Source organism: Mycobacterium sp. NGS15 (assembly GCF_059813245.1).
Window position 1 is genome coordinate 1 of sequence record NZ_JCALEF010000001.1, and the last position, 113303, is coordinate 113303.

Genomic DNA, 113303 nt, shown 5'->3' on the forward strand with positions numbered 1-113303 from the left:
ACTCAGTTCACCTCATGAGTTTTCGGAGAGAAGATCCGTCCCAACGGACTGCTGCCGTCCTTCGGAACGATCGGTGACGGCCTGGACAACGCTGTACTGGAATGCTTTTGGTCCTTCGCGCAAATCGAGCTTCTCGACCGCCAGAAGTGGAAGACTCGGCTGGAGCTCGCCAACGCGGTCTTCGACTACATAGAAACCCCCATAACCGGCAACGCCGCCACTCGGAGCTGAACTACCGCACCCCGGTCGAATACGAACTATCCTTCACCAACGACACCCTCACCGCCGGCAGTTAGTCACGACAAGTGGAACCCAGGCAGGGCGGGTCAAGATGTCACCTATTCGTGCAATGACCCGATCATCGTTCACCGTTGAATCAAGAGCATAGCCACAGCGGCAAGTGATGGGCTTGCTAACGTTATACTTACTCACGGGAGGTCGAGCGTGCCATGGTCACTGCGAAGGACGTCGCGGAACGGTTGCAAGTTTCGATATCTACAGTTGGGCGTGCCCTGGCCGACGACAATCGGATCAGCGGCGCGACCCGCCAGCGCGTGCGAGAAACCGCGACAGAAATGGGCTACGCAGGCAACAGCGCTGCCCGAATTGTACGCGGCCAGCCCAGTAACTTGGTCGGGTTGATTGTTCCGGATATTCGCAACAGCTTCTACGCCAGTGTCGCACATCAGCTTTCAGTAACATTGAGCCAGTACGGGTACCAACTGATGCTCGCGGAGTCGGGGGACGATCGCAGTACCGAATTGCGGCATGTTCGCGACCTCGTCGCAGGCAAGGCTGCCGGTCTGATAGTGGTGCCGAGCGGCTCACCACATCCAGAGGTCGTCAAGCTACTCGAATCGATTCAACATGTGCAACTGTTGCGCAAACAGCCAGGCTGGGGTGACCAGTGCTTCGGGATAGGTGACTACGACGCCTTGAGAGAAGCGACGGGCCACTTGGCGCAGCTCGGACATACTCGCGTCGCCTATATCGGTGGCCCGCTGTCGCTTTCAACCGGGTTCGAACGCTTTCGGGGCTACCGGAGCGTCATTCGCGACAACCAGATGGCTGACGAACCCGAGTTACAACACTTCATTCCGCCGGCGTCGGTCGGCGGCGCATCGAACGCCGTGAGAGAGCTGCTCGCATCGAAGCGCCCGCCTACCGGACTCGTACTCGGCTCGGTACAGCTCACTGCCGGAGTTCTCGATGCTCTGACAGCCGACAGAACGGCCGTTCCGGACCGACTCTCGATCGTCGGGTTCGGTGACGAGCCCGGGTTTTCATGGTGGGGCAGCGGATTGACAACGATGACTTTGCCAGTTGCCGCGGCCGCCGCCAGCTGCGCATTGTGGGTCGTAGACCATCTGCGTGCGCCTGCCGACAGCCCAGGCGCCTACACGTCATTGGTATCCGGAAGCCTACAGATCCGGGGCAGCACAGCACGTCTCAACTGATCGCCAGAGTTCCTCAGTTTCTAGTCGACTGGAGACCGTTCGTGCTATCGTTAGCAGTCGTCCGTCGCGTTTCCTCCGCTCACACGGCGCGCCCCAACGATTGGAGCAACCACATGCCGAATTGCCGTCGACGAGTAGCCATTCTGACCGACCGAGCATGGCCTGACGATACGATTGAGCGGCAGATTCTCGAGGACGCAGGAATCGCTCTGGTGGCAGCCGGAGCAGGGCCCAACCCGGTTGAGGTCATCGATCGGTTGGTTTCCGACATCCAGCCGCACGCAATCCTTACATGCTGGGACAAGGTCTCCAGTGAAGCCATCAGCAGCGCGAAGGATCTTCGAGTGATAACGCGGATGGGCGTCGGGCTCGACAACATCGCGGTATCGACAGCAACCGCACGCGGCGTTGTAGTCACCAATGTTCCGAACTACTGCGCGGAAGAGGTCTCCGACCATGCGGTCGCACTGGCGCTCGCATGGACTCGCGGAGTCGCACATGCCGATCGAGAAGTCAGGGCCAGACGGTGGAATCCTTCAAGTTTTCATCTCCGTCGACTCTCTACGCTTACCTGCGGCATCATAGGATTCGGGCAAATCGGTCGTCGAACGGCGGCAAAACTTCATGCTTTCGGCGCCAAGGTTCTCGTTTCTTCTCGTACTCCACCTGACCATGCCACGTCCGCAATAAACGTGCCCATAACAGAATTGCTGTCCTCCAGCGATGTCGTCTTCCTACATGTTCCGCTGACGGACGAAACCCACCACCTCATCGGCACGCACGAACTGCGAATCATGCGTCCCGGCGCCGTCCTGATCAATGTGAGCCGTGGAGGGCTGGTCGATACGGCAGCGTTGCTTGAGTCGCTCAATTCCGGTCACCTCGGCGGCGCAGGCCTTGACGTCATCGAAGGAGAACCGACGGTACCCGAGGCATTATTGGGTCATGACTCCGTGATCGTCACTCCGCACATAGCCTTCAGCTCCGACGCTGCGCTAGCGGAGCTGCGGCACAGCGCCGCACAGGAAGTCGTGCGGGTGCTTGCGGGGAAGCCTCCCGAACACCAATGCAACCACCCAACTCTTTGGTCGCCTTAATAGGTCGATGCGTTAGTCGAAATTGCCGACACCCTCCTCTTCTTCCACTCGAGTCAGAATTGTCCGTTGCCGGAGCGCGCTAATATTTCTGCACCACAAATACAACCGTAGAACGTTAATACTAGCAGCCACCAGGAGAAGGAATATCTCATGCGAATTGCGAATGTCGATGGCCGGGCAACAGTCTTGACGGCCGACGATCGTGGTATCGACGTCGAATCTGCGTCCAATGGTAAATACGGCCAAGCCTGGCAGGCCCTCTACGAAAATTGGGATGAATTCCTCGCTTGGGCCCAGGTGCTGGGTACCAAGGATGAAATCCATTTCACCCGATCTCAGCTCGGTCCCCCTTCTCCCCAACCCAGGCAGATTGTTGCAACGGGCCTGAACTACAGCACGCACGTCGCAGAGGCAGGCTTCGAACGGACCGACATTCTCCCGCCGACATTCACCAAGTTTCCGTCCTCACTTGCTGGACCGGATGTCGAGGTCGTGATTCCTCCTGGCGGGAAGGTCGATTGGGAGGTCGAACTCGTGCTGATCATCGGCAAGGCTGCACATAACGTTGCGGTCGCGGACGCGTGGCAACACATCGCGGGCGTGACGGTAGGACAGGACATCACTGAGCGAGGCATGCAGTTCAACGGCCCACACGTGCAGTGGAGCCTGCCGAAATCGTTTCCCAATTTTTCGCCGGTCGGCCCGTGGCTCGTGACAGCAGACGAACTGCAGGACCGCAACGACTTACGACTGACGTGCGCGATCGACGGCGAGGCCGTGCAAGATGCGCGCACTACAGGCATGATCTTTGCCGTCGATCGCCTTCTGTCGACGATCTCCGAGGTCCTCACTCTTTATCCAGGCGACATTTTGTTCACCGGCACTCCCGAAGGAGTGGGAATGGCACAAAACCCGCAGCGATGGCTCCGGCCCGGCGAAGTGCTGGTCAGCTCTATCGAGGGCATCGGTGACATGCGGCAGGTCCTCGTGCCGTCACCCAGCAATTGATCGCCGAGCATCGAATCAACAAGGAGAGTCGTGAGTTTCGCGAGCCCATTTCCTGATGTCGACATCCCGGATGTCAGCGTCTACGAGTTCCTGTTCGGCGACATCGAGGCCGACGCGCAGTCTTTGCCGGCGCTGACCGATAGCGCCACCGGGGAAACGGTTACCTACGGGGCATTGTTGTCTGGCATCGAACGCATCGCCGGAGCACTTGTTGCCCGAGGGCTTGTCATCGGCGACGTAGTAGGACTTCATTCACCGAATGTACCTGCTTTTGCCACCGTATTTCATGGCATCCTGCGCACGGGCGGAGTAGCCACCACGATCAATGCGTTGTATACCGCATCCGACATAGCCCGACAATTGCAAGATTCGGCTGCAAAATTTCTGTTTACGTGTGCAGCGCTGTTGCCGCAAGCAGAAGCAGCAGCTGATCAGGCTACTATTTCGCGAGACCGAATCTTTGTGCTCGACGACGCAGAAGGGTTCTCGACCTTTCAAGACCTTCTCGACGAAGAAAGAACAGCGCCGGAAGTCCAATTCGATCCGAGTCAGCAACTTGCTGTACTTCCGTACTCTTCCGGCACTACCGGAAGGTCGAAAGGTGTGATGCTCACCCATCGAAATCTCGTTGCCAACATGTGCCAGATCAGCGCGCCGATGGGCATTCGATCCGACGACAGGATCCTTGCGGTTCTCCCCTTTTTCCACATCTACGGGATGACCGTCTTGCTCAATTCGGCACTCCATCAAAGGGCTTTGCTCGTGACGATGCAGAAGTTCGATCTCGAACAGTTCCTTTACACAATCTCTTCCTTCCGATGTACTTACGCGTTCATCGCGCCACCAGTGGCCATAGCATTGGCAAAGCACTCGCTGGTCGATGAATTCGATCTCACGTCGTTGCATTCGGTTTTCTCGGGGGCGGCACCGCTGGACTGCGAGCTTGGCGAGGCTGTCGCCCGTCGACTCGGCTGCAACGTCCGCCAGGGTTTCGGCATGTCGGAGATGAGTCCGGTGAGCCACGTCATACCGATCGATCGTGACGACATATCCCTGAACACCGTAGGTGTGACCGTTGCGAACATGAGATGCAAGCTCGTGGACACCGCTACGGCGGTGGAAATCGCAAGACCGATCAACGGAACGAGTGCACCAGGAGAACTATGGTGTGCAGGACCCAATATCATGGCGGGATATCTCGGCAACGAGAGCGCAACAGCGGAAGTCATTGATTCAGACGGTTACCTGCATACCGGTGACATCGCCACAGTGGATTCCGACGGTATTGTCACGGTGATCGATCGACTAAAAGAACTGATCAAATACAAGGGTTATCAAGTGCCACCAGCAGAGTTAGAGGCAGTTCTAATGACGCATCCGGGTATCGCCGATGCGGCGGTCATCGGTGTATTCGATGACAACGGCGAGGAAGTGCCGAAAGCATACGTCGTCGAGCAGCCGGGAGCGGACCTCGATAAGGCCGACATTCTTGCCTTCGTCGCCGAACGTGTCTCACCGCACAAGAAGGTTCGCAAAGTAGAGTTTATCGAGCAGATACCAAAGTCCCCCGCAGGGAAGATCCTTCGACGCGAGCTGCGTGCGATCACCACTTAGTGAGAGCTCTCTTATACCTGGCCCGGATCAACTTGCCGCGTCCGGGCCTGACCGCAACTCCTGAGCTGGAGCCACTACTTTTTGATCGGCCGGAATTTGCACTCTAACGTTGGGGCGTTCACGCGAGCTTCGCGAGACTCTGCTTGCGTTTTTCGACGCCAACAAGAGCTATACGGCGGTCGCCCGCTCCTCCCACCTGCACAAGAACACCGTCGTCCAACGCATCATGCGCGCAAAGGAATCGACCGCGCGACATGCGGCCAGGGACCTCGACATTCATGTCGCGCTCATGGCGGTTGACGTGCTCGGTGAGGACGTTCTCGCTGACGCGTGACACCTCCCGGCCCCCAGAGAGTCACGGCGAGTCGATGAACAATCCTCTGGTCACGATGGTGATCCAGGTGGCGATGAGATCCCTTATCCCGCTGGCATCATGAGGTTGCCGGTCGGGCCGCCAGCTCAGAGCCAAGATACCGTTCATCGCAGCCCACAGGGCGGTGGCGGCGGTCACCGGATCGAGGCGCGGATTGATACTGCCCTCAGCAATGCCCTCGGACACCGCTTCGGCGAGTTTGGCGTTCTGTTCTCCTACGAGGCTGGCTATCCGCGCGAAGGCATCAGGTTGGCTGGGAGGGTTGGCGAGCAGTCGGAATTGATCTGGTCGCTCGAGCGCGAACCGGGTGTAGGCCTCGGCGGCGCGACGGATCCGATCCACCGGCGTGCCCGCCGCGGCATACGCGGCGTCCATGTACTGGCGGTTTTCTTGCAGCGCGCGCTCGGCGACTGCCAGCAATACAGCCGATCGTCCACCGACTCGGTTGTAAATCGTCTGCACCGCAACGTCCGCGCGGTCCGCGACGGCTTCCAGTGTGAGTGCCTCGGCGCCGCTTTCCAGCACCAGCTGTTCGGCCGCGTCGACGACCGCGCAGTAAGTGGCGGCGGCTCGCCGTGCCGTCCGGGTTATCCCGTCCCCAGTCATCCTGGCTACGCTACTCGCCGACTGTAGCCACATCCATAATTGGAATCACTTCCATTAATGGAATGTATTCCATATAGTGACGGGCGGTGGCCACCAATCGCCACCCATGCCCCCGTTACGGAGACCCGAGATGGATAGATCCGACATCACCTTCATGGCGGAATCAACTAAGTGCGCGGGCTGGATTTATCTGGCTGACGTGGAACGTCCTGCGCCATGCATCGTGATGGCTCACGGCTTGGCGGGTGTGAAGGAGATGCGACTCGATGCGTACGCGCAGCGATTCGTTGCGAACGGATACCACGTATTGGTGTTCGACTACCGGCATTTCGGCGCCAGCGACGGCACACCCCGCCAAGTGCTTGACATCGGAAAACAGCACACCGACTGGGCTGCGGCGGTCAGCTACGCCCGCTCCAGACCAGAAGTGGACCCAGCACAAATCGTGCTCTGGGGCTCGTCGCTGGCAGGAGGGCATGTGATGGCCATGGCCAGATCCGTGGCCGCCGTTGCCGTCATCGCCCAGGTCCCGCATGCAGACGGTCCGACATCGGTGCTCGCATTGGGCCCGATGCAAGCACTCAAACTCACCGGGCACGGCCTGTACGACGCGGCCCGCGCGGTGCTACGGCTCTCACCGCACTATGTCACGTCCTCCGGCACGCCTGGGTCCTCGGCCATGATGACTGCCCCTGACGCGCATGAGGGCTATCGACGTCTCATCCCTGAAGGGCAAGTATTCGATGAACGAGTTGCCGCCCGCGTCGCACTCACAGTCGGTCTGTACTCGCCGGGCCGCAAACTCCGCGATGTAGCGGTCCCTGTCCTCGTGCAGGTCGCCGCAAAAGACCAGACCACTCCGCCGGCGGCGGCGATCAAGGCCGCCAACCGGGCCCCCTCGGCTGTCGTAAAGATCTACGACATAGGCCATTTCGAGCCCTATGTCGAACCCGCCTTTAATTCCGTCGTTAACGACCAGATCGATTTCCTCCAAGATGTCCTCGACTAACCGGACCGGCCGCAGCGTCGTCATCACCGGCGCTGGCGCCGGTATCGGGCGCGCCGCCGCGCGCCGGTTCGCCGCGCTCGGTGCCACGGTGTGCGCCACGGACGTGAACGCCTCTGCACTGCAAACCCTGCGCGGGGAACTCGGTGACGAGCACACCTACGCCACAATGGACGTCACCGATAAAACCGACGTCGCCCGAGTCCTGGCTGCCTTCGCCGAAAAGCAAGGCGGCGCCTTCGACGTGCTGCTCAACAACGCCGGTGTCGCCTTCCTCGGCGACTTTCAGACCTTGCCCCTCGAGCAGCACGAACTGGTGACGGGAGTAAATGTCACCGGCGTGCTCAACTGCACATATCTATCGTTTCCATACCTGTCGAAAGCGCCCAGGGCCACCGTCATCAACATGTGTTCACTATCTGCCGAGTACGGCCTTCCCAGCGAAGCCACCTACTCGGCCAGCAAGTTCTGGGTACGCGGTTTCACCGAGGCGATGAACATCGAGTGGGAGCGCCACGGGATCCACGTCTGCGACATCATGCCCAATTTTGTAGCGACCCCGATGATGGATATCGCGCACACCAAGCTGGTCAAGTCCGTCGGTGTCAAGCTCACCGCCGACGATGTTGCCGACACCATTATGGGTGCGGCCGGGAACCGCTCCCGGGTGCACTGGACCGTAGACACCCTGACGGGCACCGTTCTGCGGGCGATCAACAACCACTGTCCAGCGCCGATTCGGCGACAGCTCATCAAGAGACTTGCCGGCTACTGACGTCCATCACGAACACATCAGCCCGAGCCATCGTGGTTGCCGACCTCGCGAAGGCCCGCAGGGTCGGCAATCGGTAAGAGCCTCAACGGCTTTGCGAAGCTCAGGGCGCCTCGCGCCCGGAAAGGAAGGCGAGGTTCGTGCTGGTGACTTCGGAAACCGACAGACCCCGACTGCAGCCGCTTGTGTGACAAGCCCGAGATGGAGCAGAACCCGCCTTGTCCGCATCAGGAATGCAGCTTGCTGAGCTGCGACGCGCCGGCTTTGGGAACAGAATCCGACCGAATTCGCCCGCATCATTCGCCAGCGATTCAGTGATACCGCCGCTTCCTCACGTCCATCTGGCAGGTCATGCTCCGGTGCAGGCTCGAGACCCAAACAAGTCTCGCGCCAAGTCGCCTCTGCGGCGGCCATTTCGGCATGGCCAAGGGATCTGAACATCTCAATCAGTGATCGGCGGCAGGTACCGTCGTTAACCGGTTACCGCCTACCGCGTTCGCGCTATCTGCCGTCAAGGCCGTGCGCAACCGCGATACATCAAGGCCGCCGCAAGGTCTGTGTGACCAGTGTTTTTAGGTACTGCGCCTGAACTGGCGGCGCCCGTTCTAGTTTCTCCTGAGGATGCGGCCGATGACATCGGGATCGATGTCACCTTGAGTCCTTAAACCCCAGCTAACGAAACTAGCGCCCTCCAGCAGGCTGAGGATCTCGTAGGCTTTTTGGCGCGCGTCTCCAGCCGCGGGCATTTCACCGTTCGCGACTCCACCTGCAATGGTTTTCTCAATCCATTGCAGGTGGGTCTCGAAGTACTTCGTTGTCAGAGCCTGCATTTTTTCTGGCAAAGTCGTCATTTCCGCTGCGAGTGCTCCGCACAGCGGCAGCGATCCAGCCGATCTGGACTCTTTGAACATCTGCGCGAATGCATCGAGACGGCCCCGGGCCGTGGACCTGTTGGCTTCGATGGTCTGCAGTTGTTCTTCCAGCTGCGTTATATACGTCTCCACAACAGAGACACCGAGGTCCTCTTTTGTGGGAAAATGGTAGTGGATGCTCGCTTTCCGAATCCCGATACGCTTCTCTAAATCGGCATAACTGAATGCCGAGAAACCTCTGGCGCGTATGAGGTGCTCCGCTGACTCTATAAGTGATCGCCGGGTGTCAAGAGGCATACCCACTGTGTCCTTCCGATGCGGTGCAGACTCCGCTTTGGGCTCTCGGTTTTGCTGGTCGGCAGATGCTAACGGACTGGGTCTGCGTTCACGACAACGAGTTCAGGAATCATGTGTATCGCTTTGGAGAAGTTCGCGAAGTTCGGCGATGTGCGCATGACGGCCTCATGGATCTCCTCGATCTGCTCAGCGGTGCCGTCGGTGTCGATGCTGACTTTGTAGTGAATCTCGTTGTAGCCCGGGTTGACATTGGCATCCAGGCCCAGGAACCCGCGAAGATCCAACTCGCCGGTCGTCTCGATCTCCAGGGAACGAACGGTAACACCCATCGTGGCTGCGATGGCGGCATACCCAACCGACATACATGCATTCAGAGCTGCCATGAGCAGTTCCTGCGGGTTGGGCGCACTGTTGCCGCCTAGTAGCTGCGGCGGCTCGTCGGCTTCAATGGTGAAGTGCCTGTCGTATGTTTCGCCCAGCAGCTCAAACGATTTGACCGTCGCGACGGTGCGCGCCTGACCTTTCCATTCGGTATGCACGGAAAACGCTGCGTGCGTGTTCTCGGGGTCTTGTTGCACCTGCGCCGCGAATTGCTGGAAAGCTGCCACGTCAATGCCGTTGATTGGGTCGGTCATGATTCTCCTTCAAGTTGAGTGCTGCTATTTTTCGAGTTGTTCGGTGTCACTACAGCTGAGCGTGTGATGTCACAACGACTGGTATGCCTCAAGTGCGCGTGAAGAGTAGACATACGCGGCGCCCGCGTTAAGCGAGATTGCGGTACCTAGTGCTGCAGCGAGTTCAGCCTCGCTGGCCCCGGCCTTTTTCGCCGCAGCTGCATGTGCGGTTATACAGCCATCGCATCGGGTCGTAACAGCCACCGCCAATGAGATCAGCTCGTGCGTCTTGGCATCGAGAACGCCACCGTCTCTTGTGGCGAGCTCTAAGTCGTGAAAAGCTTTTGCCACGGACGGGTTCGCCCTCCTGAAGATACCGGTGCTCTTGACCAGCGCCTTCAATCGATCCTGCCACTCATCTACCATCAGATTTCTCCTTCTTGCCCCTGTCGATGCCCGCTATTTCGCGATCTTGCGGCCTGCCATCATTCCGCCATCGATGTCCCACACAGCCCCCGTTACCCAAGATGTCTTGTCGGACAACAGGAATACGATCGATTCCGCCACGTCCTGAGGAGTTCCGTTCCGGCCAAGCGGATGCATACCGTTGAATTCTTGCAGTGCGTTGTTTAATTCCTCGCCCGGAATGAATCTTTCAAAGATCTTGGTTTCGACAATCGCGGGCGCCACCGCGTTTACACGGATACCGTATTCCGCAAGCTCCATCGCCACATGTTTCGTCATGGCCTCCAACCCAACCTTGGCCATCGAGTAGGCCGACGCCGGCACCGTATCGATAGCCTGTTTTGCGGCCGTGGCCGTGATGCTCACGATTGAGCCCGGCTTCTTTTTACTTACCAGAGAATCGGCGACCAGCCGGGTGATGAAGAAGACCGAGCGGTTGATGCTGAGAAACGCGTCGTAGTCGGACATTGTATGCTCAAGAAAGGCGACGGGGTAGTAGATACCAGCCGAATTGACGAGCATGTCCACATCGCCGTGTTCGTTCTGGATCCTGTCCATCAGAGGTTGAACAGTGTCGAAGGACGACAAGTCCGCCGTAAGCGCGAAGGCCTTCCTTTCACCTACGATTTCGGCCAGCTCTTGGCGTGCAGCCTCCGCCTTTTCCGGCCGGTTACCCACCACAACTACTGAGCCGCCCAGCCTCGCCACCATTCGGGCGACCTCAAGGCCGATTCCGCTCGTACCGCCGATCACCAAAAGCTTCCGACCTACAAACTGCCCTGCGTTCATTAACGCCTCCTCACATTCGCCTACCTACTAGATGGTAGGCAGAGTAAGCGATGGCGGGCGGGCCGTCAAGGACAGGCTTAAGTACCTATATTTTCGCGTCCCCCGACCTGGCCGGATCAGGAAGCCGGACCTAGCGGCAAGGGCCGCAGACAGCGCTGTGTCGTTGCGATGCGAGCCAATGCCGCGCCGCGGCCTCGCGGGTTGATTTACCCGCAGCCACCACCAAGGCGGCCTCGATGGGCGGCCCAGCCGGAGACGATCGCGAGCTGGACTGAAGTGCGTCGGGCGGCAAGGCGGTTCCTGGTGGTCCAGATGGGGGCCGATCTGGCGACAAGGCCCTGGACAGCCCAGAATCGCCGCGATCCCGGCAGCTGCCACGGGCAGCTCGTCGACCTCTGCAGCAGATGACCGCGGCAGAAAAGGGCACTTCACGGGGTGTTCAGCGTCACGCCGAGGGCTCGTGCGCGGCCGCCGTCACCGGATGAAGGAGCCGACCTAACCCGACGACTCTGCGTCGGCCGTCGCGGGCTACCTGATGTTCAGCCGACTTAGCGGCCCGCCTGTTCCTCGGCGATCCGCTCGTCCAGCTTCGCGTCGAACTTGTCCGCAAGCGTCCTGCACGCCGTGGGGTCGATCATCGGGTTCGGGTCACGCCGCACCGCGAGCCTGTTCAACTTCGTGATGTCGTCCGCTTGTTCGGGATGCACGGCGAACACGATGTCGCACGGCAGCGCGCGCACCGTCTGAATGCTCTGCCGGAACCTTGACACGTGACCGGGAACAAAGCGGTAGTTGCCGGTGGCGACGGCATTGAGGCTGTCTGCGTAGACCATGTCCAAGCACCGGCCGCCCTCACACGATTTCCAGGTCCAACTGACACCGCCAGGTGTGTGGCCCGGAGTGAAATGGGCTGTCACCGAGATATTTCCGAGCTTTAGCCCCTCCCCATCGGCTATCTCCCGCACTCGTTCGACGGCGGGGAAGACGGCGTTCACGGTGTCGGAGGCCTGCGGATCATCGGCAGACACGTGCCCGGCGCATAGCGACTGGGCGCCGACGGGGCTCGACACCGCCGTGGCGCCGCTGTCATGGACCACCGCTGCGATACCGCCCGCATGATCGACGTGCGTGTGAGAGGACAACACGTACTTCACGTCCTCCACGGCGAACCCCAGCGTACGGATGTTGTCCTCCACCTGGGGTGCCGACTGTGGCATGCCCACATCCAGAAGGATCAGACCATCGTCGGTACGAATCAGCACCGAACTGATGCCCTCTGTCCCGACGTAGTAGGTGTCGCCATGCACGCGGATGGGTGCGCGCGGCTGCGTCCATACCGGATCTCCCGCCACCGGCGCGGTGAGCTGTTCGGGCTGCTCCGGCGGGGCGGCACATCCCGCGACGAGGACGGCGAGCGCGGCGACGGCGGGCAGCTTCATGGTCCCCATGCCTACCACCTCACCGAACACCTCAGCACGTGGATTTAGACGCATGCTTCGATAACACCATGCAACGCACTATCTACACCGAGGACCACAACGCGTTCCGGGAGTCCGTGAAGGCCTTCGTGCAGCGCCACGTCGAGCCGCGCGCCGAGAACTTCATCGAGCAGCGCTACATCGACCGCGAGCTGTGGTTAGAGGCCGGCAAGCAGGGCTATCTGGGGCTCGACGTCCCCGAGGAGTTCGGGGGCAGCTGCGCGGGGGACTACCGCTACAACGCGGTTCTGCAGGAGGAGCTGTCCCGCTCCAGCGCCGCGCTGGCCTCTTCGATGTCCATCCATTTCGACATCGTCGCGCCGTACCTCGTCGAGCTGACCACCGACGAGCAGAAACAGCGCTGGCTGCCGAAATTCTGCAGTGGCGAGATGATCACCGCCATCGGCATGACGGAACCCTCCGGTGGCTCCGATCTGGCTGCCCTCAAGACAAGTGCGGTCAAGGACGGTGACGACTGGGTCATCAACGGCTCCAAGACGTTCATCACCAACGGCGCCCGTGCCGATCTCGTCGTCGTCGCCGCGCGCACGGCACCCGAGTTGAAGGCCAAGGGCATCACCCTGTTCGCCGTCGAAGAGGGCATGCCCGGCTTCGAGCGCGGACGCAAGCTGGACAAGGTGGGCCAGCCCGAGGCCGATACCGCCGAACTGTTCTTCACCGATGTGCGGGTACCCGCCGAGAACGTGATCGGCGAGGTCAACCAGGGATTCATCTCGATGATGCAGCGCCTTCCCCAGGAGCGAATGGGCTGTGCGGTCGCCAACATCGCCCATGCGGCCGGTGTGCTGGAAGAGACGATCGAATACGCCAAGGAGCGCAAGGCGTTCGGTCAACAGATCGGCAGCCTGCAGTACAACAAGTTCCTCATCGCCGAGCTCGTCACCAAACTCGAAGCGGCACAGGTATACGTCGATCAAGGCGTGCTCGCACACAGCAAGGGCGAGCTTTCGGCGATCGATGCGGCGAAGGCCAAGTGGTGGTCCTCGCAGGTGCAGAACGAGGTCATCGACGCCTGCGTGCAGCTGCACGGCGGCTACGGCTACATGAAGGAGTACCGGGTCGCGCGGGCCTGGATGGACGCTCGCGTCACCAAGATCTGGGCGGGCTCCAACGAGATCATGAAGGAGCTCATCGGTCGCGACCTGGGCTTCTGATCGGACCCCGCCCGGGCCGCTACCGTCGAATGGGAATCTGGCGAGGCATTTGGTCGGAATTTCCTCGTGAGATTCCCACTCGGCGAAAGGGCATCATGACTGACGACGGACGGATACGAGTTCCGGCAGACCTGGACTCGGTGACGAACACCGGCAGCGGTGATCAGGCCGAGGACCACTCCGAGATCGACCCTGCCGCCGTCGAACGGATCTGGCAGGCGGCCCGGTACTGGTACCAGGCCGGTATGCACCCGGCGATTCAGGTATGTCTGCGGCACAAGGGAAAGGTGATCCTCAACCGTGCCATCGGACACGGCTGGGGCAACGCTCCCACCGATCCGGCCGACGCCGAGAAGATCCCCGTCACCACCGACACACCGTTCTGCGTGTACTCGGCCGCCAAGGCCATCTCGACGACGGTGGTCCACCTGCTGGTCGAGCGCGGCGCACTATCCCTCGATGACCGTGTCTGCGACTACTTGCCCACCTTCACCAGCCGCGGCAAGGATCGGATCACCATCCGTCACGTGATGACGCACAGCGCGGGCATTCCGGTGCCCACCGGACCGCGGCCCGACGTCACCCGGATGGACGACAGCGAGTACACCCGCGAACAGCTCGGGCAGCTGCGCCCGCTCTACCGTCCCGGCCTGGTGCACATGTACCACGCGCTGACCTGGGGACCGTTGGTGCGCGAGATTGTTCTGGGCGCCACCGGCAAGAGCATCCGCGACATACTAGCCACGGAAATCCTTGACCCCCTTGGGTTCCGGTGGACCAACTATGGTGTCGCGCCGGAGGATGTGCCGCTGGTGGCACCGAGCCATCCCACCGGCAAGCCGCTGCCCGCGCCCATGCGCGCGGCCTTCCGGGCAGTGGTGGGTGGCACCATGCACGAGATCATCCCGATGTCGAACCAGCCGTTCTTCCTCACCGGCGTGGTGCCGTCGTCCAACACCGTCTCCACCGCGAACGAGCTGTCCCGCTTCGCCGAGATACTGTGTCGCGGTGGGGAACTCGACGGAGTGCGGATCCTGTCCCCCGAGACCATCCGGGCCGCGGCGGCACCGGCCCGGCGCCTGCGCCCCGACATGGCGACCGGTGGCATGCCAATGCGCTGGGGCACGGGATACATGTTGGGCTCCAAACGATTCGGCCCATTCGGGCGTAACTCTCCGGCCGCGTTCGGGCATACCGGGCTGGTGGATATCGCCGTGTGGGCGGATCCCGCACGCGCCCTGTCCGTCGGTGTGGTCAGCAGCGGCAAGCCCGGTAACCACAAGGAAGCCAAGCGCTACCCCGCACTGCTGGATCTCATCGCCGCGGAGATCCCGCTCGTCGGTTGACCCTCTGGCGGTTAAGCGTACTGTGTAAACAAGGGCCGGGAACAGGGTCGGGGATCGTTGAACGACTATCCCGAAGAGAGATGCCATGAAGCTCCCCCACGTACGTCTACGCCAGACAACCCTCATCAGCGCGGTCAGCGTCTTCGCAGGACTCGCTGCCGCCGTAACGGTTCCCACCGCATCCGCGGCCCCGGACTGCAGCCAGGAGAGGCTGTCCGACACCGTCGGCACCACCACGTCGGCGACTCGCAGCTACCTCGACAGCCACCCGGGCGCACGCGCGGTGTTCGATGCCGCTCCCAACCAGTCCCGGCCCGAGGCGGCCGCCAGCATCCGCACGTACTTCACCGCTCATCCCGCGGAGTACCACGAGCTACGCGGCATTCTCGCCCCGATCGGCATCGCCCAGCGCGAATGCAACGTCACCGTGCTACCGGCGGGCCTGGCCTCCGCCTACGACGAGTTCATGGCCGGCTGAGCTACAGCTCCAGGCCAAGCAACGCGTTCTCGATCAGCTCGGGTAGCGCCGGGTGTATCCAGTACTGCCCCCGAGCCATCTCGCGCACCGGAATCGAGAAGCTCATCGCGGTGATCAGTGACTGGATCAGCGCCGATGCTTGATAGCCGACGATGTGCGCGCCGACCAGCAGGCCCGTCGCGCGGTCCGCGACCAGCTTGCACAGGCCTTCGGTGTCCTCCATCGCCCATCCGTACGCGATGTCCCCGTACGTCTGCACCTTCACCGCCACATCGATCCCGTGCTGCCGCGCCTCGTCCTCCGACAACCCCACCGACGCCACCTGGGGGCGGCTGAACACCGCACCCGGCACGAACCGGTGATCGCTGGCCGTGGTCGGCGAGTCCCACCCGGACAGCAGATTCGCCTGCACTACCCGGGCTTCGTGATTGGCCACATGCTTGAGCAGATAGTGCGAACTCACATCACCCAAGGCGTAGATGCCGCGCACCGGCGTGCGCTGGTACTGATCGACCGGAACGCGGCCCTTGTCGTCGAGCGCCAATCCCGCTGCCGCCACGTCCAACTGGTCACCGTTGGGGGTACGCCCGGTCGCGACCAGCAGCGCGTCGCCCGCCACCGTCGATCCGTCGGTGAGGTCCACTTCGATGCCGCCACCACCGGTTTCACGGGTGGCCAGCACCTCTGTGTTCAGCCGCACATCCCACCGGCCCGACACCACATCGGTGAAACGCTGCGAGATCGTCTCATCCTGGGCGCGCAGCAGCCTCGGGCCGCGCGCGATCACCGTCACCGCCGACCCCAGGCCGCTAAATACATGCGCGAACTCCGCAGCGATGAAGCCGCTGCCGACAATCACCACCCGATCGGGCAGTTCGGGCAGACGCATGATGTCGTCGTTGGTGTGATAGTCCACGCCACTCTCGGCGATCACGGGCGGGATAACCGGGCGGGATCCCGCGGCGATCACCACCTGCCGGGCCTCCAAGACCGTGCCATCGGCCAGTTGGAGCCGGTGAACCAGATCGCCCTCGGCATCGGCCAGCGGTGCGATGAATCGCGCCTCCTGCTGAAAGACGGTGATGTTCGGGCAGTCCTCGACGCGGTAGCGCAGCCCACCCGCCGCGATCGGATCTATCCGGCCGAAGACGCGCTCGCGGATATCGGCCCAGCGGGTCCCGCTCACCGAGCTGTCCACACCGAACCGGGCACCGTCGCGCGCCTCATCGGCCAAGTCCGCGGGATAGACGAACATCTTGGTGGGTATGCATCCGACATTCAGGCAGGTGCCGCCGTAGGCACCCCCGTACACACCGCGATCGACGATCGCGATCTTCTGATCCGCGAAACGGTCGTCGGGCAAGGAATTTCCACTGCCGGAACCGATGATGACGAGGTCGTACACCTGTTCTCCATCTGTTGAGGGCCCGCTCTCGGTACCGAGCGCCCCCTTACGCTGCCATATCGGCGGGCACCCTGACACGCACCCGGGTGCCCGCACCCGGCGCCGACACGATCTCGACGTCGCCGCCGGTAGCCGCGATCGGAACCGTCAGCGAAGCCAGCCCGATATGCCCGTTGGCGACCGACGAGGCGAGTCCGCGCGGATCGAAGCCCTTGCCGTCGTCCGCGACCACAAGCGTCAGAAGATTCCCGTCTCGAGTCAGCTCGACGTGAATGTTCTTGGCACGGCCGTGTTTCACGGCGTTGGTCAACAGCTCCTTGGCCGCGCGGTACACCAACGGCTGCACCGGGAGGCTGCCCACTTCCTGCAGTTCGGTGCTGACCTCGGCGGTGCCCCGCGCCGCGTACTGCCGCCCGAGCTCGTGGATCGCCGCCGTCAGTCCCAGCTCGGCGAGCACCTGCGGATGCAGCGAGGACACCGCCCCGCGAAGCTCTGCCGCCGTCTCCCGCAGGGAGGAGTGGACCGCACGCAGTACCGGATCCGGTTGGCGTTCAAGCACTTCTTCGATCTCCAGGCGTGCCGCCAGCAGGTTCTGCAATGGCCCGTCGTGCAGTTGTTCGGCGACCTCACGGTTGTGCCGTTCATCGGCACGCATCGCTTCCAGGACCAGCTGCTCGCGGGTGTGTAACAGCTGCCCCACGTGTTCGGAGCGCCGTTTGAGGACGAAGCACATTCCCGCGGTGGCAGCGGCCAACCACAGCAATGTGGCCACCGTGACGTACTCGTCGCCGGGAATGCTGTCGATGTTTCCGCTCCTGGTGTAGAACACCAGAACGCCTAAATATCCTGCAGCGGTGACGGTTCCGAGGATAGCCGTCACGGCGGGGCGCTCTTGAAAGGCCACCGAAACGGGTAGCAGAAAGAACACCGGAAGCAATTCCGACGTGCCGTAGCCGGAGGCCACGCACAGCGCCACCACGGCGGCGATGTCGATCGCCGTGGCCGCCGGAGCCACCCACAGCGGGACGTGTCCGCGAACCGCGATCACCACCCAGGCGATCGCCGACACCGTGTACACCGCCAGCACCGCGTAATACACCCCGACGTGCCACATCTCGATGTTCGGGTTCGACCCCAGCAGCACGATCAGCACGATCAGCGGCAGCCGCAGCCAGGCCGAAACCCGCATGGGTTCGGCGGTGAAGTAATCGGCTATCCGGTCCAGTCCGATCGCCACGGCTACTCAAGCAATCCGCGCCGCATGGCCTCGGCCACCGCGGCAGCACGGTCGCCGACACCCAACTTTTCGTACAACCGCTGCACGTGGGTTTTCACGGTGGACGGGGCCAAGAACAACTGTTTGGCGATGGTGGGCACGGTGAGTCCGGCGGCGATCATCCGCAGCACCTCACGTTCACGGGCGCTCAGCGACGGACCCGCCGGTTGTGCGCGTTTGCGGATCTCACCGGCCAGGCCGGCCGTCAGGCTCGCAGTCACCACGTCGCGGCCCCGCGCACAGTCGAGTACCGCACTGACCAGTTCCGCGCGGGTGGACTCCTTCGACAGAAAGCCCGCGGCGCCTTCCTCCAGCGCGTGATAGACGATCGCCGCATCGTCATGCGCGGATAACAAGAGCACCCGGGTGGGCAGCTCATCGCGGCGCACAGCGGCCGCCACCTGTGTTCCGTCGAGCTCCGGCATGCGGTAGTCGACCAGCGCGACGTCGGGCAGGTGCTCCCTGATCAGCGCGAGCGCGCCGGCGCCGTCCTCGGCCTCCGCCACCACCTCTATCTGGCCACTGCCGGTCAGCGCCCGCACCACACCCTCACGAAAGAGGGGGTGGTCATCGCCGACCACCACCCGCACGAGCTCGGCGCTCACCTGCACAAACGCAAGCTTGGCACGCCAAATCCACGCGTGTCCCCCAATTGGTGGACATCAAGATCCTCCCCCGCATCAGGCGATCGCCCGACAGACATTCCGGCCGCCACGCCGCATCGTTGAAGTATCACCAAGCAACCCGGTGATCCAACTCAAAGACCAACTGGCACAGGAGAAATCATGAAGAAGTACATCATCACCGGAACCGCCGCCGCCGCTCTCGCGCTCGCGCCCCTCGGCTTCGCCCTGGGCACCGCGTCCGCCCAGACCGACAGCACAAACGCCCAGCAGACCGTCAGCGAGCTTCAGGCACAGGGATACAACGTGATCGTCAGCAAGACCGGTTCCAAGGCCCTCACTCAGTGCACCGCCAGCAGCGTGCGCCCCGGACAGACCACCACTCGGTCCGATTACGGCCTGCCGAGCAACAAGCGTCCGGGCGTCTTCACCACCACCACGACCACCAAGACCATGTACGTGGATGTGACCTGCTGATTTAGCGCCGGTACCGACTACATACCAACCTCGTCCCATTTGATGCCGATTCAGACACGGGTGGGTAACGGCCCTCGCCATCCACACAGCCGCCATAAGAGACTGCGAATGCGACGGGTCTCATGCTGCCCGCGATGCAGAACGAAACTGTCGGAGCGCTGGGGCCAAACGGCTTCTGGTGGAGGAGGAGATTCCGTGAGTGCGCCCAACGATTCCCCGGCGGACGGCTCCGAGGAGGAGATCCTCGACCGGACCGGACCCATCATCCCCATCAAGCTCGGTGCACACGCCAAACGACAGCGCGCGGAGGCTGCGGCACAGCAGCAGCCCGAATTGCGGCCTCTGCCGCCGCCCGTGCAACTGCCACCCCGCGGCCCGCTGTCCATCGTGGACGCCGTGCCGCCCCACGATCCGCGCGTCGATCTCCCTCCGGCGATCGGCGACGCATTGGGCGCCCAGCTTCGCACGGAAATGCTGCCCCCGCCGCGCCGGCCCGCATCAATGGGTTGGCGTAAGTGGGTGTACCGCGGAAGCTTTGGCGTCATCAATCCCGGCGAGTCCCGCGAGGAGGCCGAACTTCGCGAGCTCACCGCCGTGGTGCGCACCCCGTGGCGAGGCATCCACTCCCTGGCGGTTCTGGGCGGCAACGGCGGCGTCGGCAAGACGATGATGACCGCGGCCCTCGGTTCTGTGCTGTCCGAGCTGCGCCGCAAGGACATGGTGCTGGCCACCGATGCCGATCCGGGCCAGTCGGCCAACCTGGCGTCGTGGATCGACCCGTCCGCTTCGTCCACCTTCGCCGATGTACTGGCGCAAAACGAGCCCGAGCGCAACTTCGATCTGCGCTTCTTCGTCGGTCAGAACTCCGAGACCGGGCTGGATGTGCTTGCCGCCAACGGACATTCGGTGCGTCCCCGGGGAGAACTCAACTCCGAGGTCTACACCCAGGTCCACGACCGGCTGCAGCGGCTCTACAGCCTGCTCATCACCGATACCGGCGTGGACTTCTGGCATCCGGTCATGCCGGGCGTGCTGCGGTGCGCCAACGGTGTGGTGCTCGTGGCGGCGGCCACGCCGGTCGGCGCCGAGGGTGCGGTCCGGGCGATCGAGTGGCTCATCTCCGAGGGCTACGAGTACCTGATCCCCCGCATGGTGGTGGTGATCAACCATGTCCGTGGCTATGACAGTCGGGAAGATCGCAGGAACTCCGAGCGTCTGGTGGCGGCCATGGTCGCCCGGTTCCACCGCTGGATCTCGCCGAACCACATTGTCGCCGTGCCATATGACCCGCACATCGCGACCGCGGGCCCGCTGGACATCCAGCAGCTGCAGCCGGAGACCTGGCATGGGCTGCTGACGGCTGCGGCGTCGGTCTCTGCCGGCCTGGCAAGCGCCTGGAGCGTCTAGCGCAAGGAGTACCCGCCGTCGGTGTACAGCGTCGAGCCGGTAGTGCCGGTGTTCAGCAGAAGGTAGACGGCGGCCTGGGCCACTTCGTTCTCCGTGACGGCCCGGCCGAGGGCGGCCGCCGCCGCGATGTGTTCCAACGCCTGGCGGCGCAGCTCGGGCGCACGCTGGTTCCATAGATGCCCGTCCACGGTGCCCGGCGACAGAGCAGTGACCCGGATCGGGGCCAGCTCGCGGGCCAACCCACGGGCCAGCCCCTCGATGGCCGCGTTCACCGCGACATACGCCGGCGCGTTTCCTGCGGGGCGAACACTGGCCGCCCCCGACATCAACACCACCGAGGCATCATCGGCGAGCTTCGGCACAGCCGTCTTCACCACGCGGTACTGGCCCCAGAACTTCGACTCGAACGGTGTCGCCGCCTCCTCGACGGACAGCTCGGTGATCGATCCAGTGATGTAGGTGGCGGCGGTGGTGAACAGCCCGTGCACCCTGTCGATGTCCGTGAAGAACTCATCGATGCTCGCCTGCTCCGAGGTATCGACCAGATGCCAGCGCGCTCGCGGCCCGAGCTCCTGGGCGGCGGAGGCAAGGGTGGCGGCGGTGCGCCCACCGAGCACTACCTCGCCGCCCGCCGCGGTCACCAACCCGGCCACACTGCGCCCGATGCCGGTTCCCCCGCCGATCAAGACGACGGTGCGTCCCGCGAAGGCCGTCTGGGACAAGAACCCGGTCACCGGTGCAAAGTTACCCGGCCAGATATGTCGGGTCCCGCGTTCGGCGCCACCGGATTTGAATCGCTATTGACTTCCGACCGCCCGGGTGCCCGAAGTCGAACGACGCTCGCGTCCTCGACGACCCTGCCCTCGTGATCGCGATCCTTCCGGGTCACCACTTTCCCGGATTCCCCGGCAGCTTCATCAACAGAATCTAGAGGCGACCAGCAGGACTCTTCGCAACGCGGCCTATCCTTGTCCGAGTGTCCGAATTGTCCCGTCCCGCGCTGCGCGCGCGCCTCGACGGACTGACCATTCGCGACGCATCTCGACTCGGGCGACGTCTGAAGAATCAACGTGACACAGACCCCGGCGCGCTAGCCAAACTCGCCGAACAGTTCGTCGCCGCCGAGGCCCTGGTCGCCACCCGGACCGCTGCGATCCCCTCCATCACGTATCCGGATCTGCCCGTCAGCGCACATCGAGAAGAACTCGCCCGGGCCATCTCCACGCATCAGGTTGTCATCGTCGCCGGCGCAACCGGATCGGGAAAGACCACGCAACTTCCCAAGATCTGCCTGGAGCTCGGGAGAGGAATTCGCGGCACCATCGGGCACACTCAGCCGCGCCGACTGGCAGCACGCACCGTCGCCGAGCGCATCGCCGAAGAGCTGGACACCCCGCTCGGTGAAACTGTGGGCTACACCGTCAGATTCACCGACCAAGCCAGTGATCGCACCCTGGTCAAGCTGATGACCGACGGGATCTTGCTCGCAGAGATCCAGCGCGACCGGCGGCTGCTGCGATACGACACGCTCATCCTCGACGAGGCCCACGAGCGCAGCCTCAACATCGACTTCCTGCTCGGCTATCTGCGTGAACTGCTGCCGCGCCGGCCCGACCTCAAGGTCATCGTCACGTCAGCGACCATTGAGCCACAACGATTTTCGGATCACTTCGGAGACGCACCCATCGTCGAAGTCTCCGGCCGGACGTACCCTGTCGAGATTCGTTACCGGCCACTGGAAGTCCCCGTACCCAGCGACTCCCGCGCGAAAGCTGACGACGAACCCGATGACCCCGATCACGAGATCGTCCGTACTGAAATACGCGACCAGACCGAGGCCATCGCCGACGCCGTCCGCGAGCTGGAGAGCGAGCCGCCCGGGGACGTGCTGGTGTTCTTGTCCGGCGAACGTGAGATCCGCGATACCTCTGAAGCGTTGAGGGACGTCGTCCGCGCTGGTACCGAGATACTTCCGCTGTACGCACGACTACCAACAGCAGAGCAGCACAAGGTATTTCAGCCTCACACCGGTCGGCGCGTGGTACTAGCCACCAACGTCGCCGAAACCTCGCTGACGGTTCCCGGCGTCCGGTACGTCATCGACCCCGGCACCGCACGCATCTCCCGCTACAGCCGGCGCACCAAGGTACAGCGCCTACCCATCGAACCCATCTCGCAAGCCTCGGCCGCACAGCGGTCCGGCCGATCCGGACGGACCGCGCCCGGTGTATGCATCCGGCTGTACTCCGAGCAGGACTTCGAGGCTCGGCCCCGCTACACCGATCCGGAGATACTCCGGACCAACCTCGCCGCCGTGATCCTGCAGATGGCGGCTCTGCAGCTCGGCGATATCGAGAATTTCCCCTTCCTGGATCCGCCCGACAAGCGCAGCATCCGCGACGGTGTGCAATTGCTGCAGGAACTCGGCGCCTTCGACACCGGCGGCGCCATCACCGAGCTGGGGCGCCGGCTCGCGCGCCTCCCCCTCGACCCGCGTATCGGGCGGATGATCCTGCAAGCCGATGCCGAAGGCTGCGTCGAGGAGATCCTGGTGCTCGCCGCAGCCCTGTCGATTCCCGATCCGCGGGAGCGGCCGGCAGACCGCGAGGAGGCCGCCCGGCAAAAGCACGCCCGGTTCGCCGACGATCATTCCGACTTCAACGCCTACCTCAATCTCTGGCGGTACCTTCAAGATCAACGAAGCCAGCTCTCCGGCAGCGCATTTCGCCGCATGTGCCGGGACGAGTTTCTGCACTACCTGCGTATCCGGGAATGGCAGGACCTGGTGGGTCAGCTGCGCAGCATCGCACGCGACCTCGGCATCCGGGAGTCGGGGGAGCAAGCCGATCCCGGCCTGGTCCACGCCGCGTTGCTGGCCGGTCTGCTGTCCCATATCGGGTTACGCGAGGGCGACACCCGCGACTACTCCGGCGCGCGCAATACCAAGTTCGTGCTGGCTCCCGGCTCGGTGCTGACCAAGAAGCCCCCGCGGTGGGTGGTGGTCGCCGACCTGGTGGAGACCAGCCGATTGTTCGGCCGAATCGCGGCACGTATCGAGCCGCAATCGGTCGAGCGAATCGCCGGGGATCTGGTGCAGCGCACCTACAGCGAGCCGCACTGGGACGCCGAGCGCGGAGCCGTGATGGCCTTCGAGCGGGTGACGCTGTACGGGCTGCCCTTGGTGCCCCGGCGCCGCGTGGGTTATGCGCAGATCGATCCGGAGCTGGCCCGCGAATTGTTCATCAGGCACGCCCTCGTGGAGGGTGACTGGCCGAGCAAGCATCACTTCCTGCTAGACAACACACGGCTATTGGAGGAGCTGTCCGAGCTCGAGGACAAGGCGCGACGGCGCGATCTGCTGGTAGGCGATGACGAGATCTTTGCACTCTACGCGGCGCGTATTCCCGCGGAGGCGGTGTCCGCAAAGCACTTTGATGCCTGGTGGCGCAAGCAACGGCACAAGACACCGGATCTACTGACATTCTCCCGTGACGATCTGCTGCGCGCCGGGAACTCGGCTGCCGACATGCCCGACACCTGGAGGGCCGGCGATGTGGCACTGCCGGTCAGCTATCGATTCGAACCGGGTGCGGCCGACGACGGCGTGTCCGTGCATATCCCGGTCGAAGTTCTCGCCCGCCTGGGTGGTGATGAATTCGCCTGGCATGTACCGGCTTTACGCGAAGAGCTGATCACCGCACTCATCCGCTCGCTGCCCAAGGATCTGCGTCGCAACTTCGTTCCCGCACCCGATACCGCCCGCGCGGTGCTCGAAAACCTGAAGCCCGGCGCCGAACCGCTGATATACGCGTTGGGGCGCGAGCTGCATCGGCTCACCGGCATCCGCGTGCCCACCGATGCGTTCGACCTGGACAAGGTTCCTCCGCACCTGCGGGTTACGTTCATCGTCGAGTCCGCCGACGGCTTCGAGGTGGCGCGCGACAAGAATCTTGAGGCACTGCAACAGCAGCTCGCGGGTTCCACCCGTCAAGCCGTGGCAGCGGTGGTGGCGGGGGAGTGGGAACGCCACGGTCTGCGTGGCTGGCCCGAGGATTTGGCCGAATTGCCCCGCACCGTGGAACAAGTCAGCGGCGGACACACCGTGCGCGGATACCCAGCCCTGGTCGACACCGGCACCTCCGTGGACATCCACGTGTTCGCCACCGCCTCCGAGCAGCGGACAGCCATGGCGGCCGGCACCCGGCGCCTGCTGCGGTTGTCGATTCCGTCGCCCATGAAAATCGTTGACCGAGGCTTAGACCCGCGATCCAAGCTGCTGCTCTCATCAAATCCGGATGGCTCGCTGGCGGCGCTGCTCGATGACTGCGCCGACGCAGCAGTCGATCTGCTGGCGCCCGCGCCGGTCTGGACACGGGCCGAGTTCACCGCCCTTCGGGACGGTGCCGCACAGAACCTCACGGCAACCACACTCGACGTCGTGCGCCGTGCCGAGAAAGTGGTATCGGCCTGGAGCGAAGTGCAGGTGGCACTACCCACCAAAGCGCCTGCGGTGCAGGCAGATGCGATCGCCGACATGCGCGACCAACTTGCCAGGCTTCTCGAGGACGGGTTCGTGGCGGCCACCGGCGCGGCGCGGCTGGCAGACCTGGCGCGCTACGTCACCGCCATCGGGATTCGACTGGAACGCCTGCCGCAGGGCGTGGAAGCGGACCGCGAGCGGATGCAGCGCGTACACGCCGTCGAAGACACCTACGACGATCTCCTGCGTGACCTGCCTGCCGGGCGCGCCGACGATGCCGACATCAGGGACATCGCATGGTTCATCGAGGAGCTACGGGTGAGCCTGTGGGCCCAGCAGCTCGGTACCGCGCGAGCGGTCAGCGAGCAGCGGATCCTTAAGGCCATCAACGCCGCTCGCTGAGTGACCGCATGCTGCGGATGGCGACTTATAGTGGCTCCGATGGAGCTGCGTCATATCCGGTACCTGCTCGCGGTTGCCGATCACGCGAATTTCACCCGCGCAGCGGAGGCGCTGCACATCTCTCAGCCAACGCTCTCGCAGCAGATCAAGCAGCTTGAGCGCACACTCGGAGTGGTGCTGCTCGACCGGTCGGGCCGCACGGTCCGGCTGACCGACGCAGGGGAGGCGTACACGCAGCACGCACGGCTGGCGCTGCGAGATCTCGACGCGGGCGAACGTGCGGTCCACGACGTACAGGACCTGTCGCGCGGACATCTGCGGGTCGCGATGACGCCGACCTTCACCGCCTACTTCATCGGCCCGCTGGTACACCGGTTCCGCACGGCCCACCCCGGCATCGCACTCACGGTGCGGGAGAGCACCCAGGAACGCATCGAGGCCGACCTGCTGGCCGACCGGCTCGACCTAGGGATCGCTTTCGCGGGACCACATCCCGCGGGGATCGACCACGTCCCTCTGTTCACCGAGACGCTGCGGCTGGTTGTCGGCTCGGATCATCCGCTCGCGGCCAAAGGGGCATCGCTGGCGGTGAACCGGCTCGCCAACGAGGCATTGGGTCTGCTCAGCGCGGACTTCGCGACGCGGCAGGACATCGACACCTACTTCGCCGGCCTCGGGGTCGCGCCGCACATCGCGGTCGAAGCCAATTCAATCAGCGCGCTATTGGAATTCGTCAAACGTGGCTCGCTGGCCACCGTGCTTCCTGACGCGATCGCACGCGAGCATTCCGGCCTGCATCTGGTGTCGCTGACCCCACCGCTGCCCACCCGGACCGTGGAGCTGTTGCGGCGCAACACCGCCTATCACTCCGTGGCGGCACGCGCGTTCGCGGAGGGCGTCCGTGCGGCAGCCCAACAGTACTGACCGCCAACAACTATAACTTTTGCTAATAGTGGCAATCGAATTTAGGTATTGGACTCTATAGCGCCAGGTGGCGCAGGCTGGGTTCACGGACGGGTTACCGCATCCAACCGGACCCCGCACCCGCCTACATCCCGTACCCGAGAGGAATGACGCACATGGTGCACGCACAATTCGACGCCACCAGTCGCGAAGAACTGGCCATCGCCGCAGTCGAGGCCAAGATCGCCAAGAACCTGAGCTGGCAGCAGATCGCCGACGCCGCCGGATACTCGCCGGCCTTCGTCACCGCCGCTGTGCTGGGTCAGCATCCGCTACCGCAGCAGGCCGCCGTCGCGGTCGCCGATCTCCTCGGCCTCGACGAAGGTGCCGCATCGCTTCTACAGACCATCCCGACCCGCGGATCCATCCCCGGTGGAATCCCGACCGATCCGACGATCTATCGCTTCTACGAGATGCTCCAGGTGTACGGCACCACACTGAAGGCGCTGGTCCACGAGCAGTTCGGTGACGGCATCATCAGCGCCATCAATTTCAAGCTCAACGTGCAGAAAGTTCCCGACCCCGAGGGCGGACACCGCGCGGTGATCACCCTGGACGGCAAGTACCTGCCCACCGTTCCTTTCTGACCGAATTCCCAATCTTCAAACACCCTCTAAGGATCCCCATGGATTTCGCGCAACGAACCATAGATCTCGCACGCCGCAATGTCGAGGAGGGTGGGCGACCATTCGCCACCGTCATCGTGAAGGACGGCGCGATCCTCGCCGAGAGCCCGAACAAGGTCGCCCAGACCAATGACCCGACCGCACATGCGGAGATCCTGGCCATCCGGGACGCGTGCACCATACTGGGCACCGAGCACCTGGCCGGAGCAACCGTCTACGTACTGGCCCTACCCTGCCCCATGTGTCTCGGTGCGCTCTACTACTGCTCGCCCGATGAGGTCGTCTTCCTGACGACCCGCGAAGCATACGAACCGCACTATGTAGACGACCGAAAGTACTTCGAGTTCAACACTTTCTACGGCGAGTTCGCCAAAGCCTGGGACCAGCGTCGGCTGCCCATGCGCCACGATTCTCGTGACGGCGCCGTTGACGTCTACCGCCGATGGCAGGAACGCAACGGCGGCAATCGCCGCGTTGCCGGAGCACTCACCGCGTGGGGGGTAATCAATACATAAGGGCCAGAGACTCTTTGGAGTCTCTGGCCCTTATGTATTGCTAGTCGGCGTTTATGCGCCCCATTTGGCTCCTTCGGCCATGTCGCGGGCGTTCATGGACAGGGTGTTGGTTTCGTGGGTGGTGCCCATGGCGCGGTAGGCGCGGATGAGTTCTTCCATGGCGGTGTTCCATTGGGCCTGCCAGGCGGCTTGGCTCATGGAGGTATCGCCGTGCCAGGCGGCCTGCAGGGAGGCTTGTTGGGCGGCCAGGTCGGCGCCCAGGGCGGTCAGCACGCCGGAGTAGGTGTTCATCTCGCCGGCATGGGCGAGCATCGCGGGGTAGTTGAACGTGATCTGCGACATCTTTGGTTTTGTCCTTTCCGTCGAGTGGGGTGGGTTAGACGCCGATGTAGCGGCTGGCGGCGGCGGCGTCCTCGGCCACGTAGGTGGCGGCGGCATCACCGAGGTTGATCTGGGCGATATCCAGTAGCGCGTTGACCTTGGCGGCCACTTCCACGAACCGGGCGTGCGCGGCCTGGAAGGCCACCGAGGACTCCCCGACATGGAAGGCCTGCGCCGACATCGCGGCCTGCTCGGCCTGCGAAATCGTCGAACGCATCAACGCGGTCTTGGCACCGAACGTGCCCTCAGCGGCCACCAAAGCCGGAATATGTGCATCAAGCAAACTCATTATTCATCTCCTCAATCGTGTTGTGTTGCATGTAATTCGGGTGGTCAGCGGGATGGGGTTGCCGGTCAGCTGCTGGACCCCCCGTCGGCGGGCGTTTCGGGATCGGTGCCCCAGGTGGTGGGCAGCATCGGCATCGTGCGCGAACTATCCATCGCCTCGGCGGCATTTTCGCGTTCGATGAGTCCGGCCGCAGCGGTGGTGGTGCCGACCGGGGCGGCCCCGGCAAAACCGAGCTGACCGGTACCGCGCCCCGAGGCCCCGACCCCGACCGGCTGGCGTGCGGCCGGCTCCGAGAAGTCCGGGTCCACCGTCGAATTCATGTCCATGAACTGCGGGGCCGGATCCTTGATCCGGGCACCCCGCTTGCGGCGGGCCCGTGAACGCGCCGAGGCCGCCGCCGCAGCCGCCGCCGAAATCCCCGCCGCCGGCGCCTTCGCGCCGGCACCCTCATTCAAGGTCGGCCCAAACCGCACCGGAGGCGGATCCTCACGCACCGCATACACCATGTACGCCGGAGTCGCAGCCGCCGCCGGGGCAGGTGAGGACGCCGGACTGCTCGGAGTGGTCGGAGCCGAGGACGAACCGCCGGACATCGACTGCCCCGAAGGAACCTGCGCGAGTTGCAGATCCTGATGCGGGTTCCTCCGCTCGATCCGCGCGGGCTCGCGGCCAGGCTCATCCTGATCGCCGGGCTCTTCTGCCCCTGCGGGCGGCGCCAGCGCCGACAGCGCGAGCCCCAGCACAATCGGTAGCCAGGCGGGCGCGGACAACAAGACGCCCCAGAAGGTGAAGCCGAAGGGGATGAAAAACGCCTCGTAGGCGATAAAGAACAACAACGGGAACCATGCGATAAGCGCGGCGATCGGGTTCTTCATGAAGTCTTCGATCATGTCCTGGAGCGTGCCCAGCGGATTGGTCAAGAACCGCATGAGCTGATCGATCATGTTATTGCTGTTATCCAGCGCGGTGCCGGATTCGAGGGCTTGCGGCTGCGCGGACATCGACATCATGTCCGCGGACATGCGAGACATCTCGCCGCCCGGCGCCATGATCATCGGCGAAGGCTGCGTCGGCGCCGTCGCGGCCAGGGCCGTGCCCGAAACACCCTGGTACACGCTCATCGCGGTGGCGGCCTGGACCCACATCCGGATGTAGTCGGCCTCGTTCAGCGCGATCGGAATCGTGTTGATACCAAAGAAATTGGTGGCCATCAGCACACCGTGGATCATGTGGTTGGCGGCCAGCTCGGCCAGCGTGGGCATGGCGGCCAGCGCGGTGGTGTAGCCGGCCGCAGCGGTCTCCTGCAACACCGCGTTGGTGGCGCTCATCGCGCTCTGCTGGGTCAGCCACGCCAGGTAAGGGGTGTGGCTGACGACATACTGGGTGGCGCTGGGACCCTGCCATGATCCGGCGCTGGTAGCAGCGAGTAGCTGCGTCAACTCCGTTGCCGCAGTGGTGTATTGCACAGAGAGCGCCTGCCACTGGGCGGCAGCCGCCAACAGTGCGCCCGGCCCGGGACCGGCGCTCAACAGCGCCGAATGCACCTCGGGGGGCGAAGCCATCCAAATCGGAGCAGTCACCGAAGCTAACCCCGCGCGATCATGTACGTGACGGCGGCCTGCATATCACCGGTGGTGTAACTGGCCGCGGACTCCGAGACACCCAACCCGGCCCGCCCCAATTCCTCGACCGCCTGCAGGGCCACACCAGAGTGCTCCACGCCGCGCGCACTGAAGCCGGCCGCGGTCTCCAACGACACCGGGTCGGCCGCGGGCGGAACCACGGCACCGATCACCGGAGCGGCCGCGGCATGAGCGGCCGCCAACCGTGCGGTCAGTGCCTCCACGGCCGCACTCGTGGCGAGCAGACCTTCCGGAACGACATTGAGATTCATCGTGGGCATTCCCTTCCTTGAGCAGTGCGCTTAGTGACGAGCGAATACACGGTCGGGCCATGCTCGAACAGACCACAGCCGATGAGCACCGGGTAGGGCGCATGGCGTGAAGTAGCTGTGTTGATCATTGGTGATCATCTAGCCTCGCGAATCAGCGACCGCATGAAGCGAAGTTAGCATCACCTAATAGTGCTGTCGATAGTTCGCCTGAAATCAGCCCTCAGCCTTTGAACTGTTTTAAATCTAGATTTCTAGATTGCTAGTTCTAACGCTCTTCTCTCCGCCCAGAAGCAAAGCCGAGCGTGACCTGCGCTTATTGAGGTCTTCGTCAGAGAAGTCTGAACAGTGTGCCACTGACGTAGGCCCCCGATACCCCCACGTGACTGTGGCGCAGGTCACCAGCAACATTTGATCGGCCGGGTCCGCATGCTCAAAGTTCGTCGATGGCGCGGTCGGACAACGCCATGAGAACCCTCCGCGCGCGTCCGGCCATCTCATCGGCGGAACGCTCGGAGTGGTGCCGCCACCATTGAACCAACGCCGAGACCATGTTTTCCCAGACGAGCGTCGCCGCCGAAAGGTCGTCGTCATCGCTGAGCCCCACGGCCCCAAGCGTTCTGGTCACCGCGGCGGCGGCCTGTTCGCGCAGAATGGTCCGCTGCCGCCGCGCGGCATCCCGGGCCCGCCCGCTCGGCACCGTCCGGTCGTAGAGGACCGGCCAGTCGCTGCGCCGGTTCTCGAGCGTGGTGAAGATTGCCGTCAGCACCGCCTCGGCGACCTCGGCGCGCGCCGGCGATCCCGCCAACGCGTCGCCGATCGCGGTGGCAATCCGCTCCCCAGCTCGTTCGACACACGCGATATAGAGATCCTCTTTGGACCCGAAGTAGGCCAGCACGAGGGCCTTGGATACCCCGGCCCGTGTGGCGACCCCGTTCATGCTTGATGCCGCAAAGGTCGATTCCCCGAACTCGTCGGCGGCGGCGGTCAAGATCCATTGCTCCCGTTCCTGACGAGGCATTCCCTTGCTGCCGGTCCGGAGGGGTTGCATGGATATGACGGTAGCGGAGCGTTCGCTCATGGCCGCGCCGCCAACTGCCCCTACGATTGGGATTACAGGATCGCAGCGGCGATAACCAGGCCGACAGCCACATAGGCGGCGGCGACAACAAGTGTGGCTGGGGTGAACCTCTTGTGCGCCAGCAGATCTCCAACATCAAGGCCCATCACCCACTCGATCAGCCTGATACAGATCGTCTGGGCGGCAATACCGATGAGGCCAAACACCAAGGTGCGCAACAGCCCTTCGGCGATGTTCCCCGACGCGGTGTAGATGGCAAGCACAATCACGAATGCCTGCGAGAGGAGTCCCGCCGCGGTGATCACGGCGGCGTTGGGCAGACCCACCCGGACCATCTGCCGCAGCGGACCGGGGGTTGTCCAATCCAGCACAAAGAATCCGATGACCATCAGCACGAAACCGACTGCCGCATAAAGCCAGATTGCTGCCGCCCCGTGAGCGACGATCGACCAATACCCTGCTGCGTTCATGGTTGCGATTCCCATTTCCCTGGTGTTTCGGTTTCCCTATTGAGGTGGAATCCGGTGCGGAACGAACGCGGCGCCATCGTCGGTGATCAGGCCGGCTGTCTCCCGTATACCCAGCCCCGCTGATTCGTCGCCGACGATCCACGCACCAAGAACGGGCCTCATGCCGTCGAACTCCGGCAGTGGGTCGAGCAGCTGGTAGACATAGCCTTCCTCACCGTAGACACCGCCGGTGGCCGTCTCGTAGCCCGCTCCCACCACGGTGATATTGGCGCCTTCTCGACCAAGTTTCGGCTTACGGACGTACTCGGTCAGCTCGTGTGGGTTGTCGAGATAGGCCGGCAACAGATTGGGATGGCCGGGGTACATCTCCCACAGAATCGCAAGAATCGCCTTGTTGCTCAGGAGCGTTTTCCACAACGGCTCGATCCACAGAGTCTCGGGCAGCAGGTCCAGGGCGTGGCGGCCGAAGTCGTCGTCGAGGATCCACTCCCACGGATACAGCTTGAAGATCGATTCGATCGGCGCCTCTTCCAGGTCCACGAGCCGGTTGAGGTCGTGATCCCAGCCGATATCCTCGATGGGCAGGCCCGCCGTGTTGATCCCGGCCTCGGCCGCGCACTCCTGCAGATAGGCCAAGGTCACGTTGTCTTCACCGGTCTGATCGGCCGATGACCAGGTGAAATGTGTTTCCGTACCGGCAAGCTGCTTACTGATCTGCGTCCAGCGCGCGACCAGCTGTTCATGCAGGGAGTTCCACTGGTCGTCCTCGGGGAACACGTCCGTTTTCCAGTGCCACTGCAGGATTGACGCCTCCAGCAGCGAGGTAGGGGTGTCGGCGTTGTACTCGAGCAGGACCGGTGGCCGCCGTCCGTCATATCGGAGATCGAAGCGCCCGTACAGGTGGGGATCTCTTCGGCGCCAAGACTTTTCGATGTACTCCCAGGACCATTCCGGCACCCCGAAATCTCGGTAGCGCCCGGTGAGGATCACCTGCTCGACTGCGTCCAGGCACATGGAGTGCAGCACTTCGACGGTGGCTTCTAGGGACAGCACCTCGTCCATGTCGAAGACGTAGTGGACCGACTCGTCCCAGTAGGGGCGGTCACTACCGTCCGCCATCCGGGCGGGCGTGCCGTAACACATTCCCTGGGAGGCAACGGTTTCTTCCCAGCCGGGGCGGGGCCGCGCATGCTCACGCCGCATCAGCTCCCCGAACTTCCCGAGCTGCTGGACCCGAAGCCGCCGCGCGATACCGACGGAGACCGTGAAACACTGCCCGAGCCATCGGATTTGGTAAGAGTGGTACCTGAGCTGGTCTTGGCCCGCGTGCCCCTGGGCAGTTCAAGACTGCCGCCGGATGCAATGGTTCCAATGCCCTGATTCCGTCCACCGTAGTAGTACCGATAGGGCGATCCGGCGTAGATAAAGACGCCGCCGCCCGAGGACGATGCCGCGCCGCGCTCGCAGTACTGCTCGGGCGCGACGACATTGGAGCCGTCCTGAACGCAGGTCGCCTCAACATCGTCATCGCGGTCGATCACCGCGTACCCCACGGCCACCACCGCCGCGATACCCGCGACAACCATGGAACCCATCAGGACGTTGTTGCGGGTCCGGCGCCGTTCCTCAGCCTTCCGTGCCTGGACCTCAGCAAGCTTCCGTTCGGCCTCACGGGTCCGCCGTGCCTTGTCGCGGGCCCGCGACTCGGCCACGGTGGGTGGCCGTGGCGTGGTGACACCCGGCTCTTGCCACCGCACGGCACCCCGGCCTTGCGGCGCCTCGCGCCGGTCAGCATCCTCGTCGCCTATGGACGGATCGGGCATCTCTTCCCCCTCGTTGCCCGAATCATAGAAAACACGCTTCGATCGACCGTACAGCAGTAGCCCGACCGGCAACGCGAACCGTACTGCGGGGTGACGACGCAGCAGGTACGCGGGCTCGCTTACCGCCCGGCCCATCCGACCGCCCCACCTTCGGCACCATCTCGTTGCACGGGGCCTTCAGCGCGGGACGTGTCCGGGGCACGATCAGGGGGTCGTGCTCAACTCGTCTGTCAAACGAGCGGTGACGGCCTCCGCAGTGGGTGCGGGTCCGAATACTTGTTCTTGCCGGGTGGTATCGGCGACGTATCGGCCGGTATCGAACCAGCTGAACATCGCGGACATGTCTTTGACTATCGGCATGAACCTTCCAGCGATGGTGCCTGCGCTACGCACGACGATTGAAGGAATCGCTCGCACTTTGATTGTCTTGCCGGCTCTGGCGCCCATGAGATGTGCCAGTCCACGCACGTCGATCGGGCGGTCCCAGCCAATGTCGATGCGCTCTCCGTCATTTACGTCGGCGTCGACCGCTGCTGCGAGATAGGCGGCAAGGTCGGAGGTGTGAACGAATGTCAATGGGACGTTCGCCTTGCCGGGCCACACGATCCGGCCCTTTTCGATGGGGTTGCCCGCCATGCCGGCAACCTGGTCGACGAACGCGCCGGGGCGAAGGGCTACGAACGGGACACCGAGCCGCTCGAGCTTGTCCTCGGCGACCTTCTTGTGCCAGAAATGCGGAACGTCAGGGGTCTGATCACTTGTCAAGATGCTCGTGAGGACGAACCGCCGAATGCCGGTCAGGTGTGCGGCCTGGGCAAGGTTGGCATTACCGACAGTGTCGATGTCGTTCGCTTCCTTTCCCCCACGGGTGTAGCCAGCGGCGGTGGTGATGACGGCAGCCGCTCCGGTCATCGCGCCGACCAGTGAATCCAGATCGAGCATGTCACCGCGGGCAATCTCGACCCCTCGCTTCTCCAGACGGCTCGCGTCGGTGCTGGCACGAACTAATGCACGCACGGGTTTGCCGCGTTTGATCAGCTCGTCTACGACCTTGCCGCCGAGGAAGCCGGTCGCACCGATCACCAGGACCGGGCCGGTAGATGGGTTGACAGTCATGGGGTCTCGCTTTCCTTGGGCCCTTCGGGCCGGTTATTGATTGCGTCGATGATTGAATCTGCGGCGCTTATCAGTACTTTCGCCTGCTCTGGGGAGAGGTTCTGCGTAGTTGTCTCTTCGAGGGTGCGCCACATGGCGGCGATGGGTTCGCGCATCGCGTGGCCCTGCTCGGTCAGATGGATGACCATGACACGTCGGTCGTGCTCGGCCGGTTTGCGCACGAGCAGGCCCGCTTCTTGCATGCGCCGCAATGTCTTTGAAATAGTGGAGTGGTCAAGTCCAATGCTTGCCAGCAGCTCGGATTGCGTTTGGCCATCCCGATCGTGCAGATGCATAAGCACAAGTTCCTGTCCGGGATGCAGATCTAGCTGCCGGAGCAGTGCAGCAGCGTAGCCGCGGTGGGCTCGCGCGAGCTGAAAGATCGCGTAACTCACCCGCCCTTCGCTGAAGGTAGTCGGGATGTGCGGTGCAGGCTTCGGCATGCTCGGCTCCTTTCAGCCGCCGTAAGTGGGGTAATCGACGTAACCGGCCGCGCCACCTGTGTAAAAGGTCGCCGGATCGGGGGAATTCAGTGGCGCATTCAAGAGCAGCCTGGCGACGAGGTCCGGGTTAGCAAGTGCGAGGGCGCCGACCGACACTAGATCCGCAACACCGTTTTCGATGTCCTTGGCCCGAGTCGGCATGTCGGTACCGCCACGATTGAGGATCAACGTGCTCGTCCATTGCGCACGCAAGGTTTTCAGCAGCGTCTCGTCGCCCATGTGCATTACATGCAGGTAGGCAAGGCCAACGGGGCCCAGTGCGTTCAGTAGCGCCGAATACAGTTCGGCGGTGTCGGACTCGGCGATGTCGTTGTAGGGATTGCGCGGGGCGATGCGCAGGCCAGTGCGGTCAGCACCGATCTCGTCGGCCACTGCGGTAGCCACCTCGACAGCGAAGCGGACACGGTCATCGATAGTGCCCCCGTAGCGGTCGGTCCGCTGATTAGTGTTGTCAGAGAGGAACTGATGCACCAGGTATCCGTTGGCTCCGTGGATTTCCACGCCATCGGCCCCCGCCTCGATGGCGGCCGCCGCCGCGCGTCGAAAGTCCCCGACGGTCGCGACAACTTCCTCAGTAGACAGAGCGCGAGGCGTCGGCATTTCTTGTGGACCGCTGGCAGTGAACATCGTGCCCTGCGGTCGAATTGCTGACGGAGCAACTGGCTGACGCCCGTGGGGGGTGTTGTCGGGGTGGGAGATACGTCCGACGTGCATCAACTGAATGAAGATCAGACCGTCGGCCTCATGGACAGCGTCGGTGACCTTGCGCCAGCCACCGATTTGCTCGTCACTGTAGATGCCAGGGGTGAGTAAATATCCTTGGCCGTCTTCCGAGGGCTGGGTGCCCTCAGTGATAACCAGCGCATGCGTTGCTCGTTGTGCGTAGTACTCGGCGTTCAGCTCGGTCGGGACGCCCTCGGGTGTTGAGCGATCCCGGGTCATGGGGGCCATGACCAAGCGGTGGGGAACAGCGGCGCGGCCGACGGTGGTCGGCGCCCACAAGGAATTAAGCATGTTTGATCCTTAGATTGGTGATATCCGTTTTGACGGAAATGGATGTGTGGTCACTCAACGGTGAGCACGAGCTTGCCCCGTACGTGCCCGGCGTCGCTGGCCTGTTGGGCTTTGGCGGCCTCATCCAATGGATAGGCGGTGACGGTGGTGACGAGCGTGCCGTCGGCGGCGGCTTGAGTCAGAGCGGTCAAGCACGCAGCTGAGCGCTGGGCCGTACTGGTGGCAAATGTGATACCGAGCTGGTTGGCGCGGAAGTCCGCGATCGTAACGATGCGTTCGGTGCCGCCGCGCAAGGTGATTGATTCCTCGAGGGCTCCCTTACCGGCCACATCGAAGACCGCGTCGATGCCGTCGGGGGCAAGCGCCCGGACCCGCTCGACCAGGCCCTCGCCGTAAACCGTGGCAGTGGCACCGAGTGAGGTGAGGTATTCCTGGTTCGCCGGCCCACTGGTCCCGATGACGTGTGCCCCGCGGGCCCTTGCGAGCTGGACCGCCACCGTCCCGACGGCCCCGGTCGCACCGTGTATCAGCACCGTTTCCCCGGCAGCGACATCGAGCAAGTTCAGGACCCGCTCGGCCGTCTCGCCTGCTACCGGCAGCGCGACCGCGTGCTGCCAATCAAGACCCGAAGGCTTGATCGCCACCGTGGTGGCAAGTGCGTACTGGGCATAGGCGCCGGTGTCAGACCAGCCCACCACCTCATCGCCTATCTTCACCTCGAACACGCCGTGGCCGACGGCGTCCACCACGCCAGCGACCTCGTAGCCGGGGATAGCTGGCAACGGAGTGGGGAACACGGCCTTGAGCGAACCCGAACGGACCTTGCCGTCCAGGGCATTTACTCCCGCAGCCTTGACCCGCACACGTACCTGCCCCGGTCCAGGCTGCGGCACCTCGACGTCCGCCATGTGCAGCACAGCGGTTCCTCCGAACCGGTCGAACTGAACGGCTTTCATGACACCTCCTATGGATGAACCACCCAATTAGGTGGCTAGCCACATACACTACAGCAAAATATGTGGCTGGCCAACTATTGGCATCTATGAAGGCCTGCCGGTAAGGGGGGTTAGAAGACGATCTGACCGTTTGTGCTCGTCGTGAGCGCCCAGTTGGAGTGCACGATCCGCCAGGTGCCGTCGGTGAGTCGGTATACCTCGGTGGCGTTCCAGGCGCGGCTCAACTGCTCGGCGCCGTTGTCGTCGCGCACATAGGTGTTCAGGTTGTAAGCCAGGGCTGCGAAATCACCGCCGTCACTGACGTGCACGGACGGGTTGAGGTACTCGTTTCGGACGATGTTCGGGTTGGAATAGAGCGAGTCGATGTGTGAGATTACTGCGTCACTTCCGACAATCAGCTTTTCCAAAATTGGATCGAAGTAGCTGATGTCCTCTGCGTAATTGTCGAGATATCCCCGGCTGTCGCCGATGCTCCACCGCTCGTTGAACGACTTTTCCAGCGCAAGGATGTGCTTGCTGATTTCTTCTTTGTTGACAGCCATTGGTTCGTTTCCTTTTGTGATTGAGTTGGTGAGGATGAGTTTGTTCACTCGTTAACGGGCTGCTGAGACTTCGGGAGTCCGTCGACGACGAGGCGGTACGAGTCCGTGACGAGTTCCTTGACCAGGCGCCGGTCGATTGTGGACCCGCCCGTGACGGTGATCCAGTGCTTCTTGTTCATGTGATATCCGGGGGTAATCGCGATATGCTCGTGGCGAAGGGCTGCGGCTTCTTCGGGGTGCGATTTGAGGATCACCATCGGCTCACCCGTCACCTGCGTCATGAGCATGAAGACCTTGTCGCGCACTTTGAAGACTTCCCATTCCGCGCCGAATGGGTGCACTAAATTTGATCCGGGAAGCTTCTCGGCGTAATTGCCCGCGGTCTTCTGCAGTGTTCTGCCATCCATCACCAAATTCCTTTCCGCAGACCCAAGTTATCTCCCAAGATCTGCCGGTCTGCGGCATACTGCGGACACATGATGGTCAGTAAGCGACAAGTGTTGTCCCGGGGGCAGGATGCCTTCCCGGCCCGCGCCGAGGGTTCGGGCCCCACCGCCGAGCCGCTTTTCCATTTCCAGCCGCCGGTTGGCACTCCTTACGGTTTGGAAGTCACCACCCTTGAGTACTTTCGCGAACACCACGACGACTGGCCATGGAGTCCACCTCTCCCCGGCCGCGCCACTTTCCACTACTTGATCCTGGTCACCGAGGGCGAGCTGTGGCACGACGTCGACCACGTCACGCACAAGATCGCCGTCGGCCAATGGCTGTGGGTACGGCCCGGACACGTCCAGTGCTGGCACGACCCCAGCACCGCCCGCGGACCCTTCATCCTCTTTAACCCCGAGGTTCTGCGGCCCGATATCGTCCCCCTGCTGACCCGAGCCACTGCCCACGATGCCCCGGCTGTACTCACTCCACATCCGGGTGACACTTGCTGGCTCCAAGAGACGGCACTGCAGCTTCTTGACGAACACCGGGCGCTAGGACGTCGTCCGCTCGCCGCCCACCACGCACTGCGGTGCAGCCTCCTTGAGGCCATGCTGCTGCGCCTGGCAAGCTCGCCAGACTTAGGCAACTCAGCCCCACGCGGCCGTCAAGGCAGCCGTTCCCGAATCACACCGCCCTCTGGAGAGTCGCTCTATGCGCGACTTTTAGACGCCGTAGAGCTTCACTTCCGAGACCTGCACCATGTTGAGGAATACGCCCGGCTACTGGGTTGCTCCACACGCACTCTCAGCCGCGCGACCAAGTCAACCGCAGGAATCAGAGCACGGCAGATCATCGACCAACGCCGAGGGCTCGAAGCCCGCCGGCTCCTCACCAACCCAACGTGGACCGCCCGCGCCGTCGCCAGCCACCTCGGCTTTACCGACACAGCCAACTTCGGCCGCTTCTTCCGCCACCACACCGGCCTCACACCGGCCGCATATGCAAATGAGCAAAACTGTACGAACCAGTCCAAGGACCGCGCGTTGTCGTGAGCGGAAACAACGCGGCACCAACAAAAACGCAAAAGCAAAAAGGTCAGGAACCCTTTTCGAGTTCCTGACCTTTTATCGTTGGGCTTCCTAGCCCACGTAGCTTGTGGGCGAAGGGGGACTTGAACCCCCACGTCCCGAAGGACACTGGCACCTGAAGCCAGCGCGTCTGCCATTCCGCCACTCGCCCCAACGACCGCGAGAGCCTATCACGCTCCGGACCCCACCTTTGAACCGAGAACGCCTAGCGAAAGCCCGTTTACGCACGCCAATTCTGACATACGGCGAGCGTAGAAGGCCTCTTGGTGCCAAGACGATGTCGTCTCGTAATAGAGGAGTGGGTGCCGACGATCATCAAACCGATACCATCTACTCGAGATCCGCTCGTGGCGGTGCGCTGTGTCATGCGCTCAGAGCTGCCACGCGATCGCCGAAAGGAGGAGGCATGGGAATTGTCCAGCGCTTCGAGCGCAAGCTTGAAGACGTGGTCGGCGATGCCTTCGCTCGCGTATTCGGCGGCAGCATCGTTCCCCAGGAAGTGCAGGCCTCGCTGCGTCGCGAGGCCGCCGACGGAGTCAGGTCAGCGGGCCAAGGGCGGCTGCTGACTCCCAATGAGTTCTTCGTCCTCCTCAGCACCGGAGATCACGAGAAAGCGGCCGATGACCGCGATCTCAACCCAGACACGTTCGCCGAACACCTGCGCGAATATATTCGCGATCAGGGGTGGCAAACGTATGGTGAAGTTGTTGTCCGATTCGAACAATCACCGAACTTGCACACCGGCCAGTTTCGTACGCGCGGTGTGGTCAATCCCGATACCAAGCGGGACCGTACGCACGGCGCCGTGACGACTGCCCCTTCGACCCCGGATTCACAACCAGGAGCATCCATGACTGACAACCCAGGTCCCCAGCAGGGACGCCCCGGCGAAGAGTACGGCCGGGAGGACGACCGGTACGGGCGTCCCGATCAGGATCCGCGCGGTCAGCAGCCTCCACAAGGCGACCAGGGATACCCCCCGCGCCAGGGTGGCTATGAAGGCGGCGGCTACGGACAAGGCCAGCAGCACGGTCAGGATTACGGCCGCCCGCCGGCCGGCTACGAGCAGGGCGGCTACCCGCAGCGCCCGCCCCAGCAGGGCGGTTACGACCAGGGTGGCCGCGGCGGCTATGACCAAGGCGGCTACGGAGCCCCGCCGCAAGCACCGCAAGGCGGCGGGGACTACGGCCGCCCACCGGCGCCCCCACAGCAAGGTGGCTACCCCGCCCCGCCGCAGCAGGGCGGATACGGTGAGCCTCCTCGCCCCAACTACGGCGAGTACGAGCAGGGCGGCGGGTACGGCTCACCGCAAGGTCCCCCTCCCGGCCAGGACTACGGTCGTCCCCCCGCCTACCCACAGCAGGGCGGCTACGGCGCTCCGCCGCAGCAAGGCAGCTACGGACCGCCCCCGGGTGGTTACGGAGAGCCCGAATACGGCGACTACGAGCACGGCGGCTACCAGAGCAGCCCCGACTACGGCGCCCCGACCGGAGGCGGCGCCGGAACGGGACGTACCACTGTCACGTTGCAGCTGGACGACGGCAGCGGCCGTACCTACCAGTTGCGCGAGGGCACCAATGTGATCGGCCGCGGCCAGGACGCCCAGTTCCGGCTGCCGGACACAGGCGTCTCGCGTCGTCACCTTGAGGTGCGCTTCGACGGGCATGCCGCACTACTGTCGGATCTCAACTCGACCAACGGCACCACCGTCAACAACGCCCCGGTGACCGAGTGGCAGTTGGCCGACGGCGACATCATCCGGCTGGGCCACTCCGAGATCATCGTTCGGGTCCAGTAGGGAAACCGAGGGACAGCGGCAGCGTCGGCAACACCGCGTTCGACACAGGCTGCACGTATCGGGCCCCGGCGGGTAACCCGGCCAAGTATCGTTGCCCTGCCGAATATGTCCGGTCTACGGACACCCTCGCCGAGGCGCGATGGACCAGCGAGAGGAACAACAACCGGATGCAGGGACTGGTGCTCCAGCTCACCCGCGGTGGGTTCCTGTTACTGCTGTGGGTATTCATCTGGTCGGTGCTGCGCATCCTGCGGACCGATATCTACGCCCCGACCGGTCAGCTGATGGCCAACCGCGGCCTTAACCTGCGCGCTATTCGTCCCGCGAAGGCGGGCCGACGGCAGATGCAGTACCTCCTGGTGACCGAGGGCGCCCTCGCGGGCACGCGGATCACGCTCGGCACGCAGCCCATTTTGATAGGCCGCGCCGATGACTCCACACTGGTCCTGACCGACGATTACTCGTCGACGCGGCACGCGCGGCTATCGCCACGGGGGTCGGATTGGTACGTCGAGGATCTAGGATCGACCAACGGCACATATCTGGATAGGGAGAAGGTGACGACGGCACTGCGGGTTCCCCAGGGGACGCCGGTACGTATCGGTAAGACAGTGATCGAGCTGCGCTCGTGACACTGGTGCTTCGCTACGCCGCGCGTAGCGACCGCGGACTTGTGCGGTCGAACAACGAGGACTCGGTCTACGCCGGAGCCCGTCTACTGGCATTGGCCGACGGTATGGGCGGTCACGCCGCCGGTGAGGTCGCCTCCCAGCTGGTCATCGCTGCGTTGGCGCCGCTCGACGACGACGAACCCGGTGGCGATCTGCTGGACACACTGGCCGAGGCGGTGCACTCCGGTAACGGAGCCATCGCCGATCATGTGCGCGCCGAACCCGAGCTGGACGGAATGGGCACCACCCTGACGGCATTCCTGTTCGCCGGGAAACGGCTGGGCATGGTGCACATCGGCGACTCGCGTGCCTATCTGATGCGCGACGGCGAGCTGGCTCAGATCTCCAAGGACGACACCTTCGTCCAGACTCTCGTCGACGAGGGGCGCATCACCCCGGAGCAGGCACATAACCATCCGCAGCGCTCGCTGATCATGCGCGCACTCACCGGTGCGCCCGTCGAACCGACGCTCATCATGCGTGAGGCGCAGGCCGGGGACAGGTACCTGCTCTGTTCGGACGGGTTGTCCGATCCGGTGAGCCACGAAACCATCGCCGAGGCGTTGGAGATTCCCGATGTCTCCGCCGCGGCCGACCGGCTCATCGAGCTCGCGCTGCGCAGCGGGGGACCCGACAACGTCACCGTTGTCGTCGCCGATGTCGTCGAGCTGGACTACGGACAGACCCGGCCGATCGTGGCGGGGGCGATATCCGCCGATGCCGACACTGACACCCCTCCGCCGAATACGGCGGCCGGGCGCGCTGCCGCAATTCAGCGGGCGCTCAAAGAGCCGGAGCCGACTGAAGACGAATCCGATTCCGAGACAACCGCTTCCGACTCCGATAAGCCCAAAAAACGTCGGCTGCGCTGGTTGATCGCGGCGGTGCTCGTAGTCTTGATCGCACTGGCCGGGATAGCGATCGGCCGGCGCGTGGTGCTCAACAACTATTACGTGAGCGCGCACGAGGGCAACGTCTCCATCATGCAGGGCGTCCAGGGCTCGCTCCTCGGTTATCGACTACAGCGGCCGGACCTCGTCGGGTGCCTCGACAGCCGCGGAGACATGTCGCTGGTGAGCTACGGCGAGCCTGCGTCCGGCCTCTCCTGCAAGTACTTCAAGGTGTCAGACCTGCGGCCGTCCGAGCGTCAGCAGGTCGAAACCGGCCTGCCCGGCGGCACTCTCGATCAGGCGATCGGCCAGCTGCGTCAGCTCACCAAGAACGCGCTGCCGCCCTGCGCGCCGCCCGCGCCCAAAACGCCGCCGCCCGCGCCGACCACCGCTGGACGCACCCCGCCCACCACATCCGGTTCTGCCACCACCACGACGACCACCACGCGGCCGTCGCCCACACCCACGTCCACGACGAGCCCCGGCGCGAGCACCACGCCCACCACAACATCCACTCCCGCGCCGGCGCCATTGCCGGCGCCACCACAAGAGCCGGGCGTTACCTGCCGGACCGTGTCATGACGACGGCGCCCCAAACCGCTGTAGTGGCCCGTGGGGCAGGCATCGCGCCACCGCCCCAATCCACACGACGCAGTGCGGAGTTGGGGCTCCTCGGCTTCGCCGCCGCCATCACCACCGTCGCCCTGATCCTCGTCGAGGCCAACCTCGAACGCGGCCTGTCATGGGATCTCCTGAAGTACGGCCTTGCGTATCTCGTTCTATTTAGCCTGGCGCACCTCGGAATTCGGCGCTACGCGCCCTACGCCGACCCGCTTCTGTTGCCCTGCGTGGCGCTGCTCAACGGCCTCGGGCTGGTGATGATCCATCGCCTGGACCTGGCGAAGATGGCCGCGGGCGACGGCACCGAGACCCTAGAAGCCAACGCACAGGTGCTGTGGACGCTGGTAGGCGTCGCGGCACTTGTCGGAATACTGGCGGCCGTCAAAGACCACCGCGTGCTGGCGCGGTACGGGTACACCTTTGGGATCGTCGGCATCGTCTTGCTGGCCGTCCCGGCGCTGCTGCCATCCTCGGCCTCGGAAAGAAACGGCGCCAAGATCTGGATTGAATTGCCGTTCTTGTCTATTCAGCCTGCCGAGGCCGCCAAGATTCTGTTGCTCGTGTTCTTCGCCGCGTTCCTGATGACCAAACGTGACCTCTTTCGTACCGCTGGCCGCAGCTACTGGGGCGTGGAGTCGCCCCGGGCCCGGGACCTCGGTCCACTGCTGGCGGTGTGGGCAATCTCCGTGGGAGTCATGGTCTTCGAGAAAGACCTGGGCACCTCGCTGCTCCTCTATACCTCGTTCCTGACGGTGCTGTACATCGCCACCGCACGGATCAGCTGGGTACTCATCGGGCTGGGACTCTTCGTCGTCGGCGCATTCCTGGCGTACTTCCTGTTTGCGCATGTGCGTGTGCGCGTCGAAACCTGGCTCGACCCCTTCGCGGACGCGGACGGCAACGGATACCAGATGATGCAGTCACTGTTCAGTTTCGCCACCGGAGGCATCTTCGGCACCGGCCTCGGCAATGGTCAGCCCGGCACAGTTCCGGCCGCCTCAACGGATTTCATCATCGCCGCGATCGGTGAGGAACTCGGGCTGGTTGGCCTGGCCGGAGTGCTGCTGGTGTTCACCATCCTCATCGTCCGTGGCTTCCGCACGGCGCTGGCGGTGCGGGACAGCTTCGGCAAGCTGCTCGCCTCCGGTCTGTCGGCAGCCCTGGCGCTGCAACTGTTCATCGTCGTCGGTGGCGTCACCAAACTGATCCCGCTGACGGGACTCACCACGCCCTGGATCTCCTACGGCGGGTCGTCACTGGTGTCCAACTACGTGCTGTTGGCCATCCTGCTGCGCATCTCGCACATCGCCCGCCGGCCGCTCACCACCAATTCCGCACCCAACGCCGCCCCCATCGCGGAGGCCCGCACTGAGCTGATCGATCGCGTATGAACACATCGATCCGCCGGGTGTCTCTCGTCGTCATGGGCTTAGTGGTGCTGCTGCTTGCCAATGCCACTCTCACCCAGGTGTTCACCGCGCCAGGGCTGCGCGCCGACCCACGCAATCAACGGGTACTGCTCGACGAGTACTCGCGCCAGCGGGGACAGATTTCGGCGAGCGGACAGCTGCTCGCCTCCTCGGTCGCCGCCGACAGCCGCTTCCGGTTCCTGCGGCAGTACGCGGATCCGTTGGTGTACGCGCCCGTCACCGGCTTCTACTCGCTCAACTACTCGAGCGCCGGATTGGAGCGCGCCGAGGACAGCGTGCTCAACGGGTCCGATCCCCGGCTGTTCGGCCGGCGCCTCGCGGACTTCTTCACGGGTCGCGACCCACGGGGCGGCAGCGTGGTCACCACGATCCGTCCCGACGTGCAACAGGCCGCCTACGACGCCATGCACCGCGGCTGCAAGGACGGCTGCCGCGGCTCGGTGGTCGCGCTTGAGCCCTCCACCGGAAAGATCCTCGCGATGGTCTCGACACCCTCCTACGACCCCAACCTGCTCGCCAGTCAGGACTCCACGCAAGAGAACGAAGCCTGGAAGCGGCTGCAGGACGACCCCGCGCAGCCGATGCTGAATCGCGCCATTTCGCAGACGTACCCGCCCGGCTCGACCTTCAAGGTGATCACCACCGCGGCGGCGCTGGCGGACGGCAAGACCGTCAACACCGAGGTGACCGCGTCGCCGACGATCTTCCTGCCGGGCAGCAACGCAACCCTGGAGAACTACAACAGAGCCTCCTGCGGCGGTGGCGACAACACCACCCTCAAGGAGGCCTTCGCGCGCTCCTGCAACACCGCCTTCGCCAAACTCGGATCCGAACAACTCAAGCGCGACAAGCTGGTCAAGGCCGCGCAGGCGTTCGGTCTCGACCACGAGCTCGACGGCATTCCGCTCCAGGTGGCTACCTCCACCGTCGGGCCGATGTCGGACGACGCGGCCGTCGCGATGTCGAGCATCGGGCAAAAGGATGTCGCGGTGACCCCGCTACAGAACGCGATGGTCGCCGCAACCGTCGCCAACAAGGGCGTGCTGATGCAGCCGCACCTGGTCGATAGCCTTAAGGGCCCAGACCTTTCGAATCTGTCCACCACCACCCCGGATGACATTGGCCAAGCCGTGACACCCGCTATCGCGAACACATTGACCGAACTGATGATTGCCTCAGAACAGCGCACCGCGCAGACCGGTGCCATCCCCAGCGTGCAGATCGCATCCAAGACCGGTACCGCCGAGCACGGCACCGATCCGCGTAACACCCCGCCGCACGCGTGGTACATCGCCTTCGCGCCGGCGGCGAGCACCACATCCGATCCTCAGGCCACGCCGGTCACCCCCCAGGTGGCGATCGCGGTACTCGTCGAAGACGGCGGAGACCGCGCACTGGCGGCCACCGGCGGCTCCGTCGCCGCACCCATCGGGCGACAGGTCATCGCCGCAGCACTACAGGGAGCCTCATGACGGTACGTGTGGGAGAGACGCTTTCGGGTCGCTACAGGTTGCAGCGGCTCATTGCTACCGGCGGTATGGGTCAGGTATGGGAGGGCACGGACAGCCGACTCGGCCGCAAGGTAGCCGTGAAGGTGCTCAAGGCCGAGTTCTCGTCGGACCCGGAGTTCATCGAGCGGTTCCGCGCCGAGGCACGCACCGTCGCCATGCTCAACCACCCCGGTATTGCCAGCGTGTACGACTACGGCGAGACCGATATGGACAGTGAGGGCCGCACTGCGTATCTGGTGATGGAACTGGTGCACGGCGAGCCACTCAACTCGGTGCTCAAACGCACCGGCCGCCTATCGCTGCGTCACTCGCTGGACATGCTGGAGCAGACCGGTCGCGCCCTACAGGTCGCACACGCCGCAGGACTGGTGCACCGCGACGTGAAACCCGGCAACATCCTGATCACGCCCACCGGGCAGGTGAAACTCACCGACTTCGGCATCGCCAAGGCTGTGGACGCCGCCCCGGTCACCCAGACCGGCATGGTGATGGGCACCGCCCAATACATCGCACCCGAGCAGGCGCTAGGCCACGACGCCACCCCCGCCAGTGATGTTTACGCGCTGGGAGTCGTTGGCTACGAAGCAGTTTCGGGCAAGCGCCCGTTCTCCGGGGACGGCGCGCTGACCGTCGCGATGAAGCACATCAAGGAAACGCCGTCGCCACTGCCGGCCGATCTGCCACCGAACGTGCGCGAGCTCATCGAGATCACCCTCGTGAAGAACCCGCAGAACCGGTACACCAGTGGTGGCCCGTTCGCCGACGCGGTGGCCGCGGTACGCGCCGGACGGCGCCCACCCCGGCCCAATCAGGCACCCACCATCAGCAGGGCCACACCGGCGGCCATCCCACCCGCCACCCAGGTGCGGCCCGCCGTGGGGGCACCCAGCAGGGTCGCACCGCCCACGTCTCGCACCCGCCAGCCGACGGGCTCACATCGGCCGCCGCCACCCCGGCGCGGCACGTTCTCGCCCGGCCAGAAGGCCCTCATGTGGGCGGCCGCGGTGCTGGGCATCTTCGCGATCATCATCGCGGCACTCATCCTGTTGCGGGCCAGCGAGCAGAAGAACGACACTCCGCTCCCTTCGGCAACAACCCCTAGCAGCGAAGCACCCTCAAGTCCAGGTTCAGCTTCGCCAGGAGCGCTTGCGCCAGCTAATATCGTGGCTCTGCTTCCGGTCAACGAACCGGACCCGATCACTGGGACGAAATCACCGTAATGACCACTCCGCAGCACCTCTCGGACCGCTACGAGCTGGGGGAGATCCTCGGCTATGGAGGCATGTCCGAGGTTCACTTGGCACGCGACCAGCGGTTGAACCGCGATGTTGCGATCAAGGTGCTGCGCGCCGACCTAGCCCGGGACCCCAGCTTCTATCTGCGTTTCCGCCGGGAGGCGCAGAATGCCGCCGCGCTGAACCACCCCGCGATCGTCGCTGTCTACGACACCGGTGAGGCCGAAACGCCCACCGGGCCGCTGCCGTACATCGTGATGGAGTACGTCGACGGCATCACCCTGCGCGACATCGTCAAGGACGACGGCCCCATGCCGATCCGCCGGGCGATCGAAGTCATCGCGGACTCATGCCAGGCACTCAACTTCAGCCACCAACATGGAATCATCCACCGCGACGTCAAGCCCGCCAACATCATGATCAGCAAGACCGGCGCGGTAAAGGTGATGGACTTCGGGATCGCCCGTGCGGTGTCGGATGCCGGTATCAGCGTCACCCAGACCGCGGCGGTCATCGGGACAGCGCAATATCTTTCGCCGGAGCAGGCGCGCGGCGAGACCGTGGACGCTCGTTCCGATGTCTACTCCCTGGGCTGCGTCCTCTACGAATTGCTCACCGGCGAACCGCCTTTCGTCGGTGATTCACCCGTTGCGGTGGCCTACCAGCACGTACGGGAAGACCCGGTGGCTCCGTCCAAGCACAACCCCGAGATTCCTCCCGGCCTGGATTCGGTTGTGCTCAAAGCGCTTTCGAAGAATCCCGACAACAGGTACCAGAATGCCGCCGAGATGCGTACCGACCTGATGCGGGTGTACCAGGGCGAGCAGCCGGAGGCGCCGAAGGTCCTCACCGACGCCGAGCGCAGCTCGATGCTCAACACCCCCGCCAACGCCAAGGCGTACCCGGCCAGCGGACCGCAGACCAGCCCGCTTCCCAGTCATTACGCGGAGCCGCGGCGGAATCCGCTCAGCCGCTGGCTGGTTGGCCTCGCCGCACTGGTGGTGCTCACCGTGGTGGTCACCTTCGCGATCATCTTGGGCAGCGGACCGTCACGCGATGTTCAGGTTCCGGATGTGACCGGCCGGTCGCAGTCCGACGCCGTGGCAGCGCTGCAGAACCTCGGTTTCAAGACCAAGATCCAGAAGAACACCAGCTCAAAGCTCGCTCCCGACAAAGTTATCGACACCGACCCCGCGAAGGGCTCGACCGTGTCCGCGGGCTCCGAGGTGACGCTGAACGTTTCCGTTGGGCCGGAGAGCCAGCAGGTACCTGACTGCCACGGCCTGAGTTTCGGTGACGCGGTGAAGAAGCTTCAGGCCGCCGGTTTCAAGGGCACCTTCACCCAAAGCGAAACCAAGTCATTGCCCGAGGACAAAGGCCGGGTCATGGCCACCAACCCACCGGCCGGGCAGTACTCGGCCGTCACCAACAACATCACCATCGTTGTCGGCAAGGGCCCGGGGGAGAAGCCTCTGCCGGATCTTGTCGGCCAGAACGTCGACGTCGCGGTCAAGAACCTGCCCACCTACGGCTTTACCGCACCACCCACCGTGATCCCGGTGCCCAGTCCGGAATCAAAGGGGCAGATTCTCAGCACGAACCCAACTGCCAACACGATGTTCCCGGAGGACGGCGTCCTCGAGATCCGGGTGTCGTCCGGCGGGCAGTTCCGCATGCCGAACCTCGTCGGTAAATTCTGGACCGATGCCGAGCCGATGCTGTATCAGGCCGGATGGCAAGGCGGGGGCCTGACCACCGAGGATGTGCCCTCCGACGGAGGCAACCGGGCACGTGTGGTCTCTCAGGATCCGCCGTCCGGCGCGGGCGTCGGATACAACGGACCGATCCGGCTGCGTTTCGGCGCAGGCTAGACCGTCAGCCCCCGAGCGCGGCCACTCGTCCGCTGACCCCGTTCAGCGCCGACGCGACCTCGGCCTCGAGCGAACGCACCAGTGATTCATCAAGGGGTGCACCGCAATAGGTGAGCCAGTTCGCCAACATCCGGTGCCCACCCTCGGTGAGGATCGACTCGGGGTGGAACTGCACGCCGTGGATCGGGTACTCCGTGTGCATGACACCCATAATCACCCCGCTGGCGGTGCGGGCGATCACCCGGAGCCCCTCGGGCACGGTGTCCGGAAGGATGGTCAGTGAGTGATACCTGGTGGCGGTGAAGGGGTTTGACAGTCCACGCAGCACTCCGGCGTCCTCGTGTTCGACGGTGCTCGTCTTACCGTGCAACAACTCCGGTGCGCGGTCGACGGTGCCGCCGAACGCAACCCCGATCGCCTGATGCCCCAGGCATACCCCGAGGAGCGGGGTACCCGTCTTCGCACAGGAATGCACCATCGCAATGGACGCACCCGCGCTCTCGGGGGTACCCGGGCCGGGACTGATCAGGACCCCGTCGAAGTCGGCGGCCACCCCGTCGGTATCGGCCAGCCGTGGGTCGTCGTTGCGCCACACCGAGACCGACACAGCGTCCACGCCGAGCTGGCCCAGGTACTGGACCAGGTTGAACACGAAGCTGTCGTAGTTGTCGACGACCAGGATGCGCACAGATCAAGGGTACGGACACCCGCCAGTGGTTTCCCAGCCGGTTTACCCGGACGGTGACAAACGGATGCCTACGGGCCCTCCATCGGAACCGCACGGCCGGGCCCGACTGCGTCCCGATATCCGGCCACCTCAAGATGATGCCCACGAGTCACCGTGTACCCCAGGCCAAATCGCGCGACGTACTGCCGATACAGGGTCACCAGCGGAGCCGCCTCCAGCGCGGCCTGCATGGCATCGGCATCGCCGATGGCCGTAATCACGTACGGCGGGCTATAGGTCCGACCGTGCAGCAGCAGCGTGTTGCCTACACATCGCGGCACCGAGCTTGCGACCAAGCGCTGGTCATCTTGCATCTGGATGGCCTCGGCACCCGCACTCCACAAGGCGTTGAGCACGCCCTCGACATCCTGCTGATGCACCACCAAGTCATCCGGCGACGCATCTCGGGGGAAACGGCCGTACGAGTCGCGCTTGGCATCGGTCAGCGTCACCACCAGACCGGGGCCCGTGACGGGTCGTACTCCTGCGGCATCGGCCATCTCGCCGGTTTCGGCGAGCGCCGCGGCCACCTGGCTGTCGCCGCCCGCCGACTGCTCGCGCGCAGCCGCCATCTCATTGGCCAAGCCGTCGCGGGTGGCACTGAGCCTGTCGACCGACTTCTGCGTCTCGCGCACCAGATCCACCAGTCGGGGTGACGGAGAGTCACCGCGACGGATCTCGTTGCCACCCGACACTGTGTGCGTCGCGGCCAGCAGAAAGCCGGCCAGGGCACACACCAGAGGCACGCCCACCCGCCAGATGAGTCCGCCGCGAGCGGAAGGGGCCCCCTGTGTGCGCAGGCGCTCCGGCCCGCTTGCGGGGGACTCCTCGGGGCCTGAACCTGTTCGCGCGAGCGGCTCATCGGCGGTCACCAGAAGATTGTCGCAGCACGCGCTGTAACCTGCGTAAGAACCCATAACGACTCCGGCCACGGCGATCAGTCGTCGTGCCGCCATATCCGAGATGCTTCAGAGGTAGTCGATGCCCAAGTCCAAGGTCCGTAAGAAGTCCGCGTTCAACGCGACCACCGTTAGCCGCACTCCGGTCAAGGTGAAAGCCGGCCCGTCGAGCATCTGGTTCGTCGCGTTCTTCCTCACCCTCATGCTCATCGGCCTGGCCTGGCTGATGGTGTTCCAGCTCGCCGCACAACACATCACCTGGATGCTGGATCTGGGCCCGTGGAACTACGCCATCGCCTTTGCTTTCATGATCACCGGGCTGCTGCTCACCATGCGGTGGCGGTGACAAAAGACGGGACGGATCCCATGCTGCCGTTGCCGCTCCGGTTAGCACCCGTTTCCATCGAGTCCACCCCCGAGACACCCAATCACAACGATGTGATTTATCCCCACTGTGGATAACGCCTGTGGATAACCCGACCGCATCTCCTGCCGAATGGGGCCCGAAACCCGCTGGCATCGCAGCCGCGGCCCTCGTTGGTGCCGCCTTCGCTATCGCCGTCTTCCTCGTGGCGGATGCACCTGGACGTCTGTTGGCTGCGGCGGCCTCCCTCGGTCTGCTCGGATTCGCCGCAGTGTCCTGGCGGTGCCGCCCGAAGTTGCGCATCGTCGACGAGGGTCTCGAGCTACAAGGCCTCACCCGCGTCACCCTGCTACCCCGTGCCGCCGTGGACTCGGTAAAAGTCTCCGAATTCCGCAGGCTCGGTCGGCGCGCCCGGCTGCTGGAGATCGAGTCCGGTGATGACCTGATCGTCTTGAACCGCTGGGATCTCGGTGCCGACCCCCGCGACGTGCACGAAACATTGCGCGCCGCCGGCTATCGGGCATGAACATCCCCACGCGCGTATCGTTGCCTTAGGTAATTACTCCTACGTAAGAGGCGGGCATATGACACGGACCGACGGCGATCAGTGGGACATTGTCAGCAGCGTCGGTTTCACGGCCCTCATGGTGTCCTCATTCCGCGCCCTCGAGACCACCCGGCCACAGCCGCTCATCCGCGATGAATACGCACGCGCCTTCGTCGAGGCTTCGGGGGAGCCCCATCTCACCGAAGCGCTGGCTGCCCCCAAACCCGAGTCCGAATGGGACGCCGCCACCACCTACCTCGTCAATCACCTTGCCGTGCGCACCAAGTATTTCGATGAATTCTTCACCACTGCCACTGATTCCGGCATACGACAGGTAGTGATCCTGGCCGCCGGACTGGACTCGCGGGTGTACCGGCTGCCCTGGCCGGACGACACTGTCGTCTACGAGCTCGATCAGCCGAAGGTCCTCGAATTCAAGGACCACGTCCTTGCCGAACAGAACGCGGCGCCGCTGGCCGAGCGGCGCGAGGTCGCCGTCGACCTGCGCGACGACTGGGTCGCGGCGCTGGAGACGGCGGGCTTCGATGCCACCAAACCGACGGCCTGGCTCGCCGAGGGCCTGCTGGCCTACCTACCCGGCGCGGCCCAGGATGCACTGTTCGAGAGCATCACCGCGCATTCGGCCCCGGGCAGCTTCCTTGCCACCGAGTGGCGCCGCCGAGTGGCCACCGCCAGTCAGTGGCAAGACGCCGTGAACAAGCTCCGGCCGGACTTCCTCAAGGACATCAGCATCGGCGATCTCATTTATGACGATGAGCGCAAAGATCCGATCGAATGGCTCGGTGAACACGGCTGGCAGGTCGGTACCACCAACCGGCTGGAGCAGGCCGCCGCCTACGGACGGCCCGCCCCCAGTGCGCACAGCGATATCACTTCGCTGTGGTCAGACGCCTACTTCATCACCGCCACGCGCTAGCCTGCGCGCAGAGAAGCGCTGGGGTGAGACCTTCCGTCTCGCCTCGAGTAAAGTTTCCTATGCAATCGGTCACAAGGGTGCCGTCTGTGCGAACAGGTCAATTGGCAAAGGCCTGTCGTTTGACGGTTGGGGGATTGAGGGCTGGGTTTTCATGTCGGGAGACGGCCATGGCGGATCCGTCCGCCAGGGTATGCAAATCGGGCTGACGATCGCTGCCCTGCGGGCGCTCGAGGCCCGCCACGCACATCCTGTGCTGGTCGACGAGTACGCCCGAACGGTCCTCGATGCCGTCGGAGATCCCCACACGCTGGCACTCCTGGACGTCGGCCTCCGTGCGGAGCCGTCGACGGTGAATGAGCTCCGCACCTGCCTGCTCACCAACTATGTGGCGGCGATGTGCCGGTATTACGACGAATCCCTGCTGGCCTCCGTCCAGAACGGCACCCGCCAGGTGGTGCTGCTTGCTGGCGGCCTCGATACCCGTGCTTACCGACTTTCCTGGCCCGACGGAACCGTCGTCTACGAGGTCGACTATGCCGAGGTCCTCGCGCTCAAGATGAAGGCGCTCGACAACTCGGGAGCCGAGCCTCGGACGACACAGCGCATGGTCCACTGTGGGCTCGGCGATCAGTGGCAGTCGGAGCTGACGCTGGCCGGATTCGACCCAGACGCCCCCACCGCCTGGCTCGCCGAGTCCGTCATCTGCAATCTCCCCGGCGGCAACCAGGACACGATGTTCGAGCGGATCATCGAGATGTCGGCTCCCGGCAGCACAATTTCGACGGACAACGATGCGGTTGCTCCGTCGGGCCGGGTATGGGGCGATGTTGTGGACGCCATCCTTCCGGACGCCCTTCGCGGCGCCGACTACTCGGCGCTCGCCCACTATGACGAACGCACCCCTCCCGGGGATTGGCTGTCCGGGCACGGGTGGCTGACTCACACATGCACCACCCGTGAGCTCGCCCAGCGCTATGGCCGTCCGTTCGGCAATGCGCTGTTCTCGGCCTTCGACGATCTCGCGGACCGCCGATTCCTCACCGCGACGCTGCCGACCGATTACCTCGCGCATTCGACGGGCCCGTCCCTCGGCGACGTGCCCACCACGTCGTGAAATTCGTTCCACAACTGGACCCACCGAGTAGGTTGCGCGACACCATCACGGTGTGGCCGCTCCATGGATATCTTGAACGCAACGTGCAGGAAGGCAGGTGGTTCATTGGACGGTCAACGGGAACGGGCCATGACCTCACCGGCGCACAAGTACCAGTTCGATCTGATCGCCGCTGCTCTGCGTGCGTTGGAAAGTCGGCGGGGCCATCCGCTGATCAACGATCCGCTCGCGGCGGTCTTGGTCGCCGCGGCGCACGAGCCGCTCAGTAGTGCCTTTCTCGCCGCGGGATTTCCTGAGAACCCGTCGGCGACCGACGGCACTTTTCTTCTCATCAACGCGTCAGGAATCTTCACGCGGTACGGCGACGACTTCATCACCACAGAGCTTGAGCTGGGAACCCGTCAAGTCGTGCAATTCGTCGCCGGCCTGGACACGCGCGCCTACCGACTCTCCTGGCCCACGGATGCCGTTCTGTACGAGGTGGACCATCCGCACACGCTGGAGTTCCGGAGTCGTGTGCTCAAGGGGCACGGTTCCGTCGCTGCCGTTACGCAGCGGCTCGTGCCCGTCGCGTCGGCGGCAGATCCCTGGGCCGAGGACCTGTGCACTGCGGGCTTCGACCCTGAGCAACCCACCGCGTGGCTGATCGCGCCACTGATCATGGCTGGCCTTCCCGGGGAGAGTCAGGACCTGCTTTTCGAACGAATCATCGAACTGTCCGCCCCTGGTAGCGCCATCTGCAGCGACGCCAACATCTTCTTGCCCTCGACTGAGACCTGGGATTCACTCGCTGAACCCGTTGTCCCCGAAGGTGTTCGGGCAGCCAATTTCTGGATGTTGGCATATCCGGATGCCCGCATGCCGCCCACGGACTGGCTGACGGGAAACGGCTGGACCACCGATGTGCAAACGGCCGCCGAGATCGCCGCGCACTACGAGCGGCCCTTCACCGACGACGTACCGGACATCGTCAAACAGCACACCCAATGGCAGTTTCTCAAAGCCAAGCTGCCTTTGTGAGTTAACCGGTGTAGGCGAGCACCCGCGCCACGATGAGCACAACGGACAACGCGGCCACCACGGCTGCCAGCACCCATGGCGTCGACGGCTTCCGCGCGAGGTCGGGCGCGCCAACCGCACGGCACACCTCCCGGTAGTAGAGCAGCGCACCGGCGCTGAGTACGCCGAACAACAGTCCACCCATATGCCCGGCCAATGAGATACCCGGCAGCGAGACGCTCAGGCCAATGTTGAGCACCAGCACAATGATGATGGTCTGCGGGTTCAAACGCTCCCGCAGATACAGCACCAGCGCCGCGCCCAACAGACCGTAGATGGCACCAGAAGCGCCGGCTACCAATGCATTCGGGCTGAACCACATCGCGATGGCACTGCTGCCGAGCAACGCGGTGCCATAGATCGTGGCGTACCGCTCGCGGCCAAAGGCGTGTTCCAGCCCGGGCCCGATCAACGCCAGCGACAGCATGTTGACCCCGATGTGCATCAGACCGAAGTGCAGGAAGCCGGCGGTGACAGCGCGCCAGAGCTCACCGTGCGCCACCCATGGCAGGTACAGCACCAGATCCCGGAACAGCGGGCTGCTGGTTGCCGCCATCGTCTCGTCGGTGCTTCCCACCACGGCGGCGTAGACCAGCACGTTGACGGCGATCAGCGCCCAGGTGACCCAGGCCCGTGCCTGCCGCAGCGGTTTGACCTGACGCACCGACTTAGCGCCCTGCTGGACGCACTCGACACACTGTTGCCCGACGGGCGCTGACCGCATGCAGTCCGGACATACGGGACGCCCGCACCGCACGCAGCGCACCGCGGTGGCCCGGTCCGGGTGCCAAGCGCACCCGTAGACCGGTACCTGTCCGGGATGAGCCATCAGTACCTAGCTGATGGTGATGGAGTTGATCACGACGTCCTCGGTGGGACGGTCGCCGCGATCGACGGCGGTGGCGGCGATGGCGTCGATGACCTTCTGCGAAGCCGGGTCCACAACCTCACCGAAGATGGTGTGCTTGCGGTTCAGGTGGGGGGTCTTACCGACGGTGATGAAGAACTGTGAACCGTTGGTGCCCGGTCCGGCATTGGCCATGGCCAGCAGGTACGGCTTGTCGAACTGCAATTCGGGGTGGAACTCGTCCGCGAACTGGTATCCGGGGCCGCCGCGGCCGGTGCCGGTGGGGTCGCCGCCCTGGATCATGAATCCCTGGATGACGCGGTGGAAGACGGCACCGTCGTAGAACGGGCCGGTGGCCTCGCCCTTGGCGTTCTTCGTGGAGTAGTCCTTGCTGCCGTCGGCGAGACCGACGAAGTTGGCGACGGTCTTCGGGGCGTGATTGCCGAAGAGCGCGATGACGACGTCGCCGTGGTTGGTGTGCAGGGTCGCGGTTTGTGTCTGGATTGGTGAAGTCACGACGACCACCTTATCCGCGCCCAAAAGACATTCATGCGGATGTTTCCCAATAGGCAGCGCAAAGGTGGCAATCTGAAGTACCACTCATTCTGGAGATCACCGCCCGACGAAGGGACCCGCTGACGATGAGCCTGCTGACCAAGAACGCTGAACCTGCCGTGAAGCTGACCTCCGGGGAGCGCCTCGTGCGTGGCCTCAAGGAGGCCGCACTGGCCCCTATCGACGTCTCGCGCGGTACCGCCGGGCTCGGCTTCGGACTGGCGAAATCGGCGACCGGTGTGGCGGGCAAGCTGCTGCGCCGGGGCAAGGCGGTGTCTTCGGAAGTGCAGGACGCCGTCGCCGATGTGGTGGACACCCTGCCGGAGGTGGTCAGCGATGTCCGCAAGCGCAAGCTGCCGCGCGCGCTGACGGGGCTTGCGGTCGTCGGCCTACTCGGTGCGGGCGCCGTCGCTTTCACCGTCCTGCGCCGCTCGGCACAGCCAGAGCCACCGACACTGGCACCGAGCGTGGATCCGCAACCCCAGCCGTACGGCTGATCGGGTCGCGTGGAATAGAAACTTGAGTGGAGCCTAGGAGAATCGAACTCCTGACATCTACCTTGCAAAGGTAGCGCTCTACCAACTGAGCTAAGGCCCCTCACCTGCTGCTGTGTGCCACACTTCCATGTTGTTGCGCGCCACGGTGATGGCTGCCGCATAGGCCACGCCCAGCAGTGCGAGCACCAGCAGCAGCACTCTCACGTGGTGGACCTCCCAACGAGTGTGGTGGGGCTAGGAGGACTCGAACCTCCGACCTCTTCGTTATCAGCGAAGCGCTCTAACCACCTGAGCTATAGCCCCTGGACCGAACGCAGAGATTACCGCACGGAAGGGGTGCATCCCAAACCGTTAGTCGCGATCGGCCAGTGTGACCTCGATACCGCCGACGAGATCGGTGGTCAGGTTGTAGATGAACGCACCGATGGTGGCGGCCGCGGTCATCAGGACGATGTTCACCAAACCGATGAGCAGTGCGGTGCCAAAGATGGTGCCGCTGGACACCAGCTCGCCGCCGCCGCTGTTGGTGATGAGTTCGCCGACATTCTCGTTCAGCTTCGACCACACACCCATTGCGCCGAGCACCAGGTACAGCATCGCGACGGCGATCATCCAGACGAAGAAGAACACCACCGATAACACCAGCGACACCTTGAGGGTCGCCCACGGATCGACACGCCTGATTTGCATGGCCGCCCGCAGCGGGCCACGGCGCGAGGGACCCACCGTCACCGCCGAACCGCTTTGTGCCCCTTCACTTCTGCGTGGTGGTCGCGGAACCGGTCCTGACAGGTCTGGCAGGTCGTTGTTCTTGGGGGCACGTACGGGCTCTTGTGCGCTCGACTCGCCCCACGGGGTGCCCGAACGCACCGGCTCGGGGCGTTCCGGTCTATCGGACCTTTCGGGACGCTCCGGTCTTTCGGGGCGCTCCGGCACCTCGCCGTACGGCTCCGGATCCGGCTCCAGATCGGGTTCCGGCCGTTCCGCTGGGGTGTTGAATCCGGCCGGAGCGGCCGTCCCCGAGATGAAGCGGCTCAGCCGGGCATCCAGACCGGCGGACGGACGACTACTGGGGCGCGATGCCGACGTCGGCGCGGTCGGGGGTGCGGTGGCGTCATCGATGATGGGAATGATCTCCGTCGGTGCGCCGCCGGGCCGAGACTCCCTGTCGGGAATCCGCTGCGGACCGGTAGCGGCGGCGTGTGAGCCACGCCGCCGCTCCGCCCGCTGCCAGGGAGGCAAGTCCGCCTGGTCCACGGGGCGTTCGTTGGCGCCAGACTCCCCCGGATCGTTCGGTGAACTCACCTACAGCTCCTTACTCGCTCGCGCCGGCTGTGTCCTCGTCGGAGTCGGCATCACCCTCATCGGCATTATGCGCGATTGCCAATAGGGTGTCGCCCTCGCCGAGGTTCATCAACCGCACGCCCTTGGTCTGACGGCCGGCCTTACGCACCGACTTCGCCGTCGTGCGGATGACGCCGCCGCCCGACGTGATGGCGTACAGCTCGGCGTCCTCGTCCACGACCAGTGCACCCACGAGACTGCCTCGGCGCGGGTCGTACTGAACCGTGAGCACACCCTTGCCGCCGCGTCCCTGCACCGGGTACTCCTCGATCGCCGTTCGCTTGGAGTACCCGCCGGCGGTCGCCACCAGCAGATAAGTGCCCTCTCTGACGACGTTCAGCGACAGTAGGTCGTCCTCGCCGTTGAAGCGCATGCCCTGAACCCCCGAGGTGGCGCGGCCCATGGGACGAAGAGCGTCGTCGGTGGCACTGAAGCGAATGGATTGGCCGTGCGCCGAAACCAGCAGTAGATCCTCCTCCGAGGAGCACAGCACCGCGCCCACGAGTTCGTCGCCGTCACGCAGGTTCACGGCGACCAGGCCACCGCTGCGGTTGGAGTCGAACTCGGTGAGCTTGGACTTCTTGACCAGGCCGTTCTTGGTGGCGAGCACGAGGTACGGGGCGTCCTCGTAACCCTTGATCTGGATGACCTGGGCAATGCGCTCCTCCGGCTGGAAGGCCAGCAGGTTGGCGACGTGCTGACCGCGCGCGGTGCGGGCGGCCTCGGGTAGGTCGTATGCCTTGGCGCGGTAGACGCGGCCCTTCGTGGTGAAGAACAGGATCCAGTCATGCGTCGAGCACACGAAGAAGTGCTTGACGATGTCGTCCTGCTTCAGCCCCGCACCCTGCACGCCCTTACCGCCGCGCTTCTGGCTGCGATACAGGTCAGTCTTGGTGCGCTTGGCGTATCCGGTTTCCGTGATGGTGACGACGACGTCCTCGCGTGCGATGAGGTCCTCGTCGGCGACATCGCCGTCCGCGGCGATGATCCGGGTGCGGCGGTCGTCGCCATAGCGCTCCACGAGTTCGCTCAGTTCGTCGCGAACGATGGCCCGCTGGCGTTCCGGCTTGGCCAAGATGTCCTCGAGGTCGGCGATCTCGGCTTCGATCTTGGCGAGGTCCTCGACAATCCGCTGCCGCTCCAGGGCCGCCAGGCGGCGCAGCTGCATATCGAGGATGGCCTGTGACTGGATCTCGTCGACGTCCAGCAGCTCGATCAGGCCCTGCCGGGCAATGTCGACAGTCTGCGAGGCGCGGATCAACGCGATAACTTCATCAAGCGCGTCAAGGGCTTTGACCAAACCGCGCAAGATGTGGGCGCGCTCGTTGGCCTTACGCAACCGGTAGCGCGTACGCCGGATCACTACGTCCAACTGATGATGGACGTAGTGCCGGATCAGTTGGTCCAGACGCAGCGTGCGCGGCACACCATCGACGATCGACAGCATGTTGGCGCCGAAGCTGGTCTGCAGCTGAGAGTGCTTGTAGAGGTTGTTCAGCACCACCTTGGCGACGGCATCGCGCTTGAGCACCACCACGATTCGCAGGCCGACACGGTCGGAGCTCTGATCTTCGATGGCCGAGATGCCGGCGATCTTGCCGTCGCGCACCTGCTCGGCGATCGAGGTGATGAAGTTGTCGTGGTTGACCTGGTACGGCAACTCGGTGATTACCAAAGACGTTCTGCCCTTGGAATCTTCCTCGATCTCGGCCACACCACGCATACGGATGGAGCCACGCCCGGTGGTGTACGCGTCGTGAATCCCTTGTGTGCCAACGATCAATCCGGACGTCGGGAAGTCGGGACCGCTGATCTTCTCGCAGACCGCCTTGAGGGTGGTCTCCTCGTCAGCCTCATGGTTGTCCAACGCCCAGTAGACCGCCTCGGCCAACTCGCGCAGGTTGTGCGGTGGCATGTTGGTGGCCATACCGACGGCGATACCGCCCGAGCCGTTGGCCAGCAGGTTCGGGAACCGGCTGGGCAGCACCGTCGGCTCCATGACACGGCCGTCATAGTTTGGGCTGAAATCGACTGTCTCCTCGTCGATTTCACGCAACATTTCCATGGCCAGCGGAGTGAGCCGGGCCTCGGTGTAACGCATGGCGGCCGCGGGGTCGTTACCCGGCGAACCGAAGTTGCCCTGCCCGTCCACCAGCGGGTAGCGCAGCGACCAGGGCTGGGCCATGCGGACCAAGGTGTCGTAGATGGAAGAGTCGCCGTGCGGGTGGTAATTACCCATGGTCTCGGCGACCGAGCGCGCCGACTTGGCGTGGCTGCGGTCGGGCCGGAACCCGGAGTCGTACATCGCGTAGAGGACGCGGCGGTGCACCGGCTTGAGGCCGTCTCGCACCTCGGGTAGCGCGCGGCCCACGATGACGCTCATGGCGTAATCGATGTAGCTGCGCTGCATCTCCTGTTGGATATCTACCGGTTCGATCCGGTCGACGGCGTCATCACCGCCGGGGGGCAGCGTTGTGTCGGTCATGTGCTCCTCGTTCATGCTCCGCCCGGAGAAAGCCGGGCAACCTCACCAGCCTAGTCACTTTGCCGGCCGGTTTCTCGGATGCAATCCCGTGCGTCGTTCTGAGCGGCTTTAGATGCCGATATCCCAAGTATCCGGTACTGTTTGTTACGCAGGTGTGGTCCGCAACGAGGCGGCCAGAACCGAATGGGAGCTGCTAGCCATGACCCCTCTGACTTCCGATTTCACCGAGGAATCGACCGGCGAACGGCTACGCCGATGGGCCGACGAGTGGAGGCGCATGGCGGCCGTTGCGGTGTCGAGCGCCGACGGCCCCAAGACCGGAATGGTCTACGACATCGTCGGCCCGCAGAACTTGTTCGGTGAGGAATCGCTCTTCATCAACTTTGGCTATTGGCGCGATCACCCGACAACACTCGACGAGGCCAGCCGCGATCTCGCGCGCCTGGTTGCCTCCAGCGCCGGGTTCACCTCATCGGATGTGGTAGTCGATTGCGGTTGCGGGTACGGCGATCAGGACATTTTGTGGGCCAACGAGTTCAAGGTGAAGAAGATCACCGGGGTCAACATCGCCGAGGAGCAGATCGCCATCTCGACCAGGCGCGTCGCCGAGGCAGGTCTGTCCAAGACGGTCTCCTACGTCAAGGCCTCGGCCACCGATCTGCCGTTCCCGAACGAGTCCTGCACCAAAGTGGTCGCGCTGGAGTCGGCCTTTCACTTCCCCTCGCGCATTGACTTCTTCCGTGAGGCGCTGCGCGTGCTCAAACCCGGCGGCCGATTGGTGACGGCCGATATCGTTCCCCGGCGCACCGCACTTACCGCGCTGGCGCGCAATCAGGTGGCGCGGAAAGGATGGCGGGGCGCACCGGCGGGTGCGGTGCCCTGGGCCGTCGACGTGCAGGGATATCGGGATCTATTGTTGGACAGGGGCTTTGCACGCGCCGAGACGTGGTCGATTGCCAATGACGTCTATCCGCCGCTGTCCAAATTCCTGGCCAAGCGGCTGCGCCAGCCGGATATGAAGCATGTCAACCCGTTGCTGCGGGCGCAGTTCAATTCGGTGGGAATGCGGCTCTTCTCGCTGCATTCGGACTACATCGTGTCGGTGGCGCACAAGGCGTGAAAGCGCTCTAGTTCAACGTCTTTCCCTCGGCCAGCAGCTCGATGTACTGGACGATCCGTCGGGCGCGAGTCTCCGGTTTCTTGATGGTGGCGAGCCGGAACAGGAACGGCCAGCGTGCCGTTTTGGTGAGCGAGTCGAAGAATTTTTGCGCATCGGGCTGAGCCCACAGTGCCCGCGCGAAATCGTCGGGAACCTCGATGGTCGCCTGCGAGCTGTAGGCGGCGTCCCAGCGTCCGTCTGCCTTGGCAGCGTCCACTTCTCGTACGCCGGCCGCTCGGACGCGGCCTTCCTTGGTGAGCCGTTCGATGTGGCCGACGTTGATCTTCGACCAGGTGCTGCGGGCACGGCGCGGGGTGAACATGCGCAGGGTGTACGTCGCGTCGAGCGATTTGGCTTGTCCGTCAATCCACCCGAAGCAGAGCGCTTCCTCCAGGGCTTCCTTGTGGTTGACGCTGGGGATCCCGCTGGCTTTCTTGGCCATCTTGATCCAGACTCCGGGGGAGTCCTCGTGGTTCTCTTCCAGCCACGCTTCCCAGTCTTGTTGGGAGGCAAAGTAGATGGTGGGGCGCTCGACGGCCATGCGGTCACTCTACGAGTGAGGAGTGACAGGCTAGAGCGCGGCGGCTACACCTTGGGGAACCAGCTAGTACCCTGCCGCGAGATCACGAAACCATGCCCTTCAGCGTTCTTACATGCAGTTACACCCGAGCCATCCACACCGCAGATCGCCCCTGCAACAGCTATCGTATGCAGCGGAGGCAGAACCTTTAAATCATGTCCTTGAATCTTCCCGTCAACGAATGGCGTTGACGGGAAGATTGAATTCCCGAGCCCGTCGAGACGTAAGTATAGGGACTCTTATCTTTTGCTGCTACGCCCGGGATATTATCTCCTGTGCAACCAGCGGATTGTCCCAGAAAGTTGTAGTGAATGCCGTCCGGCGTTACGAAATATACCTTTCGAATAGGTTCGCGGCCCACGTTGGGAAGCAGGATCACATACTCATTCGCATTAACTGGTGCGTAGCTGCTCATATCGGGAAATTTCGGTGGTTCAGCTTTCGTGGCACAGGCGCCGGAAAGTGCGACTAACTGGCTCAGGAAAATCGCCGTTGCAGCCTTTAGATACATAGTATCTCCTGTCATTTCATGGTCCAAAACAATGCTACCGAGTCGAGCCCGGCTATTTGTTAGGGTTCACCTCAAATATGCTCGAATGGTAAGTATCGTTTGTTGTTGCATCCCACTGGCTGCCCATTATCAATAGCCGGTCCAGTGTTGAATTTGAGAGGATATACCCGCCGTAGGGCTGCGGAAGCTGGCCACTGTTAATCACTGTTGTTGGTGGGCCCGTGAATATCTTGTTGGGCTCACCCCCGCCCACTCGCACTTCAACATTTCCCGTATCTGCATTGAACCCCGAAAGGACTGGTCTGCCTTGGACCTCGCGCAGGACGGGACCGCCATTCGGTTCCACCTATCTGCCAGATATGGTCCGCCGCGCTACAACGCCGCCCCGGCCTGCTAGTACGTTGTCCACACCATGTGGAACGGAGACGAGCTCGAGCTCGACGAATACCTGGCCTTCATAGGCTTCGACGGCGACCGGTCGCCGTCCCTGGACACCCTGGGCCGCCTGCAGCGCGGACATGTCCTGAACGTCAGGTGGGAGAACCTGGATGCGGTGCTCCACAAGCACGTTGCGTTGGATATCCCGACGGTCCAGGCCAAGCTGTTGCGTAGCCCCCGGGGCGGCTACTGCTACGAACACGTGGCCATTTTCGCGGCCGTTCTCGAGCGCCTCGGCTTCGACTTCTTTGGCATTCAGGGCCGGGTACAGATGGGTGCCAGCACAATTCGGCCGGCAACCCACGGCATGCTCGTGGTCAAACTTGACGAACAACAATGGCTTTGTGATGTCGGGTTCGGCACCAGTCCTCTTGTGCCGATACGTCTCGTCGATGAGGACGTCGTCACCGACGGATCATGGATGTATCAACTGCTGCGCAACGAGGTCACACCCGGTGCCGACGGCTGGACCTTGTCGGAGGCCGCCGGAGACGGGACGCAGCCTGGGTGGATGAGCCGCCACACCTTCGTGCTCGAACCTCAGTACCCGATCGACTATCGCGCCGCGAGCTACTTTGTCGCGGCAAGTCCTCAGTCACCCTTCAGTACAAGGGTTTTCGTGCAACGGGTCGTGTCCGACCGCGCATACATCTTGGACCACCGCGAGCTGCACACCGTTCGGCCCGGCATCGGCAGGGACACTCGGCACCTGACACCCGACGAGGTGCTGGTGGCGCTTCGAGAGGTCTTCGGCATCGAACTAGACGGGGATAGCTCGTCATTGCTGTTGGAGAGGCTGGCCGCGCAGTAGCGTCGACACATGACTGAGGCCATTCCGTCGAAAACGCGGCTACTGGTCAAGCTGCTCATCGCCAACATCGTGTCGACCATTGCGTTGGGCGGATTGTTGATACTGGCCGCCGGGACGTGGCGTTGGCCCCAGTTATGGATCCTGGGCGTCGAGGTCACTGTCCTCAACATCGGCGTGCACCTGTGGCTGCTGAACTACAACCCGGTGCTACTGGCGGAGCGGCTCGGTTCACCCCGTCAGCCGGACCAAACGACCTGGGACAAAGTCTTTATGGCGTTTGCGCTCGTAGGCATGCCGATCTGGTTCGCGGTGCCCGGGCTCGACCATCGCTGGGCTTGGTCGAATGTTCCGTTGTGGGTTGCGGTGCTGGGCGCCGTACTCGTAGCGGTCTCGTTGTTGTCGATGGTTTTCGTGTTTCGCGCCAACAGCTTTGCCGCACCCATCGTGAAAGTACAAGCAGAACGTGGGCACTCGATCGTCGACACCGGCCCCTATGCGTATGTGCGGCATCCGATGTACGCGGGGGCCATACCGTTCCTGATCGGCATGCCGCTGTTACTGGGATCCTGGTACGGACTGGTCGGATCAGCAGTAACCGTCGTCGCGCTGGGGTTCCGGGCAGTCGGGGAGGAGCGGCTGCTCACCCGGGAACTCGACGGCTATCCCGAGTACGCGGGCCGAGTCCGCTACCGGCTGGTGCCCGGCGTCTGGTGATCGACCGATCCCGACCCGCATCTCGTCGGGACCGTGATCCCGTAAGACCGAACAACTGAGTAACGGCATTCCTGCACCGTGCGCAGCACTGCTCCACACCTGCAAATTTGATGGAACCGAATCTGGCATACCGGCGTCTCAAGTATTTAGAGGTGGGATCTGGGCACTGCCAGGCTGGGAAAGGACACGGGACATGGGGTACGCGGACCGGCTGTACGCCTTGCAATTGGAGTTTGGCCGCGGCTCGAAGAGCCGAAAACTGACGACGACGCAACGTTTCCAGGAGACACACGCAGAGCAGGCGCGGCAGGCACGAGAACGTGCCTCCTGGCAACCGGGAAACGCACCCCAGCCTGGCGAAGAACCCTTAGTCGCGACGAAAGATGCACCCGTGAAGCGGCCGGCCACACCCGGTTGGGACGACGAGGACAGTTTCTGGGAGTTCCGCGGAAACCGGTTGAAGTACTAGGGCGGGGGTTTGTGGTGGTGGTTTATGACACGGGTCGGCAGGTGCTCGATGAGGGTGCCAAGATCCGCGATTTTTGTGGGTACTGGGACATTTTGAAGACTCACCAGGCAGAGCTGAGTCAGGCGGGGGTGGATTTATCGAGCCTGCCGATGGACCGCAGTGCCGCCGATTTCGAGGCCGCCTATTACAAGGAAGCCGACATCGACTTGAAGGCAATCCGCGAATCCGGAGACCACCTTCAAGACGCCGTGGCCGGCGGCACCCAACAGGTCGAGTTGATCGGCCAGACCGAGCGCCTCTCGCAATATGTGAAAGGCGATGCCGCCGATGCGGCATGGGAAAAGTACCAGACCAACACCGAACAGCTGCAAGCGAATCTTCAGAAACTCAAGGATGCCCAGGAAGCGGTCCAGGGCGTCGATGACAACCTGTATTTCGGGCTCAACAAGAAGCAAGACGAATACACCGCAGCGATCACGCTGCTGATCGAGGGCACGATTCAGAACAACCCGGCAGACTTCACGAACCGGTTGAGCACCGGCGCCGCCGCAATCATGGCCGATAACAAGGGCCTTGAGGATTCCGAGAAACACCTATACGCCTGGCACGGCAGCCCCGGAGTCAATTGGCCTGCGCGACAAGTCAAAGACGACCTACGAACCAGCGTCATCGGCGCATTCACCACCGCGATCGCCGCATTCAACGACGCCAACACCAGCATGGACCAATTCGTCACCGACAACTACACCATCTTGCGCCAAGCACTCAACATCGGCGAAAACGGACCCGAAGACGGGTCTTTCAAAAAGGTGACGCTGGAGCAGTTGAAAACCGTCTTTAATCAGGGGAACTTTACGAGCCTTCCCCCGGAACAGCAGCAGCGAATCCTGGATCAGCTCAACGCAATGATGGAACACGCCGGGATCAACACGGCGCAACGGCAGGCCGCGTTCCTTGCCACATGCGCCATCGAATCCGGGGAGCTGACCATGTGGTACGAGGGCGCGTACCCCGGCGGCCCCGACGCCGACTGGTTCAACGCGCACTACGGCCCACAAACCGCAAAGGGCCAAGAACTCGGGAATACCGAACCGGGCGACGGCGCCCGGTTCATGGGTAGAGGCCCGATCCAGGTCACCGGTAGGAGCAACTACCAGCGTTTCTCTGATTGGTACAACCAAAGCTATCAGCCAAGTCCCCCAATGGACTTCACACAAACACCGGAACTCCTTCAACAGCCCGAGTACGGGTTTGCCGCGGCGGAGTGGTACTGGACCGCACACGGGATCAACACCGCTGCCGACAACGGAGGGATCGACGCGGTGACCGATATCGTCAATTACTACGACGGCAACCGGGATAAGAAGCGCGACGTCTACCAGCGAGCGCTATCCGCGCTCGGCGGGTAACAGGAGGAGCAACGACATGGTGAAAACAACTGTCCGGAGACTGCGCCCTCTCTTTGCGCTTCTGCTCGCGCTGGCAGCCTGCTCCTCCGGCAGTCCAGTACAAAGTCCTGCGACCGCGGCGCCGCCGACAGACTTTTGTACCAGTGTGGGTGGGACATGGGACGGCTCCAAAGAAAGCTGCTCGCTGACCGGCACGAACTCGAAGAACATCGCCGCGAAAGTTCAAGCCACGTATCCCGTCACCCTGTTGGACGACCCGACAACGGGGCCAGTGCTCCAGCAGTTCCTGAGCGATTTCTTCAACAGATTCGGCCGCCCGAACGACAATCTCACGCAAAACAGCACGGCGAGCGTGGCCTACCAGACGTACAAACACACTCCGAACACGCTGTCCGTCGTCTTTTTCGAGGAATGGTTCGTCACCGGTACACCTCACCCCAACGATGCGATCGTCACCTTCACGTTTGACCAAGCGAACAAAAGGCAGCTCACCCTCGGAGACCTGTTCTGTCCCGGCGTCGACCCACTGGTGGCACTTCCCCCGCTCGTTCGCCCTTACCTGGAACAGACTGTCGCTCTTGACAAGAATCCCTCGTTCACCATCAGCCAGTTCGAACCCCAGTCCGGCCATGGCGGCTATAGCGACGACTACAAAGCCTGGTACCTGGACGGCGACGATCTCGTCCTCGTGATGCCAGCCGAGCGCTCGGGGCCCGTGCACGCCGGTGCATGGCAGCCCCGTACCCCGCTCGCCGCGCTCGGAATCATCCAGAAAGGGGGTGGCTGCGCGGCGTGAACCCAGGCCCACCAAATACCGAATTACTCACGCCGACAAATCCATTGAAGGGTTAATAATGTTACGGACCGCGAGATTTGGCACCGCCCATGCCGTGCGGAGGGGGGTCCTCCTAGCGGTGCTCGTGACGCTGCCCGTTGCCGGGTGCGACCCGAAGCCGCCGGCCGAGGCGCCCACCTCGATGTCGGCGGTGGCCACGACATCAACTATTCCGGCCCCGCCGCCGCCAAACTTTCCCCGCAGCCCGGCCACAATCGAAGCCACCTTCGACGGAGAGCCTCTGACGTTCAAGGACCCGGTCTGTCTCGGATTCAGTGACGAAACCACCATCGGATTTAGTACTGCGCCACAGGGGAGTTCACTGAGCCTGCAACTGGATACCACGACTTCCACGGTTAACGAGATACATGTTGGCGTACCCGAACGAGGCATGTACCTGTGGAAGACGTGGTCGCATCTGCCATCTTCTCCCACGGTGGCGGTGCAAGGCTCGACGTACAGAGTTTCCGGGGTGGTGTTCTTGAATCTGGACCCTGGTGAGCCTCAACCGATTCCGTTCACCGTCACCGCAACATGCCCCGCCTACTCCCATCCGCGGCAGCCGTCGACACCACCCGGCCCTCCCGCACGCGACCCGAAGGGGCCTCGCATAGACGCGACGGTCGACGGCAGGGTCCTGACCGATGGCACCGACGCCGCCTACTGCAGCCGAGAATCCGGCGGCTCCTTGAAAATTGAAGTGAAGCCAGCATTGGGGAAGCCCGGCAACAGCCTCACGTTTGAGGTAAAGGACGACGCGGTACTTCACGGATACGTAAGCGGCGCCCTGTTCAACTACACGACCCGTGTTCCCGCCGATGCTTCGGTGGCCAAAGACGGCGATACCCTTCGCATCAAGGCAGACCTGTACCGGATCTATCAAAACAAGGCGTACGACGAACCTCACGCCGTCGAGCTCACAGCCACCTGCCCAGCGTTATAGGTCGCCCCAAATACATGGAACCGATTCACGTGATCGCGCGTCCAAGTAGATAGTTGAAGCTAAGGAGGTCCGCACTCATGACGTACATCGATCCTGATGGTGTCGAGAAGTTGGCGGGTGTGTGGGGCCGTGCCGCCGAGGGCCTGCGTGCTCAGGGGGACAAGGTTCGATCGTGCGAGCTGCGGGCCGAGACTTTTGGCTCCCATTACGCCGATCAAATGGCCGATATCGGGCCTGCGATCGAGCGGCTCGCTGGGCTGATGACTCATGACGGCGCGCGATGCGACGACTATCGCGACAAGCTCCGAATGACCAGCACCGTATTCACGGACACCGATGCCCGGACGGCCTCCGGGCTCGGTGGTGAGCCTTCGCGCCAGGGCTGAGGCTTGGTCATCCTCGGCTAGTTGAGCGCTGTTCGGTCCGCCCAAACAGTGCGCAGATGCGGCGCCCGCCGACGGCCGCTCAAGAAAGTTCAGGAAAGATGGAACCAACCCGGGGGATAGGGGCGTCGTATCCCTTTGAGAGCAGGTTTCTGGAGGCAGAACATGACGGACAAGAATTACGACTTCGATCTAGGTGGGATCAGCCCTGACGCGCAGCGGAGCGCGGCCAACGACGCGGGCCAGGTGCTGCACATGGACGAAAAGGCTGGCCAGACGGTGGCCAAGGAACTACTGCCGGCTCTTGATCTCATCAACGAGGCCCTTCAAATAGCCCAGCAAGCTGGGAATGTTGAGGGATTTGGGGCATTGAACACCGGAAAAAGGGCGATGGAGCACTATCGCAAACAGGCACCCGAGATGGTGACTCACCTCACCGCCTTGAAGGCCGACTGCCAAGCGCAGATCGATCACGTGCTGGCGATGGAGGTTCTGTACAACAATATGGAGGCCTACAACGCGGGGCGAATTTTCGACCACAAACTAACGGTCGAATACAAATGAGCCCCGTGCTCCGTCTGGCGCTCTTGACGTCCGCCGCCCTGGCGTTAGCGGGATGTGGTGACACCATCTCCGGAGACGCCCGGACTGCAACCGCCAATTCGTCCTGGGGGACCAGTAGCGTTACAAGCTCTTCACCTCAGACAGACAATACCGCGGCTCCCCCCCATCAAACACCGAACGCGAACACGGATGGCACCACCTTCGATCCATGTTTGGCATACAACGCCACAGAGTTGAGTAAATGGGGGTTGGACCCAGCGACCGTAAAAGGCGTCGACGACGGACTGCAGCGTGGCTGTATCTGGGACGGAAAAGGCTGGTACGTCCAACAATTGGTAATCAATCGCTCTATCTCGGAGTACCTCGACACCGACAACTATCCGGATGCACAGCCCTTGACGATTGCTGGCTTGCAGGGTTCTCAACATCGCTTAAGCCAGCCCGGTACCGGATTCTGCTCCGTGCAGATCCCGTCCCAAAGGGCCGTCGTCGCGACCCTCGTAAATGTCGATATCGGTGCCGCAAGCCGGATCCCCGACGCCTGCACCAAGGCCATCGAAATTGCGACCGACACCGCAGCGAAACTTCCAAAATGACAATTGAAGGGACCACCTATGTCTGGTGACGGATGGGACGGCATGTCACATGCCGACATCGTCGGCAAACTCAGTCAGCTCAAGCCCGACGGCGCCTTCAACGTGGCCCAAAAATGGAGCGACATCTACACCAAGGTCTCCGATGCCGCCGAGCACTACATCCGGGCCGCCAATGTCATGCAGCCCATCTGGACTGGTAAAGGACCAGAAGCTGCCCGCGGAGCACTTAACGCCAAATACCAAGAGCTCCAGGCCGAAGACGGCATCCCGGCCAAGGCCGGAAAACTACAAAATGCGCTGTTTCAAGATGGCGCTTGCCTGACCAATGCAGGCTACGTGCCACAAGCGTACCCAGTGCCACCCGAAGACACCGACAAGGATTCGAAACAGAAACTCCTGGAAGCTGTTCGGGCCGAAGCGCAACGCCTCTACACCGAGCCTCTCGATGTCAACAGGCCTCAGATCGACGACACTCCACAGAACTCCAACACGGGCCCGATGCCTCAAGGGCCCGGCGGGGGCGGCGGTAGCGGTGGCGGCGGGAATTCCGGCGGGGGCTCCGATAACAAGCTGCAGTCTCCGGCCGGCGGTACCGACGGACTCGCCGACAAGAACACCAAGCCCCAGCTCGCCAACGGAGAAGGGCAAGGCGGCCAGGGGCAGGGCGCCGGCTCAGGTTCCGGCAGCGGCTCAGGTGGCGGCCAAGGCGCAGGCTCCGGTTCGGGTTCCGGCGGAAGTTCGCCTTTCGGTTCTGGAACCGGGACGGGCACAAGCGGTTCCGGGCTTCCATTGGGAGCGACGACTGCGGCTGGTTACGGCTCCTCTGGTTCTGCAGGTGGGACAGGACTCGCCTCTGGAACGGCCGGTGGACCAAGTGCTTTGCGGCCCGGTGCGGGCATGCCCGGAGGAGCCACGAGCGGCGCGGGTACCAACCCGGCTGCCGTCGGCGCGTCCGGAGTTCGCGGCGGCGCTATGGGTCCCATGGGGATGATGGGTGGCGCCGGCGCCCACGGAAAGGGCGGTCAGGGTGAGGACGACGACCACGAAACCCCGGCGATTCTGATCAACCTCGATAACACCTACGAATTCATGGGCGACCTTCCCAAGGCATCCCCGGCCGTCATCGGCGACTGGAGCGAGCAGGAGAAGGCCGACAAGCAAGCCCAGGAACGTGAGAAGCGGCGCTACAAGAAGCTCGGCTGGGACGTCGAATTCGAGTGAGCTAGGACGACTTCGGGTGACTGGCTCAGCCACCCGAAGTCGCTAACCGCTACTTCGCCCAACCCAGCTTTTTGTTGGCCGCGGCGATTACCGGCGCTGAGAAGTCGCACCACGTCTGTCCGGTCGGCAGGGCGGCCGCAGCGACGGCTGCGTCGCCCGGCTCGAATTCAAACTGGGCTATGTTGTCGTCTGGCCCTAAAAGCCCGACACCGCACTCGTTCGGCTCGTCCTTCATGACGTAGATATCGGCGCCCTCGGACTTCAGAATTCTGAGGTGAATTGCCCGGAAATTAGCGGCCCCGGTCGAATTCTTGAAAAGCTTTACATTAAGCACGTCATGCCCACCCGCATCCTCGTAATTGCATTGCTGGATACCGGTACCGTCTTCACCCATTGCGTGGGCCTCGATCGGTGTAACACCCTGCGGGGCTAACTGTTCTGGCGCGACGAGGCTGCAAGGATCCGTGGGAGGGGTAAATGGTTGGTAACCCGAGTCTTTGGCCTCGGATGACTGCGTGGTTGTGGCAGCCGCTGAACTCGAAGGTGTCGAGGAAGGCGTCTGCGTGACCTCGGTCTTCTGTGATCCGCACCCGACGCCGAGAAGCCCGACTACGGCGACCGTAACCAACAATGCTCGTTTACTCATATCACTTCCACTTGTTCGTACCGAACGGATCTTTGAAGGCATAGAAGTCGTCCTCCTCTAACTCCGTTGGGGTAGGAGGCTTTTGAGGTTCTGGAGCAGCCTGTTTGCGCTCGGTGAAACTCGGCTCAATCGGCGTATCGATGTACCGTTCGCCGGCCAGCCGAACCGCCTCCATCTCCGCAACACCATCAGTGACCTTGCGCACCAGCGCCTGTAGCGCCGGATCGACTGGAACCTCCATCACTTGCCATCCTCCCATGGCGAACCTCCCGTGCCGCCGGAATAGCCGTCGCCGGGTGCAGCCTGGTAACTCGGCGCTGCCAGCACCGCCGCGGGCAGATCCTTGACGAGTTGCTTCGCGGCATCACTCTCGACACCCGCCTTACCCAGCGCGTTATCCACCGCCTTGTTCAACGCGTCCTGTCCCTTGGCTTTCAGATATTCGGCCGGGTCCTCGAAGAACTCAATGACAGATTTCACCAGGTCGACCGCCTTCTGGACCTGGTCGACCAGCTTTTGTGCCTCCTGAAAGACCTCGTAGAGGATGGCAGCCAAACGTTCCACCTGCCAAGCGGTTCCGGCGATCGGAATCTTCTTCGCCAGAACCTTCAGGGCGTCCTTCCAGTTGTCGATCTGGACTTCCTGCTTCAGTTTTTCGACCACCATGTCGACGATGGTTTTGATCAACTTCTTGATCTGCTCCACCAGCACATCCAGGCAGTCCTTGATGACCTTCGTCAGAGGAGCCTCGGCCTCCAGCGCCTTGCTTAGCTTCTTTGCGTATTCATCAAAGGCTTGGGCAGCCTTACCATCCCAATGCGATTTGGACTGGTTGGTCATCGACTCAAGTGATTTGCCCGCACCCTCCATACCCTTGCCGGCCTTCTCATACACGTTGCCGATGCGGGTCAACTCGGCCCAGTTGCCGACGAGCTTTTCGAACGTGTCGTTGATCGGGCTCCATCCGGAGACCTTCTGAATCGCTTCGTCGGCGTCAGCAACCCACGCCGCCTTCTCCCGCACGATCGACACCACATCGGCCACCTCGTGCTCGGGCGCCGTCAGGTCGGGAGTATCGCCTGCCGCGAGGTGTGGAGCCGTCGTCGTCGCATCACCATCGCGCCTCGAATCGTGTCCGGGCAGCGGCGATGCGGCGGCCCGGATCCTGGCCCCGGATCTGTCTTCTTGTTCTTTGTAGGTGTTAGCCAGCGAGATCAATTCATTGCCGGTCATGTACATCGCGACCTGGCGCTTATCGTACCGCTGCGATGTCTTCGTCTTCGTGGACTCAAAGGGGCCCTTCAACTGGGACATCAGGCCATCCCAGCCATCCTTGGGGCCCGCTTCAGCATCCACTAGTCCCTGAACCTTGCCGAGATATCCGGCTAGGTCTTCGACGCCCCCGCCAAAACCCGCGAGCTTCTCGATGTCGACGCTGAACTTCTCACCCATGTGGAACACCCTCCGGCCGATTTCGTACTCGTACGTACGACGGCACAGCGCGAGATTCGGTTCCACCGACCAACGAAAATTTTCCGGACCAAATTGAATCCGCAACTATCTCGCCAGTTGAGTGAGTAAGCCCTACACGTCGAGGAAGCGCACGTCCCTGGCGTTTCTGGTGATGAAGCTGCGGCGCGCCTCAACGTCCTCGCCCATCAGAATCGAGAACAGCTCATCGGCCGCGGCAGCATCGTCGAGTGTCACCTGGCGCAGCACACGCACGGACGGATCCATAGTGGTCTCCCACAGCTCCTTGGCGTCCATCTCGCCCAGACCCTTGTAGCGCTGGATACCGTCGTCCTTGTTGATCTTCTTGCCGGCCTTGAGCCCGGCTTCCATCAGCCCGTCGCGCTCTCGATCGGAGTACGCGAACTCGGGAAGGGTGCGCTGCCACTTGAGCTTGTACAGCGGCGGCTGCGCCAAGAAGATGTGGCCGTGTTCGACCAGCGGGCGCATGAACCGGAACAGCAACGTCAACAGCAACGTCGAAATGTGCTGGCCGTCAACGTCGGCGTCGGCCATCAGCACGATCTTGTGATACCGCAGTTTGGCGAGGTCAAACTCGTCGTGAATGCCGGTGCCGAGCGCCGTAATGATTGCCTGGACTTCCGTATTCTTCAAAACCCGGTCGATACGGGCCTTTTCGACGTTGATGATCTTGCCGCGCAGCGGCAGAATCGCCTGGAACATCGAGTCGCGGCCGCTCTTAGCCGAACCACCGGCCGAGTCGCCCTCCACGACATACAGTTCCGACTTCGACGGATCCGTGGAGCGGCAGTCGGCCAGCTTGCCCGGCAGCCCGCCGATGTCGGTTGCGCTCTTACGGCGCACCAACTCGCGGGCTTTGCGCGCCGCAATGCGCGCTTGTGCCGACGAGACTGCCTTATTTACAACAGTTTTCGCGTCAGCCGGGTTCGAGTCGAACCAGTGCTGCAGCTGCTCGTTACACACCTTCTGCACAAACGACTTGACCTCGGTGTTACCCAGCTTGGTCTTCGTCTGGCCCTCGAACTGCGGTTCGCCCACCTTCACCGAGATAACAGCCGCCAAACCCTCGCGAATGTCGTCACCGGTGAGGTTGGTGTCCTTCTCCTTGAGAAGCTTCTTCTCCTTGGCGTACTTGTTGACCACCGTCGTGAGCGCCGCACGGAATCCTTCCTCGTGCGTACCGCCCTCGTGGGTGTTGATGGTGTTCGCGAAGGTGTGCACCGACTCCGAGTAGCCGGCGTTCCACTGCATCGCGATCTCCACCTCGTGGCCTTCGCCCTTGCCGGAGAAGTCGACGATGGTGGAGTGGATCGCTGATTTGGTGCGGTTGATGTGCTTGACGAAGTCGACCAGGCCATCGGGGTAGTGGAAGACGCGATTCTTGACCTTATGGGGCGCAGCCGATTCCGCAGCCTGCTCTTCTGCTGTCTTGGGTGCCTCAGCGGTATCGCTGACCACTTCGTCCGTCACATCGGCGTTGCTCACTCGCTGATCGGTGAGCTTGATGGTCAGGCCCTTGTTCAGGAAGGCCTGCTCTTGCAGACGCCTGGCGACCGTCTCGAAGTCGTACGTGGTGGTCTCGAAGATGTTCGGATCTGCCCAGAATCGGACCGTGGTGCCCGTCTTCTTCGTCGCGGCGCCCTGCTGCAGGGTTCCCGGCACCGACGCTGTGTACACCTGCTGCCACTCATGGCCATCCCGCAGGATCTCCAACTCGACCTTTGTCGAAAGCGCGTTCACCACCGAGATGCCGACGCCGTGCAGACCGCCCGACACCGCGTAGGAATCCGAGTCGAACTTGCCACCGGCGTGCAGCTGCGTCATGACGACATCGACGGTCGGTATTCCGGAGGCGTGCATGGCCACCGGAATGCCACGGCCATCGTCGCTGACCTGGATGCCGCCGTCCTCGAGCATCGTCACCTCAACGGTGGTGGCGTACCCGGCCATTGCCTCATCGACGGAGTTATCGACAACTTCCCAGATCAGATGGTGCAGGCCTCGCTCACCCGTGGACCCGATGTACATGCCGGGGCGCTTCCGGACCGCTTCGAGCCCCTCTAGGATGGTGATCGAGTCGGCACTGTATTCGCTCTTGGCACTCTTCTTCGGCGCAGCCACGATCGACTTTGTCTCCTGTCTGGAAGTAACGACTCTCGCGGGCCCGATGAACAAGCCTGGACCCAGCGATCCGTGTTAGCACCATCCTACTGGTCTGTACCGACGGCACCTAGTTTCAGGGCATGTTTCATCCCCTCTATTTACGCCGTCCGTCGCATATCTCGGATCGAGCCGTGTCAGGACGCTCTAGACGCCGGTTCCACCGCGCGACGCCGCGATGAGCCCTCAGCCGTAGGTGTCGCGGGGGCCGCGTCCGGCGATATGCCGGGGGCCCTTGCGCCAGGATGGCGCCGTCGGTCCGGAAATCTTCAAACTGGTCACCACACCGTCTCCCACGGCCGCGGCGATCTTCGCCAACAGTTGCGCCTGCACCAACCGCAGCTGTGTCGCCCATGCCGTCGACTCGGCAGCCACCGTCAGTACACCCTCGTTCAGCGCGGTCGGTGTCGCGTGTGCGGCGATCTGCTCGCCGACGACGGCATCCCACCGTCCGAACACCGCACCCTCGGATACCCGAGAGGACCATCCGCGCCGGTTCGCCAAATCACCTGCGGCCCTTCCCAACAACTGTGGGTCTCGAGCATCCGGGCCGGGACCTGACCAGGTGCGCCGTCCGCCGGCAACCTTACGGCGCTGCTGCGGGGACCTACCGCCTCTACCGACGTCCTTGCCCTGCTGCTTGGCCGCACCACGCGCTTCTTCGAGCACCCGGCGTACCAAATCCATCCCGCTCACCCCGGCCAAATGCTCCGGTGGCCAGGCCTCTTCTTCACTCATGCGCCACCGACTTTCGTCCCGAAGAATCTTCCTGCACATCGACGGTAACCGTCCGCGCCGACAATTCCTCGGGAACGTCATCCGGAACCGCCGCCGTCACCAGAACCTGCTCAGCGTCGGCGGCGACCGCGGCCAAGGACCGGCGCCTGGCCCCGTCCAGTTCAGCGAACACATCATCGAGCATCAGAAGCGGATCGGTGCCATCGGAGCGGAGCAGATCGAAGGCCGCCAACCGCAATGCCAGCGCAAAGGACCACGATTCCCCGTGACTGGCGAACCCCTTGGCCGGCCCGTCCCCAAGCCGTAGTTCCAGGTCGTCGCGGTGCGGCCCCACGAGGCAGACTCCTCGCTCGATCTCCGCCGACCGTTTGGCCACCAACCCCGCGTGCAATGCGTCCGCGAGATGCTGCACCGACAGCTCGCCCTCGACACCTAGGACGCTGCTGCGGTAGGCAATGTCCGCGGGACGTGACGCCGGCGCCAGCAGTTGATAGGACTTCTCCACCAGCGGCCGTAGCTCGCCCACCAATTCGATACGGCCGGAAAGTAATTCGGCACCATGCGCCACGAGATGCCCGTCCCACACATCGAGGGTGTCCAGCACGCTTTGATCGTTACGCTGCCGCAGCGCCGCCCCCGCAGTCTTGAGCAGTGCGGTGCGCTGCCGCAGCACCTTGTCGTAATCGGCACGGACGCCGGCCATTCGGGGGCGACGCTGAATCAACAGATCGTCGATGAAGCGTCGCCGGTCCGAGGGATCGCCACGCACCAAGGAAAGATCCTCGGGTGCAAAAAGCACCGCGTGCAGGATCCCGACAATCTCGCGGGGGCTGCGTACCGGGGATCGGTTGATCCGGGCCTTGTTGGCCCGGCCAGCCGCAATTTCCAGGTCAACCGCCAGCTCTCGACCCTCGTTCACGACGATGGTCGACACGACCGCCCGCTCGGCACCATTACGGACCAAGGGCGCATCGGTGGCAACTCGGTGAGACCCCAGGGTGGATGAGTACCACAGGGCTTCAACTAGATTCGTTTTGCCGTAACCGTTGGGTCCGACGAACACCGTGCGGCCAGGCTCGAGCTCCAGGTCGACCCGCTCCCATGACCGGAAATCCCGCAATCCCAGCTGTCGTACGTACACCTAGTCCACGCGCCTGCCTTAGCCGGAGAGACCGACGCGCTTGACCGCGTGGCCGCCGAACTGGTTGCGCAGCGCCGAAACCGCCTTCATCGCTGGCGAATCCTCTTGCCGGGAGGCGAACCGCGCAAACAACGACGCCGCGATGACCGGTGCGGGAACCCGGTGATTGATGGCCTCTTCCACGGTCCAGCGACCCTCACCGGAATCCTCGGTGTATCCGGAAATCGCATCGAAACCGGGATCTTCCTTTAACGCTTTAGCCAACAGATCCAGCAGCCATGACCGCACCACGGTGCCCTTGGTCCAGGCTTGCAGCACCGCCTGCACATCGGTGATCAACGGCTCGGCCGCCAGTAGCTCATACCCCTCGGCGTAGGCGTGCATGAGCCCATACTCGATGCCGTTGTGGATCATCTTGGCGTAATGGCCCGCGCCTACCGGTCCGGCATGCACAAAGCCATCCCCTCGGTCGCCCTCGGGACGCAACGTATCGAAGATGGGCATCGCCCGCGCTACATCGGCGTCACTGCCCCCGACCATCAGCCCGTAGCCGTTATCCTTGCCCCACACTCCGCCGGAAACTCCCGCGTCGATATATCCAATTCCCTTGGCAGCCAGCAGATCTGCGTTTGGCTGATCCTCGGTGAACCTTGAATTACCGCCGTCGATCACCAGATCGCCCTCGGATAATTCCTCCGCAAGCTCGGCAATCGTCTGCTGTGTGATAGGCCCAGAGGGCACCATCACCCACACCACACGCGGCGCCTCGAGTGCATCCGCCAACGCCTTGAGCGACGGCACATCGGTGACCTCGGGACGGGGGTCGTACCCGATGACCTCATGCTCGCCGGCCCGCAGCCGATCGCGCATGTTGAAACCCATCTTGCCGAGCCCAACCAAACCTAGCTGCATGACCCATAACCTCCGATGACCAGTACGTATGCCGTTTTAGGGTGCAAGGCCCTAGCCGGGCAGGCGCACCGGCATCAATAGATACACATAGTCAGTTTGCGCTGCCGTGAACGGCCCGGACCCTTCTGGGGAGCTTTGATCGTCTTCCGCAGGACGCAGTACCGCCGGACGGCTGGGCGTGGTGAAACCGAAAGTCACCCGGTTCGAGTGCAGCGACCCCAGCCCGTCGGTCAGGTAGGTCGGGTTGAACGCGATGGTCAACGGTTCACCAACGAACTCAACATCCAGCTCTTCCTCGGCCCGGCCCACATCGTCTGCACCCGCCGACAGCCGCAGCAGGCCCGGCTCGAATTCCAACCGGATCTGCGCCCCACGATCAGCAACCAGGGCAACACGTTTGATGGCCTCGACCAACTCCGCGATGCCAACCGTCGCCAAAGCGGTGTGCTCGGTCGGCAACAACTGGCGGAACTTGGGGAATTCGGCGTCAAGCAGGCGGGTGGTGCTGCGCTTACCGTTGCTGACGATACCGAGCAAGCCCTCGGATCCGATGGTCGTACCCGAGCCCAACGCAAGCTGCACATCGGACCCGTTGGACGCCGACTTTGCCGCCTCGGACAACGTCTTGGCCGGAACCAGCACCGCCGCGTTGATCTCACCTGCGCCCGAGGTCCACTTCAGCTCGCGAACCGCCAACCGGAACCGGTCTGTTGCCGCTAAAACGACTGTGTCGCCGTTAATTTCAACACGAATACCGGTAAGCATCGGAAGCGTATCGTCCTTGCCGGCGGCGATAGCGACCTGACCAATCGCCTCGGAGAACACATCGGCACCCAGTGCACCGGTCTCCTCCGGCAGCGAAGGCAGCGAAGGGTAATCCTCGACCGGCATGCTCGGCAGCGAGAACTTCGCGCTTCCGCAGCTGATCAGCAGCCGCGTACCCTCCAGCGCCACGTCGACCGGCTTGTTCGGTAGCGACCGCGTGATATCCGAGAGCAGGCGGCCCGACACGAGTGCGTTACCGGATGCGGCGACCTCGGCCGGCACCTGCACCTGCGAGGAAACCTCGTAATCGAACCCCGACAAGGTCAAACCGGTGTCATGCGCGGTCAGTAGCACGCCGGCCAGCACCGGAACCGTCGGACGAGAGGGCAGACTCCGCGCGACCCACGCCACGGAATCGGCGAAGTCGTCGCGCGCGACCCTGAACTTCAGGCTGGTGTCTGCGGCAGTGGGGCTCGCAAGATCCATGAATACCCTTCGCTTCCTCGTTGTCCAGGTCGGACTGTTCGCACAAAATCCCTGATGGCCATCGTGGCACGTCCGGGTGACAGCGCTGACAGCGCATCGGGCAGCCATCCGGTACTGACCGGGGGCGCCGTGCACAAGTCCTGCCACTCGGAGTGGGAAGCCGACAGGCCACGCGACTTCCGAAGCACAACCGTAGATGCTTTCGGCGCTGCGGGAAAGCGGATCCGTCTCGCGAAAGATCCCTGTCGTCCATCGCTCGGTTACCGGTTCGACCGACCATGTTGACGCGTCTATCCACACAGCTGCTTTTAAAGAGGAAGATTAGATAGAGATCTAAGCAGTATTAGTAGGTCCTGTGGAATCTGTGGACAGACAAGTGTTGTCGCACGATAGAGGGCAGGTGGGGTTGTCAGGACTTTGTGGATTCGGACGGGGTTGTCGGCCGGAGGATGTGGACCGGATGTCATTCCTTCAGCAACTTCCAACTGATTCCAGGTTTGCCCCACAGCAGTGCACAGGACTGTGCACAACCTCCGCTGGTGTGGATGTGACGTGTGAGCCTCACGAGGTGACGAAAAATCACCGAGAAAAATCTCGAAAAGTCTTGAGATAGGCGTCCGTTGAGAGCCGAAGCCGGCGGTGTACGACAAAAAACCCGGCCGCGCGGGCCGGGTCGGAGAGGAATCAAGTCAGTGGCGGGAGCGCTGGCGGATCCGCGCGGTGAGCTCCTTGACGTGATCGAAAACCTCACGCCGCTGCGCCATTTCGCCGCGCACCTTTTTGTCGGCGTACATGACGGTGGTGTGGTCACGCCCGAACGTCTGGCCGATTTTGGGCAGTGACAAGTCGGTGAGCTCGCGACACAGGTACATGGCGATCTGGCGTGCCTGTGCCAGCGCTCGTGTCTTACCAGGCCCACGAAGCTCTTCAAGGGTGGTATCGAAGTACTCGGCAGTGACGGCCATGATCGTGGCCGCGCTGATCTGGATGGCGTTGGAGTCCGGGATGAGGTCGCGCAGCACGATCTCTGCGAGCGGCAACTCGATCGGCGACTTGTTCAGCGACGCGAACGCTGTCACCCGGATGAGGGCACCTTCAAGTTCGCGGATATTGCGTTCGATCCGGCTGGCGATCAGCTCGAGCACATCGTCGGGAACGTCGAGTCGATCCATCTGCGCCTTCTTGCGCAGAATCGCGATCCGGGTTTCCAGTTCGGGGGGCTGAACATCGGTGATGAGGCCCCACTCGAAGCGGGTACGCAGCCGGTCTTCGAGAGTGGCCAGGCCCTTCGGCGGCCGGTCAGACGAGATCACGATCTGCTTGTTGGCATTGTGCAAGGTGTTGAAGGTGTGGAAGAACTCTTCCTGGATACCTTCCTTGCCTTCGATGAACTGGATGTCATCTACCAGGAGAACATCGATGTCGCGGTAGCTGCGTTTGAACGCGACCCGGCGGTCATCACGCAAAGAGTTGATGAAGTCGTTGGTGAACTCTTCGGTAGACACGTACTTGACGCGCATCCCAGGGAACAGGCGCTGGGCGTAGTTCCCCGCGGCATGCAGCAGATGAGTCTTGCCCAACCCGGATTCACCCCAGATGAACAACGGGTTGTAGGCCCGGGCGGGGGCTTCGGAAACAGCGACAGCCGCTGCGTGGGAGAACCGGTTGGACGCGCCGATGACGAAAGATTCGAAGGTGTAGCGGGCGTTGAGGCTCGCGTCGGGGGTTTCCGCCTTATCGGCTCCGCCGGGGCGGTTGATGAAGTACGAGGGCCACGATTCGTGTGCGCTAGCAAGCGCCTCGGTGGTCTCATCGACCTCGTCGAGCTCGAGTTCTGGAGCTGCTCCGGCGACCTCCGAATCTTCGCCAGGAGCCGGTGCTGCGATTCGTACACCCAGTTCGACGTTCTCGCCGAGCCGCCGGGAAAGAGCTTCGACGATGGGTCCGCGCAGGTGCCGTTCGATCTCGTTTTGCACGAAACTGGATGGCACGGAAAGCAGCGCGAAGCCCTCGGCCATCGTGAGTGGTTTGACCAGAGTGAGCCAGGCGCGCTGCTGCGGCGTCAACGGCGGAAAACTAGACAGATACTGATGGTCGTCACCGTTGAGCTCTGCGACGACGGTATTCCATACCGCCGTGAACTGGGAATTCAGTTCATCAGTCAACGGCGAGCATCTCTCTTATTGGAGGGGACACGTCGACATTAGCCCCTTTTCAATGATCGGTCGTGGCTTTCCACACGGTTATCCACACCTGTGGACAACAAAGCCGACCACCTCGTGGTGGTCAGCGTACGCATACCAGGAGATCACGTGAGATCACCTGTTCCGGGGGACCGGCTAGTCGGTGTCCGACCGCGATCGGCATCGGCCCGTGTGGGTGGTTCCGATGTCTTCGCCCGGTGGAAACGGCATTCGCAGAAGCTAACAGTTTTTGTGGCGCCCCGCCAACCGATCCGGAGACATCGGCGACAACTTTCGTAAAGGTGACAGACTTCTGTGCAGAGGGGATACGCGTGTGACGGTTGTGATCAGTTTGACCGGCGCCGAGCAGGTCAGTACCCTCAAACAGTCGCCCGAACGTTGGCGGCACGGCCGCGAACCGCACGTCATCAGGGATGAAACCCGAGATTCCGTAGGCACCGCGCCGGTGGCGAGTGAGCAGTACCAACGGACTGATGCGTCTCAGCACATCGCATGCGTCGTGAACGAACGGCGTGAGTGATGTCAGTTGAGTACGTGACGGACATAAAGGAGTAGTAGCGGTGGCAAAGGGCAAGCGGACCTTCCAGCCAAACAATCGGCGTCGCGCACGCACTCACGGTTTTCGGTTGCGCATGCGCACCCGCGCCGGCCGCGCGATCATTGCCGTCCGGCGTCGTAAGGGCCGCAAGGAACTGACTGCCTGAGTTTCGGGCACAGGTAGGTAGTCGGTGTTACCGACTCGACACCGGATGACTAAATCATCCGAATTCCGGCAGACCGTCAAGCGTGGTGTGCGAAGCGCCCACGCCGACTTGGTAATTCACCTGCAGCGTGGTTGTGTGGGCTCTGCCTCCGAGCCCGCTGAGGGTCCCAAGATCGGGCTGATCGTCGGAAAGTCGGTCGGTGGAGCAGTGGTACGCCACCGCGTGTCGCGCCGCCTTAGGCATGTCGCCGCAGAAATGCTGCCCGGACTCGATCCCGTGGACCGCATAGTGATCAGGGCTTTGCCCAGCAGCGGCACCGCACTGTCGGCGAGCTTGCGTCAGCAATTGCGGGACGGAATCGATCGGTCGGTACGACGGCAGGAACCAGCGCCAGAACGGCAGCGATGAGAAGCCGCCCCGCGCGGGCCGCGATCTTCTTGATCCGCCTGTACCAGACCTGGATCTCACCGATGCGGCTGCCTAGTTGCCGATTCATGCCGACCTGTAGCCAGTACGCGGTCGAGGCATTGAGTGTGCACGGACTGGTCCGCGGCGGTTGGTTGGCGACGATCCGCTTACTGAAATGTGGGCCGTGGCATCACGGCGGGTGGGACCCGATCCCTGAACGCCATACCAAGCACGGGGACGTAGAGCACGCGAGCGTGCGGAGGAGTACAGCGGATGTTTGATTGGTTCAGTCTCGGGTTCATCTATTACCCGGTCTCGGCGATCATGTGGGTTTGGTACAAGCTGTTTGCGTACCTGTTGGGGCCCAAGAACTTCTTCGCCTGGGCACTGTCGGTGATGTTCCTGGTGTTCACCCTCCGCGCGATTCTGTACAAGCCATTCGTGCGGCAGATCCGGACCACCCGACAGATGCAGGAGCTGCAGCCACAAATCAAGGCGCTGCAGAAGAAGTACAAGAACGACCGCCAGCGCATGGCGCTGGAGATGCAGAAGCTGCAGCGCGATCACGGCTTCAACCCGATCCTCGGGTGCCTGCCGATGCTGGCGCAGATTCCGGTATTCCTGGGCCTGTTCCACGTGCTGCGCTCGTTCAACCGAACTACCGGTGGCTTTGGCCAGGTGCATATGTCGGTGGAGGCGAACCGCGCCACGGGTAACTACATCTTCAGCGCGGGCGACGTCGCCAACTTCCTGGACGCCAACCTGTTCGGTGCACCGCTGGGCGCGACCATGATTCAGACAACGGGGCTGGATGCGTTCACTGAGTTCAATAGGTGGGCGGTGGCCGGTGTCGCGATCCCATTGATGGTGCTCGCCGGTGTCGCGACCTACTTCAACAGCCGGGCATCGATTGCGCGTCAGAGCCCGGAGGCGCAAGCGAACCCGCAGACCCAGATCATGAACCGGTTGGCGTTGTACGTCTTTCCGTTGGGCGTGGTGGTCGGTGGACCATTCCTGCCGCTGGCGATCATTCTGTACTGGGTGGCGAACAACATCTGGACATTCGGGCAGCAGCATTACGTCTTCAACCACATCGCCAAGGAAGAAGAAGAGAAGAAGCAGGCAGAGCTGGAGCGGCGGGCAGCCAACGCCCCCAAGCCGGGTGCCAAGCCGACACGCGGCGGTAAAAACCAACCGACCAAACAAGCAGACGAGTCCGACAACAAGGCCGACAGTGCCGAGGTTGCGGAGTCCGGCGGTACGGGCGAGGACACCGGGGGACCGGCTTCCCCTAACTCCACAAATGGATCAGGCACGACGAGCCGCACCCCGAAGCCAGGTGCCCGGCCCGATCGTCGCCGCAAGCGCTAACCGCCCGCGATTCTGCACGGGCGTGACAAAGGAGAAGAACGATGACTGATCTGGACACTCAAGCCGAGGAGACCACGGCCGAGGTCGACGTCGCACCGGAGGGTGAGACACGCACAGGGGACCTTGAAGAACGTCTGGTTGCCGAGGGCGAGATCGCCGGTGACTACCTGGAGGAGCTGCTGGACCTCCTGGACTTCGATGGCGATATCGATCTGGATGTCGAAGGGGACCGCGCGATCGTCAGCATCGACGGCGGTGGCGATCTGACGAAGCTCGTGGGCCGCAAGGGCGAGGTACTCGATGCCCTCCAGGAGCTGACCCGCCTGGCGGTCCAGCAGAAGTCCGGCGAGCGCAGCCGCCTCATGCTGGACATCGCGAACTGGCGCGGCCGGCGCCGCGACGAGCTGGCGGCGTTGGGCACCAAGATCGCGCAGCAGGTACTGGAGTCCGGTGAGCGCGAGGAGCTCGCACCGATGACCCCATTCGAGCGAAAGATCGTGCACGACGCTGTCGCGGCGATCGACGGCGTACACAGCGAGAGCGAAGGCGTGGAGCCGTCGCGTCGCGTCGTCGTCCTGCACGACTGACCGCCACTAAATCCCATCCATGTAATTCTGTGGCCGCGCTCCGGGAGGAATGTTTCACGTGAAACACGGCGAGAACCTCCCGGTGCCGGAGGCCGCGGCCGGGGTATTCGGCGAGCGGCTTCCGGCCGCGGTCGAGTACGTTGAGGCGCTCGCGACGATTGGTGTGGAGCGGGGTCTGATTGGACCCCGCGAGGCCAACCGGTTGTGGGAGCGTCACATTCTCAATAGCGCGGCTCTGGGCGAGCTGCTTGATCCCGCGGAGCGTGTGATCGACGTCGGGAGCGGCGCGGGCCTGCCGGGCATTCCGCTGGGTATCGCACGCCCCGATGTCGATATCGTTCTCGTCGAGCCGATGCTGCGCCGCACCGACTTCCTCCGTGAAATGATCGAGCGGCTGGGTCTGACTAACGTTTCGGTGACGAGGGGCCGTGCTGAGGAGCCGAGTGTTGTGGCGGCGATCGGTGGTGCCGACGCGGTCACCTCTCGAGCGGTCGCGGCACTCGACAAGATCGGCCGCTGGTCTCTTCCGTTGACGCGGGTCGGTGGACGCATGTTGGCGATCAAAGGTGATCGCGCCGATGAAGAAGTGCAGCAGTTCGGTAACGCGCTGAGCCTGCTTGGCGCTGATGATGTGAGGGTGGTGCAATGTGGCACGCGGTACCTCGATCCGCCCACCACGGTGGTGGTCGCGCGGCGGAAAGAATGCGACGGAGACCGCCGGCGGAGCAGCTCCCGCGGCGGGATGCGAAAGCGGAGCCGATGAGCATCCGATCAAGGAGACGACAGTGAGTAGCGACGATGTTTCACGTGAAACAGGCGCAGCGGGTGACGGCCACCGATCGCCCGCGAACTTCGAGGAGTCGGAGACCCCGATTGGTGCGGCCGCCCAACGTGCGACCCAAATAAAGCAGGGATCGGTCCGACTCCCGAAGCCGGCGCATCGCAGGATGCTGACGATTGCCAACCAAAAGGGCGGCGTCGGGAAGACCACGACTGCAGTGAACCTCGCCGCAGCGATGGCGATGCAGGGACTCAATGTTCTGGTGATCGACCTGGACCCGCAGGGCAATGCGAGCACGGCGCTGGGTGCCGATCATCGGGCGGGCACGCCGTCGTCATACGAGGTTCTCCTCGGCGAGATTCCCATCAAGGACGCGATCCAATCCAGCCCGCAGAGCGAGCACCTGTTCTGCGTCCCGGCGACGATTGACCTCGCAGGCGCCGAGATCGAGTTGGTCTCGATGGTCGCCCGCGAAGGGCGGTTGCGCGGTGCAATCGCCGGGCTGCCCGTCGACGCCTTCGACTTCGTCTTTATCGACTGCCCGCCGTCGCTTGGTCTGTTGACGGTCAACGCACTCGTCGCCACCAACGAGGTACTGATTCCCATCCAGTGCGAGTACTACGCGCTGGAGGGTGTGGGGCAGCTGCTGCGCAACATCGAACTCGTCCAGGCCCACCTGAATCCCGCGCTGCACGTCTCCACGATTCTGCTGACCATGTACGACGGCAGGACGAAGCTCGCGGATCAGGTGGCCGATGAAGTGCGTAGCCACTTCGGCCCGAAGGTACTGAGCTCGGTCATCCCGCGTAGCGTCAAGGTCTCCGAGGCGCCGGGGTACGGGACCAGCGTCCTCGAATACGATCCGGGTTCACGTGGTGCCCTGAGCTACTTGGATGCCGCGCGCGAACTCGCGCAGCGGCCGAGCCTGTCGGCGAGTGATCCGCAATGAGCGGTGTGCGCTACGGGAAGATGATCACGTGTGCCGAGTGGATGCGAAAAGGGAGAAGTAACCGATGAGTCAGTCGCCAGCATCACGGCGTAAGGGCGGACTCGGCCGGGGCCTGGCGTCCCTCATCCCGACCGCACCGGCGGACGGCTCCACCGCCCCGTCAGGTCCACGTCTGGGCGACGCGGCAGCCGATGTGGTTATCGGTGGCGGCCCCACGGCGCCGGTAACGCCGTCGGCCGATATCGGTGCGGTCTACCGCGAGATCCCGGTGACAGCCATCAAGCCCAATCCCAAGCAGCCGCGCCAGGTATTCGACGAGGAGGCGCTCGCCGAGCTGGTCCACTCGATCCGTGAGTTCGGCGTGATGCAGCCAATCGTGGTGCGTGCGGTTGAGGGCGGCGACTATCAACTCGTCATGGGGGAGCGGCGGTGGCGAGCCACGCAGCAGGCCGGCTTGGACACCATCCCGGCGATCGTCAGGGAGACGGCCGATGACAATCTGCTTCGCGATGCGCTGCTCGAGAACATCCATCGAGCACAGCTGAACCCCTTGGAAGAGGCCGCCGCCTACCAACAGCTCCTCGACGAGTTCGAAGTGACGCATGAGGAACTGGCCGCCCGGATCGGTCGGTCGCGACCGGTGATCTCCAACATGATTCGACTGCTGCGTCTGCCCATCGCGGTGCAACGTCGGGTCGCGGCGGGTGTGTTGTCGGCCGGGCATGCGCGTGCACTGCTCGCCCTCGATGGTGGAGCTGAGGCGCAGGAGGAGCTCGCCGCGCGGATCGTGGCCGAGGGGATGTCGGTGCGTGCCGCGGAGGAAGCGGTGACGCTGGCGAACCGCAGTGACGCCCCCAAACCGGTGCCGCGCCGCAAGCCGATCCAGATGCCCGGTCTTCAGGATGTCGCCGAGCGACTGTCGGGTACCTTCGACACCCGCGTGACGGTGAGCCTAGGCAAGCGCAAGGGCAAGATCGTCGTCGAGTTCGGTTCCGTCGAGGATTTGCAGCGAATTGTCGACATGATGTCCGGCGAAGCAACGTCCTAGCCCACAGGGGAAAAACGTCACAGTGACGTGTAGCCCGCTAAAATCCGACTGAGCCACGAAAGCACTTGGTAAACAAGGGATTTCGATTCCACAGGGTAGTGGCATGCCCGGCTCCGGCGCGGGCAGCAGTTTCGGCACATCACGACGAGGCCGACGGGTGCCAAACCAGAAATTTCGCATATCCTTGAGTGGTTGCCGGACGCATGAGGCGTGCCGCGCACTATGGTGACCAGACGCGGAGGCGTACAAGACCAGTGTCGGCTCGGATCGTTCCTTTGCGGCTCGATGGTTTCGAGCAGCTGCCCAAGCATGCCCGGCGGTGTGTCTTCTGGGAAGTGGACCCCGCTACCGTCGGAGATAGTCAGCACCTGTCGGACCCGGAGTTCGAGAAGGAAGCTTGGCTGTCGATGGTCATGCTCGAGTGGGGGTCGTGCGGTCAGGTTGCCATCACGGGTCCGCAGTCTCGGCCCGCCACCGTGGGGTACGCGTTGTACGCGCCGCCCGGAGTGGTGCCACGAGCCCGGTTGTTCCCGACGGCCCCCGTCAGCGCGGATGCAGTTCTGTTGACTTCCCTGGGGGTGGAGCCGGGGCACGAGTCAGACGGCTTGCCGCACAGCATCATCGCCAACGTAGTCGCCGAGCTGGTGCGCCGTGGTGTGCGTGCATTGGAAGCGTTCGGCCGGACGAGTGAGGCGCTGGAGTTATGCGAAGGATCGTTGGCGCGGCATTCCGAGGCGGCGGATGTGTTGGGGGAGTGCACCATCGAGCAGTGCATGATCGACGTGGAATTTCTGAAGGATGTGGGCTTCACGGTGGTGGCGCCGCACCAGCATTTTCCGAGACTGCGATTGGAGCTCGATAGCGGGCTCGGCTGGAAGGCAGACGTGGAGGCCGCTTTGGAGCGGCTGCTGGAATCTGTGCAGATTCCGCAAACGGCCGGGGCGGGTCCGGTGGTGGGCGCTGCGTTCTAGCAGCGTCTCCGAAGAGCTCGGCTCACCTCACGGTGGATGTGCGGGGAAGGATGCGGCGCATCGCCGGTGACGCTCACACCAGCGCCCGGTGCACTGATTTCGATAGCGAGATGTCCCGGTGTGTGTCCCACCCCTCAAGGGGCGATCCCCCGGCAGACGAGGTCGGCGGTGGCACGCACTCTAGACGCGAGAATGTCTTGATCGGGATCGTGCCCGTACCGGGCGAGCACTCCAAGCGGAATGCCTGCTACCGAATCAGCGACGGCCTCGACGTCGATGTCCGGCCGCACGTAACCGGATTCGATCCCATCGCGTAGTAAACCGGCGAGAACCGAGGCCCCGGCATCGAATACGTGGCAGAACTGTGCGGTCATCTCGGCATCCACGGCGGCGCCCTGCTGCAGCATCAAGCGTGACAGCCGTGGATCGGCGACGACCATTCCGATGTAGGCAAGGCCGAGATTCACTGCGAAATCATGGAATTCGTCCAGTGATGTGATGCGGCCGGGCAGCGTATGACTGAGAGTCTCGATGGTGCGTTGTGTGGCGTGCCGGACCACGTGTTCGAGAATGTCGCGCTTGTTGGCGAAATATCGATAGAACATGGAGTGCCCGGTGCCGAGCCGCTCCGCGATATGCGCGATGGACGTCTGGTGATATCCGCGCTCGGAGAACTCCGCAAGGGCGGCCTCGACCACCTCTTCTTTGACGAGCTCGCTGCGGCGGGCGCGTTGCCGATCGGCCATCCGGATCGGCGATCCCGATGGGTCCACCATGCGGCCGAGGATAGCCGACCACCGAGGTCCAGGACCAGCCATGTCCGCAAGCGGAATCATTTGTCTCGAATTGATTGACTTGTTCTCGAACCAGACACTACTGTCCGAGTCGGACCTGTAGGCGTCGGCGAAAGGACACTTGTGATCACACGGCTCAGCGCGGGCGCAGAGTGGGGGGCGCCACCGGTCATTCATGGCGAACAGTGGTGGGCTTGGACAGTTGTCGCCGTACTCGTGGCGTGCCTTGTGATCTCGCTTGTCTGGGTGGTCTGGATGACCAAACGCCGGCACGAAGACGCCCTGATGTACTGGCTCATCATGCTCAGCGGGGTGACGATATTGCCCTATTTCGTCGAACCGTGGCTCGATGTCATCGGCGCCACCACATATATGACCAATGTCTTGCCGTACGTCACCATTGCGGATCGGCCATTACCGATCTTCGTGCCCCTGGTGTGGGCGGGCACAGCACCCACGGCGTTGGTGGTGTACGAGATGATGAAGAAGGGCTGGGCCGCCTGGACACTCATCGTATTCGCGGTGGTGTTCGGAATCGCCGAATGCATCGGCGAGATGGTCAACAGTCATTTCGGCCTGATGTACTACTACAGCAACAACGCGCTGGTCTTCGGTGTGCCCCTGCCCAGTCTGGTGCAAAACGGTGGATTCTTGGTCGTGATCGCGTGGGTCCTCGTCGTGATGCGGCCGCATATGCGCGGTTATCGTTGGGCGATCATCCCGTTCGTGGCGCCCGGAGCGTATCTCGCATACACCATCATCTGTACGCTGCCAAACTATTTCGCGATTCATTTGGGGCTGACGCCCGGGCCGTCGTGGGTGCTGGCAATCTTGTCAACGGTGCTCAACTTCCTGGCTGTCGTGATCGTGGCGTACTCACCGACATGTCAGCGCTACCGCGACGAGGTCGGGGCCAGAGTGTTGGGACCGGCCCGTAGCGCGTCGGTCAAGCATCCCGTTCCGGCAGCGTAATCGGACTCTCCGGAAGAGGAACTGATGAATATCCCGCAGCCACCGTTGGTCTCGACCACCGCCGAGGCCTGCCCGTTGGAGACGCACATGCATACCAAATCCCAAAGTGCCGCAGCAGATCAGCGTCTACCGCGTGAACTGGCTGGGCCATGGGGACCGTTACCGATGAATCCTACGGTGCACGAAGTTAACGAGATCGGTAGGGCGCGTGGAAGATTCGCCTCCTTGAGGCATGACCCGTGGGGGTTAACCCGCGCAGGGATACCGTTGGCGTCTAGCGCAGTACGTGGTGTGGGGAGCTCTGCGCTCACCCCGCCCGGCCCTGTTGGGCTACCCATGATGGGGAGCGTCCTGGAGATGCGGCGCGAACCCTTCGAGTTCTTTCGGCGCTGCGCCAACGAGTACGGCGATATCTACAGGGTCCCATTTCCTTTGGGCGGGAACATCGTGGTGGTAAACCATCCGGACTATGCCAGCCAGGTGATGGATGATCCGGTGGGCCGATACAGCATGATCGGACCGGGCCAGGCGGCGATGGGCATGATCGGTGCGGCGATTCCGATGCTGGAGGGGGAGAAGTTCCGGCAGCGGCGCCGGATGCTCATGCCGATGTTCGGACGCCGCCACCTGGCCCGGGTGGCCGAGGTGATCGCCGAGGAGTTCGTCAGCCGAGTCGACCGATGGTCACAGTGGGTTGACACCGGTCAGGCGGTGGACCTGCAACACGCCATCGCGCAGGTGACCTTGCCGGCATTCCTTCGCGCGATGTTCTCGTCGGCGATCACCGAGCAGGAGATCCACGAAACCGATATCGATTTAAGAACTTTCATGTCGCTGATGGCCTCGGTGACGCTGATGAGTCCGGTGCCGCGGCTGTTTCCGTTGCCCGGACGGGAGTCCGCACCCAAGTCCATGTGGAGACTCTGGCGATTGACGCGGCGACTGATCGAGGAGCGCCGACGGAATCCTGTCGAGACGCCGGACCTGTTGAGCCTGTTGTTGGAGGCCACCTACGATGACGGAAGTCCTTTGTCCGAACGAGATCTCAGTATGGAACTGATGATCTTGATGGCCGGTGGATATGAGACGGTGGTGGCGTCGCTGTCATGGACGCTCGCGCTGGTGCTGGCGCACCCCGAGCACCTCGCACGTCTGTATACAGAGGTCGGCGCATTACACGGAGCGCTCCCCACCCCGGACGACTTACCCAAGTTGGCTTGGGCGAAAGCGTGTTTCGACGAGGGGCAGAGACTGCAGGGCCACCCCCTCAATCCGCGGTTCGCGATGGAAGACGACGTGATCGGCGGGTACTTCATCCCGCGGCACACCATAGTCGGCCCGTCGCTGTACTCGATGCATCGAGATCCACGATGGTGGGTGGATCCGGACTGCTATGACCCCAACCGATTCATGGACGAGGCGCTGGTAAAGGAGCGTCCACGGTTGGCGTTCATGCCATTTGGATCGGGTAGACACCACTGTCTGGGTACCGGCATGGCGTACATGAACGCACAGTTCTTGCTGGCGATCATCTTCCAGAGATATCGCTTGACGCTACCGAAGGGCTGGAAGCCCAAGCACCACTTCAATTTTTCGGTGACTCTAGCTGACGGATTGCCCGTCACACTGACGAGGGCATGCCGATGAGCACGCCCGGGGGCGGCTTCACCGTGACCGTCGATCAGGACCTGTGCATGGGCTCGGGATATTGCGCCGCGCAGCACCCGGACCTGTTCGTTATGGATGCAGACGGAACTGCCGTGCCGCGCAGGGCCGGGGCGCTACGTCAGGACGAAGCTGAGGAGGCCGCCGCAGCGGCTCACGTGTGCCCGGCGAGCGCCATCGAGGTGGGACGCCGGAGCTAGCTCCCGGCAGACAATTCGTGGGCCAGCAGCTCGTCGAAAGTGAATGTGCCAGTGGGCCTGTCGTTCTTGCCGAGCAGGTACACGCGTTTGACCGCAGCCAGGATGGACTCGGCGACCACATCGCGGTAGTGCGCGGCGCTGAGGATGGAGACGTCGTTCGGCGACGTGATGTATCCGATGTCCACCTGCACGGTGGGCATCCGAGTGAGACGCAGCAGATCCCAGGTGCGGCCGTGCGCGCGGCAGTCACGTAACCCGGTGCGCGCGGCTACTTCTCGTTGAATGAAGTCGGCCAGCATGTGTCCGATGGTGGACACCGAGCCGTGCAGGTTGCCAAAGTGGTAGGACGCGACGCCGCTGGCCGCCACCGTGGGCTGTGAGTCGAAACGCAGGCTGATCATCAGGTCGGCACCCACGTTGTTGGCGTAGGTGGCGCGCTCGATGTCGGTGGGGTTGTTCTGGATGGCGCGCGAGATGTAGGTATCCATCCCGATGGCGGTCATCCGCCCCTCGAGGCGGCTTGCCAAGTCCCACAAGATATCTGCTTCGCTGGTCGGGCCCTCGCGGCCGGGCACGATGACGCCGCGGTCGGATCCTCCGAGACCGGGGTCGATCACGATGCGTTTTCCCGACAACTGTGGCCCGGCGTTACGGACGTGCTCGGTCTCGCGAATCGCGTGCGCAGACCCGCCGGTGACGTGCCGGCCCAACAACTGGAAGGAACGCAGGGTCTCCGGTCCACAGATACCGTCGGCGGTTAGCCCGTACTCCCGCTGGTACGACATCAGCGAGTTGTAGGTCTGCAGGCCGAAGTTGCCGTCCACCAGGCCGGTGTAGAACCCGAGATCTTGCAGGCGTTTCTGCAGAGTCGCCACGTCGTCGCCGTACATGGGCGCGGAGAACTGGTGGAAAAGAGTGCGCGCCCCGAGACGGTACGAGGCTTCCTTAAGGGTCCGATAGGTCGCCGCGCCGACAATGCCGTCGACCAGCAGGCCGCGCCGCTGCTGAAACGCCCGCACGGCATCATCCAACGTCGCATCGAAGTGGTCCACCAGGACATGTCGGCCGGTCGCCAGGATCTCATCGGGGTCCTCGAGGAACCCGAGTGCGGTGAGCACCTCGCGCACCTCGGTGACGGCGGGGCCTCGATCGCCGTGGCGAATGTTCGACGCGCCTGTCGTCATACTCCGCCTTTCGCAAGAAACCGCACTACCACCGACCGGACAGCGGCTGCCCGTCGTCGGGACGGCAATATTGTCTCAGATGCCTAGGCGATGGGCGAAACTCCCGGCCCCGTCGACCGGCTGGTGTCGGGCCGCTTAGACGACCCCATCCAGCTCGCGCAGCAACGCCGACTTGCTCTTGGCGCCGACGATACGCTTGGTTGCCTCACCGTTCTGGAACAGGATCAGCGTGGGGATGGAGGTCACCTGGAATGCGCGGGCTGTCTCCGGGTTGGCGTCCACGTCCAGCTTGGCGATGGTAAGCGCGTCGCCGTGGTCCTTGGCGATCTCCTCCAGCACCGGGGCCACCATCTTGCAAGGCCCGCACCAGGTCGCCCAGAAATCGACCAGCACCGGCTTGTTGCTGGATACGACGTCCTGCTGGAACGAGTCGTCGGTGACGGTAACGGTTGCGTGGTCGCTCATAAATTCTCCTTTAATCAGTGGCGGTGAGGCTAAGCCTCGATGAGGGTCTGGGAATGCGCCGTTTCGGCAAGCCACCGTTCGGCGTCAATGGCTGCGGCACAGCCACTTCCGGCGGCGGTTACGGCCTGACGGTAGGTCCGGTCAACGAGGTCGCCTGCGGCGAACACGCCCTCCAGCGAGGTGTAGGTGCTCCTGTCCCGCACCAGCACGTATCCGTCGGGATCGACGTCTACGACGTCACGGACAAGTTCGCTACGGGGGTCGTGTCCGACCGCGACGAACATGCCGGTGACGGGCAGCTGCGAGGACTCCCCGGTGACCGCGTTCTCCAGCTTGAGTCCGGTCACCGAGTCGGTGCCCTCGACCCCGACGATCTTGGTGTTGGTCAGGACGTTGATCTTGGGATCTGCGTAGGCGCGCTCCAACATGATCTTGGAAGCGCGGAACTCGTCGCGGCGGTGGATGAGTGTCACGCTGCGGGCAAACCGTGTGAGGAATGTCGCCTCTTCCATCGCGGAGTCGCCGCCGCCGATGACGGCGATATCTTGATCCTTGAAGAAGAAACCGTCGCAGGTGGCACAGGAGCTCACGCCGCGGCCCAACAGGGTGTCCTCGCCTGGCACACCCAGGTACCGCGGTGCAGCGCCCATGGCCAGGATGACAGCGCGAGAACGGTAAACCTCGCTACCGACCGTGACGGTCTTCACGGAACCCCGCAGGGACACCTCGTCGACGTCTTCGGTACGCAGGTCGGCACCGAAGCGGATGGCCTGTTCACGCATCTGGTCCATGAGATCGGGCCCCATGATGCCCTCGCGGAACCCGGGGTAGTTCTCGACCTCGGTGGTGGTCATCAATGCACCGCCGAACTGGGTGCCTTCGAAGACGACCGGTTTGAGCTGAGCACGGGCTGCGTAGACCGCCGCGGTGTACCCAGCGGGCCCGGAGCCGATGATGATGAGCTCGTGGACGTCCGATTCGGGCTCGGTCGATACAACCTCCGACATGCGGTTCCCTTCTGATCCGATCTGAGCGCCTGTTCCACACCAGGCCATGCGAGTGCTGAAACAACAGCCTAGAGCGGGATGTTCCGCACGGGGCGGGCGGTGGGAGATATACGGGGCGGGTGGTGGGAGATATACGGGGCGGTGGTGGGAGATATACGGGGGTGGCCGGCCGTCTACCGGCCGGGTGTCGCGCCGATCCGGGTCTGGGCCACTCGCTGCGGATCCGACTGGTTGCATCCGGGCCGAACGGCCACGGCCAACAGTTCGCCCGGGCGTTCGGTGGGCAGCACCATCAGCACCGCCGGGCCGTCGACATCGAGGGTCTGCGCGCCGAGCACCGGCGTCGAGGCGGGGAGTCCGAGACCGATGAGGCAGGACGCGCGCCGGGCCGCGTCCTGGAGATCGCCGAACGCGGGAGTGCGGCCTACGAGCGCAGTGATCTCGTTGCCGGAGATGGGGAAGGGTGGCTCACCCATCGCGCCTTGCGCGGGTAACTCCGGCGCCACGGGGGCGCCCGTCTTGGGTGCGATTTGTTGCGATAGCGATGGACCCGCGACGGCGGTGGTGGTTTCGGAGGCGCGGTGATTGTTCTGCGCGACCACGGTCATCGCGACGGCGACACAGGCGGCCGCCGCCAACCCGGCGCTGGAGTATGCGATCCAGCGACGCTTTGCCGCGGGGCGCCGCCGATGATCCAGTGAGACCGGACCGGTGACCAAGTTAAGAGAGGGGTCGACGGGCCGTACGGCATTTGCAGCTACCGCGGGCAACGTGGACTTGGCCGACTCGGTATGCAACGCGGCAACGATTTTTTCGACGACGGACTCGGGCACCTCGGGCGCGGGGCTGTCCATCCACGCCACCAGGTCGGCACGCACGTGATCCAGGGCGGCGAGCACCGTGCGCGCATCCGGATCCTGCTCTGCCCGTTGCCGAAGCACGTCGGCGTCGCCAGCGTCATATACGCCGGCTTGCAGGTCGGCCAGCACCTCAAGTGACAGCGGTACCTGAGCGAGGTTCACCATCTCGAGGTTACCTGCGCCTTCGGGGCTGTCCGGGGAGCTGCTGACCATTTGAGTTCATTGTTCCCATATCCAGCTACCGCTGGCCACGCCAGTTGCCCAATTGGTGGGCGGATCGTGACACGGTGGCACACGGCTAGTAGTCGATGGTTTCCGGTTCGACGGAGCCGGCCTTGTCGAGATAGTGCAGGGCGACGGCCAGGCGGGCGCGTGCTCGCGCACAGCGGCTCTTCACCGTGCCCTCCGGCACACCGAGCAGCTCAGCGGCATCAGCCACCGAGTATCCCTGCATATCGACTGCTATGACCGCGGCGCGCTGTTCGGCGGGCAGCCGTAGCAGGGCCTTCTGGATGACGATCGAGGTGTCGATACTGGTCGAAGGGTCATCGAGGGTGTAGACGTCCTCGTCGAGTTCGATCGGACTGTGTGCCTTGGTGCGACGCATCCGGTCCAGGCAGGCGTTCACGACAATGCGGTACAGCCAGCTGGTGACGGCGGCGTCATTGCGGAAATTGGCGGCTCCGCGGTGGGCCGACAGCATCGCTTCCTGGAGCGCGTCGGCGGCATCCTCGGGGGTGCGGCTCGTGGCCCGGGCAAGTCGGTAGAGCCGCCGGTGGTGCCGGCGGAACAGTTGTTCGAAGGCTGAAGGATCACCGGCGACGTGGGCAGCCAGCAGCTCGGCGTCCGAGTGCTGAGGAGTCGTGAGAACCCCCTGAACCATGCCCACACGCGCACAGTAATCAAAAATGGGTGGCGGCGTCGACCACGGGGCCACCCCACAGCAAACTGTCATACAACTTTCAACAATACGTAACAGTGATATGCGTAACTGGACAACCTGAACTGCATTTCAGTGGCCAAATCTGAGGTTGCCATCGGGTTTCAACTACCGCGAAAAATATAGCGACAGAAATTGCGGAACCATACTGAAAGCCATTCGATAACTGCTCGCCTGTCAGGCGATCCTGCAGCTAGGAAGCAGTGGAGACGGTGATTTCGCCGATCTCCGCGTGGTGATCACCGTTGGTGGAGCCCAGCTTGTTGATCCAGACCAGCACGTGTGAGACCTGTGAGCTGCTGGTGATCGGAATCGTGGTTTTGCCGGACTGCAGCGTGGTGGTAGCGGAGATCTCCTTGGTGTCATTGAGGGAGCCGGGAGTGCCCGAGTCGGCAGAACGAATCTGCACTTGCGTTCCGACACTGTGAGATTCGATGGTCACGCTGCTCAGAGCACTTGCGGACTGCAGATCCAGCAGTAAGCCCACCCCGGGTTTGAAGAGCACCGGGAACGGATCGGCATCGGTGTAGGTGTCGGTTGCCCACGATGTGGAAGCGTTGCCGTCCACGGCCAGGCTCGCCTTGCCGGGCTGGTCGGCATCGGGGCCCGGAGGGAATACGGTCGCCTGCACAATCTTGGCCGGGCTACCTGGTTTCGCGGTGTTCCCGTCGGAGGACTGGGTGGGTAATCCGATGCCGATATTGATCTTGTCCAGGGGACCGACGTCGCCGAAGATCCGGGTGACCCAGACGCCTAGCGCGATGCACAGCGAGATGACGAGGACTCCGACCACGCCGAGCCCGATCAGGAAGATCTTGCGATGGCGGGCCGCTTCCTCAGGGTCCTCGTCGTCGAAATCCTCGATATCTTCGTCAACGCCGGAGTCCTCCGGACCCGCCTGGGGCCCCTGGGGCCGGCCGACCTTCAGCGCCTGCGTGGGTGCGGCGGCGGCAGGCTCCAGCATGGTGGTGTGGTCGACGCTCGCGATGGCCGATTCCAGCCCGTCGAGCAGGTCGGCGGCAGAACCGGGATCATCGCTCAGCGCACGGGAGGCCACATCGGAGATCTCCGCGGGCACAGTGGGCACAATCACGCGCGCCTCGACGGGCAGACCGTCGGGAGCCCGACTGGCACCGGGGAGCCCGCTTGGCTGGCCGGTTTCGGCCAGCGGCCAGCGGCGCGTGGTCAGCGCATACAGGGTGGCGCCCAGGCCGTGAACGTCCTCGTCCGCGGTGGCCGAGGACAGTGTGGCGGGGAACGCGAGCACGGCGTCCCCGTCGATGCTGATACGCACGCGATCGGGGTGATCGATGCTCAGCGCGGTCCCGGCCTCAAAGGCCGCGTCGGCGGCCTCCGCGAGGGATCGGACCGCGCGGCTGGCACCCACGGCGGAGGGTTCGGTATCGGCGACCTCGCGCAGCGAACCGCCCCGGACCCACTGCGCGACGACGATGCCGCCGGTTCCCTCGCGCACGGCGTCCAGTACGCGGGCCAGGCCTGCTGACCCGATCTTGCTGAGCCGCAGGGTATTCGAGAGGATGTCCTGCACCTGATCGGAGGTGAAGGTGGCGCCGTCGATGATGGTGAGCGCCACCGGCCGGTTCAGCTCGGTATCGGTGGCCTGCCAGAACTGCAGCCCGTCGGGGCCACCGTGCGGGGCGAGCAGACGGTAGCGGCCGTCCGCGATGCTGGCACCGGGCATCGCGGAGCCGGGTACTGCACCCCCGGACGGGGACTGGGTGGAAACAGACCGGGTCGATGACCCCGGGGTGTCTGTCACGGCCCTGCCCTTTCTCGTATCAGCACCGCCCCCGTGCGCTGGTTTGTTTGCGGCTGTCATGCCGGCGGCACTGTCGCCGCCGACTCGATCACCCGAATCAGGGTACGGCAGGGATGGCTGCGGGGAGTTGCCCATGACCGAAGCGTGATCTTGGACGCCGGCTCCGAGTCGACCGCCCAGGCGGCGCTGGAGCATGGAGACCACGCTCAGTGCCTCCGGGAGCCTGACTGCCACCATGAGCGCGAAGGTGATTGTCAGCATGACGGCGCTCAGGATGACCAACCGCAGAATCGAGCCCAGGCCGCCCGCCGCCCGGGTGAGCAGATCCAGGTCGAATCCGCGGTCGATGGCCAGGCCGATGGCCGCCGCGGTCGCCGAGACGGCGAGGGTGATCAGCACCGTACGGACCACTTCCGGACCGATGAGCGGCCCGGCGGCACGACCGATGCTTCGGCGCAACAGCAGGTATCCGCAGACCGCGCCTGCGACGAATCCGAAGCCATTGGCGGCACCGAGATAACCGGCCACCAGGCTGGGGTCGTCGGTGAGGTGCGGGGCCATCACCGAGCCGATGATCTTCACCGCGGTGATCACGACGATCATCAGCGTGGGCGTCCACGCCTCGTGTCGTGCATAGAACACCCGAAGTTGGAGCAATACAAGGGCGTACGCGATGAGGGTAAAGGACGAAAGCGAGATCGAGAGCCCGAGGTAGTGGGCGTCGCCGAGGGTGAAGTTCCCGTAGGCGGAGAGCGCCGGGCCCATCGCCGGACCGCCGACGGTCATCACCGCCACCACGGGGATCAGCACGACCATCGTGAGCCGGGTGGCCAGCGATATGTCCCCGACGACGGCGCCTGTGTCCTCGGCGGCCGCGTTGCGGCTGAGCCGCGGCATGACTGCGGTGAGGATGGTTACGCCGACCACACCGTAGGGCAGCTGCAGGATCATCCAGGTCTGGTTGTAGATGATGGGGCCGGAATCGGCTGCGCCGGCGGCAATCCGGTTGGTGATGACGAACCCGAGCTGGCTGATCGCCACGTACGCGAACATCGCCGTGGCCATACCGGCGAACTGTTTGAGCCGGTCGTCAACCCCCCACAGCGGTCGCAGCGGGATCCGCTGGCGACGGATGGCAGGGATGAGGACCAAGGCCTGGGTGACCACGCCGAGCGTGGTGCCGATGCCGAGTACCAGGAGTTTCGGATCGCTCATCCGTGTCGGGTCGAGGGTGAGCTGACCGGGCATCAGCCAGAACAGAATCAGGGCGGCGATCGCGACGACGTTGTTCCACACCGGAGCCCAGGCGGGGGGGCCGAACACATTGCGGGTGTTGAGGATCGCCATGAAGACCGAGGACAGCCCGTAGAAGAAGATCTGTGGCAGAAGCAAATATGCCAGTGCCGTGGTCAGCGGCGTGCTGACCTTCGGGTCTGCGCCGAGCATGAGTGAGGCGAGTAGCGGCGCGGCCAGGACCGACAGCACCGTTGTCAGCAGTAGCAGCGTGGTGGCGATGGTCAGCAGCTTGCGGATGAATGCGTGACCACCATCGGCGTCCTCCCGCTCGGCGCGGGTGAGCACCGGAATGAATATGGCGGTGAAGGTGGCCTCGAGCACCAGCGCGGCAATGATGTTGGGCAGCTGGTTGGCGGTCGAGAACGCGCTGGCCGACGCGGCGCCGAGCGCCGCGGTGATCAACAGCAGCTTGATGAACCCGGTGATCCGGCTGACCAGAGTGGCCACCGCCATCGAGCCGGAATGCGCGACGACGGCCGCGTCGGAGAGCTCTTCGATCGTGTCGTCGGATTCGGGATCGGGCAGAGGGTCCAGCGGCTTTCTCACGGCTGCCACCGGGGGCCGCTCCCGCTGGTGGGGGCTTCGTCCTCGCGGTCGAGGTCCGCACGGTCGGGCTGACCGCGGAACCGGTGCCACAGGCGCCGGCCCGTCAGCGCGAAGAGCACCGTGGCGGCACTGATGGTGATGAAGAACAGTGGCTTGCCGTAGGCATTGGAGTGCACGGACAGACGTACCGGATCTCCGAGGGGCAGGCCATCGGGCGTATGCAGCGTCACGTCTACCGCCATGCGTTGGGATACGTTGACCTCCACGGGCACCTTCACCGGCAAGAATCCGGGCGGAACCTCTTGCACACCAACGTCTGTCGCACTCATGCCGGCGGGCGTCTCGACGCGGAGGGCGACGCGGATCGGTACCGGAAGCTCGTTGCGCAGCACCAAGGGCAGCGGGCTGTGCTCGGTGGCCAGTGTGTACGAACCACCCGGATTGACGACGGTGACGGCGTTGAACAGATCGCCGACCGTGCGTCGGATGGCGGAGAGCCGTTCCTGAGCGGCGTCGTCACGCGCATCCGGCGGCACGCTTTGGCTCACGGCGCGCAACACGTCCTGGCGCAGCGGATCGGTGTACTGGACACCGGTGAGCCCCGTGCGTGCGTCCACGGTCAGAGCGGCGGTGAGACCCCACAGTCGGCGGACCTCGTCGCCCAACCCCAGCGATACCCCGTCGTCTACGGCACCGGGCGAATCCACTCCGAACGCGCTATCCACCGGGTTGGCCTGGGCGCCGGCACGAGCCTCTCCGATGACCGTCGGGAGTGGTCGGGGAATCGCGAGTCCGGCGTGCAGAAGAGTGGAGGTAGCGGACAGGATGGCGCGCGCCTCGCCATCAGACAGGTCCCAGGTGGCATCAGGCAGCAGAATCGTCTGCCGGGGAATCTGCTGGGGAGTGAGTGCCTGCCACGCCATCGCGCCGAGTGCGTCCTGCATCCGGGCTACGCGCGAATCGTGCTGCAATGCAAAGCGAAGCGACTGCGGCACGTATTCGGGGGTGGTGGGTGTGCGACCGGTGGCGCTCAGCGCGGCGCCCACCGTCGGGTCAAAGGGTGCCGCGACGACGGTGTCGGACACTCGGCGCGGAGTGAAATCAGGCGGAGTCTCCTGATCCGAGGGCAGCGCCGACACCGCGACGGTGGGCCCCAGTCCGGTAAGCAGGTCTATCCCCGCTTTCGAGAGGTGGTCGCCGCCGAGGAGCGTGGCGCCGCGCAGGCTGTTGGTTCCCAGAATCTGGTCGAGGACGTCGGCAGCACCGGTGGTGGCCTGATGGGCGAGGCCTTCATCTGCCATCTGCGAGACAGCGTCCAGACCGGCCTGTGCGTAGGGCAGCGGTGTTGCGCACGTGTGCCTGGCCAATGCGCGCAGCCGGTCCAGCCATGCGATGGCGAGCCCCTGCCCGGTACCAGGGTGCACGGGGCCGGCAGGATCGGCTGCGTTGTCGAGAACCTGGTACCCCAGTGTCATCTCGTTCACCGTGACCAGCAGATCCGGGTCGACGGCCATGCAGACGGTGCGGCCTAGATCTCCCTTGGGGTCGACGGCCGCGTCGGTCGCGAATTCCAGGGCGCCTAATAGCGCGTCCAACCGGCCCCCGGGAGACAGAGAACGCTCCAGCTGATCATCGAGCAGCCGCACCGGTGTGGGTCCGCCGGGCTGGCCGGGCGCCAGCCGTGGGCGGTCGGCCAGAGGCCATAGCAGAGTCAGACCCACAGGGCGAGAGGTGTCGGGGGCGACCTCGGGCTCGGAGTCAGCACCGGTCGGGGGTGGAACTCCGAGAACGGGGAGGAGAAAACGGGCGTCGTCGAGCCGTGCGGGCGCCCCGTAGTCCGGGGTGCCGTTGACGTTCACCAAGGTCGGATACACCCCCGGTGTGGCGATGTTCCATGTCGGCCCGGTGCCGCCGCGCAACGGGAAGGCGAGCGTGAAGGGACGCTGTTGCCCTTGTGCGAGAGTCTCCGCGACAGTGACGAACTCGCCGACCGGCTGATACTGGTCATGGTGGCCATGAAGACTGGTGCGGAGCTCGGCGCTGGTGGCGACCGCTTCGGCGCGCTCCAGCCGAACAACGACATCGGTGACCGGGCGATCGCCGACGTTGATCACGGTGCCTCGCACGGTCACCGTCGAATCGGCGGTGGTGACGGTCTGGGGTGTCACCTCGTCGACGACGACCTTGAGGAACTGCCCGTCGCGATAGGCATGCGCGGGGGGTGCGGACCAGGGAGCGCCGAGCAGGACAAGCGCGAGGACGGCAAGTATTGCCGCCACACGCGTCGCGCTGCGATGCGTGAGTCGGATCATTGCTGTGGTCCGCGACCGGTTCGCCGGCCCGGTGTCCTATGGGTACTCGAGTGCGTTTGTGGGCGCCGTCGTGGCGTGGATTGCGGCAGGGGTGGCAGCGATTCGGTGCCCCCGGAGTGCAGCTTGTCGATCAGATCGCCGGCTACCTCGGCCAGCCGGCGTTCGTCGGCGTACGCCAGGCGGGTCGGCAGCTCGCCAAGGGGAACCCAGGCGACCTCGGTGACTTCGACGTCGTCGTCGGACAGCTCGCCACCCAGCGAGCGCATCAAATAGTGGTGCACGGTCTTGTGTACGCGGCGGCCCTCGGTGACAAACCAGTAGTCGATGCTGCCGAGTGCGGCGAGGACGCTGCCGCGGATTCCGGTCTCCTCGGCGACCTCGCGGATGGCGGTCTGCTCGGCGGTCTCGCCCTGTTCGATATGGCCCTTGGGCAGCGACCACAGCATCCGGCCGCGCCGGTCGGTCCGGCCGATCAGGGCCGCCACCTGGCCATCCTTGGGGCCGTCGATTCCGGCGATGACCAGGCCACCGGCCGAGGTTTCGCGGACGGTACGCAACGAGGTTCCTGCGGTGCCGCCCTTTGCGCGCCCGCGCCCTTTTCCGCGCGTGCCACCTGCCCCGGTGGATACGGGGGACGTGTCAGCGGTAGGTGCGGCCGCCGGAGTGCCGGCGCCTTGCGCCCGGCCCTGCGTTCGACCCTGCGACCGGTTGCGCCGACCGCGGCGCGACCCCCTGCCACGCGCTGGGGCGGGGTCCGAGCCGGGTTCGTCCGACGACCCACCCGCGCGAGAACCGCCGGAGGAGTCAGACACCCATGTGATAGTAGTTCCCGCTACTGAGAGGCCTCGCGATACGCGCCGGTAGGCTGTCCCGACGTGCCCGAATCGATACCGACCACCGAACTGTTGGCCACCGCCGCAGTGACCCTGAACCGGCACCAGAAGCTGCTCTCCGAGTTGGGTGCGCTCTTCGATTCGGCGGGCTTTGACCTCTATTTGGTGGGTGGCACCGTCCGCGACGCTCTGCTGGGCAGGCTGGGCACCGATTTGGACTTCAGCACAGATGCTCGCCCCCAGCAGGTGCAGGAATTGGTGACCGGCTGGGCCGAGGCCATCTGGGATACCGGTATCGCCTTCGGCACTATCGGGGTGGCCCGCAAGGGGCAGCGGGTGGAGATCACCACGTTCCGTAGCGACAGTTACGACCAGCAGACGCGCAATCCCGAGGTGGTTTTCGGCGACACCCTCGAGGGCGATCTGGTGCGCAGGGATTTCACCGTCAACGCGATGGCGGTCAAGATCGGGCCGGACGGGCCCGGAGAGTTCTGCGATCCGCTGAACGGGCTGGAGGCGCTGCGAGCCGGAGTGCTCGATACTCCGTCGGCTCCGGAGATCTCCTTCGGTGATGACCCGCTGCGCATGCTGCGCGCGGCCCGGTTCGTTTCGCAGCTCGGCTTCACGGTGGCGCAGCGGGTGCTGACGGCACTGGATGCGATGTCCGGCCAGTTGGGCCGCATCACCGTCGAACGAGTGCAGGCCGAGCTGGACAAGTTGATCCTGGGTGCCCATCCGGTCGCTGGAATCGATCTGTTGGTGGACAGCGGGCTGGGCGCTGTGGTGCTGCCCGAGGTCGGCGAGATGCAGCTGACCATCGACGAACATCACCAGCACAAAGACGTGTACCGGCACTCGCTGACGGTGCTGGAGCAGGCGATGGATCTCGAAGACGACGGCCCCGATTTGGTGCTGCGGTGGGCGGCGCTGCTGCACGACATCGGTAAGCCGGCCACGCGTCGGCACGAGGACGGCGGTGGGGTGAGCTTTCACCACCACGAGGTTGTCGGGGCCAAGATGGTGCGCAAGCGGATGCGTGCCCTCAAGTACTCCAAGCAGATGGTCGACGACGTATCGCAGCTGGTGTATCTGCATCTGCGGTTCCACGGGTACGGGGACGGTAAGTGGACCGATTCGGCGGTGCGCCGGTACGTCACCGATGCCGGCCCGTTGTTGCCCCGGCTGCACAAGCTGGTGCGCGCGGACTGCACGACGCGGAACAAGCGGCGTGCAGCCCGGCTGCAGGCCAACTATGACGGGCTCGAGGAGCGCATCTCCGAGCTGACCGCTCAGGAGGATCTGGCGCGGGTGCGGCCCGATCTGGATGGCAACGCGATCATGGAGCTGCTGGGCGTTCCCGCCGGACCGATTGTGGGACAGGCATGGCGGTTCTTGAAGGAGCTCAGGCTGGAACGGGGTCCGCTCGACCACGATGAGGCGGTCGAGGCGCTGCGGGAATGGTGGGCGGCCCGCGGCGGCTCCTGATCAGCCGAGCATGTCGTAGCCGAGCTTGCCTACCATCACCACGACGACCACCAGCAGCACCACCCGGACGAACCCCGCCCCGCGTCCGAGTGCCATATGCGCGCCGAGCTGAGCACCCGCGATATTCGCAACGCCGAGCGCCAGCCCCAGCAGCCACAGCACATGGCCCTGTGACGCGAAGACGATGAGCGCCCCCACGTTGGTTCCGGAGTTGAGCACCTTGGCGGTGGCTGAGCTTTCCAGGAAGGTCATCCCCGCGACGGCGGTCAACACGATGATCATGAAGGTGCCGGTGCCGGGGCCCATGATGCCGTCGTAGAACGCGATGAGGACCGCGGCCACGGCGAGCGCGGTGAGGGTGCTGGTCTTGGTGCCCGCGGTATCTGTGGTCGAGGTTCCGAACTGGGGGCGTGTCGCGACAAACACCCCGACAGCCAGAAGCAGGACCAGCACCACGGGCTTGAACACGGATACGGGTAGCCGCGAGGCGGTATAGGCCCCCGCACTGGAGAATGCTGCCGCCGCGACGAAGGCTCCGAGTAGGGCGCGCCAGTTCAAGGGCGTCTTGGGGAAGAGCCGGATGGCGGCCGATGCAGTGCCCGACAATGCGGCGAGCTTGTTAGTGCCCAGCGCGGTTGCCGGGGTCATCCCGGGGAAGACGAGCATCAGTACCGGGATGAGGATGAGCCCGCCGCCACCCACGACCGCGTCGACCCAGCCGGCGGCGGCCGCTGCACCGAGAAGCAGCGCGAGCGTTGGGGCATCCACGGGGTCAGAGATTACGGATGGAACCGAATCGCCGGGCTTCCCCTCCTATGTATGTGAACCGAAATCACCGCGCGTTCTGTCTGGGCGGTTATCCACATGCACGAAGACGACGGAACGCCCAGGCTCGCCGGGGGCTCATATCGGATATGGACTACTGCCTTGGTGGAGGTGACGGGGTCGTCACCGCGTGGGAAGCCTCACCCAATGTCGACTTGGACGGTGATGGGATTCTCGACGCGGTGCGTCTGGATTTCGACGGTGACGGGTTGTTCGACGACGTGATGTGGGACGCCGACGGTGACGGCTCGGCCGACCACAGTGTCCTCGATGTGGACAACGACGGCAGACCCGAGTCGTACTTCACCGATGATGGCTTGGGCACGTGGGCGTTTCACGTGGAACGAAGCGGATCGATCAGCTGGTTCGGTCTTGACGGGGTAGAACACCCCGGTGGCGCGGCCGATATCGATGGAGATGGGAAACCCGAGCAGCTGCTCGACGTTGATGGCGACGGCGATGCCGAAAGAGCTTTCCGCACCGATGAATCCGGCTCTTCCGTCTATGCCGATACCACCGGCGACGGGCGCTGGGACATTGAACTCATCGACGCTGACGGCGACGGCGCCGCCGATGCTGCGCGGCCACTGGGACCCCCGCACCCGTCAGCTCAGAATGCGGTCGAAGGCCCGTCGTAGTGCCGCGGTCCACGCGACCGTGGGATCGGACTGGTCGATCACCCACGCCGGATGGTCGATGCTGAGCCGACTGTCGCAGGTGGTGAGGAAGAAGCTCGGTGGAGTCGCGGCGGCCCGGCCGGTGCGCAGACTGCTCGCGGAAGCGCGAAAGTCGTGAATCCGCAAGCCATCGGGCAGACGCAGCAGGGGAATGCGTCCCCAGTTGGTGACCATGAGGGGGTTTGGGACAGGTTGTCGCCATGGATTCGGCTGTCGTAGGAAGAATTCGTGTGCGGTGTGCTGGGCGAGGCCCTCGGTGAGGGAGTTCAGCACCGCTCGTCCGATGCGCACCGGGTCGTCCTTCGGCCCGACGTCGACCGCGGCACTGTCGGAGCCCTGGATGACGGTGCCCGCCTCGGCGGCGATGGTCCTCCCTGCCCGTGCGCGTAGATCCACCGACGACACCACGCCGAATGTGGTCGGTGCGTCCTGGCCGGAGAGGTCGTGCGCGGCACGCACGATGGCGGCGCAGGCAATTCCGTGCACGGTGAGGCCGGCCGCGCGAGCGGCGGTGAACAGGCGCGCGGTGTCGTCGTATCCGAGACGGGTGCGTCCGTGCCGGACCGCGACGGCCGGGGTGGCCGGGATGGCGCTGTCCACGGTGGTGGATTGCGTTGATCGGGGGCGTTCGGGAATGCCGAATCCGCGGTCGCCGAGGAAGGTCTCCAGCGACATGGCCAACGGATGCGCGGTGATCGTCCCGGGTGTCCCGGTCTCGACCACGCGGGTATAGAACGCGCACAGCGCCTCCAGGTAGCGCAGCGAGGCGGCGGCATCGGCGATGCTGTGATGGGTCAGCAGGGTCAAGCGAAAGTCATCGCCATGCTGGGCCACATCCACGGCGCACACCGCGCCGGGCTCGACGACGGCGAAGTCGGCGGCGGGCAGGACGGTGCCCGTCCCCACTCGCAGCGCGGGTGCGCGGTGAGCCTGCCGCAGGGCATAGCCGAGTTCGTGGGGAACGATCTCGGCGTTCAATACCGGGTAGCTCGCCAGTAGCGCATGGAAAGCGGTTGTCAGGGCGCCGATATCGAGTGCGCCGGTTCCGAACGCCGAGTACGCGACGGTGCTGCGGCTGTCCGCGAACATCGCCTCGGAGGGATCGAGCGGACGGAGCAACGTGCACCAGTCCGGCATGACGCGAAGGATTACTCTGTGCCTACCCGCGGCCCATCCGCCGCCTACCCGCGGCCTTCACCGGGCGGGCCGGCGAAGGCCTGCGCGATGGACAGCCACTTCTGCGCGTCCTCGCCGGTGGCCTGTAGATCAAGCTCGGCCCGGGGCCGGCGCTGAGTCACCAAGTAGCAGAAATCGAGGGCCGATCCGGTGACGCGCTGGGCGGCCTCTTCGGGACCCCAGGCCCACGTGTCACCATCGGGTCCGGTCAGCTCCACTCGGAACGGTTCGGCCGGGGCTGGCAGCGAATGCACCGAGAACGCGTAGTCCCGGGTCCGAACACCAAGGTGAGCAATGGATTTCAGCCGAGCGGTGGGCGCAGGGACCACTCCGAGCGCGTCGGCGACGTCAAGGGCGTGCGCCCACGTCTCCATAAGGCGTGCGGTGCCCATGGAGGCTGGGCTCATCGGCGGCCCGTACCAGGGGATCTTCACACCGTCCGGCACCGCGCGCAGCGCGGCATGCAGTTGGTTGCGGGTGTCGCGCCAGCGGGTGAGCAACTGGGCCGGAGGGGTCTGCGCGGTCTCCTCGGCGGCCCTGTCCACGAATCCGAAGGGATCGGCCAGCGCCTTGGGCAGCTCGTTGGCGAAGCTCTCCGGATCGGTAACCGCCAGCAGCGACTGCGCATCGGTCCAATGCAGATGCGCTATCTGGTGGGCGACGGTCCAGCCGGCCGCCGGAGTGGCTCGCGCCCAGCCCTCCGCGGACAGCGGTGCCACCAGAGCATCGAGCCCATCGCTCTCGTCGCGCAGGTCATCGATGACAGCGTCAGCGGTCGAGGTCACGGGCGTGTCCTTCCGGGTCGGGTTGGTTCGGTTCGGCCGGGCTGGGCCAAAGGGTCCGGGTCATGTGCACGATCAGGCCGATCAAGTAGATCACTGCACCGGAGAAGGCCAGCCAGTGCGCATGCGCGATGAAGGCGGCGGCCACGCTCATGGCACCGGTGAACGTGACCCAGAACAGCGAGTCCTGTACGGCGAAGACGTGCCCCCGCAGGGCATCGTCGACATTGGTCTGCATCCCGACGTCGGCGCACAACTTGATCACTTGTCCCGCCATCCCGAGGCCGAACGCGGCACCCAGCACGACGGGTACGTACAGGCCGGAGGCAATCAGCTGCAGGACAACCGCACCACCGAGAGCCATCCCGAGGGTGCGTCCACGGCCGAATCGCCGCAGCAGGGTAGGGGTGAAGACCGTTCCCAGGAATGAACCGATGCCGGTGCATGCCAGGAACAGTGCCGCGGCGCCGATCCCGGCGAATAGCGATGTGTTGTCGCGCACCAGGACCAGGACCAGCAAGGTGTTGATGCCGAAAACCATGCGGTGGGCGGCCAGGCCGATGAGTGCATCGAACACCGACGGCGTGCTGACGATGGTGCGCGCACCGTGCAGCCAGCCGGTAGCGACGGCATAGAAGGCTGAGCCGTGCACGGCGCGCACGCTGTCGTCAGGGCCCAGCCGGTCACCGGGAAAACCGGAGGCCACCCACGCCGCCGCCGTTGCGGGCACGATGACCAGGAAAATGACTGTGGCAGAACCTAAGTCCCCGGCTCCGAAGACGCCCCGCAGCATCAGCATGAAGTTGGCACCCACAAAGGTGGCAGTGGCACCGACAGCGGTGGCCACCGAGTTCATGGTCGCGACCTGATCGCGAGGCACCACGTGGGGGAGGGCAGCGGATAGACCCGACGTCACGAACCGGGTGACCCCGTTGACGATCAGCGCGCCCAACAACAGCACCACATCGCCCGCGCCGAAGGCTAGTTCGATACCGACGAGGGTCACCAGCAATACCCGGATCAGGTTGGCGCAGATCAAGACCGCACGCCGGTCCCATCGGTCCAGCAGCGCACCCGCGAAGGGACCGATCGCCGAATACGGCAGGAACAGCACCGCGAACGCGCCGGCGATGGCCCACGGCTCGGCCTCACGCTCGGGGTTGAACAGCAGCGCACCCGCCAGCCCGGCTTGAAAAAGGCCATCGCTGAACTGGGTCAGCAGCCGCACCCAGACGAGCCGCCCGAAGTCGGGGAGACCGTGGATCGCGTGCCACAGGCTCAGCGGCGAGTGGCGCGCAGTCATGTGTGTCGCTTTCGTATGTGGAGATCGGGCTACGGGAGTTAGGGGAGTACTTAACGCCCACACTACAAATGTGTAGCGGTTGGCCGAGCACAAGTCATGAAACGGCAAACGGTGACATGATGTTGAGGTGGCGCATGGGGACGAGCCCGAAGAGGGCGAGGCATATGGCGAGGGCTACATCGCGCCGCCGGCACACCGCCTGCGGGCGGGCACCTTGCTGGTCGCCAACACCAACCTATTCGAGCCGACGTTTCGGCGCAGCGTGATCTTCATCGTCGAACACAACGACGGCGGCACTCTGGGTGTGGTGCTCAACCGCCCGAGTGAGACCGCGGTGTACAACGTGCTGCCGCAATGGGCCAAAATTGCCAGCAAGCCCAAGACGATGTTCATCGGCGGGCCGGTCAAACGTGATGCGGCGCTGTGTCTGGCGACTCTGCGCGCCGGTGTCAGCATCGACGGTGTGAAGGGTCTGCGTCATGTGTCGGGCCGTATGGCCATGGTCGATCTGGATGCCGAGCCTGAGGACATCGCCCCGCTGGTGGAAGGCCTCCGAGTCTTCGCCGGCTACTCGGGGTGGACGATCGGTCAGCTGGAGGGCGAGGTTGAGCGCGATGATTGGATCGTGTTGTCGGCGCTGCCGTCCGATGTGCTGACCGATGCGAGCCATGACCTATGGGCCAAAGTCTTGCGACGGCAGCCGTTGCCGCTGTCGTTGTTGGCGACGCACCCCATCGACGTCAGCCGCAACTAGACTTACAGGTCGTCGCCCACCGATGGATCGGATGGGATGACGGCCCGGCAGAAGTCCTCACCGAATGGCGTCAGGTGGATGCTACGGCGGACGGTCTTATGCGCGCGGCCCGCGCGACGGCACGCCGCGACGACGTCCGGCTGCACTTCCAATACCTGATAGCGTTCGGCCGCAACAGCTTCCGGAGATGAGCGAACCAGTCCGAGTCGCACAAGATTGTTGGTGTAGGCGTTGTTGCGGTCGGTGTAGCGGCAGCCGGAACGTTCCGCGACCATCGACAGCCCCTCGGCGATCATCTCCGAGCCGACGTCAAACGGACGGCTGGTGCGCACGTCCACCACCGGCTGTGCGCCGTGCGCGGCCAGGAATCGCAGGATGCGCGCCTCATCGGGCGCGAGCTGATTGAGAATACGGGCGTACGCGGGATGGGTGTCCTCGACGTCGGTGACATCGGCTGAACGCCGGAGCAATTCGGCACCGCGCCGGCGCAATTCGTCACAGTCGGGCGAACCGGATTCGGTGATATCGATGGTGACCCGAGCTGGGGCCGGCTTGTGCGGCTTGGTGATGGTGAGTCCGGTGGAATCGGTGGGCAGCTGCAGTGCGTCCCGCACGGCGCCTAGGACGTGCTCGGTGGCCGACAGGGCGATATCGGTGGCCGATCGCCCGGCCCGGACGTCGTCGATGATCTTGGTGCCCGTGGTGGTGGCGATATCGGCCGACCATTTCACGCCGCGCCACCAGGTTTTCGCGGCCAGCATGGCCACACCCTGGGCGACGCGATCGGGCCGCAGCGGCTGATTGTTGTGCGCGGGTACGGGCGTGTTATTGCTCATCGGGCATCATCTTGTCAGGTCGATTCGGGGCACGTGTCATCCCGCTGGCGGGAAGATGAGCAGGTGGGCCAGGCCGCCGGCCGCACCCAGGACGGCGCCGTGCACAAAGAGCAACCACTCGTCCTGTTTGACCGCCGAGCGCAGCAACTCGTTGAAATCATCGAGTGAGAGCTTGTGCATCTGGGTCGAGACGAAGGCGCCGATCTTGCCCTGGCGTTGCTTGTTGAACTCCGGATCGGAAAACGCCAGGGGCGCGAATCCGGTTGCCTCGATGGTGACGGACTCGGTGATCTGGTCGTACTGACGTCGGCCGACGGCTACTCGAATAGCACGGCGGGCGGGCCCGAGTGCTTGCTCCAGTGCCGGCCGGATGCCGTCGGCCAGCATCTGCCGGGTGCGGTCCGACCGCGGCCCGTTGAGCATCTCGTTGCCGATGTTCTCCAGGGTGATGACGTTCTCGGAGATGGTGCGTGCGTACTCCTCCGAGATCTCCGACTTGCGCTTGATGAACAGGCCCTGACGCCACGGAACCCACTTGTTGGGATGCACGGGTTCGAAAATCATGGTGATGCCGAGGTAGTTGACGATGTACCCGATGACGATGCCGCCCAGCGGCAGCACGATCCACGGTGTCCACCAGTGGTGTGGAACGGAGTGCAGGATCGCGACTAGGACGAAGCCCATGGGATAGCCGAAGTAGAAACCGAAGTTCTGCATGAACTGCAGCTCTTTATGCCCCATGGTCCGGAAGATGTCGTTGAGCAGCTTGGGATGTGCGGTGAGGTACCGGATGATCATCAGCTTGGCGTCGACCAGTTGCCCGATGTTCTCGCCGATCTGATCGGTCATGTTCTTGACGATCTGCGGCAGTTGATTCTCTATCCGCTTGAACATCATCTCCCGCAATGCGGGCGGCAGGTTGTGCCACAGCTGCGGGTCCTCGCGCTCCATGATCTTGGTGATGACGCTGCGAATCTCTGTCTTGGCAATCAGTGCAAGGTGATTCGCGATGAGGTCCGGTTCGAGCTGCTCGTAGAAGTCCGAGATGCTACCGAGCTTGGCCAGGCTCTTGTCGACGGCGATGCTGGCCATCTTCTCTGCGCGTGACGGCACAATGCCCTGCCACCCGAACCGCCCGTCGGAGGTAATGGCGGGGATCACCTGCACGCGGCGCGGCAGGAAGGCGTACAGGGTGCGCAGTCCGGGAATGCGCCAACCGTAGAAACGTAAGGGTGCGAACAGCATCAGTACACCGGTCCAGTTGGTGATGTATCCGATGATGCCGGTGAACAACGGCACGGTGAGCAGATCCACCATCAGCTGGTCGTCGCGATAGATGTACGCGGCGATACCGGAGGCAAGCGTGAGAACACCGACGAGGATGAACTTCACCACCTGCTTGGTGTCTTTCACGGCTCCCTTTCTGACCACATCTGTCTACGAGTGCCCGGGAACATAACACCAAAAAATGGGCCGACATGGGCGAATACGGATCACATTCAGATGAGGTAGGCGCCGACGTGTCTAAAGATTGGACACGTCAGGTCCGCGCGCACACGGATGAGCCGCTTGCGCGAAGACCGTCATGCCCGGATGAGCCGCTTGCGCGAAGACCGTCATGCCCGGATGAGCCGCTTGCGCGAAGACCGTCACGCCCGGATGAGCCGCTTGCGCGAAGACCGTCACGCCCGGATGAGCCTGCGCTGGGGCAGCCGCCGCAAGAACTGCCGCAGCCGCCCGGGGACGACATCTGTTGTGCAGCGGTGGTGAAGCGCGCGACCTGCCAGGCCGCCGCACCCACGGTGACGATGGCAGCGGTAGCGCACACCACCAGTCCCACTAAACCGATTGCGGTGGAACCGGATAACGCGGCAAGCGCGCCCGCGGCGAGGATGACGGCGGCTGCGGCCTGGGCGGGTGCGAGCATGCGCCGAGGGCTGCCGTGCGGTGCCCGTAGGAATGCGGCCG

At 63.7% G+C, this 113303-nt stretch carries 113 protein-coding genes, 3 tRNA genes and 2 pseudogenes (1 of these 118 running past the window's edge); 57 read left to right on the forward strand and 61 right to left on the reverse strand.

The genetic code is table 11. The features are described 5' to 3' along the window. Positions 1-18 precede the first annotated feature (18 nt). From AC5Y5C_RS00005 to AC5Y5C_RS00030, 6 genes and pseudogenes are all read left to right on the forward strand, one after another. A pseudogene (locus AC5Y5C_RS00005) lies at positions 19-296 on the forward strand (IS3 family transposase); the annotation flags it as partial. 153 nt (positions 297-449) lie between these two features. Then, positions 450-1457 carry a LacI family DNA-binding transcriptional regulator gene (locus AC5Y5C_RS00010; protein WP_499967949.1) on the forward strand — a complete coding sequence of 336 codons (1008 nt, stop codon included), beginning with the start codon at positions 450-452 and terminating at the stop codon, positions 1455-1457. A 113-nt stretch (positions 1458-1570) separates the two neighbouring features. Then, positions 1571-2554, forward strand: coding sequence for a C-terminal binding protein (locus AC5Y5C_RS00015; protein ID WP_499967950.1), 984 nt, complete (start codon positions 1571-1573; stop codon positions 2552-2554). A gap of 150 nt (positions 2555-2704) precedes the next feature. After that, positions 2705-3562 carry a fumarylacetoacetate hydrolase family protein gene (locus AC5Y5C_RS00020; protein ID WP_499967951.1) on the forward strand — a complete coding sequence of 286 codons (858 nt, stop codon included), beginning with the start codon at positions 2705-2707 and terminating at the stop codon, positions 3560-3562. Positions 3563-3592: 30 nt separating this feature from the next. Further along, positions 3593-5176 (forward strand): AMP-binding protein, encoded by a 1584-nt coding sequence (locus tag AC5Y5C_RS00025; RefSeq protein ID WP_499967952.1) that lies wholly within the window; start codon positions 3593-3595, stop codon positions 5174-5176. A gap of 109 nt (positions 5177-5285) precedes the next feature. Continuing rightward, entirely contained in the window at positions 5286-5510 is a 225-nt protein-coding gene (locus AC5Y5C_RS00030; RefSeq protein ID WP_499967953.1) for a helix-turn-helix domain-containing protein, read from the forward strand. A 21-nt stretch (positions 5511-5531) separates the two neighbouring features. Here AC5Y5C_RS00030 and AC5Y5C_RS00035 read toward each other — a convergent pair whose 3' ends face one another. Then, on the reverse strand, positions 5532-6155 hold the full coding sequence (locus AC5Y5C_RS00035) for a TetR/AcrR family transcriptional regulator (protein WP_499967954.1): 624 nt from the start codon (positions 6153-6155) through the stop codon (positions 5532-5534). Positions 6156-6285: 130 nt separating this feature from the next. Between AC5Y5C_RS00035 and AC5Y5C_RS00040 the strand changes: the two genes are divergently transcribed. Both AC5Y5C_RS00040 and AC5Y5C_RS00045 read left to right on the forward strand, forming a co-directional pair. Further along, positions 6286-7164 carry an alpha/beta fold hydrolase gene (locus tag AC5Y5C_RS00040; RefSeq protein WP_499967955.1) on the forward strand — a complete coding sequence of 293 codons (879 nt, stop codon included), beginning with the start codon at positions 6286-6288 and terminating at the stop codon, positions 7162-7164. Next, on the forward strand, positions 7151-7936 hold the full coding sequence (locus AC5Y5C_RS00045; protein ID WP_499967956.1) for an SDR family oxidoreductase: 786 nt from the start codon (positions 7151-7153) through the stop codon (positions 7934-7936). Before AC5Y5C_RS00040 ends, AC5Y5C_RS00045 begins: the two co-directional genes overlap by 14 nt. A 602-nt stretch (positions 7937-8538) precedes the next feature. Here the strand turns inward: AC5Y5C_RS00045 and AC5Y5C_RS00050 are convergent. From AC5Y5C_RS00050 to bla, 5 genes are all read right to left on the reverse strand, one after another. Beyond that, complete coding sequence (locus tag AC5Y5C_RS00050; protein ID WP_499967957.1) at positions 8539-9102, reverse strand: TetR/AcrR family transcriptional regulator; 564 nt, start codon at positions 9100-9102, stop codon at positions 8539-8541. Between the two features lie 68 nt (positions 9103-9170). Continuing rightward, on the reverse strand, positions 9171-9737 hold the full coding sequence (locus AC5Y5C_RS00055; RefSeq protein WP_499967958.1) for an OsmC family protein: 567 nt from the start codon (positions 9735-9737) through the stop codon (positions 9171-9173). A gap of 69 nt (positions 9738-9806) precedes the next feature. After that, positions 9807-10142 (reverse strand): carboxymuconolactone decarboxylase family protein, encoded by a 336-nt coding sequence (locus AC5Y5C_RS00060; protein ID WP_499967959.1) that lies wholly within the window; start codon positions 10140-10142, stop codon positions 9807-9809. 33 nt (positions 10143-10175) lie between these two features. Beyond that, a complete protein-coding gene (locus AC5Y5C_RS00065) occupies positions 10176-10970 on the reverse strand; it encodes an SDR family NAD(P)-dependent oxidoreductase (RefSeq protein WP_499967960.1) in 795 nt (264 codons plus the stop codon). 548 nt (positions 10971-11518) lie between these two features. Then, positions 11519-12418, reverse strand: coding sequence for a subclass B3 metallo-beta-lactamase (gene bla / locus AC5Y5C_RS00070; RefSeq protein WP_499967961.1), 900 nt, complete (start codon positions 12416-12418; stop codon positions 11519-11521). 59 nt (positions 12419-12477) lie between these two features. On the opposite strand from bla, the gene AC5Y5C_RS00075 reads away from it, so the two are divergent. The 3 genes from AC5Y5C_RS00075 (at position 12478) to AC5Y5C_RS00085 (ending at position 15447) form a co-directional block, all read left to right on the forward strand. After that, positions 12478-13623 (forward strand): acyl-CoA dehydrogenase family protein, encoded by a 1146-nt coding sequence (locus AC5Y5C_RS00075; protein ID WP_499967962.1) that lies wholly within the window; start codon positions 12478-12480, stop codon positions 13621-13623. Positions 13624-13718: 95 nt separating this feature from the next. After that, positions 13719-14969, forward strand: coding sequence for a lipase LipE (lipE, locus tag AC5Y5C_RS00080; protein WP_499967963.1), 1251 nt, complete (start codon positions 13719-13721; stop codon positions 14967-14969). 85 nt (positions 14970-15054) lie between these two features. After that, positions 15055-15447 carry a hemophore-related protein gene (locus AC5Y5C_RS00085; RefSeq protein ID WP_499967964.1) on the forward strand — a complete coding sequence of 131 codons (393 nt, stop codon included), beginning with the start codon at positions 15055-15057 and terminating at the stop codon, positions 15445-15447. Between the two features lies 1 nt (position 15448). Here AC5Y5C_RS00085 and AC5Y5C_RS00090 read toward each other — a convergent pair whose 3' ends face one another. From AC5Y5C_RS00090 to AC5Y5C_RS00100, 3 genes are read right to left on the reverse strand one after another with little or no spacing between them, the layout of a single operon-like run. Next, positions 15449-16852 carry a mycothione reductase gene (locus tag AC5Y5C_RS00090; RefSeq protein ID WP_499967965.1) on the reverse strand — a complete coding sequence of 468 codons (1404 nt, stop codon included), beginning with the start codon at positions 16850-16852 and terminating at the stop codon, positions 15449-15451. A 46-nt stretch (positions 16853-16898) separates the two neighbouring features. Further along, positions 16899-18041 carry a sensor histidine kinase gene (locus AC5Y5C_RS00095; protein WP_499969237.1) on the reverse strand — a complete coding sequence of 381 codons (1143 nt, stop codon included), beginning with the start codon at positions 18039-18041 and terminating at the stop codon, positions 16899-16901. 50 nt (positions 18042-18091) lie between these two features. Continuing rightward, on the reverse strand, positions 18092-18718 hold the full coding sequence (locus tag AC5Y5C_RS00100; protein WP_078315500.1) for a response regulator: 627 nt from the start codon (positions 18716-18718) through the stop codon (positions 18092-18094). 195 nt (positions 18719-18913) lie between these two features. Between AC5Y5C_RS00100 and AC5Y5C_RS00105 the strand changes: the two genes are divergently transcribed. Beyond that, positions 18914-19228, forward strand: coding sequence for a hypothetical protein (locus AC5Y5C_RS00105; RefSeq protein ID WP_499967966.1), 315 nt, complete (start codon positions 18914-18916; stop codon positions 19226-19228). A gap of 195 nt (positions 19229-19423) precedes the next feature. Continuing rightward, entirely contained in the window at positions 19424-20635 is a 1212-nt protein-coding gene (locus tag AC5Y5C_RS00110; RefSeq protein WP_499967967.1) for a MinD/ParA family ATP-binding protein, read from the forward strand. Here the strand turns inward: AC5Y5C_RS00110 and AC5Y5C_RS00115 are convergent. After that, positions 20632-21369 (reverse strand): SDR family oxidoreductase, encoded by a 738-nt coding sequence (locus AC5Y5C_RS00115; RefSeq protein ID WP_499967968.1) that lies wholly within the window; start codon positions 21367-21369, stop codon positions 20632-20634. The genes AC5Y5C_RS00110 and AC5Y5C_RS00115 overlap by 4 nt on opposite strands. 242 nt (positions 21370-21611) lie before the next feature. Here AC5Y5C_RS00115 and hrpA point away from each other — a divergent pair, with 242 nt between their 5' ends. From hrpA to AC5Y5C_RS00135, 4 genes are all read left to right on the forward strand, one after another. Continuing rightward, on the forward strand, positions 21612-25517 hold the full coding sequence (gene hrpA, locus AC5Y5C_RS00120) for an ATP-dependent RNA helicase HrpA (protein ID WP_499967969.1): 3906 nt from the start codon (positions 21612-21614) through the stop codon (positions 25515-25517). A gap of 39 nt (positions 25518-25556) precedes the next feature. Continuing rightward, the gene (cynR, locus tag AC5Y5C_RS00125) at positions 25557-26441 is read left to right on the forward strand and encodes a transcriptional regulator CynR (protein ID WP_499967970.1); all 885 of its coding nucleotides are present in this window, start codon (positions 25557-25559) and stop codon (positions 26439-26441) included. 155 nt (positions 26442-26596) lie between these two features. After that, on the forward strand, positions 26597-27067 hold the full coding sequence (gene cynS / locus AC5Y5C_RS00130; RefSeq protein ID WP_499969239.1) for a cyanase: 471 nt from the start codon (positions 26597-26599) through the stop codon (positions 27065-27067). A 38-nt stretch (positions 27068-27105) separates the two neighbouring features. Next, positions 27106-27621 carry a nucleoside deaminase gene (locus tag AC5Y5C_RS00135; protein ID WP_499967971.1) on the forward strand — a complete coding sequence of 172 codons (516 nt, stop codon included), beginning with the start codon at positions 27106-27108 and terminating at the stop codon, positions 27619-27621. A gap of 51 nt (positions 27622-27672) precedes the next feature. On the opposite strand, the gene AC5Y5C_RS00140 is transcribed toward AC5Y5C_RS00135, so the two are convergent. The 14 genes from AC5Y5C_RS00140 to AC5Y5C_RS00205 all read right to left on the reverse strand — a co-directional run bounded on the left by AC5Y5C_RS00140 (position 27673) and on the right by AC5Y5C_RS00205 (position 38133). Further along, positions 27673-27963, reverse strand: coding sequence for a WXG100 family type VII secretion target (locus AC5Y5C_RS00140; RefSeq protein WP_030095673.1), 291 nt, complete (start codon positions 27961-27963; stop codon positions 27673-27675). A 34-nt stretch (positions 27964-27997) separates the two neighbouring features. Beyond that, a complete protein-coding gene (locus AC5Y5C_RS00145; protein ID WP_078324150.1) occupies positions 27998-28291 on the reverse strand; it encodes a type VII secretion protein EsxS in 294 nt (97 codons plus the stop codon). 65 nt (positions 28292-28356) lie between these two features. After that, the gene (locus AC5Y5C_RS00150; protein ID WP_499967972.1) at positions 28357-29871 is read right to left on the reverse strand and encodes a PPE domain-containing protein; all 1515 of its coding nucleotides are present in this window, start codon (positions 29869-29871) and stop codon (positions 28357-28359) included. Positions 29872-29876: 5 nt separating this feature from the next. Then, entirely contained in the window at positions 29877-30185 is a 309-nt protein-coding gene (locus AC5Y5C_RS00155; protein WP_499969241.1) for a PE family protein, read from the reverse strand. A gap of 430 nt (positions 30186-30615) precedes the next feature. Continuing rightward, entirely contained in the window at positions 30616-31203 is a 588-nt protein-coding gene (locus AC5Y5C_RS00160) for a TetR/AcrR family transcriptional regulator (protein WP_499969242.1), read from the reverse strand. A 92-nt stretch (positions 31204-31295) separates the two neighbouring features. Then, positions 31296-31733, reverse strand: a complete 438-nt coding sequence (locus AC5Y5C_RS00165) for a DUF350 domain-containing protein (protein WP_499967973.1) — start codon at positions 31731-31733, stop codon at positions 31296-31298. A 36-nt stretch (positions 31734-31769) separates the two neighbouring features. After that, on the reverse strand, positions 31770-32936 hold the full coding sequence (locus tag AC5Y5C_RS00170) for a glutathionylspermidine synthase family protein (protein WP_499967974.1): 1167 nt from the start codon (positions 32934-32936) through the stop codon (positions 31770-31772). After that, on the reverse strand, positions 32936-33556 hold the full coding sequence (locus AC5Y5C_RS00175; RefSeq protein ID WP_499969244.1) for a hypothetical protein: 621 nt from the start codon (positions 33554-33556) through the stop codon (positions 32936-32938). Before AC5Y5C_RS00175 ends, AC5Y5C_RS00170 begins: the two co-directional genes overlap by 1 nt. 204 nt (positions 33557-33760) lie before the next feature. Further along, positions 33761-34672 (reverse strand): SDR family oxidoreductase, encoded by a 912-nt coding sequence (locus AC5Y5C_RS00180; RefSeq protein WP_499967975.1) that lies wholly within the window; start codon positions 34670-34672, stop codon positions 33761-33763. Beyond that, positions 34669-35154 carry a MarR family winged helix-turn-helix transcriptional regulator gene (locus tag AC5Y5C_RS00185; protein ID WP_499967976.1) on the reverse strand — a complete coding sequence of 162 codons (486 nt, stop codon included), beginning with the start codon at positions 35152-35154 and terminating at the stop codon, positions 34669-34671. The genes AC5Y5C_RS00180 and AC5Y5C_RS00185 overlap by 4 nt, the downstream gene beginning before the upstream one ends. 12 nt (positions 35155-35166) lie before the next feature. Continuing rightward, a complete protein-coding gene (locus AC5Y5C_RS00190; RefSeq protein WP_499967977.1) occupies positions 35167-36228 on the reverse strand; it encodes an alkene reductase in 1062 nt (353 codons plus the stop codon). A 50-nt stretch (positions 36229-36278) separates the two neighbouring features. Continuing rightward, positions 36279-37184: an NADP-dependent oxidoreductase gene (locus tag AC5Y5C_RS00195; protein WP_499967978.1), complete on the reverse strand. Its 906-nt coding sequence runs from the start codon at positions 37182-37184 to the stop codon at positions 36279-36281. Between the two features lie 110 nt (positions 37185-37294). Beyond that, positions 37295-37726: a YybH family protein gene (locus tag AC5Y5C_RS00200; RefSeq protein WP_499967979.1), complete on the reverse strand. Its 432-nt coding sequence runs from the start codon at positions 37724-37726 to the stop codon at positions 37295-37297. 44 nt (positions 37727-37770) lie between these two features. After that, a complete protein-coding gene (locus AC5Y5C_RS00205) occupies positions 37771-38133 on the reverse strand; it encodes an MmcQ/YjbR family DNA-binding protein (protein WP_499967980.1) in 363 nt (120 codons plus the stop codon). 69 nt (positions 38134-38202) lie between these two features. Here AC5Y5C_RS00205 and AC5Y5C_RS00210 point away from each other — a divergent pair, with 69 nt between their 5' ends. Next, a complete protein-coding gene (locus AC5Y5C_RS00210) occupies positions 38203-39210 on the forward strand; it encodes a helix-turn-helix domain-containing protein (protein WP_499967981.1) in 1008 nt (335 codons plus the stop codon). Positions 39211-39314: 104 nt separating this feature from the next. Here AC5Y5C_RS00210 and AC5Y5C_RS00215 read toward each other — a convergent pair. Then, positions 39315-39397 (reverse strand) — tRNA-Leu (locus tag AC5Y5C_RS00215). 255 nt (positions 39398-39652) lie between these two features. On the opposite strand from AC5Y5C_RS00215, the gene AC5Y5C_RS00220 reads away from it, so the two are divergent. The 7 genes from AC5Y5C_RS00220 to pknB all read left to right on the forward strand — a co-directional run bounded on the left by AC5Y5C_RS00220 (position 39653) and on the right by pknB (position 49273). Further along, a complete protein-coding gene (locus tag AC5Y5C_RS00220; RefSeq protein WP_499967982.1) occupies positions 39653-41044 on the forward strand; it encodes an FHA domain-containing protein in 1392 nt (463 codons plus the stop codon). A gap of 167 nt (positions 41045-41211) precedes the next feature. Next, the gene (locus AC5Y5C_RS00225) at positions 41212-41676 is read left to right on the forward strand and encodes an FHA domain-containing protein FhaB/FipA (protein WP_078289602.1); all 465 of its coding nucleotides are present in this window, start codon (positions 41212-41214) and stop codon (positions 41674-41676) included. Beyond that, a complete protein-coding gene (locus AC5Y5C_RS00230; RefSeq protein WP_499967983.1) occupies positions 41673-43187 on the forward strand; it encodes a PP2C family protein-serine/threonine phosphatase in 1515 nt (504 codons plus the stop codon). The genes AC5Y5C_RS00225 and AC5Y5C_RS00230 overlap by 4 nt, the downstream gene beginning before the upstream one ends. Further along, positions 43184-44617, forward strand: coding sequence for an FtsW/RodA/SpoVE family cell cycle protein (locus AC5Y5C_RS00235; RefSeq protein ID WP_499967984.1), 1434 nt, complete (start codon positions 43184-43186; stop codon positions 44615-44617). The genes AC5Y5C_RS00230 and AC5Y5C_RS00235 overlap by 4 nt, the downstream gene beginning before the upstream one ends. Continuing rightward, positions 44614-46128, forward strand: coding sequence for a peptidoglycan D,D-transpeptidase FtsI family protein (locus tag AC5Y5C_RS00240; protein ID WP_499967985.1), 1515 nt, complete (start codon positions 44614-44616; stop codon positions 46126-46128). The genes AC5Y5C_RS00235 and AC5Y5C_RS00240 overlap by 4 nt, the downstream gene beginning before the upstream one ends. Continuing rightward, complete coding sequence (locus tag AC5Y5C_RS00245; protein ID WP_499967986.1) at positions 46125-47387, forward strand: serine/threonine-protein kinase; 1263 nt, start codon at positions 46125-46127, stop codon at positions 47385-47387. The genes AC5Y5C_RS00240 and AC5Y5C_RS00245 overlap by 4 nt, the downstream gene beginning before the upstream one ends. Continuing rightward, entirely contained in the window at positions 47387-49273 is a 1887-nt protein-coding gene (gene pknB, locus AC5Y5C_RS00250; protein WP_499967987.1) for a Stk1 family PASTA domain-containing Ser/Thr kinase, read from the forward strand. Before AC5Y5C_RS00245 ends, pknB begins: the two co-directional genes overlap by 1 nt. A gap of 4 nt (positions 49274-49277) precedes the next feature. On the opposite strand, the gene AC5Y5C_RS00255 is transcribed toward pknB, so the two are convergent. Together AC5Y5C_RS00255 and AC5Y5C_RS00260 are read right to left on the reverse strand one after the other, a co-directional pair. Further along, positions 49278-49961 (reverse strand): aminodeoxychorismate/anthranilate synthase component II, encoded by a 684-nt coding sequence (locus AC5Y5C_RS00255; RefSeq protein ID WP_499967988.1) that lies wholly within the window; start codon positions 49959-49961, stop codon positions 49278-49280. A 68-nt stretch (positions 49962-50029) separates the two neighbouring features. Next, on the reverse strand, positions 50030-50746 hold the full coding sequence (locus AC5Y5C_RS00260) for a DUF881 domain-containing protein (protein WP_499969246.1): 717 nt from the start codon (positions 50744-50746) through the stop codon (positions 50030-50032). 235 nt (positions 50747-50981) lie between these two features. On the opposite strand from AC5Y5C_RS00260, the gene crgA reads away from it, so the two are divergent. From crgA to AC5Y5C_RS00285, 5 genes are all read left to right on the forward strand, one after another. Continuing rightward, positions 50982-51245 (forward strand): cell division protein CrgA, encoded by a 264-nt coding sequence (gene crgA, locus AC5Y5C_RS00265; protein WP_499967989.1) that lies wholly within the window; start codon positions 50982-50984, stop codon positions 51243-51245. 121 nt (positions 51246-51366) lie between these two features. Next, positions 51367-51789, forward strand: coding sequence for a PH domain-containing protein (locus tag AC5Y5C_RS00270; protein ID WP_499967990.1), 423 nt, complete (start codon positions 51367-51369; stop codon positions 51787-51789). Positions 51790-51847: 58 nt separating this feature from the next. Beyond that, positions 51848-52747, forward strand: coding sequence for a class I SAM-dependent methyltransferase (locus tag AC5Y5C_RS00275; RefSeq protein ID WP_499967991.1), 900 nt, complete (start codon positions 51848-51850; stop codon positions 52745-52747). 151 nt (positions 52748-52898) lie between these two features. Next, complete coding sequence (locus AC5Y5C_RS00280; protein ID WP_499967992.1) at positions 52899-53861, forward strand: SAM-dependent methyltransferase; 963 nt, start codon at positions 52899-52901, stop codon at positions 53859-53861. A 129-nt stretch (positions 53862-53990) separates the two neighbouring features. Next, positions 53991-54881, forward strand: a complete 891-nt coding sequence (locus AC5Y5C_RS00285; protein ID WP_499967993.1) for an SAM-dependent methyltransferase — start codon at positions 53991-53993, stop codon at positions 54879-54881. Position 54882: 1 nt separating this feature from the next. On the opposite strand, the gene AC5Y5C_RS00290 is transcribed toward AC5Y5C_RS00285, so the two are convergent. Both AC5Y5C_RS00290 and AC5Y5C_RS00295 read right to left on the reverse strand, forming a co-directional pair. Next, positions 54883-55644: a rhomboid family intramembrane serine protease gene (locus AC5Y5C_RS00290; protein ID WP_499967994.1), complete on the reverse strand. Its 762-nt coding sequence runs from the start codon at positions 55642-55644 to the stop codon at positions 54883-54885. 111 nt (positions 55645-55755) lie between these two features. Next, positions 55756-56292 carry a peptidylprolyl isomerase gene (locus AC5Y5C_RS00295; protein WP_499967995.1) on the reverse strand — a complete coding sequence of 179 codons (537 nt, stop codon included), beginning with the start codon at positions 56290-56292 and terminating at the stop codon, positions 55756-55758. Between the two features lie 116 nt (positions 56293-56408). Here AC5Y5C_RS00295 and cwsA point away from each other — a divergent pair, with 116 nt between their 5' ends. Further along, positions 56409-56819, forward strand: a complete 411-nt coding sequence (cwsA, locus tag AC5Y5C_RS00300) for a cell wall synthesis protein CwsA (RefSeq protein ID WP_499967996.1) — start codon at positions 56409-56411, stop codon at positions 56817-56819. 27 nt (positions 56820-56846) lie between these two features. On the opposite strand, the gene AC5Y5C_RS00305 is transcribed toward cwsA, so the two are convergent. From AC5Y5C_RS00305 to gyrA, 4 genes are all read right to left on the reverse strand, one after another. Continuing rightward, positions 56847-56919: transfer RNA gene (locus AC5Y5C_RS00305), tRNA-Ala, on the reverse strand. Positions 56920-57045: 126 nt separating this feature from the next. Next, a tRNA-Ile gene (locus AC5Y5C_RS00310) sits at positions 57046-57122 on the reverse strand. Between the two features lie 48 nt (positions 57123-57170). Continuing rightward, positions 57171-58124, reverse strand: coding sequence for a DUF3566 domain-containing protein (locus AC5Y5C_RS00315; RefSeq protein WP_499967997.1), 954 nt, complete (start codon positions 58122-58124; stop codon positions 57171-57173). 10 nt (positions 58125-58134) lie between these two features. Next, a complete protein-coding gene (gene gyrA, locus AC5Y5C_RS00320) occupies positions 58135-60648 on the reverse strand; it encodes a DNA gyrase subunit A (protein ID WP_499967998.1) in 2514 nt (837 codons plus the stop codon). 154 nt (positions 60649-60802) lie between these two features. On the opposite strand from gyrA, the gene AC5Y5C_RS00325 reads away from it, so the two are divergent. Then, a complete protein-coding gene (locus AC5Y5C_RS00325) occupies positions 60803-61768 on the forward strand; it encodes an SAM-dependent methyltransferase (RefSeq protein ID WP_499967999.1) in 966 nt (321 codons plus the stop codon). A 7-nt stretch (positions 61769-61775) separates the two neighbouring features. Here the strand turns inward: AC5Y5C_RS00325 and AC5Y5C_RS00330 are convergent, their stop codons facing one another. Then, positions 61776-62348 (reverse strand): YdeI/OmpD-associated family protein, encoded by a 573-nt coding sequence (locus AC5Y5C_RS00330; RefSeq protein WP_499968000.1) that lies wholly within the window; start codon positions 62346-62348, stop codon positions 61776-61778. 187 nt (positions 62349-62535) lie between these two features. Further along, positions 62536-62913 (reverse strand): hypothetical protein, encoded by a 378-nt coding sequence (locus AC5Y5C_RS00335; protein WP_499968001.1) that lies wholly within the window; start codon positions 62911-62913, stop codon positions 62536-62538. Between the two features lie 397 nt (positions 62914-63310). On the opposite strand from AC5Y5C_RS00335, the gene AC5Y5C_RS00340 reads away from it, so the two are divergent. The 10 genes from AC5Y5C_RS00340 (at position 63311) to AC5Y5C_RS00385 (ending at position 71281) form a co-directional block, all read left to right on the forward strand. Next, a complete protein-coding gene (locus AC5Y5C_RS00340) occupies positions 63311-64147 on the forward strand; it encodes an arylamine N-acetyltransferase family protein (protein ID WP_499968002.1) in 837 nt (278 codons plus the stop codon). Between the two features lie 9 nt (positions 64148-64156). Beyond that, the gene (locus AC5Y5C_RS00345; protein ID WP_499968003.1) at positions 64157-64861 is read left to right on the forward strand and encodes a methyltransferase family protein; all 705 of its coding nucleotides are present in this window, start codon (positions 64157-64159) and stop codon (positions 64859-64861) included. A gap of 193 nt (positions 64862-65054) precedes the next feature. Then, positions 65055-65330 carry a hypothetical protein gene (locus tag AC5Y5C_RS00350; protein WP_499968004.1) on the forward strand — a complete coding sequence of 92 codons (276 nt, stop codon included), beginning with the start codon at positions 65055-65057 and terminating at the stop codon, positions 65328-65330. 11 nt (positions 65331-65341) lie between these two features. Then, the gene (locus AC5Y5C_RS00355; RefSeq protein ID WP_499968005.1) at positions 65342-66739 is read left to right on the forward strand and encodes a glycoside hydrolase family 19 protein; all 1398 of its coding nucleotides are present in this window, start codon (positions 65342-65344) and stop codon (positions 66737-66739) included. A 145-nt stretch (positions 66740-66884) separates the two neighbouring features. Continuing rightward, the gene (locus AC5Y5C_RS00360; RefSeq protein ID WP_499968006.1) at positions 66885-67535 is read left to right on the forward strand and encodes a DUF3298 domain-containing protein; all 651 of its coding nucleotides are present in this window, start codon (positions 66885-66887) and stop codon (positions 67533-67535) included. Positions 67536-67659: 124 nt separating this feature from the next. Then, a complete protein-coding gene (locus AC5Y5C_RS00365) occupies positions 67660-68517 on the forward strand; it encodes a lipoprotein LpqH (protein WP_499968007.1) in 858 nt (285 codons plus the stop codon). 77 nt (positions 68518-68594) lie between these two features. Further along, the gene (locus AC5Y5C_RS00370) at positions 68595-68903 is read left to right on the forward strand and encodes a hypothetical protein (RefSeq protein ID WP_499968008.1); all 309 of its coding nucleotides are present in this window, start codon (positions 68595-68597) and stop codon (positions 68901-68903) included. Between the two features lie 162 nt (positions 68904-69065). Then, the gene (locus tag AC5Y5C_RS00375) at positions 69066-69464 is read left to right on the forward strand and encodes a hypothetical protein (RefSeq protein ID WP_499968009.1); all 399 of its coding nucleotides are present in this window, start codon (positions 69066-69068) and stop codon (positions 69462-69464) included. Beyond that, positions 69461-70060, forward strand: coding sequence for a DUF3558 family protein (locus tag AC5Y5C_RS00380; RefSeq protein ID WP_499968010.1), 600 nt, complete (start codon positions 69461-69463; stop codon positions 70058-70060). The genes AC5Y5C_RS00375 and AC5Y5C_RS00380 overlap by 4 nt, the downstream gene beginning before the upstream one ends. Positions 70061-70078: 18 nt before the next feature. After that, the gene (locus AC5Y5C_RS00385; protein ID WP_499968011.1) at positions 70079-71281 is read left to right on the forward strand and encodes a hypothetical protein; all 1203 of its coding nucleotides are present in this window, start codon (positions 70079-70081) and stop codon (positions 71279-71281) included. Positions 71282-71330: 49 nt separating this feature from the next. Here the strand turns inward: AC5Y5C_RS00385 and AC5Y5C_RS00390 are convergent, their stop codons facing one another. The 10 genes from AC5Y5C_RS00390 to AC5Y5C_RS00435 form a co-directional block, all read right to left on the reverse strand. After that, positions 71331-71675: a hypothetical protein gene (locus AC5Y5C_RS00390; protein ID WP_499968012.1), complete on the reverse strand. Its 345-nt coding sequence runs from the start codon at positions 71673-71675 to the stop codon at positions 71331-71333. A gap of 253 nt (positions 71676-71928) precedes the next feature. After that, positions 71929-72168 carry a hypothetical protein gene (locus AC5Y5C_RS00395; protein ID WP_499968013.1) on the reverse strand — a complete coding sequence of 80 codons (240 nt, stop codon included), beginning with the start codon at positions 72166-72168 and terminating at the stop codon, positions 71929-71931. Then, complete coding sequence (locus AC5Y5C_RS00400; RefSeq protein WP_499968014.1) at positions 72168-73379, reverse strand: hypothetical protein; 1212 nt, start codon at positions 73377-73379, stop codon at positions 72168-72170. The genes AC5Y5C_RS00395 and AC5Y5C_RS00400 overlap by 1 nt, the downstream gene beginning before the upstream one ends. Positions 73380-73511: 132 nt before the next feature. Beyond that, positions 73512-75539, reverse strand: coding sequence for a DNA topoisomerase (ATP-hydrolyzing) subunit B (gene gyrB / locus AC5Y5C_RS00405; RefSeq protein WP_499968015.1), 2028 nt, complete (start codon positions 75537-75539; stop codon positions 73512-73514). A gap of 225 nt (positions 75540-75764) precedes the next feature. Continuing rightward, positions 75765-76316 (reverse strand): DUF721 family protein, encoded by a 552-nt coding sequence (locus tag AC5Y5C_RS00410; RefSeq protein WP_499968016.1) that lies wholly within the window; start codon positions 76314-76316, stop codon positions 75765-75767. After that, a complete protein-coding gene (gene recF / locus AC5Y5C_RS00415) occupies positions 76309-77457 on the reverse strand; it encodes a DNA replication/repair protein RecF (RefSeq protein ID WP_499968017.1) in 1149 nt (382 codons plus the stop codon). Before recF ends, AC5Y5C_RS00410 begins: the two co-directional genes overlap by 8 nt. 18 nt (positions 77458-77475) lie before the next feature. Next, positions 77476-78369, reverse strand: a complete 894-nt coding sequence (gene gnd / locus AC5Y5C_RS00420) for a phosphogluconate dehydrogenase (NAD(+)-dependent, decarboxylating) (RefSeq protein ID WP_499968018.1) — start codon at positions 78367-78369, stop codon at positions 77476-77478. 51 nt (positions 78370-78420) lie between these two features. Then, the gene (gene dnaN / locus AC5Y5C_RS00425; RefSeq protein WP_499968019.1) at positions 78421-79620 is read right to left on the reverse strand and encodes a DNA polymerase III subunit beta; all 1200 of its coding nucleotides are present in this window, start codon (positions 79618-79620) and stop codon (positions 78421-78423) included. A 689-nt stretch (positions 79621-80309) separates the two neighbouring features. Continuing rightward, the gene (gene dnaA, locus AC5Y5C_RS00430) at positions 80310-81785 is read right to left on the reverse strand and encodes a chromosomal replication initiator protein DnaA (protein WP_499968020.1); all 1476 of its coding nucleotides are present in this window, start codon (positions 81783-81785) and stop codon (positions 80310-80312) included. A gap of 121 nt (positions 81786-81906) precedes the next feature. After that, a complete protein-coding gene (locus AC5Y5C_RS00435; protein ID WP_499968021.1) occupies positions 81907-82311 on the reverse strand; it encodes a hypothetical protein in 405 nt (134 codons plus the stop codon). A gap of 73 nt (positions 82312-82384) precedes the next feature. Between AC5Y5C_RS00435 and rpmH the strand changes: the two genes are divergently transcribed. The 9 genes from rpmH to AC5Y5C_RS00480 all read left to right on the forward strand — a co-directional run bounded on the left by rpmH (position 82385) and on the right by AC5Y5C_RS00480 (position 88643). Next, positions 82385-82528: a 50S ribosomal protein L34 gene (gene rpmH / locus AC5Y5C_RS00440; protein WP_030097696.1), complete on the forward strand. Its 144-nt coding sequence runs from the start codon at positions 82385-82387 to the stop codon at positions 82526-82528. 24 nt (positions 82529-82552) lie between these two features. Then, on the forward strand, positions 82553-82936 hold the full coding sequence (gene rnpA, locus AC5Y5C_RS00445) for a ribonuclease P protein component (RefSeq protein ID WP_499968022.1): 384 nt from the start codon (positions 82553-82555) through the stop codon (positions 82934-82936). Beyond that, on the forward strand, positions 82933-83217 hold the full coding sequence (gene yidD / locus AC5Y5C_RS00450) for a membrane protein insertion efficiency factor YidD (RefSeq protein WP_134066813.1): 285 nt from the start codon (positions 82933-82935) through the stop codon (positions 83215-83217). Before rnpA ends, yidD begins: the two co-directional genes overlap by 4 nt. Further along, on the forward strand, positions 83210-84307 hold the full coding sequence (gene yidC / locus AC5Y5C_RS00455) for a membrane protein insertase YidC (RefSeq protein ID WP_499968023.1): 1098 nt from the start codon (positions 83210-83212) through the stop codon (positions 84305-84307). The genes yidD and yidC overlap by 8 nt, the downstream gene beginning before the upstream one ends. Positions 84308-84348: 41 nt before the next feature. Beyond that, positions 84349-84894, forward strand: a complete 546-nt coding sequence (locus AC5Y5C_RS00460; protein WP_499968024.1) for a Jag family protein — start codon at positions 84349-84351, stop codon at positions 84892-84894. A 49-nt stretch (positions 84895-84943) separates the two neighbouring features. Further along, a complete protein-coding gene (gene rsmG / locus AC5Y5C_RS00465) occupies positions 84944-85657 on the forward strand; it encodes a 16S rRNA (guanine(527)-N(7))-methyltransferase RsmG (RefSeq protein ID WP_499968025.1) in 714 nt (237 codons plus the stop codon). Positions 85658-85679: 22 nt separating this feature from the next. Beyond that, the gene (locus AC5Y5C_RS00470; RefSeq protein WP_499968027.1) at positions 85680-86624 is read left to right on the forward strand and encodes a ParA family protein; all 945 of its coding nucleotides are present in this window, start codon (positions 85680-85682) and stop codon (positions 86622-86624) included. Positions 86625-86688: 64 nt separating this feature from the next. Next, complete coding sequence (locus AC5Y5C_RS00475; protein ID WP_499968029.1) at positions 86689-87672, forward strand: ParB/RepB/Spo0J family partition protein; 984 nt, start codon at positions 86689-86691, stop codon at positions 87670-87672. 254 nt (positions 87673-87926) lie between these two features. Further along, complete coding sequence (locus AC5Y5C_RS00480; protein WP_499968031.1) at positions 87927-88643, forward strand: acetyltransferase; 717 nt, start codon at positions 87927-87929, stop codon at positions 88641-88643. A gap of 134 nt (positions 88644-88777) precedes the next feature. Here the strand turns inward: AC5Y5C_RS00480 and AC5Y5C_RS00485 are convergent, their stop codons facing one another. Further along, complete coding sequence (locus AC5Y5C_RS00485) at positions 88778-89419, reverse strand: TetR/AcrR family transcriptional regulator (RefSeq protein ID WP_499968033.1); 642 nt, start codon at positions 89417-89419, stop codon at positions 88778-88780. A gap of 141 nt (positions 89420-89560) precedes the next feature. Between AC5Y5C_RS00485 and AC5Y5C_RS00490 the strand changes: the two genes are divergently transcribed. From AC5Y5C_RS00490 to AC5Y5C_RS00500, 3 genes are all read left to right on the forward strand, one after another. After that, on the forward strand, positions 89561-90409 hold the full coding sequence (locus AC5Y5C_RS00490) for a hypothetical protein (protein WP_499968035.1): 849 nt from the start codon (positions 89561-89563) through the stop codon (positions 90407-90409). Between the two features lie 87 nt (positions 90410-90496). Continuing rightward, a complete protein-coding gene (locus tag AC5Y5C_RS00495; protein ID WP_499969248.1) occupies positions 90497-92056 on the forward strand; it encodes a cytochrome P450 in 1560 nt (519 codons plus the stop codon). Next, the gene (locus AC5Y5C_RS00500; RefSeq protein ID WP_499968037.1) at positions 92053-92274 is read left to right on the forward strand and encodes a ferredoxin; all 222 of its coding nucleotides are present in this window, start codon (positions 92053-92055) and stop codon (positions 92272-92274) included. Before AC5Y5C_RS00495 ends, AC5Y5C_RS00500 begins: the two co-directional genes overlap by 4 nt. Here AC5Y5C_RS00500 and AC5Y5C_RS00505 read toward each other — a convergent pair. From AC5Y5C_RS00505 to AC5Y5C_RS00540, 8 genes are all read right to left on the reverse strand, one after another. Next, complete coding sequence (locus AC5Y5C_RS00505) at positions 92271-93458, reverse strand: N-acetylmuramoyl-L-alanine amidase (RefSeq protein ID WP_499968039.1); 1188 nt, start codon at positions 93456-93458, stop codon at positions 92271-92273. The two genes, AC5Y5C_RS00500 and AC5Y5C_RS00505, sit on opposite strands and share 4 nt — an antisense overlap. Before the next feature lie 135 nt (positions 93459-93593). Continuing rightward, positions 93594-93923 (reverse strand): thioredoxin, encoded by a 330-nt coding sequence (gene trxA / locus AC5Y5C_RS00510; protein WP_499968041.1) that lies wholly within the window; start codon positions 93921-93923, stop codon positions 93594-93596. A 29-nt stretch (positions 93924-93952) separates the two neighbouring features. Further along, complete coding sequence (gene trxB / locus AC5Y5C_RS00515) at positions 93953-94930, reverse strand: thioredoxin-disulfide reductase (RefSeq protein WP_499968043.1); 978 nt, start codon at positions 94928-94930, stop codon at positions 93953-93955. Between the two features lie 173 nt (positions 94931-95103). Then, positions 95104-96003, reverse strand: a complete 900-nt coding sequence (locus tag AC5Y5C_RS00520; RefSeq protein ID WP_499968045.1) for an RsmA family anti-sigma factor — start codon at positions 96001-96003, stop codon at positions 95104-95106. 85 nt (positions 96004-96088) lie between these two features. Then, on the reverse strand, positions 96089-96673 hold the full coding sequence (sigM, locus tag AC5Y5C_RS00525; protein ID WP_499969249.1) for an RNA polymerase sigma factor SigM: 585 nt from the start codon (positions 96671-96673) through the stop codon (positions 96089-96091). A 250-nt stretch (positions 96674-96923) separates the two neighbouring features. Further along, positions 96924-100361 (reverse strand): murein biosynthesis integral membrane protein MurJ, encoded by a 3438-nt coding sequence (locus AC5Y5C_RS00530; RefSeq protein ID WP_499968047.1) that lies wholly within the window; start codon positions 100359-100361, stop codon positions 96924-96926. Further along, complete coding sequence (locus AC5Y5C_RS00535; RefSeq protein ID WP_499968049.1) at positions 100349-102664, reverse strand: DUF6049 family protein; 2316 nt, start codon at positions 102662-102664, stop codon at positions 100349-100351. Before AC5Y5C_RS00535 ends, AC5Y5C_RS00530 begins: the two co-directional genes overlap by 13 nt. Beyond that, a complete protein-coding gene (locus AC5Y5C_RS00540; RefSeq protein WP_499968051.1) occupies positions 102661-103476 on the reverse strand; it encodes an NUDIX hydrolase in 816 nt (271 codons plus the stop codon). Before AC5Y5C_RS00540 ends, AC5Y5C_RS00535 begins: the two co-directional genes overlap by 4 nt. 63 nt (positions 103477-103539) lie before the next feature. Between AC5Y5C_RS00540 and AC5Y5C_RS00545 the strand changes: the two genes are divergently transcribed. Next, positions 103540-104982 (forward strand): CCA tRNA nucleotidyltransferase, encoded by a 1443-nt coding sequence (locus AC5Y5C_RS00545; RefSeq protein WP_499968053.1) that lies wholly within the window; start codon positions 103540-103542, stop codon positions 104980-104982. On the opposite strand, the gene AC5Y5C_RS00550 is transcribed toward AC5Y5C_RS00545, so the two are convergent. Continuing rightward, entirely contained in the window at positions 104983-105729 is a 747-nt protein-coding gene (locus tag AC5Y5C_RS00550; protein ID WP_499969251.1) for a sulfite exporter TauE/SafE family protein, read from the reverse strand. A gap of 167 nt (positions 105730-105896) precedes the next feature. Here AC5Y5C_RS00550 and AC5Y5C_RS00555 point away from each other — a divergent pair, with 167 nt between their 5' ends. Next, positions 105897-106445, forward strand: a complete 549-nt coding sequence (locus tag AC5Y5C_RS00555) for a pullulanase (RefSeq protein WP_499968055.1) — start codon at positions 105897-105899, stop codon at positions 106443-106445. Here AC5Y5C_RS00555 and AC5Y5C_RS00560 read toward each other — a convergent pair. From AC5Y5C_RS00560 to AC5Y5C_RS00570, 3 genes are read right to left on the reverse strand one after another with little or no spacing between them, the layout of a single operon-like run. Further along, the gene (locus AC5Y5C_RS00560; protein ID WP_499968057.1) at positions 106413-107621 is read right to left on the reverse strand and encodes a phthiocerol/phthiodiolone dimycocerosyl transferase family protein; all 1209 of its coding nucleotides are present in this window, start codon (positions 107619-107621) and stop codon (positions 106413-106415) included. The genes AC5Y5C_RS00555 and AC5Y5C_RS00560 overlap by 33 nt on opposite strands. Before the next feature lie 44 nt (positions 107622-107665). Then, the gene (locus tag AC5Y5C_RS00565; RefSeq protein WP_499968059.1) at positions 107666-108445 is read right to left on the reverse strand and encodes a TIGR03084 family metal-binding protein; all 780 of its coding nucleotides are present in this window, start codon (positions 108443-108445) and stop codon (positions 107666-107668) included. Then, on the reverse strand, positions 108429-109745 hold the full coding sequence (locus AC5Y5C_RS00570) for an MFS transporter (RefSeq protein WP_499968062.1): 1317 nt from the start codon (positions 109743-109745) through the stop codon (positions 108429-108431). Before AC5Y5C_RS00570 ends, AC5Y5C_RS00565 begins: the two co-directional genes overlap by 17 nt. A 127-nt stretch (positions 109746-109872) precedes the next feature. On the opposite strand from AC5Y5C_RS00570, the gene AC5Y5C_RS00575 reads away from it, so the two are divergent. Further along, positions 109873-110499 (forward strand): YqgE/AlgH family protein, encoded by a 627-nt coding sequence (locus AC5Y5C_RS00575; protein WP_499968064.1) that lies wholly within the window; start codon positions 109873-109875, stop codon positions 110497-110499. 2 nt (positions 110500-110501) lie between these two features. Here the strand turns inward: AC5Y5C_RS00575 and AC5Y5C_RS00580 are convergent, their stop codons facing one another. The 3 genes and pseudogenes from AC5Y5C_RS00580 to AC5Y5C_RS00590 all read right to left on the reverse strand — a co-directional run. Continuing rightward, positions 110502-111335 carry a DUF4393 domain-containing protein gene (locus AC5Y5C_RS00580; protein WP_499968066.1) on the reverse strand — a complete coding sequence of 278 codons (834 nt, stop codon included), beginning with the start codon at positions 111333-111335 and terminating at the stop codon, positions 110502-110504. 36 nt (positions 111336-111371) lie between these two features. Then, complete coding sequence (locus tag AC5Y5C_RS00585) at positions 111372-112748, reverse strand: hypothetical protein (RefSeq protein WP_499968068.1); 1377 nt, start codon at positions 112746-112748, stop codon at positions 111372-111374. 244 nt (positions 112749-112992) lie between these two features. Further along, positions 112993-113303: pseudogene (locus AC5Y5C_RS00590) on the reverse strand (hypothetical protein); its annotated part runs 58 nt beyond the window's last position; the annotation flags it as partial.

What these genes read in the sequence shown, in the direction of transcription:
- AC5Y5C_RS00010 (WP_499967949.1), top strand. Translation starts at nt 450, where the DNA reads ATGGTCACTGCGAAGGACGTCGCGGAACGGTTGCAAGTTTCGATATCT.
- AC5Y5C_RS00015 (WP_499967950.1), top strand. Translation starts at nt 1,571, where the DNA reads ATGCCGAATTGCCGTCGACGAGTAGCCATTCTGACCGACCGAGCATGG.
- AC5Y5C_RS00020 (WP_499967951.1), top strand. Translation starts at nt 2,705, where the DNA reads ATGCGAATTGCGAATGTCGATGGCCGGGCAACAGTCTTGACGGCCGAC.
- AC5Y5C_RS00035 (WP_499967954.1), bottom strand. Translation starts at nt 6,155, where the DNA reads ATGACTGGGGACGGGATAACCCGGACGGCACGGCGAGCCGCCGCCACT.
- AC5Y5C_RS00040 (WP_499967955.1), top strand. Translation starts at nt 6,286, where the DNA reads ATGGATAGATCCGACATCACCTTCATGGCGGAATCAACTAAGTGCGCG.
- AC5Y5C_RS00045 (WP_499967956.1), top strand. Translation starts at nt 7,151, where the DNA reads ATGTCCTCGACTAACCGGACCGGCCGCAGCGTCGTCATCACCGGCGCT.
- AC5Y5C_RS00050 (WP_499967957.1), bottom strand. Translation starts at nt 9,102, where the DNA reads ATGCCTCTTGACACCCGGCGATCACTTATAGAGTCAGCGGAGCACCTC.
- AC5Y5C_RS00055 (WP_499967958.1), bottom strand. Translation starts at nt 9,737, where the DNA reads ATGACCGACCCAATCAACGGCATTGACGTGGCAGCTTTCCAGCAATTC.
- AC5Y5C_RS00060 (WP_499967959.1), bottom strand. Translation starts at nt 10,142, where the DNA reads ATGGTAGATGAGTGGCAGGATCGATTGAAGGCGCTGGTCAAGAGCACC.
- AC5Y5C_RS00065 (WP_499967960.1), bottom strand. Translation starts at nt 10,970, where the DNA reads ATGAACGCAGGGCAGTTTGTAGGTCGGAAGCTTTTGGTGATCGGCGGT.
- bla (WP_499967961.1), bottom strand. Translation starts at nt 12,418, where the DNA reads ATGGGGACCATGAAGCTGCCCGCCGTCGCCGCGCTCGCCGTCCTCGTC.
- AC5Y5C_RS00075 (WP_499967962.1), top strand. Translation starts at nt 12,478, where the DNA reads ATGCAACGCACTATCTACACCGAGGACCACAACGCGTTCCGGGAGTCC.
- lipE (WP_499967963.1), top strand. Translation starts at nt 13,719, where the DNA reads ATGACTGACGACGGACGGATACGAGTTCCGGCAGACCTGGACTCGGTG.
- AC5Y5C_RS00085 (WP_499967964.1), top strand. Translation starts at nt 15,055, where the DNA reads ATGAAGCTCCCCCACGTACGTCTACGCCAGACAACCCTCATCAGCGCG.
- AC5Y5C_RS00095 (WP_499969237.1), bottom strand. Translation starts at nt 18,041, where the DNA reads ATGCGGGTTTCGGCCTGGCTGCGGCTGCCGCTGATCGTGCTGATCGTG.
- AC5Y5C_RS00105 (WP_499967966.1), top strand. Translation starts at nt 18,914, where the DNA reads ATGAAGAAGTACATCATCACCGGAACCGCCGCCGCCGCTCTCGCGCTC.
- cynR (WP_499967970.1), top strand. Translation starts at nt 25,557, where the DNA reads ATGGAGCTGCGTCATATCCGGTACCTGCTCGCGGTTGCCGATCACGCG.
- cynS (WP_499969239.1), top strand. Translation starts at nt 26,597, where the DNA reads ATGGTGCACGCACAATTCGACGCCACCAGTCGCGAAGAACTGGCCATC.
- AC5Y5C_RS00135 (WP_499967971.1), top strand. Translation starts at nt 27,106, where the DNA reads ATGGATTTCGCGCAACGAACCATAGATCTCGCACGCCGCAATGTCGAG.
- AC5Y5C_RS00140 (WP_030095673.1), bottom strand. Translation starts at nt 27,963, where the DNA reads ATGTCGCAGATCACGTTCAACTACCCCGCGATGCTCGCCCATGCCGGC.
- AC5Y5C_RS00145 (WP_078324150.1), bottom strand. Translation starts at nt 28,291, where the DNA reads ATGAGTTTGCTTGATGCACATATTCCGGCTTTGGTGGCCGCTGAGGGC.
- AC5Y5C_RS00155 (WP_499969241.1), bottom strand. Translation starts at nt 30,185, where the DNA reads ATGAATCTCAATGTCGTTCCGGAAGGTCTGCTCGCCACGAGTGCGGCC.
- AC5Y5C_RS00160 (WP_499969242.1), bottom strand. Translation starts at nt 31,203, where the DNA reads ATGCCTCGTCAGGAACGGGAGCAATGGATCTTGACCGCCGCCGCCGAC.
- AC5Y5C_RS00165 (WP_499967973.1), bottom strand. Translation starts at nt 31,733, where the DNA reads ATGAACGCAGCAGGGTATTGGTCGATCGTCGCTCACGGGGCGGCAGCA.
- AC5Y5C_RS00170 (WP_499967974.1), bottom strand. Translation starts at nt 32,936, where the DNA reads ATGCGGCGTGAGCATGCGCGGCCCCGCCCCGGCTGGGAAGAAACCGTT.
- AC5Y5C_RS00175 (WP_499969244.1), bottom strand. Translation starts at nt 33,556, where the DNA reads ATGCCCGATCCGTCCATAGGCGACGAGGATGCTGACCGGCGCGAGGCG.
- AC5Y5C_RS00180 (WP_499967975.1), bottom strand. Translation starts at nt 34,672, where the DNA reads ATGACTGTCAACCCATCTACCGGCCCGGTCCTGGTGATCGGTGCGACC.
- AC5Y5C_RS00185 (WP_499967976.1), bottom strand. Translation starts at nt 35,154, where the DNA reads ATGCCGAAGCCTGCACCGCACATCCCGACTACCTTCAGCGAAGGGCGG.
- AC5Y5C_RS00190 (WP_499967977.1), bottom strand. Translation starts at nt 36,228, where the DNA reads ATGCTTAATTCCTTGTGGGCGCCGACCACCGTCGGCCGCGCCGCTGTT.
- AC5Y5C_RS00195 (WP_499967978.1), bottom strand. Translation starts at nt 37,184, where the DNA reads ATGAAAGCCGTTCAGTTCGACCGGTTCGGAGGAACCGCTGTGCTGCAC.
- AC5Y5C_RS00200 (WP_499967979.1), bottom strand. Translation starts at nt 37,726, where the DNA reads ATGGCTGTCAACAAAGAAGAAATCAGCAAGCACATCCTTGCGCTGGAA.
- AC5Y5C_RS00205 (WP_499967980.1), bottom strand. Translation starts at nt 38,133, where the DNA reads ATGGATGGCAGAACACTGCAGAAGACCGCGGGCAATTACGCCGAGAAG.
- AC5Y5C_RS00210 (WP_499967981.1), top strand. Translation starts at nt 38,203, where the DNA reads ATGATGGTCAGTAAGCGACAAGTGTTGTCCCGGGGGCAGGATGCCTTC.
- AC5Y5C_RS00220 (WP_499967982.1), top strand. Translation starts at nt 39,653, where the DNA reads ATGGGAATTGTCCAGCGCTTCGAGCGCAAGCTTGAAGACGTGGTCGGC.
- AC5Y5C_RS00225 (WP_078289602.1), top strand. Translation starts at nt 41,212, where the DNA reads ATGCAGGGACTGGTGCTCCAGCTCACCCGCGGTGGGTTCCTGTTACTG.
- AC5Y5C_RS00235 (WP_499967984.1), top strand. Translation starts at nt 43,184, where the DNA reads ATGACGACGGCGCCCCAAACCGCTGTAGTGGCCCGTGGGGCAGGCATC.
- AC5Y5C_RS00240 (WP_499967985.1), top strand. Translation starts at nt 44,614, where the DNA reads ATGAACACATCGATCCGCCGGGTGTCTCTCGTCGTCATGGGCTTAGTG.
- AC5Y5C_RS00245 (WP_499967986.1), top strand. Translation starts at nt 46,125, where the DNA reads ATGACGGTACGTGTGGGAGAGACGCTTTCGGGTCGCTACAGGTTGCAG.
- pknB (WP_499967987.1), top strand. Translation starts at nt 47,387, where the DNA reads ATGACCACTCCGCAGCACCTCTCGGACCGCTACGAGCTGGGGGAGATC.
- crgA (WP_499967989.1), top strand. Translation starts at nt 50,982, where the DNA reads ATGCCCAAGTCCAAGGTCCGTAAGAAGTCCGCGTTCAACGCGACCACC.
- AC5Y5C_RS00275 (WP_499967991.1), top strand. Translation starts at nt 51,848, where the DNA reads ATGACACGGACCGACGGCGATCAGTGGGACATTGTCAGCAGCGTCGGT.
- AC5Y5C_RS00280 (WP_499967992.1), top strand. Translation starts at nt 52,899, where the DNA reads ATGTCGGGAGACGGCCATGGCGGATCCGTCCGCCAGGGTATGCAAATC.
- AC5Y5C_RS00285 (WP_499967993.1), top strand. Translation starts at nt 53,991, where the DNA reads ATGACCTCACCGGCGCACAAGTACCAGTTCGATCTGATCGCCGCTGCT.
- AC5Y5C_RS00290 (WP_499967994.1), bottom strand. Translation starts at nt 55,644, where the DNA reads ATGCGGTCAGCGCCCGTCGGGCAACAGTGTGTCGAGTGCGTCCAGCAG.
- cwsA (WP_499967996.1), top strand. Translation starts at nt 56,409, where the DNA reads ATGAGCCTGCTGACCAAGAACGCTGAACCTGCCGTGAAGCTGACCTCC.
- gyrA (WP_499967998.1), bottom strand. Translation starts at nt 60,648, where the DNA reads ATGACCGACACAACGCTGCCCCCCGGCGGTGATGACGCCGTCGACCGG.
- AC5Y5C_RS00330 (WP_499968000.1), bottom strand. Translation starts at nt 62,348, where the DNA reads ATGGCCGTCGAGCGCCCCACCATCTACTTTGCCTCCCAACAAGACTGG.
- AC5Y5C_RS00335 (WP_499968001.1), bottom strand. Translation starts at nt 62,913, where the DNA reads ATGACAGGAGATACTATGTATCTAAAGGCTGCAACGGCGATTTTCCTG.
- AC5Y5C_RS00340 (WP_499968002.1), top strand. Translation starts at nt 63,311, where the DNA reads ATGTGGAACGGAGACGAGCTCGAGCTCGACGAATACCTGGCCTTCATA.
- AC5Y5C_RS00345 (WP_499968003.1), top strand. Translation starts at nt 64,157, where the DNA reads ATGACTGAGGCCATTCCGTCGAAAACGCGGCTACTGGTCAAGCTGCTC.
- AC5Y5C_RS00350 (WP_499968004.1), top strand. Translation starts at nt 65,055, where the DNA reads ATGGGGTACGCGGACCGGCTGTACGCCTTGCAATTGGAGTTTGGCCGC.
- AC5Y5C_RS00370 (WP_499968008.1), top strand. Translation starts at nt 68,595, where the DNA reads ATGACGTACATCGATCCTGATGGTGTCGAGAAGTTGGCGGGTGTGTGG.
- AC5Y5C_RS00375 (WP_499968009.1), top strand. Translation starts at nt 69,066, where the DNA reads ATGACGGACAAGAATTACGACTTCGATCTAGGTGGGATCAGCCCTGAC.
- AC5Y5C_RS00380 (WP_499968010.1), top strand. Translation starts at nt 69,461, where the DNA reads ATGAGCCCCGTGCTCCGTCTGGCGCTCTTGACGTCCGCCGCCCTGGCG.
- AC5Y5C_RS00385 (WP_499968011.1), top strand. Translation starts at nt 70,079, where the DNA reads ATGTCTGGTGACGGATGGGACGGCATGTCACATGCCGACATCGTCGGC.
- AC5Y5C_RS00390 (WP_499968012.1), bottom strand. Translation starts at nt 71,675, where the DNA reads ATGGGTGAAGACGGTACCGGTATCCAGCAATGCAATTACGAGGATGCG.
- AC5Y5C_RS00395 (WP_499968013.1), bottom strand. Translation starts at nt 72,168, where the DNA reads ATGGAGGTTCCAGTCGATCCGGCGCTACAGGCGCTGGTGCGCAAGGTC.
- AC5Y5C_RS00400 (WP_499968014.1), bottom strand. Translation starts at nt 73,379, where the DNA reads ATGGGTGAGAAGTTCAGCGTCGACATCGAGAAGCTCGCGGGTTTTGGC.
- AC5Y5C_RS00410 (WP_499968016.1), bottom strand. Translation starts at nt 76,316, where the DNA reads ATGAGTGAAGAAGAGGCCTGGCCACCGGAGCATTTGGCCGGGGTGAGC.
- gnd (WP_499968018.1), bottom strand. Translation starts at nt 78,369, where the DNA reads ATGCAGCTAGGTTTGGTTGGGCTCGGCAAGATGGGTTTCAACATGCGC.
- dnaN (WP_499968019.1), bottom strand. Translation starts at nt 79,620, where the DNA reads ATGGATCTTGCGAGCCCCACTGCCGCAGACACCAGCCTGAAGTTCAGG.
- yidD (WP_134066813.1), top strand. Translation starts at nt 82,933, where the DNA reads ATGAGAAGCCGCCCCGCGCGGGCCGCGATCTTCTTGATCCGCCTGTAC.
- yidC (WP_499968023.1), top strand. Translation starts at nt 83,210, where the DNA reads ATGTTTGATTGGTTCAGTCTCGGGTTCATCTATTACCCGGTCTCGGCG.
- AC5Y5C_RS00460 (WP_499968024.1), top strand. Translation starts at nt 84,349, where the DNA reads ATGACTGATCTGGACACTCAAGCCGAGGAGACCACGGCCGAGGTCGAC.
- rsmG (WP_499968025.1), top strand. Translation starts at nt 84,944, where the DNA reads ATGTTTCACGTGAAACACGGCGAGAACCTCCCGGTGCCGGAGGCCGCG.
- AC5Y5C_RS00475 (WP_499968029.1), top strand. Translation starts at nt 86,689, where the DNA reads ATGAGTCAGTCGCCAGCATCACGGCGTAAGGGCGGACTCGGCCGGGGC.
- AC5Y5C_RS00485 (WP_499968033.1), bottom strand. Translation starts at nt 89,419, where the DNA reads ATGGTGGACCCATCGGGATCGCCGATCCGGATGGCCGATCGGCAACGC.
- AC5Y5C_RS00495 (WP_499969248.1), top strand. Translation starts at nt 90,497, where the DNA reads ATGCATACCAAATCCCAAAGTGCCGCAGCAGATCAGCGTCTACCGCGT.
- AC5Y5C_RS00500 (WP_499968037.1), top strand. Translation starts at nt 92,053, where the DNA reads ATGAGCACGCCCGGGGGCGGCTTCACCGTGACCGTCGATCAGGACCTG.
- AC5Y5C_RS00505 (WP_499968039.1), bottom strand. Translation starts at nt 93,458, where the DNA reads ATGACGACAGGCGCGTCGAACATTCGCCACGGCGATCGAGGCCCCGCC.
- trxA (WP_499968041.1), bottom strand. Translation starts at nt 93,923, where the DNA reads ATGAGCGACCACGCAACCGTTACCGTCACCGACGACTCGTTCCAGCAG.
- trxB (WP_499968043.1), bottom strand. Translation starts at nt 94,930, where the DNA reads ATGTCGGAGGTTGTATCGACCGAGCCCGAATCGGACGTCCACGAGCTC.
- AC5Y5C_RS00520 (WP_499968045.1), bottom strand. Translation starts at nt 96,003, where the DNA reads ATGGTCAGCAGCTCCCCGGACAGCCCCGAAGGCGCAGGTAACCTCGAG.
- sigM (WP_499969249.1), bottom strand. Translation starts at nt 96,673, where the DNA reads ATGGTTCAGGGGGTTCTCACGACTCCTCAGCACTCGGACGCCGAGCTG.
- AC5Y5C_RS00535 (WP_499968049.1), bottom strand. Translation starts at nt 102,664, where the DNA reads ATGATCCGACTCACGCATCGCAGCGCGACGCGTGTGGCGGCAATACTT.
- AC5Y5C_RS00555 (WP_499968055.1), top strand. Translation starts at nt 105,897, where the DNA reads ATGGACTACTGCCTTGGTGGAGGTGACGGGGTCGTCACCGCGTGGGAA.
- AC5Y5C_RS00560 (WP_499968057.1), bottom strand. Translation starts at nt 107,621, where the DNA reads ATGCCGGACTGGTGCACGTTGCTCCGTCCGCTCGATCCCTCCGAGGCG.
- AC5Y5C_RS00570 (WP_499968062.1), bottom strand. Translation starts at nt 109,745, where the DNA reads ATGACTGCGCGCCACTCGCCGCTGAGCCTGTGGCACGCGATCCACGGT.
- AC5Y5C_RS00580 (WP_499968066.1), bottom strand. Translation starts at nt 111,335, where the DNA reads ATGAGCAATAACACGCCCGTACCCGCGCACAACAATCAGCCGCTGCGG.